At 72.3% G+C, this 110,670-nt stretch carries 107 protein-coding genes and 4 pseudogenes (2 of these 111 running past the window's edge); 52 read left to right on the top strand and 59 right to left on the bottom strand.

The window, feature by feature from the left end; all coding sequences use genetic code 11:
* Positions 1-922 carry the 5' portion of an FUSC family protein gene (locus ACZ6B8_RS22515; protein WP_471608316.1) on the bottom strand. 893 nt of this gene lie to the left of the window's left edge, so only the first 922 of its 1,815 coding nucleotides appear in the window; its start codon is at positions 920-922; the stop codon falls past the left edge of the window.
* Positions 923-1,124: 202 nt separating this feature from the next.
* Here ACZ6B8_RS22515 and ACZ6B8_RS22510 point away from each other — a divergent pair, with 202 nt between their 5' ends.
* Positions 1,125-1,688 (top strand): DUF5134 domain-containing protein, encoded by a 564-nt coding sequence (locus ACZ6B8_RS22510; protein WP_471608315.1) that lies wholly within the window; start codon positions 1,125-1,127, stop codon positions 1,686-1,688.
* 51 nt (positions 1,689-1,739) lie between these two features.
* On the opposite strand, the gene ACZ6B8_RS22505 is transcribed toward ACZ6B8_RS22510, so the two are convergent.
* Positions 1,740-2,378, bottom strand: a complete 639-nt coding sequence (locus ACZ6B8_RS22505) for an HAD family hydrolase (RefSeq protein WP_471082666.1) — start codon at positions 2,376-2,378, stop codon at positions 1,740-1,742.
* Between the two features lie 142 nt (positions 2,379-2,520).
* Between ACZ6B8_RS22505 and ACZ6B8_RS22500 the strand changes: the two genes are divergently transcribed.
* The 4 genes from ACZ6B8_RS22500 (at position 2,521) to ACZ6B8_RS22485 (ending at position 5,801) form a co-directional block, all read left to right on the top strand.
* Positions 2,521-3,456, top strand: coding sequence for a M56 family metallopeptidase (locus tag ACZ6B8_RS22500; RefSeq protein WP_471082083.1), 936 nt, complete (start codon positions 2,521-2,523; stop codon positions 3,454-3,456).
* Between the two features lie 70 nt (positions 3,457-3,526).
* Positions 3,527-4,213 carry a phosphatase PAP2 family protein gene (locus tag ACZ6B8_RS22495; RefSeq protein ID WP_471608314.1) on the top strand — a complete coding sequence of 229 codons (687 nt, stop codon included), beginning with the start codon at positions 3,527-3,529 and terminating at the stop codon, positions 4,211-4,213.
* A 37-nt stretch (positions 4,214-4,250) separates the two neighbouring features.
* On the top strand, positions 4,251-4,946 hold the full coding sequence (locus ACZ6B8_RS22490) for an HAD family hydrolase (protein ID WP_471608313.1): 696 nt from the start codon (positions 4,251-4,253) through the stop codon (positions 4,944-4,946).
* A gap of 183 nt (positions 4,947-5,129) precedes the next feature.
* Positions 5,130-5,801, top strand: a complete 672-nt coding sequence (locus tag ACZ6B8_RS22485; protein ID WP_471082092.1) for a TetR/AcrR family transcriptional regulator — start codon at positions 5,130-5,132, stop codon at positions 5,799-5,801.
* Here the strand turns inward: ACZ6B8_RS22485 and ACZ6B8_RS22480 are convergent.
* The gene (locus ACZ6B8_RS22480) at positions 5,798-7,300 is read right to left on the bottom strand and encodes an LVIVD repeat-containing protein (protein WP_471082095.1); all 1,503 of its coding nucleotides are present in this window, start codon (positions 7,298-7,300) and stop codon (positions 5,798-5,800) included. The two genes, ACZ6B8_RS22485 and ACZ6B8_RS22480, sit on opposite strands and share 4 nt — an antisense overlap.
* A gap of 176 nt (positions 7,301-7,476) precedes the next feature.
* Between ACZ6B8_RS22480 and ACZ6B8_RS22475 the strand changes: the two genes are divergently transcribed.
* On the top strand, positions 7,477-8,136 hold the full coding sequence (locus ACZ6B8_RS22475) for a DUF305 domain-containing protein (RefSeq protein WP_471082098.1): 660 nt from the start codon (positions 7,477-7,479) through the stop codon (positions 8,134-8,136).
* Between the two features lie 42 nt (positions 8,137-8,178).
* Here the strand turns inward: ACZ6B8_RS22475 and ACZ6B8_RS22470 are convergent, their stop codons facing one another.
* Positions 8,179-8,682, bottom strand: a complete 504-nt coding sequence (locus ACZ6B8_RS22470; protein ID WP_471608312.1) for a DUF6214 family protein — start codon at positions 8,680-8,682, stop codon at positions 8,179-8,181.
* Between the two features lie 194 nt (positions 8,683-8,876).
* Between ACZ6B8_RS22470 and ACZ6B8_RS22465 the strand changes: the two genes are divergently transcribed.
* Positions 8,877-10,241, top strand: coding sequence for an FAD-dependent oxidoreductase (locus tag ACZ6B8_RS22465; RefSeq protein WP_471608311.1), 1,365 nt, complete (start codon positions 8,877-8,879; stop codon positions 10,239-10,241).
* Between the two features lie 45 nt (positions 10,242-10,286).
* Here the strand turns inward: ACZ6B8_RS22465 and ACZ6B8_RS22460 are convergent, their stop codons facing one another.
* A complete protein-coding gene (locus ACZ6B8_RS22460) occupies positions 10,287-10,661 on the bottom strand; it encodes an ArsR/SmtB family transcription factor (RefSeq protein WP_471082104.1) in 375 nt (124 codons plus the stop codon).
* 147 nt (positions 10,662-10,808) lie between these two features.
* Here ACZ6B8_RS22460 and ACZ6B8_RS22455 point away from each other — a divergent pair, with 147 nt between their 5' ends.
* Together ACZ6B8_RS22455 and ACZ6B8_RS22450 are read left to right on the top strand one after the other, a co-directional pair.
* Complete coding sequence (locus ACZ6B8_RS22455) at positions 10,809-11,888, top strand: NADH:flavin oxidoreductase/NADH oxidase (protein WP_471608310.1); 1,080 nt, start codon at positions 10,809-10,811, stop codon at positions 11,886-11,888.
* 117 nt (positions 11,889-12,005) lie between these two features.
* Positions 12,006-12,335, top strand: coding sequence for a DUF3040 domain-containing protein (locus ACZ6B8_RS22450; RefSeq protein ID WP_471608309.1), 330 nt, complete (start codon positions 12,006-12,008; stop codon positions 12,333-12,335).
* Between the two features lie 48 nt (positions 12,336-12,383).
* On the opposite strand, the gene ACZ6B8_RS22445 is transcribed toward ACZ6B8_RS22450, so the two are convergent.
* From ACZ6B8_RS22445 to ACZ6B8_RS22430, 4 genes are all read right to left on the bottom strand, one after another.
* The gene (locus ACZ6B8_RS22445; protein WP_471082113.1) at positions 12,384-12,767 is read right to left on the bottom strand and encodes a VOC family protein; all 384 of its coding nucleotides are present in this window, start codon (positions 12,765-12,767) and stop codon (positions 12,384-12,386) included.
* Positions 12,768-12,840: 73 nt separating this feature from the next.
* Positions 12,841-13,668: a transporter substrate-binding domain-containing protein gene (locus ACZ6B8_RS22440; protein WP_471608308.1), complete on the bottom strand. Its 828-nt coding sequence runs from the start codon at positions 13,666-13,668 to the stop codon at positions 12,841-12,843.
* A 102-nt stretch (positions 13,669-13,770) separates the two neighbouring features.
* Positions 13,771-15,345 (bottom strand): M81 family metallopeptidase, encoded by a 1,575-nt coding sequence (locus ACZ6B8_RS22435; RefSeq protein ID WP_471608307.1) that lies wholly within the window; start codon positions 15,343-15,345, stop codon positions 13,771-13,773.
* Positions 15,342-16,538 (bottom strand): ROK family protein, encoded by a 1,197-nt coding sequence (locus tag ACZ6B8_RS22430; protein WP_471608306.1) that lies wholly within the window; start codon positions 16,536-16,538, stop codon positions 15,342-15,344. Before ACZ6B8_RS22430 ends, ACZ6B8_RS22435 begins: the two co-directional genes overlap by 4 nt.
* Before the next feature lie 205 nt (positions 16,539-16,743).
* Here ACZ6B8_RS22430 and ACZ6B8_RS22425 point away from each other — a divergent pair, with 205 nt between their 5' ends.
* From ACZ6B8_RS22425 to ACZ6B8_RS22400, 6 genes are all read left to right on the top strand, one after another.
* A complete protein-coding gene (locus ACZ6B8_RS22425) occupies positions 16,744-18,585 on the top strand; it encodes a peptide ABC transporter substrate-binding protein (protein ID WP_471608305.1) in 1,842 nt (613 codons plus the stop codon).
* The gene (locus ACZ6B8_RS22420; protein ID WP_471608304.1) at positions 18,582-19,541 is read left to right on the top strand and encodes an ABC transporter permease; all 960 of its coding nucleotides are present in this window, start codon (positions 18,582-18,584) and stop codon (positions 19,539-19,541) included. The genes ACZ6B8_RS22425 and ACZ6B8_RS22420 overlap by 4 nt, the downstream gene beginning before the upstream one ends.
* Entirely contained in the window at positions 19,538-20,443 is a 906-nt protein-coding gene (locus tag ACZ6B8_RS22415) for an ABC transporter permease (RefSeq protein WP_471608303.1), read from the top strand. Before ACZ6B8_RS22420 ends, ACZ6B8_RS22415 begins: the two co-directional genes overlap by 4 nt.
* Positions 20,444-20,459: 16 nt before the next feature.
* Positions 20,460-22,562, top strand: coding sequence for an ABC transporter ATP-binding protein (locus tag ACZ6B8_RS22410; RefSeq protein ID WP_471608302.1), 2,103 nt, complete (start codon positions 20,460-20,462; stop codon positions 22,560-22,562).
* 156 nt (positions 22,563-22,718) lie between these two features.
* Positions 22,719-23,777, top strand: a complete 1,059-nt coding sequence (locus ACZ6B8_RS22405; protein ID WP_471608301.1) for a methyltransferase — start codon at positions 22,719-22,721, stop codon at positions 23,775-23,777.
* A gap of 47 nt (positions 23,778-23,824) precedes the next feature.
* Positions 23,825-23,992, top strand: coding sequence for a hypothetical protein (locus ACZ6B8_RS22400; protein WP_471608300.1), 168 nt, complete (start codon positions 23,825-23,827; stop codon positions 23,990-23,992).
* A 37-nt stretch (positions 23,993-24,029) separates the two neighbouring features.
* Here ACZ6B8_RS22400 and ACZ6B8_RS22395 read toward each other — a convergent pair whose 3' ends face one another.
* The 8 genes from ACZ6B8_RS22395 to ACZ6B8_RS22360 form a co-directional block, all read right to left on the bottom strand.
* Complete coding sequence (locus ACZ6B8_RS22395) at positions 24,030-24,737, bottom strand: TetR/AcrR family transcriptional regulator (protein WP_471082142.1); 708 nt, start codon at positions 24,735-24,737, stop codon at positions 24,030-24,032.
* A gap of 117 nt (positions 24,738-24,854) precedes the next feature.
* Complete coding sequence (locus tag ACZ6B8_RS22390) at positions 24,855-25,925, bottom strand: LLM class flavin-dependent oxidoreductase (RefSeq protein ID WP_471608299.1); 1,071 nt, start codon at positions 25,923-25,925, stop codon at positions 24,855-24,857.
* Positions 25,922-26,788, bottom strand: coding sequence for a CPBP family glutamic-type intramembrane protease (locus ACZ6B8_RS22385; protein ID WP_471608298.1), 867 nt, complete (start codon positions 26,786-26,788; stop codon positions 25,922-25,924). Before ACZ6B8_RS22385 ends, ACZ6B8_RS22390 begins: the two co-directional genes overlap by 4 nt.
* Positions 26,789-26,793: 5 nt before the next feature.
* Entirely contained in the window at positions 26,794-27,594 is an 801-nt protein-coding gene (locus tag ACZ6B8_RS22380; RefSeq protein WP_471608297.1) for a CPBP family intramembrane glutamic endopeptidase, read from the bottom strand.
* Positions 27,569-28,897 carry a YcaO-like family protein gene (locus ACZ6B8_RS22375; protein WP_471082154.1) on the bottom strand — a complete coding sequence of 443 codons (1,329 nt, stop codon included), beginning with the start codon at positions 28,895-28,897 and terminating at the stop codon, positions 27,569-27,571. The genes ACZ6B8_RS22380 and ACZ6B8_RS22375 overlap by 26 nt, the downstream gene beginning before the upstream one ends.
* Positions 28,897-29,931, bottom strand: coding sequence for a TOMM precursor leader peptide-binding protein (locus ACZ6B8_RS22370; protein ID WP_471608296.1), 1,035 nt, complete (start codon positions 29,929-29,931; stop codon positions 28,897-28,899). Before ACZ6B8_RS22370 ends, ACZ6B8_RS22375 begins: the two co-directional genes overlap by 1 nt.
* 53 nt (positions 29,932-29,984) lie before the next feature.
* A complete protein-coding gene (locus ACZ6B8_RS22365) occupies positions 29,985-30,743 on the bottom strand; it encodes a SagB/ThcOx family dehydrogenase (RefSeq protein WP_471608295.1) in 759 nt (252 codons plus the stop codon).
* A 283-nt stretch (positions 30,744-31,026) separates the two neighbouring features.
* On the bottom strand, positions 31,027-31,170 hold the full coding sequence (locus ACZ6B8_RS22360) for a hypothetical protein (protein ID WP_208033602.1): 144 nt from the start codon (positions 31,168-31,170) through the stop codon (positions 31,027-31,029).
* 270 nt (positions 31,171-31,440) lie between these two features.
* On the opposite strand from ACZ6B8_RS22360, the gene ACZ6B8_RS22355 reads away from it, so the two are divergent.
* Positions 31,441-32,676: a cytochrome P450 family protein gene (locus ACZ6B8_RS22355; protein WP_471608294.1), complete on the top strand. Its 1,236-nt coding sequence runs from the start codon at positions 31,441-31,443 to the stop codon at positions 32,674-32,676.
* A 102-nt stretch (positions 32,677-32,778) separates the two neighbouring features.
* Here ACZ6B8_RS22355 and ACZ6B8_RS22350 read toward each other — a convergent pair whose 3' ends face one another.
* Positions 32,779-34,473, bottom strand: coding sequence for an MFS transporter (locus ACZ6B8_RS22350; RefSeq protein ID WP_471608293.1), 1,695 nt, complete (start codon positions 34,471-34,473; stop codon positions 32,779-32,781).
* A gap of 140 nt (positions 34,474-34,613) precedes the next feature.
* Between ACZ6B8_RS22350 and mmuM the strand changes: the two genes are divergently transcribed.
* The 5 genes from mmuM to ACZ6B8_RS22325 all read left to right on the top strand — a co-directional run bounded on the left by mmuM (position 34,614) and on the right by ACZ6B8_RS22325 (position 39,530).
* Positions 34,614-35,519 carry a homocysteine S-methyltransferase gene (mmuM, locus tag ACZ6B8_RS22345; RefSeq protein ID WP_471608292.1) on the top strand — a complete coding sequence of 302 codons (906 nt, stop codon included), beginning with the start codon at positions 34,614-34,616 and terminating at the stop codon, positions 35,517-35,519.
* A 128-nt stretch (positions 35,520-35,647) separates the two neighbouring features.
* A complete protein-coding gene (locus ACZ6B8_RS22340) occupies positions 35,648-36,733 on the top strand; it encodes a WD40/YVTN/BNR-like repeat-containing protein (protein WP_471608291.1) in 1,086 nt (361 codons plus the stop codon).
* A 33-nt stretch (positions 36,734-36,766) separates the two neighbouring features.
* The gene (locus ACZ6B8_RS22335) at positions 36,767-37,444 is read left to right on the top strand and encodes a uracil-DNA glycosylase (protein ID WP_471082176.1); all 678 of its coding nucleotides are present in this window, start codon (positions 36,767-36,769) and stop codon (positions 37,442-37,444) included.
* Entirely contained in the window at positions 37,441-38,490 is a 1,050-nt protein-coding gene (locus ACZ6B8_RS22330; RefSeq protein ID WP_471608290.1) for an N-acetylglucosamine kinase, read from the top strand. The genes ACZ6B8_RS22335 and ACZ6B8_RS22330 overlap by 4 nt, the downstream gene beginning before the upstream one ends.
* 95 nt (positions 38,491-38,585) lie before the next feature.
* Positions 38,586-39,530, top strand: a complete 945-nt coding sequence (locus ACZ6B8_RS22325; RefSeq protein ID WP_471082182.1) for a sirohydrochlorin chelatase — start codon at positions 38,586-38,588, stop codon at positions 39,528-39,530.
* A gap of 64 nt (positions 39,531-39,594) precedes the next feature.
* Here the strand turns inward: ACZ6B8_RS22325 and ACZ6B8_RS22320 are convergent, their stop codons facing one another.
* Together ACZ6B8_RS22320 and ACZ6B8_RS22315 are read right to left on the bottom strand one after the other, a co-directional pair.
* Positions 39,595-40,644 carry a lactonase family protein gene (locus tag ACZ6B8_RS22320; RefSeq protein ID WP_471608599.1) on the bottom strand — a complete coding sequence of 350 codons (1,050 nt, stop codon included), beginning with the start codon at positions 40,642-40,644 and terminating at the stop codon, positions 39,595-39,597.
* A gap of 420 nt (positions 40,645-41,064) precedes the next feature.
* Entirely contained in the window at positions 41,065-42,570 is a 1,506-nt protein-coding gene (locus tag ACZ6B8_RS22315) for an FUSC family protein (protein ID WP_471608289.1), read from the bottom strand.
* Between the two features lie 416 nt (positions 42,571-42,986).
* Here ACZ6B8_RS22315 and ACZ6B8_RS22310 point away from each other — a divergent pair, with 416 nt between their 5' ends.
* A complete protein-coding gene (locus tag ACZ6B8_RS22310; protein WP_471608288.1) occupies positions 42,987-43,751 on the top strand; it encodes a hypothetical protein in 765 nt (254 codons plus the stop codon).
* A gap of 95 nt (positions 43,752-43,846) precedes the next feature.
* Here ACZ6B8_RS22310 and ACZ6B8_RS22305 read toward each other — a convergent pair whose 3' ends face one another.
* The 6 genes from ACZ6B8_RS22305 to ACZ6B8_RS22280 all read right to left on the bottom strand — a co-directional run bounded on the left by ACZ6B8_RS22305 (position 43,847) and on the right by ACZ6B8_RS22280 (position 49,074).
* Positions 43,847-44,755 (bottom strand): hypothetical protein, encoded by a 909-nt coding sequence (locus ACZ6B8_RS22305; RefSeq protein ID WP_471608287.1) that lies wholly within the window; start codon positions 44,753-44,755, stop codon positions 43,847-43,849.
* Between the two features lie 166 nt (positions 44,756-44,921).
* Positions 44,922-45,242, bottom strand: coding sequence for a hypothetical protein (locus ACZ6B8_RS22300; protein ID WP_471608286.1), 321 nt, complete (start codon positions 45,240-45,242; stop codon positions 44,922-44,924).
* A 45-nt stretch (positions 45,243-45,287) separates the two neighbouring features.
* A complete protein-coding gene (locus tag ACZ6B8_RS22295; protein WP_471608285.1) occupies positions 45,288-45,551 on the bottom strand; it encodes a hypothetical protein in 264 nt (87 codons plus the stop codon).
* 29 nt (positions 45,552-45,580) lie between these two features.
* A complete protein-coding gene (locus ACZ6B8_RS22290) occupies positions 45,581-46,510 on the bottom strand; it encodes an alpha/beta fold hydrolase (protein WP_471608598.1) in 930 nt (309 codons plus the stop codon).
* Between the two features lie 76 nt (positions 46,511-46,586).
* Complete coding sequence (locus tag ACZ6B8_RS22285) at positions 46,587-47,255, bottom strand: fasciclin domain-containing protein (protein WP_471082198.1); 669 nt, start codon at positions 47,253-47,255, stop codon at positions 46,587-46,589.
* A 136-nt stretch (positions 47,256-47,391) separates the two neighbouring features.
* On the bottom strand, positions 47,392-49,074 hold the full coding sequence (locus tag ACZ6B8_RS22280; protein ID WP_471608284.1) for a molybdopterin-dependent oxidoreductase: 1,683 nt from the start codon (positions 49,072-49,074) through the stop codon (positions 47,392-47,394).
* 140 nt (positions 49,075-49,214) lie between these two features.
* Between ACZ6B8_RS22280 and ACZ6B8_RS22275 the strand changes: the two genes are divergently transcribed.
* On the top strand, positions 49,215-49,568 hold the full coding sequence (locus ACZ6B8_RS22275) for a glyoxalase superfamily protein (RefSeq protein ID WP_471608283.1): 354 nt from the start codon (positions 49,215-49,217) through the stop codon (positions 49,566-49,568).
* Between the two features lie 54 nt (positions 49,569-49,622).
* On the opposite strand, the gene ACZ6B8_RS22270 is transcribed toward ACZ6B8_RS22275, so the two are convergent.
* The 3 genes from ACZ6B8_RS22270 to ACZ6B8_RS22260 form a co-directional block, all read right to left on the bottom strand.
* Positions 49,623-50,204, bottom strand: coding sequence for a fasciclin domain-containing protein (locus ACZ6B8_RS22270; RefSeq protein ID WP_471082207.1), 582 nt, complete (start codon positions 50,202-50,204; stop codon positions 49,623-49,625).
* Positions 50,205-50,434: 230 nt separating this feature from the next.
* Entirely contained in the window at positions 50,435-51,187 is a 753-nt protein-coding gene (locus tag ACZ6B8_RS22265; RefSeq protein ID WP_471608282.1) for an anti-sigma factor, read from the bottom strand.
* Positions 51,184-51,768 (bottom strand): sigma-70 family RNA polymerase sigma factor, encoded by a 585-nt coding sequence (locus tag ACZ6B8_RS22260; protein ID WP_471608281.1) that lies wholly within the window; start codon positions 51,766-51,768, stop codon positions 51,184-51,186. Before ACZ6B8_RS22260 ends, ACZ6B8_RS22265 begins: the two co-directional genes overlap by 4 nt.
* 337 nt (positions 51,769-52,105) lie before the next feature.
* Here ACZ6B8_RS22260 and ACZ6B8_RS22255 point away from each other — a divergent pair, with 337 nt between their 5' ends.
* Positions 52,106-52,789: an HNH endonuclease family protein gene (locus ACZ6B8_RS22255; protein WP_471608280.1), complete on the top strand. Its 684-nt coding sequence runs from the start codon at positions 52,106-52,108 to the stop codon at positions 52,787-52,789.
* A 96-nt stretch (positions 52,790-52,885) separates the two neighbouring features.
* The gene (locus ACZ6B8_RS22250) at positions 52,886-53,947 is read left to right on the top strand and encodes a YihY/virulence factor BrkB family protein (protein WP_471608279.1); all 1,062 of its coding nucleotides are present in this window, start codon (positions 52,886-52,888) and stop codon (positions 53,945-53,947) included.
* A gap of 20 nt (positions 53,948-53,967) precedes the next feature.
* Here the strand turns inward: ACZ6B8_RS22250 and ACZ6B8_RS22245 are convergent, their stop codons facing one another.
* Complete coding sequence (locus tag ACZ6B8_RS22245; RefSeq protein WP_471082222.1) at positions 53,968-54,735, bottom strand: SAM-dependent methyltransferase; 768 nt, start codon at positions 54,733-54,735, stop codon at positions 53,968-53,970.
* 360 nt (positions 54,736-55,095) lie between these two features.
* Between ACZ6B8_RS22245 and ACZ6B8_RS22240 the strand changes: the two genes are divergently transcribed.
* Positions 55,096-56,010: an aminoglycoside phosphotransferase family protein gene (locus ACZ6B8_RS22240; protein WP_471608278.1), complete on the top strand. Its 915-nt coding sequence runs from the start codon at positions 55,096-55,098 to the stop codon at positions 56,008-56,010.
* Positions 56,011-56,199: 189 nt separating this feature from the next.
* A complete protein-coding gene (locus tag ACZ6B8_RS22235; protein ID WP_471082225.1) occupies positions 56,200-56,388 on the top strand; it encodes an antitoxin in 189 nt (62 codons plus the stop codon).
* A gap of 76 nt (positions 56,389-56,464) precedes the next feature.
* Here ACZ6B8_RS22235 and ACZ6B8_RS22230 read toward each other — a convergent pair whose 3' ends face one another.
* The 4 genes from ACZ6B8_RS22230 to ACZ6B8_RS22215 form a co-directional block, all read right to left on the bottom strand.
* Entirely contained in the window at positions 56,465-57,622 is a 1,158-nt protein-coding gene (locus ACZ6B8_RS22230; protein ID WP_471608277.1) for a hypothetical protein, read from the bottom strand.
* 205 nt (positions 57,623-57,827) lie between these two features.
* On the bottom strand, positions 57,828-58,805 hold the full coding sequence (locus ACZ6B8_RS22225) for an SDR family NAD(P)-dependent oxidoreductase (protein ID WP_471608276.1): 978 nt from the start codon (positions 58,803-58,805) through the stop codon (positions 57,828-57,830).
* A gap of 23 nt (positions 58,806-58,828) precedes the next feature.
* Positions 58,829-60,013: a zinc-dependent alcohol dehydrogenase gene (locus ACZ6B8_RS22220; protein WP_471082234.1), complete on the bottom strand. Its 1,185-nt coding sequence runs from the start codon at positions 60,011-60,013 to the stop codon at positions 58,829-58,831.
* Positions 60,014-60,137: 124 nt separating this feature from the next.
* Complete coding sequence (locus ACZ6B8_RS22215) at positions 60,138-60,509, bottom strand: DUF6479 family protein (protein WP_471082237.1); 372 nt, start codon at positions 60,507-60,509, stop codon at positions 60,138-60,140.
* A 183-nt stretch (positions 60,510-60,692) separates the two neighbouring features.
* Here ACZ6B8_RS22215 and ACZ6B8_RS22210 point away from each other — a divergent pair, with 183 nt between their 5' ends.
* The 3 genes from ACZ6B8_RS22210 (at position 60,693) to ku (ending at position 62,980) form a co-directional block, all read left to right on the top strand.
* Positions 60,693-60,869: a hypothetical protein gene (locus ACZ6B8_RS22210; protein WP_471608275.1), complete on the top strand. Its 177-nt coding sequence runs from the start codon at positions 60,693-60,695 to the stop codon at positions 60,867-60,869.
* Between the two features lie 71 nt (positions 60,870-60,940).
* Positions 60,941-61,732 carry a VOC family protein gene (locus ACZ6B8_RS22205; RefSeq protein WP_471082240.1) on the top strand — a complete coding sequence of 264 codons (792 nt, stop codon included), beginning with the start codon at positions 60,941-60,943 and terminating at the stop codon, positions 61,730-61,732.
* 129 nt (positions 61,733-61,861) lie between these two features.
* Positions 61,862-62,980 (top strand): non-homologous end joining protein Ku, encoded by a 1,119-nt coding sequence (gene ku / locus ACZ6B8_RS22200; protein ID WP_471608274.1) that lies wholly within the window; start codon positions 61,862-61,864, stop codon positions 62,978-62,980.
* A 19-nt stretch (positions 62,981-62,999) separates the two neighbouring features.
* On the opposite strand, the gene ACZ6B8_RS22195 is transcribed toward ku, so the two are convergent.
* From ACZ6B8_RS22195 to ACZ6B8_RS22170, 6 genes are all read right to left on the bottom strand, one after another.
* On the bottom strand, positions 63,000-63,551 hold the full coding sequence (locus ACZ6B8_RS22195) for a cysteine hydrolase family protein (RefSeq protein ID WP_471608273.1): 552 nt from the start codon (positions 63,549-63,551) through the stop codon (positions 63,000-63,002).
* A 10-nt stretch (positions 63,552-63,561) separates the two neighbouring features.
* The gene (gene ligD / locus ACZ6B8_RS22190) at positions 63,562-64,479 is read right to left on the bottom strand and encodes a non-homologous end-joining DNA ligase (RefSeq protein WP_471608272.1); all 918 of its coding nucleotides are present in this window, start codon (positions 64,477-64,479) and stop codon (positions 63,562-63,564) included.
* A gap of 61 nt (positions 64,480-64,540) precedes the next feature.
* Complete coding sequence (locus tag ACZ6B8_RS22185; RefSeq protein ID WP_471082252.1) at positions 64,541-65,227, bottom strand: HAD family hydrolase; 687 nt, start codon at positions 65,225-65,227, stop codon at positions 64,541-64,543.
* On the bottom strand, positions 65,224-65,424 hold the full coding sequence (locus tag ACZ6B8_RS22180) for a hypothetical protein (RefSeq protein ID WP_471608271.1): 201 nt from the start codon (positions 65,422-65,424) through the stop codon (positions 65,224-65,226). The genes ACZ6B8_RS22185 and ACZ6B8_RS22180 overlap by 4 nt, the downstream gene beginning before the upstream one ends.
* Before the next feature lie 231 nt (positions 65,425-65,655).
* Complete coding sequence (locus ACZ6B8_RS22175; protein ID WP_471608270.1) at positions 65,656-65,841, bottom strand: hypothetical protein; 186 nt, start codon at positions 65,839-65,841, stop codon at positions 65,656-65,658.
* A gap of 246 nt (positions 65,842-66,087) precedes the next feature.
* Complete coding sequence (locus ACZ6B8_RS22170; protein ID WP_471608269.1) at positions 66,088-66,939, bottom strand: LysR family transcriptional regulator; 852 nt, start codon at positions 66,937-66,939, stop codon at positions 66,088-66,090.
* Between the two features lie 81 nt (positions 66,940-67,020).
* Here ACZ6B8_RS22170 and ACZ6B8_RS22165 point away from each other — a divergent pair, with 81 nt between their 5' ends.
* Entirely contained in the window at positions 67,021-67,554 is a 534-nt protein-coding gene (locus tag ACZ6B8_RS22165; RefSeq protein ID WP_471082264.1) for a cupin domain-containing protein, read from the top strand.
* A gap of 122 nt (positions 67,555-67,676) precedes the next feature.
* Here the strand turns inward: ACZ6B8_RS22165 and ACZ6B8_RS22160 are convergent, their stop codons facing one another.
* Positions 67,677-67,850, bottom strand: coding sequence for a CsbD family protein (locus ACZ6B8_RS22160; protein WP_471082267.1), 174 nt, complete (start codon positions 67,848-67,850; stop codon positions 67,677-67,679).
* A gap of 177 nt (positions 67,851-68,027) precedes the next feature.
* Here ACZ6B8_RS22160 and ACZ6B8_RS22155 point away from each other — a divergent pair, with 177 nt between their 5' ends.
* Both ACZ6B8_RS22155 and ACZ6B8_RS22150 read left to right on the top strand, forming a co-directional pair.
* Entirely contained in the window at positions 68,028-68,891 is an 864-nt protein-coding gene (locus ACZ6B8_RS22155; protein ID WP_471608268.1) for a SigB/SigF/SigG family RNA polymerase sigma factor, read from the top strand.
* Positions 68,892-69,159: 268 nt separating this feature from the next.
* Complete coding sequence (locus ACZ6B8_RS22150) at positions 69,160-70,251, top strand: FUSC family protein (RefSeq protein WP_471082272.1); 1,092 nt, start codon at positions 69,160-69,162, stop codon at positions 70,249-70,251.
* Between the two features lie 15 nt (positions 70,252-70,266).
* Here the strand turns inward: ACZ6B8_RS22150 and ACZ6B8_RS22145 are convergent, their stop codons facing one another.
* The 3 genes from ACZ6B8_RS22145 to ACZ6B8_RS22135 form a co-directional block, all read right to left on the bottom strand.
* A complete protein-coding gene (locus ACZ6B8_RS22145; protein WP_471608597.1) occupies positions 70,267-71,037 on the bottom strand; it encodes a thioesterase family protein in 771 nt (256 codons plus the stop codon).
* A 133-nt stretch (positions 71,038-71,170) separates the two neighbouring features.
* Positions 71,171-71,500, bottom strand: coding sequence for a branched-chain amino acid transporter permease (locus tag ACZ6B8_RS22140; protein ID WP_471608267.1), 330 nt, complete (start codon positions 71,498-71,500; stop codon positions 71,171-71,173).
* Positions 71,493-72,251, bottom strand: coding sequence for an AzlC family ABC transporter permease (locus ACZ6B8_RS22135; protein ID WP_471082278.1), 759 nt, complete (start codon positions 72,249-72,251; stop codon positions 71,493-71,495). The genes ACZ6B8_RS22140 and ACZ6B8_RS22135 overlap by 8 nt, the downstream gene beginning before the upstream one ends.
* Positions 72,252-72,313: 62 nt before the next feature.
* Between ACZ6B8_RS22135 and ACZ6B8_RS22130 the strand changes: the two genes are divergently transcribed.
* The 5 genes and pseudogenes from ACZ6B8_RS22130 (at position 72,314) to ACZ6B8_RS22110 (ending at position 77,433) form a co-directional block, all read left to right on the top strand.
* On the top strand, positions 72,314-72,772 hold the full coding sequence (locus ACZ6B8_RS22130; protein ID WP_471082281.1) for an Lrp/AsnC family transcriptional regulator: 459 nt from the start codon (positions 72,314-72,316) through the stop codon (positions 72,770-72,772).
* Between the two features lie 157 nt (positions 72,773-72,929).
* Positions 72,930-74,660 carry an amidohydrolase gene (locus tag ACZ6B8_RS22125; RefSeq protein ID WP_471608266.1) on the top strand — a complete coding sequence of 577 codons (1,731 nt, stop codon included), beginning with the start codon at positions 72,930-72,932 and terminating at the stop codon, positions 74,658-74,660.
* Between the two features lie 52 nt (positions 74,661-74,712).
* Positions 74,713-75,453 (top strand): helix-turn-helix transcriptional regulator, encoded by a 741-nt coding sequence (locus ACZ6B8_RS22120; protein ID WP_471608265.1) that lies wholly within the window; start codon positions 74,713-74,715, stop codon positions 75,451-75,453.
* A 69-nt stretch (positions 75,454-75,522) separates the two neighbouring features.
* Positions 75,523-76,631, top strand: a pseudogene (locus ACZ6B8_RS22115) ((2Fe-2S)-binding protein); the annotation flags it as partial.
* A 343-nt stretch (positions 76,632-76,974) separates the two neighbouring features.
* Positions 76,975-77,433, top strand: a complete 459-nt coding sequence (locus ACZ6B8_RS22110; RefSeq protein WP_471608264.1) for a molybdopterin-dependent oxidoreductase — start codon at positions 76,975-76,977, stop codon at positions 77,431-77,433.
* An 84-nt stretch (positions 77,434-77,517) separates the two neighbouring features.
* Here ACZ6B8_RS22110 and ACZ6B8_RS22105 read toward each other — a convergent pair whose 3' ends face one another.
* The 5 genes and pseudogenes from ACZ6B8_RS22105 to ACZ6B8_RS22085 form a co-directional block, all read right to left on the bottom strand.
* On the bottom strand, positions 77,518-78,561 hold the full coding sequence (locus ACZ6B8_RS22105) for an NAD(P)-dependent alcohol dehydrogenase (RefSeq protein WP_471608596.1): 1,044 nt from the start codon (positions 78,559-78,561) through the stop codon (positions 77,518-77,520).
* 152 nt (positions 78,562-78,713) lie between these two features.
* On the bottom strand, positions 78,714-79,520 hold the full coding sequence (locus ACZ6B8_RS22100; RefSeq protein WP_471608263.1) for an SDR family NAD(P)-dependent oxidoreductase: 807 nt from the start codon (positions 79,518-79,520) through the stop codon (positions 78,714-78,716).
* Between the two features lie 14 nt (positions 79,521-79,534).
* Positions 79,535-80,209, bottom strand: a complete 675-nt coding sequence (locus tag ACZ6B8_RS22095; protein ID WP_471608262.1) for an acyl-CoA-like ligand-binding transcription factor — start codon at positions 80,207-80,209, stop codon at positions 79,535-79,537.
* Between the two features lie 335 nt (positions 80,210-80,544).
* Positions 80,545-80,655: pseudogene (locus tag ACZ6B8_RS22090) on the bottom strand (RHS repeat-associated core domain-containing protein); the annotation flags it as partial.
* A 77-nt stretch (positions 80,656-80,732) separates the two neighbouring features.
* The gene (locus ACZ6B8_RS22085) at positions 80,733-81,626 is read right to left on the bottom strand and encodes a YwqG family protein (RefSeq protein ID WP_471082299.1); all 894 of its coding nucleotides are present in this window, start codon (positions 81,624-81,626) and stop codon (positions 80,733-80,735) included.
* Positions 81,627-81,929: 303 nt separating this feature from the next.
* Between ACZ6B8_RS22085 and ACZ6B8_RS22080 the strand changes: the two genes are divergently transcribed.
* Positions 81,930-82,916, top strand: coding sequence for a helix-turn-helix domain-containing protein (locus ACZ6B8_RS22080; RefSeq protein ID WP_471608261.1), 987 nt, complete (start codon positions 81,930-81,932; stop codon positions 82,914-82,916).
* Positions 82,917-82,967: 51 nt separating this feature from the next.
* A pseudogene (locus ACZ6B8_RS22075) lies at positions 82,968-83,666 on the top strand (dioxygenase family protein); the annotation flags it as partial.
* A gap of 43 nt (positions 83,667-83,709) precedes the next feature.
* Here the strand turns inward: ACZ6B8_RS22075 and ACZ6B8_RS22070 are convergent.
* A complete protein-coding gene (locus ACZ6B8_RS22070; RefSeq protein ID WP_471608260.1) occupies positions 83,710-84,663 on the bottom strand; it encodes a GNAT family N-acetyltransferase in 954 nt (317 codons plus the stop codon).
* Positions 84,664-84,784: 121 nt separating this feature from the next.
* On the opposite strand from ACZ6B8_RS22070, the gene ACZ6B8_RS22065 reads away from it, so the two are divergent.
* Both ACZ6B8_RS22065 and ACZ6B8_RS22060 read left to right on the top strand, forming a co-directional pair.
* On the top strand, positions 84,785-85,045 hold the full coding sequence (locus ACZ6B8_RS22065) for a DUF6199 family natural product biosynthesis protein (RefSeq protein WP_471082308.1): 261 nt from the start codon (positions 84,785-84,787) through the stop codon (positions 85,043-85,045).
* Between the two features lie 12 nt (positions 85,046-85,057).
* Positions 85,058-85,303 carry a hypothetical protein gene (locus tag ACZ6B8_RS22060; protein ID WP_471608259.1) on the top strand — a complete coding sequence of 82 codons (246 nt, stop codon included), beginning with the start codon at positions 85,058-85,060 and terminating at the stop codon, positions 85,301-85,303.
* Between the two features lie 130 nt (positions 85,304-85,433).
* On the opposite strand, the gene ACZ6B8_RS22055 is transcribed toward ACZ6B8_RS22060, so the two are convergent.
* Positions 85,434-85,850 carry an ATP-binding protein gene (locus ACZ6B8_RS22055; protein ID WP_471082314.1) on the bottom strand — a complete coding sequence of 139 codons (417 nt, stop codon included), beginning with the start codon at positions 85,848-85,850 and terminating at the stop codon, positions 85,434-85,436.
* A gap of 257 nt (positions 85,851-86,107) precedes the next feature.
* Here ACZ6B8_RS22055 and ACZ6B8_RS22050 point away from each other — a divergent pair, with 257 nt between their 5' ends.
* Both ACZ6B8_RS22050 and ACZ6B8_RS22045 read left to right on the top strand, forming a co-directional pair.
* A complete protein-coding gene (locus ACZ6B8_RS22050) occupies positions 86,108-87,283 on the top strand; it encodes an alpha-hydroxy-acid oxidizing protein (protein ID WP_471608258.1) in 1,176 nt (391 codons plus the stop codon).
* Between the two features lie 85 nt (positions 87,284-87,368).
* On the top strand, positions 87,369-88,889 hold the full coding sequence (locus tag ACZ6B8_RS22045; RefSeq protein WP_471082320.1) for an MFS transporter: 1,521 nt from the start codon (positions 87,369-87,371) through the stop codon (positions 88,887-88,889).
* Here the strand turns inward: ACZ6B8_RS22045 and ACZ6B8_RS22040 are convergent.
* The 5 genes and pseudogenes from ACZ6B8_RS22040 to ACZ6B8_RS22020 all read right to left on the bottom strand — a co-directional run.
* Positions 88,837-89,207 (bottom strand): annotated as a pseudogene (locus ACZ6B8_RS22040) (hypothetical protein); the annotation flags it as partial. The gene ACZ6B8_RS22045 and the pseudogene ACZ6B8_RS22040 overlap by 53 nt on opposite strands.
* Before the next feature lie 26 nt (positions 89,208-89,233).
* On the bottom strand, positions 89,234-90,796 hold the full coding sequence (locus ACZ6B8_RS22035; protein ID WP_471608257.1) for a glycoside hydrolase family 13 protein: 1,563 nt from the start codon (positions 90,794-90,796) through the stop codon (positions 89,234-89,236).
* Positions 90,797-90,834: 38 nt separating this feature from the next.
* Complete coding sequence (locus ACZ6B8_RS22030; protein WP_471082325.1) at positions 90,835-91,716, bottom strand: carbohydrate ABC transporter permease; 882 nt, start codon at positions 91,714-91,716, stop codon at positions 90,835-90,837.
* A gap of 4 nt (positions 91,717-91,720) precedes the next feature.
* On the bottom strand, positions 91,721-92,671 hold the full coding sequence (locus ACZ6B8_RS22025) for a carbohydrate ABC transporter permease (protein ID WP_471608256.1): 951 nt from the start codon (positions 92,669-92,671) through the stop codon (positions 91,721-91,723).
* Positions 92,671-94,038, bottom strand: a complete 1,368-nt coding sequence (locus ACZ6B8_RS22020) for an ABC transporter substrate-binding protein (protein ID WP_471608255.1) — start codon at positions 94,036-94,038, stop codon at positions 92,671-92,673. Before ACZ6B8_RS22020 ends, ACZ6B8_RS22025 begins: the two co-directional genes overlap by 1 nt.
* 370 nt (positions 94,039-94,408) lie before the next feature.
* Between ACZ6B8_RS22020 and ACZ6B8_RS22015 the strand changes: the two genes are divergently transcribed.
* The 5 genes from ACZ6B8_RS22015 to ACZ6B8_RS21995 all read left to right on the top strand — a co-directional run bounded on the left by ACZ6B8_RS22015 (position 94,409) and on the right by ACZ6B8_RS21995 (position 102,693).
* Positions 94,409-98,758: a discoidin domain-containing protein gene (locus ACZ6B8_RS22015; RefSeq protein WP_471608254.1), complete on the top strand. Its 4,350-nt coding sequence runs from the start codon at positions 94,409-94,411 to the stop codon at positions 98,756-98,758.
* Positions 98,759-98,883: 125 nt separating this feature from the next.
* Positions 98,884-99,894, top strand: coding sequence for a LacI family DNA-binding transcriptional regulator (locus ACZ6B8_RS22010; RefSeq protein ID WP_471608253.1), 1,011 nt, complete (start codon positions 98,884-98,886; stop codon positions 99,892-99,894).
* A gap of 128 nt (positions 99,895-100,022) precedes the next feature.
* Complete coding sequence (locus ACZ6B8_RS22005) at positions 100,023-101,360, top strand: ricin-type beta-trefoil lectin domain protein (RefSeq protein ID WP_471082339.1); 1,338 nt, start codon at positions 100,023-100,025, stop codon at positions 101,358-101,360.
* Positions 101,361-101,500: 140 nt separating this feature from the next.
* The gene (locus tag ACZ6B8_RS22000) at positions 101,501-101,983 is read left to right on the top strand and encodes an Lrp/AsnC family transcriptional regulator (protein ID WP_469254359.1); all 483 of its coding nucleotides are present in this window, start codon (positions 101,501-101,503) and stop codon (positions 101,981-101,983) included.
* 26 nt (positions 101,984-102,009) lie between these two features.
* Positions 102,010-102,693: an HAD family hydrolase gene (locus ACZ6B8_RS21995; RefSeq protein ID WP_471608252.1), complete on the top strand. Its 684-nt coding sequence runs from the start codon at positions 102,010-102,012 to the stop codon at positions 102,691-102,693.
* A gap of 28 nt (positions 102,694-102,721) precedes the next feature.
* Here ACZ6B8_RS21995 and aspA read toward each other — a convergent pair whose 3' ends face one another.
* Together aspA and ACZ6B8_RS21985 are read right to left on the bottom strand one after the other, a co-directional pair.
* Positions 102,722-104,131 carry an aspartate ammonia-lyase gene (gene aspA / locus ACZ6B8_RS21990; RefSeq protein WP_471082347.1) on the bottom strand — a complete coding sequence of 470 codons (1,410 nt, stop codon included), beginning with the start codon at positions 104,129-104,131 and terminating at the stop codon, positions 102,722-102,724.
* 106 nt (positions 104,132-104,237) lie between these two features.
* Entirely contained in the window at positions 104,238-105,275 is a 1,038-nt protein-coding gene (locus tag ACZ6B8_RS21985) for an asparaginase (protein WP_471608251.1), read from the bottom strand.
* 141 nt (positions 105,276-105,416) lie between these two features.
* Here ACZ6B8_RS21985 and ACZ6B8_RS21980 point away from each other — a divergent pair, with 141 nt between their 5' ends.
* A complete protein-coding gene (locus ACZ6B8_RS21980) occupies positions 105,417-105,872 on the top strand; it encodes an Lrp/AsnC family transcriptional regulator (RefSeq protein ID WP_471082353.1) in 456 nt (151 codons plus the stop codon).
* A 157-nt stretch (positions 105,873-106,029) separates the two neighbouring features.
* Positions 106,030-107,100 carry a chitinase gene (locus ACZ6B8_RS21975; protein WP_471608595.1) on the top strand — a complete coding sequence of 357 codons (1,071 nt, stop codon included), beginning with the start codon at positions 106,030-106,032 and terminating at the stop codon, positions 107,098-107,100.
* Between the two features lie 288 nt (positions 107,101-107,388).
* Here the strand turns inward: ACZ6B8_RS21975 and ACZ6B8_RS21970 are convergent, their stop codons facing one another.
* Positions 107,389-107,529, bottom strand: coding sequence for a hypothetical protein (locus tag ACZ6B8_RS21970; protein ID WP_471608250.1), 141 nt, complete (start codon positions 107,527-107,529; stop codon positions 107,389-107,391).
* 250 nt (positions 107,530-107,779) lie between these two features.
* Between ACZ6B8_RS21970 and ACZ6B8_RS21965 the strand changes: the two genes are divergently transcribed.
* Positions 107,780-110,670, top strand: the 5' portion of a protein-coding gene (locus tag ACZ6B8_RS21965) for a lantibiotic dehydratase (protein WP_471608249.1). 334 nt of this gene lie beyond the right edge of the window; 2,891 of the gene's 3,225 nt are visible here — the first part of the coding sequence; its start codon is at positions 107,780-107,782; its stop codon lies off the right edge, out of view.

The following is a 110,670-nucleotide window of genomic DNA, read 5'->3' as shown; positions in this document are numbered from 1 at the left end:
TACCGCGCAGTCCGGCCGCCCAGGCGCGCAGCGCCTCGGGATCGGCCGCTCCGGGCGTGGCGATGGCCTCTTCGGCACGGACGACGAGGCGGGCCAGGGCGCGCCGGGCCGCGGTGGTGAGGGCGCCGGTGGCGAGCAGCGACTGCCAGGCGGCGTGCACGGCACCGGCCGCGGCGGCGCGGGCGTGCTCGGCGCGGGCCGCGGCGGCGTCGGAGTGCGGCGCCGCTGTGGGTGCCGCGTCCGCCCCGGCTCCCGCGTGTGCCACGTCCGCCTCGGACTCGGTGCGCGCCGCGTCCGCGTACGCCGCGGCGGCCCGCAGCGCGCGCGCCGTGGCCCGGCGCTCGGGCCCGTGCGGGCGCACCAGGGCGGGCGCCATGCCGACCAGCCAGGCGACGGCGCCGCCCGCGAGGGTCAGGGCGAGGTGGCCCGGGATCTGACCGGGCGTCTGGGGAGCGAAGAGGGTCGCGGTACTGATGAAGGTGAAGATCAGATGGCCGGGCGGCCCGACGCGTGTGGCGTCGCAGAGCGTCTTCTGGGCGGCGGCGAGCAGCGCGCCGACCGCGACGAGGACCGTGGCGGAGCCCGTCAGCGACGCGGTGACCAGGGCCACGGCGACGCTTGCGGTCATGCCCGCGACGACCAGCGCCAGGGTCCGGGCGCGGGCGGCGTAGGGGAGGTTGTGGGCGTACAGGGCGCAGAACGAACCGGCCATCGTGTACATCACCAGGTCGAGCCGGCCGAGGGCGAGCAGCGTGAGGTTCGGTATCGCGGTGGCCACGACCACGCTGCTCGCGGGCTTGAACCAGATGTCGGACGGTTTGCCCGGGCGCAGCACGCCGGCGAGCGGCAGGCGCCGGAAGCGGCCGGGGCCGGGGGACGGGGGCCCACTGCTGTCACGGGTGGCACTGCTCGTACTGCTCATACCCAAAAGGTTAGCAAGTGTTTTACCCGAAAAAGATCGAGGTGCCGACCGAGGTGCCCACCGGGATGCCGGCCGAGGTGCAGGGAGCCGCCCCCCGGCGCCGCCGGCTCCCCCGTGCTCCCCTTGCACCCCCGTGCGCTCGCGTACGGCCGCACACGCCTGGGCATCGACCCGACGACACCGTCGACAGGGGGAGGGTGCGGTGCACGGACCGGCTCAGGCCGCCTGGCTGCTCGTCGCGCTGTGTGCGGCGACCGGGGCCTACTGCCTGCTGCGGATGCGCAGCAGGATCGAGGAACAGCGCCGCACGGCCGGCGGCGAGGCGCTCATGGGGTTCGGGATGGCGGTGATGGCCGTGCCCGCGGCCGTGCTCGCGCCGCCGCGCTGGGCGTGGCTGGTCTACGCCGCCGTGTTCGGCGCGGCCGTGCTGCACACCGGGTGGGCGGCCCGCGCCGACCGCCACCACCTGCACCATCTGGTCGGCGCGTTCGCCATGGCCTACATGTCGGTGGCGATGGCCGCCGCACCGGGGGCGCACGCGGGGCACGCGGCTCACGCGGACGCCGGCGTCCCGGTGCTCACCGGCGTACTCCTCCTCTACTTCGCCGGATACGTCCTGTGGTCGGGCGCGCGGCTCGCCCCCCGGGCGGTCGCCTCCGCGGCGGGCGGCACCGCCGCCCTCGGGTGGGCGGACCGCTCCGAGGTGGCGCTGGCGTGCCGGCTGTCGATGGGGATCGGGATGGTGGCGATGCTGCTGACGCTGTAGCGGGGGCCACGAGACAGAGGCGGCACCCGCGCGGCGGTCGGGCGGCGCGCCTCAGTGACCGATCAGCGCCGCCAGCGAGGTGAGGCCGTCGATCCGCCAGTCGGCCGTGTCGACGACGGCGGGGTCGCTCGCCCAGTAGTGCCCCCACGGACCGCGCCGGATGTGCGCCGTCCGCAGCCCCGCCCGGGTGGCGGGGAAGAGGTCGTGGGCGGGGTGGTCGCCGACGTACAGCGTCTCCCTCGGTCCGGCCTGGGCCACTTCGAGCACCCGGGCGAAGAAGGCCGGGTCCGGTTTGGCCACGCCCCAGTCGCCGGACGTCACGACGAGGTCGGCGGGCAGGTCGAGGTCGCGCAGCAGTTCCGCGGCGCGCGCCGACGCGTTGCCGGCGACGACGACGCGGACGCCGAGCTTCTGGAGACCGCCGAGTGCGGGGCGCACGTCCTGGTAGAGGTCGGCCTCGGCCAGGTGCTCGCCCCGGCCCGCCGTCTCGCGCGCGTGGTACGCCGAGGCGATGTCCATGTCCGGGCTGACGAGCCGCAGCGCGTCGTCGCCGTCCCCGCCCTGCGCGACGACGGCTCCGACGAGCGCCGAGAGGGTGTGGCGCGGCACCTGCAGCCAGTCCGCCCACGCTGCCCAGGAGCGGTCGTCTTTGGTGAGGGTCTCCCCCACGTCGAACACGATGGTCTCGATCACTGTCAGCACACTACGGTGTCGCACCCCTCGCCAGGCGTCGCCACTCGTACGCGAGGTACACCCGTGTCGACCGTGGCGTGCGTCACTTGGAGCGGGAGGCCATACCCTCCGGTAGCCCAACCCTCATAGGCTGGGCCACATGATGGTCCCCGTCGCGCTGTTGCTGCTGGGCGCCCTGACCGCTGTCGTGGCCCCCCGGATGCTCGCGCGGGCCGACTGGCCGGAGCGCGAACCCGTGGTCGCGCTGTGGGCCTGGCAGTGCGTGGTGGCGGGTGTCCTGCTCTGCTGCGCGCTCTCCATGACGCTGAGCGCCGCCGCCGCGTGGCAGGCCGTGCGCGGCCACGTCTTCGCGCCCGCGCCGCACGCCGTGGTCGAGGCGTACGCCCTCCAGGCGCCCGGCCCTTGGGCCGCGACGACCGCCCTGACCCTGGCCTGCGGCGGCGTGTGGACGGCGGTCATGCTGACCCGGGAGATCATGCGGGCGCGCTCTCGGCGGGCCGACCGGCGGGCCGAACTCCTCGTGCGCTCCCCGCTGTTGCCGGGCGAGGAGCCCGGCAGCAACCGTCTCGTCCTGCTCGAGGGCGAGCGCCCGGACGCCTGGTGGCTGCCGGGGCAGGCGCCTCAACTGGTCATCACCACCGCCGCGTTGCGTCGCCTGAAAGGCCGTCAGCTCGATGCCGTGCTCGCGCACGAGCAGGGCCACGCACAGGCCAGACACGACTGGTTGCTGCACTGCTCGGGCGCGCTGGCCATCGGCTTTCCGCAGGTCCGGGTGTTCGCGGCGTTCCGCGACGAGATGCACCGGCTCGTGGAGCTCGCCGCCGACGACGTGGCCTCGCGCCGCTTCGGGCGGCTGACGATCGCCCTGGCCCTGGTGGAACTCAACGAGGACCGCGGCGTGTTCGGTCCCTGCCCGGCCCCGCTGGCGCACGTTCCACAGCGGGTGCACCGGCTGCTCTCGGCCCGTCCGCGGCTGACCGCGGGGCACCGGCTGCGGCTGACGGCGACGGCGGCGCTCGTGCCGGTGATCCCCGTCCTGGTGACCTTCGTGCCCGGTCTGCGGGCGCTGGGTTAGCCTCGGGTACGCGCCACGCCCCGGCCCCCGGGATGGCCGCCGCCCCGATTCCGTCGGCGAGGATCACTCCATGCACCCCCCGTCCACCGCCACCCCGACCCGACCGACCGGCTCCCGGGCCGCCCTCACCGCGGCGGCCCTCTGTGTCCCCGCGCTCCTGCTGCTCCTCCTGGTCGCGCTGGAGTGGCATCCGCTGCTCTCGCTCGACGGCGACATCGCGCGCACCACGCACCGCTGGGCGGTGGACGACCCCACCATCACCCGGGTCAGCCGCATCCTCAGCGACTGGGTGTGGGACCCGTGGGCGATGCGCGCGCTCGTCGCGGTGGCGGTGATCTGGCTCGCGCTGCGCGGCGCGTGGTGGCTCGCGCTCTGGATCACCGCTGCCTGCGTCGCGGGCTCGGCGCTCCAGCAGGGACTCAAGGCGGCGGTCGGCCGGCCGCGGCCGTCCTGGCCGGACCCGGTGGACTCGGCGCACTTCGCCGCGTTCCCCTCGGGGCACGCGATGACGGCGATGGTGGTCTGCGGTCTCCTGCTGTGGCTGCTGCGCACGCACGGCGCGGGCCGCGTCCTGTGGCGCACCGCGCTGACCCTCGCCGCGGTCTCGGTCGCCGGGGTCGGCCTGACCCGGATCTGGCTCGGCGTGCACTGGCCGTCGGACGTGCTCGGCGGGTGGCTGCTGGGCGCGCTGACCGTGGCGCTGGCCGTCGCGACGTACACGTACGGCCCCGGCAGGCGCGCCACGGACGGCACGTGAGCGCCCGCCCGCCGGCCCACCCCTCGCGGAGGTCTCGATGACGGTCAAGGGCGTGCTCTTCGACTTCTCCGGGACCCTGTTCCGGATCGAGCCGGCCGATGCCTGGCTGCGGGCCGTGCTCGCCGAACTCGAAGTGCCGCTGCCCGAAGCCGAGTCGGCGCGGGCCGCCGCCGCGCTGGAGCGGGCGGGCGCGCTGCCCGGCGGGGCCCACCCCGCCGCCGTGCCCGCGCACCTCGCCGAGGTGTGGGCCACCCGCGACCGCAGCGCCGCCCTGCACCGGGCGGCGTTCACCGCGCTGGCCCGGGAGGTGCCGCTGCCCGACCCCCGGCTCTACGACGCCCTGTACGCGCGTCACATGACCCCGTCCGCGTGGCTGCCCTACGCCGACGCCGCCGAGGTGCTCGGCGCGCTGCGCGCACGCGGCATCGGGGTCGCGGTGGTCAGCAACATCGGGTGGGATCTGCGTCCCGTCTTCCGCGCCCATGGGCTCGACCGGTATGTCGACGCCTATGTCCTCTCGTACGAACACGGCATCCAGAAGCCCGACCCGGGCCTCTTCGCCGCGGCCTGCGACGCGCTCGGGGTCGATCCGCGGGAGGCGCTGATGGTCGGTGACGACCGGCGGGCCGACGCCGGCGCGGCCGGCCTCGGCTGCGCGGTGCACTTCGTCGACCCTCTGCCGGTGGCGCGGCGCCCGGCCGCCCTGCGTCGGGTGCTCGACCTCGTCGGATGACCCGGAAGCGGGCGCTCCGGACACGCACGCTCCGGCGCACACACCGGCCTGCGGGCAGGCAACACTCCCCCGCGGTGCTGCCTGCCCCAGGCCGGCGCGACCCGCGCGGAATCCCACTGGAGACTCCGCCCCGGTCGTCACTGAGTATATTGGCTCAGAGCCAGTCAACGCAGGAGTTACAGAATGTCCCCGCGTAGCCCATCGGTCAATGAAGAATTGCGCAGACGTTCCAGGGAGCGTCTGCTGCAGGCGACGGTGGAGCTGGTCGGCGAGCACGGCTACGAGGCCACCACGCTCGGCCACATCGCGGACCGGGCGGGCGCCGCCCGCGGTCTGGTGTCCTACTACTTCCCCGGCAAGCGGCAGTTGCTGCAGTCCGCCGTGCACCGGCTCATGCACCGCACGCTGGAGGCGGCGCTCGAACGGGAGCCCCGCACCGACGACGGGCGGGAGCGACTGGCCCGGGCCGTCGACGCGATCCTGGGGCTGGCCGGCGACGAGCCGCTGCTCATGCGGACCCACATGGCGGGCATCCTCCAGGCGGAGGGCTTCGTGCAGTGCCCGGAGCAGCAGCGTCTGGCGGAGCTGCTGCGCGACACCGTCGTGCGGTTCGGCTCGCCGGACGCCGACGAGGACTATCCGCTGTTGCGCGCCCTGCTGATGGGCGCGGTCTTCGCGCTGCTCATTCCGGGGGCGCCGATGCCCCTGGTGCGGCTGCGCGCCGAGCTGTTCCAGCGGTACGGACTCGACTGGGAGCTCGGTGTCCCGCCGGGCGGCGCACCGCCCGACGGGCCATCTCCGAACGGGCCGATGAGGCCCCTTCCGTCAGGACCACCCCACCGGGGCCCGTCCTAGTCGAAGTAGTCCGGCTGCGTCTGCACGTTGAGCTCGCGCATCCGGACCCGCTGGGCGGGGTCGGTCCGCTTGTCGTTGATCTTCAGGACGTCGAGGCCCTTCTGGATGTCGTTGGAGTAGACGCGGCCGTTGTAGTAGTACGCCGACCACGAGCCGCCGGTGGTGATCTTGTCGGTGGTGAGCGGGCCCCGCTCGAAGTAGCCGATCTCCTTGGGCCTGGTGGAGTCGGTGAAGTCCCAGACGGAGACGCCGCCCTGGTACCAGGCCTGGACCATGAGGTCCTTGCCCCTGACCGGGATCAGCGAGCCGTTGTGGGCCACGCAGTTCTCGGTGTCCGCCTGGTGGCGCGGGATCTTGAAGTAGCTCCGGAAGACCAGCTTGCGCTTGTCGCCCTTGCCCTTGATGTCGTAGATGCCGTTGGCGCCGCGATCGGGGCCGGTGGCCGCGTTGCAGGTGGCGGCGGAGCCCCCGCCGAGTTCGTCGGTGAAGACGACCTTGTCGGCCTTCTGGTTGAAGGTCGCCGAGTGCCAGAACGCGAAGTTGGCGTTGTCCTGCACCTGGTCGATGACCCGCGGGTTCTCGGGGTCCTTGATGGAGAAGAGGATGCCGTCGCCCATGCACGCGCCCGCCGCGAGATCCTCGGACGGCAGCACGGTGAGGTCGTGGCAGCCGGTGGTCTTGGAGACGCCCGGGTTGGTGGGACCGCCGGGGTTGCCGCCGCCGTCGGGACCCTCACCGGGGAAGAGCACGGGGAAGTTCACCACCGCGGCCTTCTGCGGGGCCTTGCGCGGCACCTTGATGACGGAGATCCCGTCGTGCGGCGGTCGACAGTCGGGGAACGTCGCGCTCGGGGCGTACGAGGAGACGTAGATGTAGACGTTCCGCTTCTCCGGCACCAGCGTGTGCGTGTGCGAGCCGCAGGCGGTCTCGACGGCCGAGACGTACCGGGGGTTCGCCTTGTCGCTGATGTCGAAGATCTTCATGCCCTCCCAGGAGGACTTCTCCGTGGCGGGCTGCGTGGTGCTGTCGCAGGAGTTGTCGCTGCGCGAGGAGTCGGTGGAGAGGAAGAGCAGGTTCCCGGCGACGGAGACGTCGTTCTGCGAGCCCGGGCACAGGACCTGGGAGACCGTCCTCGGCGCCTTGGGGTCGCTGATGTCGTAGATGCGGAAGCCGTCGTAGTTCCCGGCGAAGGCGTACTTCCCCTGGAACGCGATGTCGGTGTTCAGACCGGGCAGCGCGTCCTTGGGGATGTTCGCCAGGTGCTCGATGTTGCCCGAGTGGACGACCTCGTCGGGCGCCGGTATGTCGCCGCGCCGAATGGCCTCCTTCGTCCCGTCGGCATCGCTCTGGGAGACGCTCTTCGGGGCGGCGGGCGAGTCACCGGGGTCGGGGGTGGCTCCCGCGGGCGCGGCGGTGAGCAGCGCGGCCAGCAGGCCGGCCGCTGCGGCGCCGACTCCCAGGCGTCTGCGCCGCGTTCGGGGGTTGTTCAACAGGGTCACTGCGTCCTCCCTTGTCGCCGTTCGCAGTCGAACGGTTCACGGACACCCGCAGTATCGTGCTCATCATGCACAGATCAACAGAAGGAAATGGACTCGTGACGAGAGTTTCCGGTCGATCACGCGCATCGACGTGCTAAGACGGTCCCCAAGTCGCCTGTGTGTCACCGGAGGTCGCTGTGCTCCATCGTCGTACGTCCGCCATCGGCACGCTCCTCGCGGGAGCCGTTCTCGTCCTCGCGGGATGTGACGCGGAGACGGGCGGCAAAGGGGGCCCGGAGGCCGAACGGCAGGCGTCGCCCGGCCCTTCGGTGATCGTCCCGGGCAAGCCGGGCGAGACGGCGGCGACGATGTCCGCCGAGGACGCCGCGGAGAAGAGGTCCGAGGACGACTCCCCCAACGCGGCCGACTTCACCTACGCGCAGATGATGATCGTGCACCACGGCCAGGCGCTGGAGATGACCGGACTCGCCCCGGAGCGGGCCGGGTCGAGCCGCGTCAAACGCCTTGCGTCACGCATCAGTTCGGCGCAGCGCCCGGAGATCGGCGCGATGAAGGGGTGGCTCAAGAGCCACGGGGGTCCGCGCGAACACGCCGGGCACGATCACGGGACGATGCCGGGCATGGCGAGCGAGACGCAGCTGAAGCAGTTGCGCGCCGCCCGGGGCAAGGCGTTCGACGAGCTCTTCCTGAAGCTGATGATCACGCACCACACCGGGGCGATCACCATGGCCACGGATGTGCTCTCCGACGGCAACAACATCCAGGTCGAGGAGATGGCGAACGACGTGGTGGCCCAGCAGTCGAGCGAGATCAGCCGGATGCGGGACATGGAGTGACGGCGCGAGCCCCGGCGGGACAGGCTTCAGCCGCCGGTCGGGTCAGCGGCTCCGCCGGTTGTGGCGCGGTGACAGGAAGCCCACGTCACGCGCTCCCGCGATCAGCCTGAGCGACTTGCGGCGGCTGCGGCCGGTCACGCACATCACGGCGAGCACCGGGTCCCGCCCCTCGCTCTGCGCGGCCCGGTAGGCGTCGGCGACGATCCGGCGCCCGGAGCTGCCGCGCGGCCACGAGGGGCGCGCGTGCCGGGTGGCGGGGACTTCGTCCCGGCGGTCGCCCGGCCGCGGGGACTCGATGCGGCGGTCGTCGGCCAGCGGGCGTTCGATCCAGTCGACGAGGGCGGCGAAGTCGTCCCGGGAGAGGGGTGGCTGGGCGTGCAGGTCCTTGATCGCGATCCGGCCGTGCGACACGACGGCGAGCACGTCGACGTCGGCCCCGTCCCCGAAGGTCAGCCGCACGCGGAACGAGGGCGCGACAGGATCCGCCGGGGGATCCGCCCGGGAGACCGCCCCGAAGCCGGGGCCCGGCTGTTCGAGCGACCCCACACCCGGTCGAAAATGATCAGAACCGTCAATAAATGATCTGTCCCGCACAGGCGCACGCTATCCGCGCCGCCGCGTCCCGCAGGGAACGGCACGCACACGGATGCCGGGACCCGGCCCCGCGGCACCCTGACAGCGCAGGGCTGCGGTGCGATCCTGAAACCGTCCCGGGGTCGCCTCGCGGAAGGAGCACCACCGTGCTGCAGGTCGCCGTCGTGGGTTCGGGCCCCAGCGGGGTGTACGCCGCGCAGTCCCTCGTCCAGCAGGACCGGGTGCCGGGGGTGCGGGTCGACGTGCTCGACCGCCTGCCCTGTCCGTACGGCCTGGTCCGCTACGGGGTGGCGCCGGACCACGAGAAGATCAAGTCCCTGCAGAGCAACCTGCGCACGGTCCTCGAACACGAGCGCGTCCGCTTCCTCGGCTCCGTCGAGATCGGCCCCGGCGCGCTGCCCCCGGCCCGGCTGCTCGACCTCTACCACGCGGTGGTCTACTGCGTCGGCGCGGCGGCGGACCGCAGGCTCGGGGTGCCCGGCGAGGATCTGCCGGGCAGCTACTCGGCGACCGAGTTCGTCTCCTGGTACAGCGCGCATCCGGACGCGATGACGGACCGGGGCGCGCGGGCCGGCTTCGTCCGGGACGTGGAGTCCGCCGTGGTCATCGGCGTCGGGAACGTGGCGGTGGACGTCGCCAGGATGCTGGTGCGCGGGGCCGCCGAGCTGCTCCCCACCGACATGCCGGACGCGGCGCTCGGCGTGCTCGCGCAGAGCCGGGTGCGCGAGGTGTCCGTGGTGGGGCGGCGCGGGCCCTCGCAGGCCCGGTTCACCACCAAGGAGCTGCGCGAGCTCGGCGCCCTCCCGGACACCGAAGTCGTGGTGGATCCGGCGGAGTTGGCGCTCGACCCGGCGTACGGCGACCCCTCCGGGCTGCCCGCCGCGAGCCGCCGCAACGTCGAGGTGCTGCGCGGCTGGGCCGACCGCCCGCCGCGGGGTCTCGCCCGGCGGCTCAGGCTGCGTTTCTTCCTGCGGCCCGTCTCGCTGGCGGCGGGCGCGGGCGGACATGTCGGCGCGGTCCGGTTCGAGCGCACGCTGCCCGACGGCCGGGGCGGGGTGACGGGGTCGGGGCAGTACGAGGACGTCCCGGCCCAGCTCGTGCTGCGCTCGGTCGGCTATCGCGGGGTGCCGATCGAGGGGCTGCCGTTCGACGTGGAGCGCGGCACGGTGCCGCACGCGGCGGGCCGGGTGCTGCGCGACGGTGTGCCGTCGCCCGGTGAGTACGTGGCCGGCTGGATCAAGCGCGGCCCGACCGGCGTCATCGGCACCAACCGCCCGTGCTCCAAGGAGACCGTGACGTCCCTGCTGGACGACGCCCCCGCGCTGGCGGCGCGGCAGGTCCCGGCGGATCCCCTGGCGGGGCTGCGCGCGGCGGGGCTCAGGCCGGTCGAGTGGCCGGGCTGGCTGGCGATCGAGCGTGCGGAGGCGGAGCTCGGGCACACGCTCGGGCGCGGCGTGGTCAAGATCCCGGACTGGGAGGGGCTGCGGGCGGCGGCGACGCGTACCCCGTAGCGCCGGAGGACCCCTCGCCCGGAACGCTCGGCCCCTCGCCCCGGCTCAGCCCCGGTCCGCCAGCCGCTCGTCCTGGCGGGCGGCCGCGGCGAGGACACTGTCGAGGAGGCCGGGGAAGAGCGCGTCCAGGTCGTCGCGGCGCAGTACGTTCAGCTTCGCCGTGCCGCGGTAGATCTGCCGGATCACTCCGCTCTCCCGCAGCACCCGGAAGTGGTGCGTACAGGTGGACTTGGTGACGGGCAGGTCGAAGTACGAACAGGAGAGCCCGTCCGCCCCCTCCTCGCGGGCCAGTTCCCGCACCACCCGCATCCGCATCGGGTCGGCGAAGGCGTGCAGCACCCCTTCCAGGCGGACCTCGTCCGGCCCGGGGTGGGCGAGCGTCCTGCTGCTCGCGCTGCCTGTCGCGGCGGCGGTCGTCATGGCGGCTCCACTTCGTCCTGTGCGCCCGGGGCCCCGCCCGGACGATCCCTGGGCCCATTGTACGAGAGTCACCGTAGTTTGACAGGCGCCGTACTACGAGGTTTATCGTACGACGAGTACATCCGTCGTGAACGAATGGAGCCCGCCGTGAGCGCGCTGTTCGAGCCGTACACCCTGCGATCCCTGACGATTCCGAACCGGATCTGGATGCCCCCGATGTGCCAGTACTCGGCGGCGCCCGACGGGCCCGAGGCTGGGGTCCCGCAGGACTGGCACTTCGCGCACTACGCGGCCCGTGCCGCCGGTGGCACCGGCCTGATCATCGTCGAGGCCACCGCCGTGAGCCCCGAGGGCCGGATCAGCCCGTACGACCTGGGGATCTGGAACGACACCCAGGCCCGCGCGTTCCGTCGCACCACGGACTTCCTGAAGAGCCAGGGCACCGTGCCGGCCATCCAGCTCGCCCACGCCGGCCGCAAGGCGTCCACCGAGCGCCCGTGGAAGAGCGGCGCCCCGCTGGGCACGGACGAGGGCGGCTGGCGCCCCGTCGCCCCGAGCGAGGTCCCCTTCGCCGAGGGGCACCCCGTACCGTCGGAGCTCACCGTCGAGGAGATCCGCGAGGTCGTCGGCCAGTTCGCCGAGGCCGCGCGGCGCGCGCTGGACGCCGGCTTCGAGATCGCCGAGCTGCACGGCGCCCACGGCTACCTGATCGGCGAGTTCCTCTCGCCGCACAGCAACAGGCGCACCGACGTGTACGGCGGCTCGTACGAGAACCGCACCCGCTTCGCGCTCGAAGTGGTCGACGCGGTGCGGGAGGTGTGGCCGCAGGACAAGCCCCTGTTCTTCCGGATCTCCGCCACCGACTGGCTGGACGAGGCGGGCTGGACCGCGGACGAGACCGTCCGCTTCGCCGGCACGCTCAAGGAGCACGGCGTCGATCTGCTCGACGTCTCCACCGGCGGCAACGCCTCCGGCGTCAGGATCCCCGTCGAGCCCGGCTACCAGGTGCCGTTCGCGGCGCGGGTGAAGGCCGAGACGGCGCTGCCGGTCGCCGCGGTGGGGCTGATCACCGAGGTGGCCCAGGCCGAGAAGATCCTCGCCAACGGCGAGGCGGACGCCGTCCTGCTGGGCCGGGAGCTCCTGCGGGACCCGTCGTGGGCACGGCGCGCGGGACGCGAGCTCGGCGCCGAGGTGCACGTGCCGGACCAGTACCACCGCTCCGTCTGACGGCTGCCGCCCGTCGCATGCCGCGTAGCCGCCCGATTGGGACGGGCGGCGCGGGGCACCCGTTCGCCGAACCTCATCCGATACGGTCGGATCCCATGCGGCGCGGGAGGGGCGGCCATGACCGCGGAGCGACTTCCGGAGCACGAGCAGCGCGTTCTGGACGAGCTGGAGGACTCACTCCGGCTCGACCGGGCCTTTCGGATCCGCTGGCAGCTGCGCTGCGGGCTCACGCGGCTGAGGCATCACGCGCGAACCGTACTGACGCACACGCCGCACCCGTTCACCGTGGCCTGCCTCGCGGTGCTGAGCGGCACGCTGCTCGTCATCGGGCTCCGCACCTCCACACCGGCCGTGGTCTGGGCCTTCGCCGGCCTGTGGGCGCTCACGCTGATCGGCGCGCTGCGCCTTTTGTGCCCGTTGACGGACCGCGTCCCGAACGACCCGTGAGCCGCCCCTCCTTGGGATCCGTCACCGGAAACCCCCGCTCGCGCACCCTCACTCGGGAATGACCGCCAGGGTGAAGGAGTGGCCCATGGGGTCGGAGTAGGTCCGGGTGTCCCGCGGCCCGCTGTTGTCCTTGGTGTCGACGGGGCGCGCGCCCAGACCGACCGCCTCGCGCTCCGCCTCGTCGATGTCCCCGCGGGCCACCATGATCCGCAGGTGAGCCTGCTGCGAGTCCTCGGGCCGGGGCCAGCTCGGCGGGATGTAGTCGCGCTCCCGGTGCACCGCGAGGCAGACCCCGTCCTCGTGGGTGACCTCGACGTAGTCCGGGTCCTTGCTCAACTGCGTCTCTCCCCCCAGCAGTCCGGCATAGAACTCGGCGAGCCGCTCCGGCTCCGAGCAGTCCAGTACGAGCACGGTCTTCTTGTGAACGGTCATACGGACCGGATCCCCCGCGCCGCCCCCTCCAAACGGCGTGCGGCGTCCCGGCACTTACGGGCCTCGGCGCGCCTCACTTCATCCACTCCCCCTCGTACCGCGCGTATGTGCCGTCGTGGGTGGCGAGGTGGACGAACTGGTCGACGTACGCGGTGAACTCGCCGTCGCCGCGCGGTGTCGCGTACGCCTTCTCCGAGAAGGTGAAGGGCTTGTCGGGGTGGAGGGAGCAGAGTTCGGGGTGGATCTTCGACTGGTAGCGGGTCTCGCTCGCGTCCGTCATCATCACGTCCGCCCGGCCGTCGACGATCTCCTGGAAGATCGTGGTGTTCTCCGGGTGCAGCGCGATGGTCGCCCGCTTGATGTGGGCGCGGGCGAACTCCTCGTTCGTGCCACCGGGGTTGACGACGACCCGCGTGCCGGGCCGGTCGATGTCCTTGAGGGTGCCCGCGCCGAACTTCTCCTTGTCCGCGCAGCGCACGATGGGCGTCTTGCCGTCCTCGCGCGTCGGCTCGCCGAAGGAGACCTGCCGGGCGCGCGGCAGCGTGATGGACAGGCCGCCGACGCCGATGTCGCACCGCCGCGTCGCCACGTCGCGGGTCAGCTCCGCCCACGTCGTGGCGAGGAACCTGGGCTTCGCGTCGAGGCTCTTCGCCAGGTCGCGCGCCATCGAGATGTCGATCCCGCGGTACGTGCCGTCGGCGGGATCCCGCTGCGTGAACGGGGCGTAGTCGCCGGTCGTGCAGACCTTCAGGACCCCCTTCTTCGGGACGGAGTCCAGAAGACTGCCGTGCCGGCGCGCCGCCGGGTCCGGCCGCGCGCCCGCGGCGGAGGGAGCGGCGGGCGCGGCTGCGGTGACGACCAGCAGGCAGACCAGGGCGGACAAGGTGGCGGCACGCTTCACAGGAGGCTCCTCTGCGATGGGCGGGAACGGCTGGTCTGCGGTGGGGGGGACGGCTGGGCGAGATCACCCTCGCAGACCCTCATCCGCGGATGAACCCCCTTCTCACGGAGCGAGCGGCGTGAGGAAGGCCGGGGTCAGGTCCGGTTCCTCGCCGGCGTACGCGTCCTCGTCGAACGGGTACAGGGGCCGCTCCACCCGGTGGTGGCCGAGGCGCAGCAGGTCCTGGTCGACGCCGCCCGGTGTCAGGGCGAGCAGCCAGTCGGCCGCCATGTCGTACAGCTCGGGCTCCAGATAGCCGATCTTCACGGCCACGATGTCGTACGTACGCGGGTCGATGCCGAGGCCGCCCTCGGCGGGGCCCAGGAAGTCGGCCAGGGTGTGGAACGGCTTGCGGCGCTCGACGAGGACGACCGTGAGGCCACCGCTGCGTACCGCCGCCATGTCGACGCCGCGGTCGTACGCGCCGCCCTCCGCGCGGTCCTTCTGGTCGGCGGCGCGCTGCAACGCGACGACGGTGCCGGTGAGTTCGTACGGACCGCCGTGGTGCGGGTCGACCTTGCCGCCGACGCTCAGCGTCACCTCCGCGCCCACGCCCGCGTCGAAACAGCGGGCGACGGCGACCGGGTCGGTGATGCCGGGGTGGACGGCGGTGACCTCGCCGGAGCGGATCGCGTCGTTCTCCAGGAGCTTGCCGAGCATGTACGCGAGGTCGCCCGCGCCGCCCGCCGTCGGGTTGTCGCCCGAGTCGCTGATCAGGAAGGGGCGCTGGGGCGAGGCCACCGCACGCTCGACGCACTCCTCGGCGGTGCCGGTCGGGCCGACGAAGACGAAGTCGCGGCGGGCCCGCCAGTACCGGCGGGCGAGCTTCTCGGCCTCGGCCGCGGCGAGTTCGGCGTCGTCGCCGGTGACGACGATGGCGGCCTTGCAGCGCGGCTCGTCGGCCCAGGCGTAGCCGACCCACATCGCGGCGTCGAGGATGCCGGGCCGCCGCTCGATCTCGGCGAGCGAGGCGTAGAGGGACTTGGCGGGCTCCAGGCGGGTGCTGGTCTTCTCGCCGGGGAGCAGGACCGGCACCTGGACCCAGGCGCGGTGCGGGCGGACTCCGTCGAGCAGGCAGCGCACCAGGTTGCGGGCCGCGCGCTCGCGGGTCTCCCAGGCGTCCTCGTGCGGGGCGAGCCGGTGCGCGGTGAGCAGGTCGACGGGGTCGGCGAAGCGGCGCGAGACGTTGCCGTGCAGGTCCATGGCGGTGGAGATCATGGGGCGGCCGACGCCGTCGGGGGTGCCGACGGCGTCGAGGGCGGCGCGGACCGCCTCGGTCAGGTCGGCCTCGGCGTCGGTGAGGCCGACGACGCTCATCGCGCCGTGGATGTCGTACACGAGGCCGTCGAGCGGGCCCGCCTCCCTGATGCGGGTGACGAGTTCGTCCTTGAGGATCAGGTACGACTCCGCCTCCACCGGGCCGCCGGGCAGGGAGGTCGCGTGCAGCAGGGGCACCCACTCGACGGCCGCGGCGAGGTCGGAGTCCGCCCGCGTCCAGGTGTAGCGGGCGAGGAGTTCCTGGCCGCGCGTCCGGCGGAAGTCGTCCGTGGTGGAGCGGTGCGGGCAGAACGTGGACGACTCGATGCCGATGCCGCCGATGCCGATGCGCAGGCGGCGGGGGTGGGCGGAGGGGGTCATGCGGGTGCGCTCTCTTCCTGGTGGGCGGGGGCCTGGCCGGCCGGGGCGGTCGGGAGGTGGTGGCGCAGGGCGGTGAGGCCGGCGCCGAGGAGGCCCGCGTCGGCGCCGGTGACGGTGGTGGTGATCTCCAGGTCAGCGGTGGCGAGCGGCAGGCAGCGTTCGTAGAGGACCCCGCGTACGGCGGCGACCAGGGGTTCGGCGGTGGCGAGTACGCCGCCGAGCGCCACGGCCTGCGGGTTGAAGAAATTGACGACGACGGACAGGACGGTGCCGATGTGCCGTCCCGCCGTGCGGACCAGGGTGGTGGCCTGCGGGTCGCCGTCCGCCACGAGACGCAGCAGATCGGCGGTGTCGTTCACCTCGACGCCCCGCAGGGCGAGTTCGCGGATGAGGGCGGCGCCGCTGGCGACGGTCTCCAGACAGCCGATGTTGCCGCAGCTGCACGGGCGGTCGCCGGCCGCGTCGACGCGGACGTGGCTGATGTCGCCCGCGCTGCCGTTCGCGCCGTCGTGCGGGCGGCCCGCGGAGATGACCCCGCTGCCGATGCCCCGCCCGGCCTTGACGACGACGAGATGATCCAGTTCGGGGCGCGCGACGCGATGTTCGCCCACGGCCATCATCGTGGCGTCGTTGTCGACGGTGACGGGGATGCCGAGCCGCTCGGCGAGGACGTCGCGCAGCGGGTAGCGGTGCCAGCCGGGCATCCGGGACGGGCTGAGGACGCGTCCGGTGGCAGGCTGTACGGGGCCGGGGAAGGCGACGCCGAACGCACGCACCGTACGGCCCTCCGCACGCCGGCGGGCGACGAACTCCTCGGCCTGGCCGCAGAGCCAGTCGACGGCGGACTCGGGCCCGGCGGTGATGTCGTGCGGCAGGTCGACGGCGTCGCTGACCTCGCCGCCGAGGTCGACCACGCCGAGCCGCGCGTGGTGGCTGCCGAGGTCCGCGGCGAGGGCGACGCCGCCCTGCGGGGCCACGCGCAGCAGCCGCGGCCTGCGCCCGCCGCGCGAGGCGCCCTCGCCGGATTCGGAGAGCAGCCCGGCGTCGACGAGTTCCTGTACCCGCAGGGAGACCGTCGAGGGGGCGAGGCCCAGTTCGCGTACGAGGTCCGCCCGGGACGTGGCGGCGCCCGAGGAGACCAGATGCACGATGTGCAGCGCCGATCCCGGCTCGCCGAGTGGTGTTCCGGTCATGGCGCCCCCAGTTGCTTCGAGATGTTCATTCGACAACGGGACGAACACTAAGTCCGACCGAACCAAGTTGACCACCCCTCCCTGATTTTCCACTTCTTGCCGAATGAAGCTATTGACTTGTTTTTCACCGTCGGCCTAGCGTTCGGGCGCCGCCCCGTCGTTCTCCGGCACGGGCCGGCCCCGTCCCCCTTGGAGGCCCATCGCCATGCGCTCACTCAGGTCCGCGGCGGCCGCGCTGCTCGTCCTCGCGGCGGCCCTCACCGGCTGCACCCGCGAGGGCGGCAGCATCGACATGGGCCCCACCGGCGGCACGCCCGTGGAGGGCGGCACGGCGACGATGGCGCTGCCACCGGCCGCGACACCCAACTGGATCTTCCCGATCGGCGCGCCCGGGTACGGCGCCTCGTACAACTACGGCATCTACGCCCTGATGTTCCTGCCGGTGTACGACCCCGTGCAGGACACGGAACGGCACGAGCTGACCACGCACGGGCCGGGCACGCTCGGTCTGGAGCCGAAGTACAGCGACGGCAACAAGACGGTGACCGTGCCGCTGCGCGAGGGCGTCAAGTGGTCCGACGGCACGCCGGTCACCGCCCGCGACCTGGAGTTCTGGTTCCACCTCGTCAAGGCCAACAAGGCGGAGTGGGGAAGCTATTCGGTCGGCACGATGCCGGACAACGTCAAGCGGTTCGAGACCCTCGACGACCACACCGTTCGGCTGCACCTCACTCGCGCGTACAACCCGGACTGGTTCACCGCCAACCAGCTCACCCTGCTGCGGGCGCTCCCCCAGCACGCCTGGGACGCGAAGACCGACGGCGGGCGGATCGGCGACTGGGACCGCACCCCCGCGGGCGCCAAGGCCGTCTTCGCGCGGCTGACGAAGCACGCCAAGAGCCTCGGCTCGTACGCCTCCGATCCGCTCTGGAAGACGGTCAACGGGCCCTGGAAGCTGGCCGGCTGGCGCGACAGCGGACAGGTCACCATCGTCCCGAACGAGAAGTTCACCGGCCCGGAGTCGGAGCGCCCGCACCTGGACAAGGTGGTCTTCAAACCGTTCACGACCGCCGACTCCGAGTACAACGTGCTGCGGTCCGGCGGCGTCGACTACGGCTACATCCCGCCGTCGGTGATGGCGCAGAAGAAGAAGTTCGAGGACAAGGGGTACCGCGTCGATCCGTGGGAGGGCTGGGCGGCGACGTACATCGTCTACAACTTCAACTCCGCCCACGGCGGCCCGATGATGGACCAGCTGTACATCCGCCGGGCCATGCAGCACCTGGTCGACCAGAAGGCGATGAGCGACGTCATCTGGCAGGGCAGCGCGACACCGACGCTCGGCCCGGTGCCGGTGACGCCCAAGAGCCAGTACCTGTCGCCCGAGATGGAGAAGAACCGGTACCCGTTCTCCGTCGACAAGGCCAAGGCGCTGCTGACGCGGCACGGTTGGCGGATCGAGGACGGCACGGCGCGGTGCGTGCGCCCCGGCACGGGATCGGACCGGTGCGGCAAGGGCATCGAGCGGAACGCCCCGCTCGAACTCACCCTGCTCTCCCAGTCCGGTTCCACCGAGACGACGAACATGATGCAGGAGCTCAAGTCGTCGCTCTCCAAGGCCGGCATCGGGCTGACCGTGCGCCAGCAGCCGCTGAACTCGGTCCTCGGCAACTCCGTGCCGTGCCGGGCGAAGGACCCCGGCTGCGACTGGGACATGTCCTTCTTCGGGACGGCCGGCAGCTGGTACTACCCGCTCAACCCCAGCGGCGAACAGCTCTTCTCCACGGGCGCCTCCGCCAACTTCGGCAACTACAGCGACAAGCGGGCGGACCGCATCATCCGGGGCGTGCAGTACTCCCCCGACATGAAGGCCGTCCACGAGTACGGCGCCTACCTCGCGGAGCAGCTGCCCGTGATGTGGATGCCCAACCCGGCGTACCAGGTGTCGGTGATCCGCAACGACCTGCGCGGCGTCTCGCAGAACCCGACCGTCACGTTCGCGCCCCAGCACTGGTACTACGTCAAGAAGAAGGGAGCCGAGAAGTGACCGGCTTCACCGGCTTTCTGGTCAAGCGCCTCCTTCAGGCGATCGTCGTCCTCTTCCTGGTGTCGGTCATCGTCTTCGTGCTGCTGCACCTGCTGCCGGGCGGCCCGGCCCGCGCGATCCTCGGCCCGAAGGGCACACCGCAGCAGATCGAGCACTTCAACCACCAGCAGGGCTACGACCGTTCACTCCCGACGCAGTACGCGATGTATGTGAAGCGGCTGCTCACCGGGGACCTCGGCGAGTCCTTCAAGCTCAACTCGCCCGTCTTCGACCTGCTGAAGCAGCGGCTGCCGAAGACGTTGCTCCTGACGGTCCTCTCCACCGCGCTGGCGGCCGTCATCGCGGTGCCGCTGGGCCTGCTGCAGGCCGTGCGGCGCGGCAAGGCGTCCGACTACGCGCTCACGGGCCTGGCCTTCCTGATGTACGCCACGCCGGTGTTCTTCCTCGGCCTCATCATGATCATCCTGTTCGCGCAGGTCCTGCCCGTCCTCCCGGCGGAGGCGCCGCAGGGCGAGACGGTCGGCCAACTCCTCGGCGACTTCACCGGGTTGGTCCTTCCCGTGGTCACGATGGCGTTCGGCATCATCGCGATGTTCAGCCGGTACATGCGCTCGGCGGTGCTCGACAACCTCAGCGAGGAGTACGTCCGCACCGCGATGGCCAAGGGCCAGTCGAGCCGGAGGATCATGGTCCGGCACGTCCTGCGCAACGCGCTGATCCCCCTCGCGACGCTTCTCGGCCTCTACCTGCCGACCCTCTTCAGCGGCGCCCTCGTCGTCGAGTCGATGTTCAACTACCCGGGCATGGGGCTGCTGTTCTGGAACGCGGCGCAGGGATCCGACTTCCCCGTCCTGCTCGGTGTGACGCTCGTCGTCGGTGTCGCCACCGTCGTCGGCTCACTGCTCACCGACGTCCTGTACGCCGTCCTCGACCCCCGGATACGGAGCGTGGCATGAGTACCATGGTCACCCCGGCCACCGCGCCGGGCCACGAGGACGCCGCGCAGGCCACTCCCTCGCTGGCCCGCCGTACGCTCCGGGTCTTCACCGGCAACAAACTCGCCCTGACGGGCGTGGTGGTGCTGCTCCTGCTGCTCGCGTTCAGCTATCTCGGGCCGCTGGTGTACGACACCGAGCAGATCCACACCGACCTCACGCAGGCGAACCTGTCGCCGGGCACCTCCGGCCACCTCCTCGGCACCACCGACCTCGGCTACGACATGGTCGGCCGGCTGATGGTCGCCGGGCGGACCTCCCTGGAGATCGGCCTGGCGGCGGGCCTTCTCGCCACCCTCTTCGGCACCGTGTACGGCGCGATATCGGGCTACTTCGGCGGCTGGGTCGACGCCGCGATGATGCGGATCACGGACGCCGCGCTCGCCATCCCGGCGATGTTCCTGCTCGTCGTGGTGGCCGCGATCATCACCCCCAGCAAGGGCGTCCTCGTCGTGATCATCGCGGCGGTGGCGTGGCTGTCCCCCGCCCGGCTGGTGCGCGGCGAGGCGCTCTCGCTGCGCAACCGCGAGTACGTACAGGCCATGCGGATGATGGGCGGCGGCGGGACGCGCGCCGTGTTCAAGCACATCGTGCCGAACGCGATCGGCACGGTCATCGTCAACTGCACGTTCCAGATCGCCGACGCGATCCTCTACGTCAGCTATCTCGCGTTCCTCGGCCTGAGCATCCCGCCGCCCTCGGCCGACTGGGGATCGATGCTGTCGGCCGGCATCACCTATACGCAGAACGGCTACTGGTGGCTGATCTTCCCGCCGGGCATCGCGATCGTGCTGGTCGTCGCCGCGTTCAACTTCATCGGCGACGGGCTGCGGGACGCGTTCGACGTGCGGCTGCGGAAGTAACAGGAGAGACGAGAAGATGACCGAGCCCCAGCCCACGCAGTCGCAGCGCACGAACGAGGCGTCCGCGCCCGAAGCCCTGCTCTCCATCGAGGACCTGCGCGTCGACATCGCCTCGCGCGAGCGCACCGTCCACGCCCTCGACGGCGTCTCCCTCTCCCTCGCCCCCGGCGAGGCCCTGGGCGTCGTCGGGGAGTCCGGCTGCGGCAAGACGATGACCGCGCTGAGCGTCCTCGGACTGCTGCCGCCGGGCGGGAGGATCACCGGTGGGCGCGTCCTGTTCGACGGGCAGGACCTCGCCACGGCGCCCGCCCCGGTCCTCCAGGACGTCCGCGGCAACACCATCGGCATGGTCTTCCAGGACCCGCTGACCTCCCTCAATCCGACGATGACCATCGGCGCGCAGGTGGCGGAGCCGCTGCTCCTGCACCGCCCCGGCATCGGCGGCAAGGAGGCCTGGGCCCGCGCCCAGGAGATGCTGCGCCTGGTCGGCATGGGCCGGCCCGCCGAGCGCATGAAGGCCTACCCGCACCAGCTGTCCGGCGGCATGCGCCAGCGCGTGGCCATCGCCATGGCCCTGGTCTGCGAGCCGAAGCTGCTGATCGCGGACGAGCCGACGACCGCACTCGACGTGACGACACAGCACCAGATCCTGGAGCTGATCGACGACCTGCGCACCCGCCTCGGCATGGCGATGATCCTGGTCACCCACGACCTGGGCGTCATCGCCAACCGGGTGGACCGGGTCGCGGTGATGTACGCGGGCAAGGTCGCCGAGGAGTCCGGTGTACGCGGCCTGTTCGCGCGGCCCCGCCACCGCTACACCGAGGCGCTCTTCGCCGCGCTGCCCGAACGCGCCGCCGGGCGCGGCACCGAACTGCACACCATCGCGGGCCTGCCGCCGAACCTCGCGGCGCCCCCGGCCGGCTGCCGGTTCGCGCCGCGCTGCACCTTCGCCACCGACACCTGCCGCGCCGAGGAGCCGCGGCTCGTGGACGACCCGGCGCAGGGCGCGGAGCACCGGTTCGCGTGCTTCCACCCGGTGCCGGACGTCGTCGCGTCCGAGGACGACGTGGTCCTGCCCCCGCCCGTGCCGGCCACCGGCGCCCCCGGTGCCGTACTCCTCGAACTCGACGCGCTGGTCAAGGAGTTCCCGCTCAAGGGCGGTGCGTTCGCGCGCAGCCGGGGCACGGTCAGCGCGGTCGGCGGGGTGTCGCTCACCGTCCGCAAGGGCGAGACGTTCGGCATGGTCGGCGAGTCCGGCTGCGGCAAGACGACGCTCGGGCGGATCGTCGCGGGCCTGGAGGAGCCGACCGGCGGCGCGGTGCGGTTCGACGGTGCCGATCCGGCGCGGATGTCGCGGGCGCAGCGGCGCGCGCACCGCCGCCGCGTCCGGCTGATGTTCCAGGACTCCACCGCGGCGATGGACCCGCGCATGCGGGTCGGCGAGATCCTGCGCGAGCCGCTCGTCATCCAGGGTGTCGGCGACCGTGCCGAGCGCGAGAAGCGCGTCGCCGACCTCCTCGACGCCGTGGGGCTCCCGCGCGGCGCCGTGCACCGCTACCCGCACGAGTTCTCCGGCGGCCAGCGCCAACGCCTGGGGCTCGCGCGGGCGTTGACGCTCTCCCCGGATCTGGTCGTGGCGGACGAACCGGTCTCCGCGCTCGACGTATCCGTGCAGGCGCAGATCCTCAACCTGATGCGCGAGCTGCAACGGGAGCGCGGACTGACGTATCTGTTCATCTCCCACGACCTGGCCGTCGTGCGGCATCTGGCGGACACCGTCGGCGTGATGTACCTGGGCAAGCTCGTCGAGTCCGGTCCGGCCGAGCGCGTGTACGCCCATCCGCTGCACCCCTACACGCGCGGGCTCCTGGACACGGTCAACCTGCCCGACCCGGAGGCGGCCACCGGGTCCGCACCCACCACCCCCCTGAGGGGCGAGACCCCGTCCGCGGCGACGCCTCCGTCGGGCTGCCGCTTCCGCACCCGCTGTCCACGCGCCCAGGACGTGTGCGCCACGACCGAACCACAGGCCCGCACACCCGACGGCGAGGGACACCAGGTGGCCTGCCACTTCCCCCTGGAGCACGTGCCGGAGGCGGGCCCCACCCGGGGATGAACCGGCAGACCGATGGCCCTGCGCGCGGACGGCATCCCGCCCGAGGCCTCGCCCCGATCCGGTCACGGTGCTAGCCTGAGCACCACCTAACAGTGTTAGACAGCGTGCCTCGCCGGTCCGCGGGGCGCGGTCAGGGCGCCGTCCCCAGGGGGTTACGTGACTGCCGAGGCATCCGCTCCGATCGGCCTCCCCGGAGGCCCGTACGACCCGCCGCACGCCAGGGTGCTCTCCCTCGCCGCGGCGAAGTGGGTGTCCCAGCCCCTCTCCGTGCTCACCTCGCTGGGCGTCGCCGACGTGCTCGCCGAAGGGCCGCTCCCCGTCGCGGAGATCGCCTCCGCCGTCGGCGCGCACGCCCCGGCGCTGCACCGCTGTCTGCGCGCCACGGCTTCGGTGGGCGTCTTCGAGGAGCTCTCCGACGGGCGGTTCGGGCTGACCCCGATGGCCGACTGCCTGCGCGAGGACACCCCGACTCCCATACGCAACTGGGTGCTCATGCTCACCGAGGGCCCGATGTGGGACTCCTTCGGCCGGCTCATGGACACCGTGCGCACCGGGCGCCCCGCCTTCGAGGCCGCCCACGGCATGCCGCTCTTCGAGCACCTCGACAAGAACGTCGCCTTCCGGTCCGTCTACGAGAGCGCGATGGGCGAGCTCACCTCGGAGCTCGCCGCCGAGCTCGCACCCGCACTCGATTTCGGCGCGTACGGCACACTCGTCGATCTCGGCGGCGGGGACGGCGAGTTGCTCGGCACGCTGCTCGCCCACGCTCCCGCGAGCACCGGCGTCCTGGTCGAGCGGCCGCACGTCATCGACCTGGCCCGCGAGCGGCTCGGCCGGCTCGGCGTCGCGGACCGGGTGCGCCTGGTGGCGGGCGACGCGACCGAGGACGTCCCGGCGGGCGGTGACGCGTACCTGATCAAGAACATGCTGCACTGCTTCGACGACGCCACCGCGCTCACCGTGCTCCGCAAGGTCCGCGAGGCGGGCGGCGACGGCGCCCGCCTCATCGTCATCGAGGCCGTCGTGCCACCGGGCAACGGCTTCCACTGGGCCAAGCTCATCGACATCGAGATGCTCGCCGACAACGACGGACGCGAGCGCCGCGAGGACGAGTGGCGCGAGCTGCTGCGCCGCGCGGGCTTCACGCTGGAGCGCGTCCTCCCCGCGACGCCGCCCCAGTCGGTGCTGATCGCCCGGCCCGCGCAGCCGGCCTGAGCCGTCCCCCGAACCGGATCCATCCCCACACCAAGGAGGCAACCCCCATGCGAGCACCGTGGAAGGGCGACCCCGTGGAACGGGCCCGCAACCGCGCCCGGCAGCACGTCCTGCAGAAGAAACAGGACGAGGAGCAGGCCCGCAACCGCGAGCGCCAGGAGCGCGAGCAGGCCGAGCGGGACGCCCGGCAGACGCGGCAGGACCGCGACGGCTAGAGCACGACACCGCGCGGCGGGACCGGCCGGACGCGCTCTAGGAGCCGCTCCCCGCGAGCCGGTCCCGCAGCCCGTCGAGCAGCCGGTCGAGCCCGTAGTTGAAGCGCGCCTCGATGTCGGGGCGCGCGAGCCGGGCGCCGACCGCGACGACGTTGGGGTACTCCTGCGCCGACAGGCCGGCGAGCCGCTCCCGCGCCGCTTCCAGGAACTCCATGGGGTCGGCGCCGCGCGCCACGTCCGCCGAGAGCGGCGACGTCTCGTGCAGCACGAAGCCCTGCACGTACTGGGTCAGGGAGTAGAGCGAGTCCGCGGTGTCCTGGTCGTCGAATCCGGCGCCGCGCACCACGCCGAGGATGACCTCCGCGTGCCGCAGGAAGTGCGGACCCAACTGCAGCCGGCCCGCGAGGACCCGGCCCGAATCCCGCTTGGACAGCAGGTACTTGCGGTACTCCTGCATCATCTCGCGCAGCCCGGTCTGCCAGTCGCCGTCGTCGGGCACGTGGACGTCGAGGCGCAGATCGGCGAGGAGGGAGTCGGCGAGGAGGTCGAGCAGCTCGTCCTTGTTGCGGACGTACCAGTACAACGAGGGCGCCTGGATGGACAGTTCGTCCGCGAGACGGCGCATCGACAGGGCGTCGAGGCCGTCCCGTTGGAGCGTGCGCTGCGCCGCCGCGGTGACGGCCTCCAGCGTGATGGACGGTCTCGGCTGGCGCCGGGCCGTGTTGGCGGCTCGCTGGCCTGGCATGCGCCGACCCCCTCTGGTTCCCGGTGTCCTGGTCCACGGATGTTCTCTAACCATGTTAGAGGAACGGGGCGGCCGGAAGCACTTCCCGCCACCCCGCCCGGCACCTTCACCCGGTCCTCACCTCAAGCGCGGCAGCACCTCGTCCCGGAAGAGCCGGAAGCTGCGCTCCATCGTCGCGCCGTCCTGGCCGCCGAAGTCCACCTGCCACAGGAACGTGTCGACCGACAGGAAGTCCCGCAGCTCGGCGGCGCGGGCGAGCACGGTGGCGGGTGAGCCGACGACGGCGGTGCCGAGGCTGCGGAAGTCCGCGATGTCGAGGTTGCGCAGCGTCAGGGCCATCTGGGAGTACGTCGGGTAGTCCTTCGACGAGGTGTGCATCCAGGCCTCGGCGGCCTCGGCCCACACCGTCAGGTACTCGCGCAGCAGCGGGTCGGCCGTGGCGTACGCCTCGTCGTCGGTCTCGGCGACGTACAGCGGGATGGAGACGGCGACGCGGGGCCGCGGGGCCCCGGGGCCGGAGCCGTGCACGTCCTCGAAGGTGTCCAGGTAGACCTCCACCAGGTCCCGTACGCCCGCGAGGTCCTGCTGCCGCGGCGGGGGCGTCACCAGGAGCCCGAAGCCCTGTTCGGCGAGCCAGGCGAAGCTCTGCCGGGAGCGGACCGCCGCGCCCCACACGGGCGGGTGCGGGCGCTGGACCGGGCGCGGCAGCGAGGTCGCGTCCCGGAAGGAGAAGAACGGGCTGTCCTCGCTGACCTTCTCCTCGGTCCACAGCCGAAGGACGGCCGCGATGGTGTCGTTGTACCGGTCGCGGCTCTCGTCCATGGACACCCCGAACGCCGCGAACTCGTACGGCATCCAGGCCCGCGCGAACCCGACCTCCAGGCGGCCGCCGCTGATGGCGTCGACCATCGCGGTGTGCGCGGCGAGCTGGATGGGGTGGTGGAAGGCGGGCAGGACGCAGCCGGTCATCAGGCCGATCCGCTCGGTCTGGGCGGCGACGGCGGCGAGGAAGGTCAGCGGGCTGGGACAGTAGCCGCCGTAGTCCTTGAGGTAGTGCTCGGTCATCTTCACGTAGTCGAGGCCGGCCTCGTCCGCGAGCCGGGAGATGCGCAGCACGTCCTGGTAGTACTCCTGGGCGCCGCGCGTCGCCGGCCTGCAGTCGGGGAGCAGCGAGATGCCGTGTTTCATGGTCGTTTCCTCTCGGTCGGGATGAGCAGCGCGAGAAAGGCGGCGTCGGCGGCGAGCAGCGGCACGAGCGTCCCGGTGCGCCAGTACAGGACGGCGTGGGCGGTCGGTACGAGGAGGGCGGGCACCCAGCTCTCCGGGGTGAGGCGGCGTCCGGCGGGGGCGCCGCGCAGGCGGAGGGCGGCGTGCGCCAGGACGGCGACGGCGGTGGCGGCCACCGCGCCCGCTCCGCGCAGCGCTTCGAGGAGTACGGGCCGGAAGGCGGCCTCCTCCCCCGCGACGGCAAGGGCGAGCGCGGCGATGGCCCAGTGGGCACCGGGTCCGCTCACGCGGGCCCGCGCCTCCTCGGCGGCGTGCCCGCGCGCGAGGCCGAGCCAGTGGGTCTGCCCCGCCGCGGAGGCGGGGCGCGGGGCGCGGCTCTCCCGGGCAGCCGTCCTGGCCGGGGCCGTCTTCGGCCGGGAGCGGGGGTCGCGCAGGGCTCCGCCGACGCGCCGGGCGACGCGCCCCGCGCTGGTGTGGCGCAGGCCGGCGCCGATGTCCGCGGCGAGTCCCGCGAGGAAGGCGCAGGCGGCGAACTCGCCACATCCCAGGGCGAGTCCGAGCGCTCCCAGCGCCGCGTCGACGCCGTGGGGTGAGCCCAGCCCCAGGTCGGCCGGCAGCACTCCGAGCGCGAGAGCCACGGCGAGGACCAGGGCCCCGGCGACCGCTCCTCCCACCGAACGGGCGCGCCCCGGCCCGAGCCCGGCACCCCTTCCCGAAAAACGCCCCGAGAACCGCCCCGCGAGCCACGGCGCCAGCACCCCGTAGGCCGACGCGACCACCGCGAGCAGCACACCACCCGTGACCGCCCAAGGCAGTTGGGCCACGGCGCTCATGAGCGGGCCGGCCGGGGACGGGCGGAGCCGGACGGTCGCACCGTGTTCTGGTAGCGCCAGATGCGGGCGTTGAACAGGGCGTGGGCGACCACCGCGCCCAGGACGTCGCCGGTCAGGAGGGTGAGGGCGAGGGCGGTCAGCGAGAGCGGGAGCTTCGCCGCCACCTGGGCCCAGCCGAAGAAGATGTGCGAGAGGGCGAACGCCACCGTGGCGATAGCCAGCAGCAACACCCGTACTGCCAGGGCGTCTTGAGTCAGCGCCACCCCGGTCAGCGTGCCCCGGAAGACGCACTCCTCCAGGACGCCGACGGCCACCAGCCACGCCAGCGGCAGCGCCACGTCGCTGTCGCGGCGGTTCGCGGTCCAGCGCCGCTCGGTCGCCGTCGGCGGCGCGGCCCCGGCGAGCCGGGCGGCGGGGCCGACCGCGCGGGTGCCGCGGGTGCGGGGCGCGGGCGCCGCGGCGGGCGGCGCGGGCCGCGCGGCGGCGCGGCGCCCGAGACGCCGGGTGACCGCCGTGTCGGCGGCGGCCACCACGGGTGCGGCCGCCGCTCCGAGGGCCGCCCCGGCCGGCAGTCCCCAGGCGGGGCCGTGCCCGAGCGCGCCGGGGCCGAGCACGAGCAGACCGAGGCCGGTCACGGCGGCGAGCACGGCCGCGTACACCTGGAGCGTGTGCACACCGTGGTGGTCGAAGAAGCGGACGTGCAGGTGGGAGGCGAGCGCCAGGGCGCTGAGCGCGCACAGGACGAGCGCGGTCAGTGCCGTGTCGCGCAGCTCAGGGATATGGATGAGGGACGTCATCGGTGAAGCCCCCGTAGTCGGCGAAGCGCGGATGGGCGGCGGGTACGGCGCTGGGCAAGGGGAGGCTCACGGTGTCCGGGGACCACACGCGCATCGCGTGGAACCCGAGGGCCCGCAGGTCGCAGGTGGTCAGGTCGCCGAAGTAGAGCTGCTTCCCGGAGACCCGGAAGGCGTCGACGAGGGTGCGCACCGCCTCCTTGACCGGGCGGTCGTCGTCCGGTGGCAGGTCGGAGGCGGGCCGCTCGGTGTGGGCGGCGAAGCGGCGTTCCACGGTCCGGGCACCGTTGGACGTCGCGTACAGGCCGACGTTGCCTTCGAGGTCGTAGATGTCGGCGTCCGCCGGCGTGCCCTCGACGGCCTGCTCGACGGCCACCCACGCCGCGAGCCACTGCACGCCCGCCGCCTCCAGCAGGGCCCGGTACATGGCGCGGGCGAGCGAGGCGCCGCTGCCGAGGCCGATGGCCACCTCCGGGACCAGGCCCGAGGGCTGGCGCAGCAGGCAGGCGATGGTGAAGCCGGGCAGGTCGGGGCTGGGCAGGGCGTGGAACTCGGGGCGCGGAGCCCCCGCCGGGAAGTACGTGTCGACGACCGCGTCGACGTGCCGGGTGCGTGCGTCGGGGCGGATCAGGACGGACTCGGTGCGCCCGTACCAGTGCCCCATCGCCGCGTCGACCTGCACCACCTCCTCAAGTGCCGCGCGCAGGGCGGCCTGTGGGGTGGTGTGCGTGGCGGTGCCCGTGGTGACGGCGGGCAGCGTCCAGGGCTCGTCGCGCTCGCGCACGTACCCGAGGAGGAAGCGCTGGGCGGGCACCCAGCGGGGCTCGCCGTCGACGAGCGAACCGACCCGGACCCAGCCCGACGCGGCGTCCGGGTCGAAGGGCGAGAAGGGGAAGCCGTCGCGCGCGTACTGCTCGGCGGTGAAGAGCTCGAAGGCGGCGAGCGGCAGCACCGGCTCGCCCTCGGCGGCGAGTTGGGAATACGGGGCGTGCCGTGCCGTGAACCTGCCGTCGAGGGCGGCCGCGTAACCGGAGTAGCGCTCCAGGGTCTCGGCCAGGGAGCGGATGTGGCTCTCGAACGGGAAGATGCCGTAGCCGCCGATGTGGTAGCTGCCCGCCTTGGGGGGCGGCTGGTCCTGGCGGACGTGCACGCCGGTCATGTCCGCGGTGCCCACCAGGAGCCGCGGCCCGCCCGGGTAGCGGGTGAGGAATCCCATGGACGTGGTGAGCCCGCACAGCGGCCCGTGCATGCGGCGGCGCAGCCGGTGGACGCGGGTGTTCTCGTCCTGGTGGACCGTGAGCCGCATCAGTCCTCCAGCCAGGTGCGCGGGTCGAAGTGGAGCGTCTCGTCGTCCCGTTCGGGCACCGGGCCGCAGCCGGGGCAGCCGGGCAGCGGCAACACGCTCTGGTAGGAGATCTCCATGCTCGGCAGGTAGCACCCGAGGACCTTCTCGATGGTGAACGTCGCGCCGCAGCTGAGGTAGTTGGTCGCCTCCAAAGCGAGGTGCGAGCAGAGCAGCGCCTGCACCGGGCCGTAGACGGGCGGCGCGCCGGCGTGCACCGCGGAGCGCACGAGGGCCTCCTTGTAGCGCTGATAGCCCGCGCTCTCCCTCAGGTTCATGGTCACGCGCGTCTCGAAGCACTCGAAGCACGCGGACCGCCCGGCCACCATGGTGGGTCCGACGAAGAGGAACGGTCCGTCGACGGCGGCGTACGTCCAGCTGATCCCGGCGGCGCGGGTGAGCCGGTTGAGGAGCTGGGCGCGCACCGGGTCGACGGTCTTCTCGGCGAGCAGCAGATAACGGCCGCGCCACGGGGCGAGGATCTCGACGGCCTCGTCGAAGGCGAGGCCGTCGTGGAGCACGGCAGGCGCGAGGGCGTCGAGGCGGGCGCGCACCGGGTGGTCGGGGCCGGGTATCAGGACGTCGCCGGCCACGTCGGGAGGTAGTAACGCGGCGGTGCGCTCGGCGAGTTCCGGGTCGCCGAGCAGGACGACACCCTCGGCGACCGGTGCCTGGCCGCGGCCGCCGAGGGTGGCCATGGTGTCGAGGTAGGCGTCGAGGGCGCTGCTCGGGCCCTCCTCGATGGCGTCCAGGCCGTAGAGGTGGTCGACGAGCGCCTCGACCTCGACGCGGGAGACACCTTCGCGCTTGGCGAGGTCGCGCCGCGAGAGCGTCCCGTCGAGTCCGCTGACGAGGTTGAAGAGCTTGCCGGAGCGGGAGTCGTCGGTGAGGGTGTACGACTTGGCGTTCCACACGCCGGTGCGCAGCTCGACCATGTCGGGGCTGTGGCCGACGACGGAGAACGAACGGCGCACGCGTGGCTGCCGGTTGTCTGACATGCGGGGGCCTCTCTTCACGGGAGCCCGGGGGCCCGGGGCGGTTGTGCGGGTGGTCAGCCCGCGCCGAGCAGCACGGTGTGCAGCAGCGTCCGGTGCACTCCGTCGAGGTGCAGCGCCGCGTGCGCCTCGTCGTCGTAGAAGCCGGAGAAGTCCACGCTGCGCAGGCCGAGTCCGGTGGCGGCCAGGTGCGCGTTCTGGGCGATGCCGCCCGCTTCGTGGAACATCGACCGCATGCCGCGGGGGCCGTACTTGCGCATGGAGCGCCAGGGGTTGCCGATGAGCAGGAGGACGGCCGCCGCCCGTTCGAAGTCGATCGAGCCGTCCTGCGGGTCGAAGGAAGCCAGCAGCGGGGCGAGGGTGTCCGGTCCCGCCACGGTGGCGAGGGCGTCCTCGACGGGCAGGTGGCAATGCAGTCCCCGTTCGAGACCGTCGACGTTCAGGGCGGCGAGCCAGAGTTCGACGGGGTAGAGGCCGCCCGCGCTGGGAACGGTACGGAAGCCCATGGTCAGGGGCGAGCCGTCGGCGAGCTCGATGTCGGCCTCGGCCGTGACGCACCCGGCGAAGCGGAGCACGGTGGCGAGGTCGTCGAAGGGTACGGGGGCCCCGGAGAAGTCACGGCCGCTGCGCCGGCCGAAGACGGCGTGGTCGAGTGGCACCGTGGTGTCCGTGCCCTCGGGCAACGGTGTGCGGGGGGCGCCCTGGCGCGGCAGGCGGTCCTGGCGGGACTGGACGACCGCCATGACATCGGAGAAGTAATAGCCGATGGAGAGGAGGGACGAACGGTCCCAGCGTCGCATTCTGGTGGCAATCAAGAACTCTTCCGCAAGCCGTTCGGCGGCATCCGACGAGAGATTCTCGAAGCGCATGGAATTCGTTTGCAGGCCGACACCTTGCGCATGCGGGCTCATCGTCCGATAGGCACTCGCGGCCACCGAAGCCTGAACGAGACGCGAATCCGCAGGGGTATCCGCATCGCTCATGTAATTCGCTCCTTGCATTCATTCGCCGTGGTGTGAGACGTGCCGTCGTCACCGAAGTGGGGAGCGGGACCGGCGTGCGGCGGACCCTCGGCCCGCCGCACGCCGGCGTCATCGGTTACTTGCGGACGACCGCTCCACAGCAGCAGGAACAGGCGCCGGGCACCAGCACGGCCTCGTCGCGACCTGCGCCGAAGGGCTCCAGGGCGGCCTGCGGCGTGCTGTTGCGGTGTTCGGTCACCTTCTCGGACTGCAGCTTCATGGCTGTCTCCTCTCGTTCGGATACGAAGAGTGATTCGGTCCACGTTGCACACGAGGCCTTCGGGACACTTTCCCCGGAAAGCCCCGGCGAGCCCTATCTTCCAGCCTCGCAGCCACGCAACCTAACAGTGTTTGTCCAGTCAAGCAAGAGACGTTCGAGGAATGCCCGAACCCACAAACGGCGACAGGTATTCCATTTGGCGAAATCTTTAATGAGGCAATTGTCGGAGATTATTGCGGGCCCGCCCCGACTGCTGTTACCAACAAGCTCATGAGCAGCGATGAGGCACCTCCGGTAGATCTCCTCGATCCCGCATTCATGGCCGACCCTGGCCCCGGCTACGCCCGCCTCCACGCGACGGTGCCCCTCACCCGCGTACACCTGCGCCCCGGCCTGACCCCCTGGCTGATCAGCGGGTACGAGGAGGCGAAGGCGGTGCTGTCCGATCCGCTGTTCAGCGTGGATCCCGCGAGCACCGACTCCCGCGTGCGCGAGGCCATCGCGGCCGGCCGCGCCGAGGAGAAGACCGCGCTGCTCGGCCGCCATCTGCTGAGCGTGGACCCGCCCGATCACACACGGATGCGGCGTCTGATGTCGCGCGCGCTCACCGCGCGGCGCATGCTCGAACTACGCGCCCCTGTGGGCGTGTTCGCGGGCGGACTGCTCGACGGGCTGGCGGACCGCCCCGGGTTCGACGTGCTCACCGACTACGCGCTGCCGCTCGCCGTCGACGTGATCTGTGAGCTCATCGGCATCCCGCCCGCGGACCGGCCCCGGTTCAAGGAATGGGGTCAACTCCTCGTCCGGGCCGAGCTGCAGGACGACGCGTCCTTCGACGAGGCGGCCGACGCGATGGCCGGGTACTTCGTCCCGCTGCTCGCCGCCCGGCGCAAGGAACCGGCCGACGACCTGGTCAGCGCACTGGTCGACGCGCACGGCGCGGACCAGCTCGACGACTACGAACTGATCTCCCTAATCTACCAGTTGTTCTTCGCGGGCCACGAGTCCAGCGCATACCTCATCACCAACGCGACGCTGCGGCTGCTGAGCCACCCCGGCGAACGCGCCGCGCTCGCGCAGGACCCGGAGCTGATCGACCCGCTGATCGAGGAGGTGCTCCGCGTCGACGGCCCGGTCAAGGTCCCCACCTGGCGTTTCCCGGTGCGCGACACCGAACTGGGCGGCAGGCGCCTGCGGGCCGGCGAGCCGGTGCTCGTCCTGCTCGGCGCGACCGGCCGCGACCCGAGCAGATTCCCGGACCCCGACCGCTTCGACAGCGGCCGCTTCGACGGCGGCCGCGCGACGGCGCAGCAGCACCTGGCGTTCAGCCACGGGATCCACCACTGCATGGGCGCGGCCGTCGGCCGGATGGAGGGGCGGGTCGGGGTGTCGCGCCTGTTCGCCCGCTTCCCCGGCATCCGGCTGGCGGTCGGGCCGGACGAACTGCGCTGGCGGGACAACCTCATGATGCGAGGCGTCCGCGAACTGCCCGTGCGGGTGGGGTGATTGCCCGTTTCGGGCTGACTCGACCGACGCGGCTGAGTGGACCGAACAGCGCCGGGCGGGTGCGACCAGCGGGGGATTGATGGCCGGACCCGCCCGGCTGTCTCAGGTGGTGCGGTCGGCGGAGACGCCCGGGGCCGGGGCCGCGCCGGGACCGTCACCATGGGAGCCGGACCCGAAAGCGTCCGCGGTACCACCGACGGTCGAAGCGGCATCAGCTGAGTCAGCGGAGTCAGCGGTGCCAGTCGCTCCCGGGTCCGCGGCCGCCCCCGCGGCTGAGTCGATGTCCTCCCGGTCCCGCCCCCGCACCAGGAAGTACGCCGCGATCGCCGTCACCAACAGGAGCGCCCCGCCGACCCGTTCGGCCAGGTGCAACCCGTCCACGAACCCGGCATCGACGATCCGGGTGATCCGCGCGCTGCCGCCCGACCCCGTGCTGTGGGCGCCGCCGGCCTCGACGGCCCGCAGCACCTCGGCGCGGGCCGGCCCCGGCACGTGCGCGTCGACCAGCCGGTCCCGGACGCTGTCCGTCATACGGGTGGTGAGGAGCGTGCCGAGCACGGCCACGCCGAAGACGCTGCCGAGCTGGCGCGTGGCGTTGCTCGCACCGGAGGCCATGCCGGAGCGGGCCGCGGGCACCCGCATCATGACGAGCGTCGAGATCGGGGTGAGCGTGAGGCCGATGCCGAGGCCCACCAGCAGGACCACCCACCAGTACTCCGCGTAGCGCGCCCCGGTCCCGTACAGCGAGGCCCCGAACATGGTCGCCGAGGCGAACAGGATGCCGAGCCCGAGCGGCACCGCGCCGCCCACCCGCGACGTCATCCAGCCCGCGAGCGGCGCGGAGACCATCGCGAGGAGCATGCCCGGCAGGATCGCGAGCCCGGCGCCGACGGCGGACCAGCCGAGGACCGTCTGCAGCCAGAGCATCAGGAAGTACGTGATCGCGAACAGCCCGAAGTACAGGACGAATCCGGCCAGTACGGAGCCGGTGAAGACCCGGTCGCGGAAGAACGACAGGTCGAGCATCGGCTCGCGCACCAGGCGCTCCGTGACGAGGAACGCCACGAGCAGCGCGCCGCCGGCCGCATAGGCCCCGACCACGAGGCCGTCGCCCCAGCCGCGCGAGCCGCCCTCGATCGTGGCGTACACGATCGCCGACATGGCGGCGATGGAGAGGATCAACCCGGCCAGGTCCAGGCGCCGTTCGGGGTTGGCGGACTCGGGGACCGCGGGCACCGCGAGGACGAAGCCGATGACCGCGATGGGCACGTACATCCAGAAGATGCCGGACCAGCCGAAGTTCTCCACCAGGGGCCCGCCGACGACCGGACCGAAGGCCACGGCGGCGCCCGCGACCGCGGCCCAGATGCCGATGGCCGTGCCGCGCTCGCCGCTGTCGGTGAAGACGTGCCGGATGATCGACAGCGTGTTGGGCATGAGCAGCGCGGCCCCGACGCCGAGCACCGCCTGCGCCGAGACCAGGACCCACACCGAGCCGGCGAGCGCGGAGAAGACCGAGCCCGCCAGGAAGATGCCGAGCCCGGTCAGGAAGGTCCGCTTGCGCCCGAAGCGGTCGCCGACGGCGCCACCGGTGAGCATCAGCGCGGCGAACGCCAGCGAATAGCCGCTGATGACCCACTGGATGTCCTGAATGCCGCCGTCGAGGTCGTCCTGGATGTCCGGCAGGGCGGTGCTGAGCACCGTGCTCTGCAGCATCGTCAGGGCCAGCGGCACACACAGCGCCGGGAGCGTCCGGTAGGGGCTCGGGCCAGTCCGGGCGGGGGAATCCGCCGCCATCGCGCACCGTCCTGTTCGCGTCGTCTCGCATGAGGTCTCTAACACTGTTAGGTGCGAGACTAACAGTGTGAGGGAGCGCGGGGAAGCGTCGTTCCGAGGGTGGCCGGAAAACTCCCCGCACCTCGGCTAGCGTCGAAGCCGTGAGATTCGCCGAAGCCCTTGCCCAGCGCCCTCTCGTGCTCGACGGCGGCCTCTCCAACCAGCTGGAGGCCGCCGGGCACGACCTGGGCGACGCCCTGTGGTCCGCGCGGCTGCTCGCCGACGAGCCCGCGGCCGTGGAGGCCGCCCACCGCGCGTACTACGAGGCGGGCGCCGACGTCGCCATCACGGCGAGCTATCAGGCGACGTACGAGGGCTTCGCGCGGTACGGCATCGACGCGGGGCGCACCCGTGAACTGCTGCGCCTGAGCGTGGACTCGGCCCGCCGGGCCGGGGTGGGGCTCGGGCGTGAGGTGTGGGTGGCGGCGTCGGCGGGGCCCTATGGAGCGATGCTCGCCGACGGCTCCGAGTACCGGGGCCGGTACGGACTGTCCGTGGACGCGCTGGAGCGCTTCCACCGGCCGCGGCTGGAGACGCTCGCCGGGGCCGGGCCCGACGTCCTCGCCCTGGAGACGGTCCCCGACACCGACGAGGCGCGGGCGCTGCTCCGGGCGGTCCGCGGCCTCGGGGTGCCGGCCTGGCTGTCGTACAGCGTGGCGGGCGACCGCACCCGCGCGGGGCAGCCGCTGCGCGAGGCGTTCGCGCTCGCCGCCGACGCGGACGAGGTGGTGGCGGTCGGCGTCAACTGCTGCTCCCCGAAGGACGTGGGACCGGCGGTGGCGCTCGCGGCGCGCATCACCGGCAAGCCCGTCGTGGTCTATCCGAACAGCGGCGAGACCTGGGACGCCGCGAGCCGCTCCTGGCGCGGGCCCACGCGCTTCTCGGCCGGCCAGGCGCAGGCGTGGCGGGCGGCGGGCGCGCGGCTGATCGGCGGCTGCTGCCGAGTGGGGCCCGCGGCGATCGCGGAGGTGGCGCGGGAGCTGGGCGCGGGTCGTCCCGGCTCCTGATCGGCCGCCGGAACCGAACCGGGGACATGGGTGCTGACCTGCGCGGACGTCCTCTCCGGGGGTGGCTGTCAGTGGTGGGGTGCAGACTGGCCGGTACCTGAGACAACGACGTCCCGGAGGTGGTCGGCATGTCCGACGTCATCCTGACCGTAGGCACCCGTAAGGGCCTTTTCATCGGACGCAGGCGGGGCGGCGCCTGGGAGTTCGACGACAGCCCGTACTTCAACGCGCAGGCGGTGTACTCCGTCGCCATCGACACCCGGGGCCCCACCCCACGCCTCCTGGCCGGCGGTGACAGCGCGCACTGGGGCCCCTCCGTCTTCCACTCCGACGACCTGGGGCGGACCTGGACGGAGCCGTCCAAGCCCGCGGTGAAGTTCCCCAAGGACACCGGGGCCTCGCTGGAGCGGGTGTGGCAGCTGCACCCGGCGGCCGCCGAACCGGACGTGGTGTATGCGGGCACGGAGCCCGCCGCGCTGTACCGCTCGGAGGACCGCGGGGAGTCCTTCTCGCTCGTCCGCCCGCTGTGGGAGCACCCGACCCGCTCCCAGTGGGTGCCGGGCGGCGGTGGGGAGGGCCTGCACACCGTGCTGACCGACGTCCGCGACCCGCGCGCGGTGACCGTCGCGGTGTCCACCGCCGGGGTGTTCCGCACGGCGGACGGCGGCGCGAGCTGGGACCCGGCGAACAACGGCGTCGCCGCGGTGTTCCTGCCCGATCCGAACCCCGAGTTCGGCCAGTGCGTGCACAAGGTCGCGCGGGACGCCGCCGACCCGGACCGGCTCTATCTGCAGAACCACTGGGGCGTCTACCGCAGCGACGACGCGGGCGGGCACTGGACGGACATCGGCGAGGGCCTCCCCTCCACCTTCGGCTTCGCGGCCGTCGCGCACCCGCACCGGGGTGACACGGCGTACGTCTTCCCCATCACCGCGGACATCGACCGCGTCCCGGCCGACCACCGCTGCCGCGTCTACCGCACGTCCGACGCCGGCCACAGTTGGGAGCCGCTCAGCGCGGGCCTGCCCGAGGAGGACCACTACGGCACGGTGCTGCGCGACGCGATGTGGAGCGACGACTGCGACCCGGCGGGCCTCTACTTCGGCAATCGCAACGGCGAGGTGTACGCGTCGGCGGACGACGGCGACAGCTGGCAGTTGCTCGCCTCGCACCTGCCGGACGTGCTCTGTGTACGGGCCGCGGCCATCGGTTGATCGACGCCGCCGTTACGGCAGTAGGGTGACGCCGTGGCACCACGACCCTTGCATGAAATCGTCGAGTCCGGCTGGGCCAAGGCCCTGGAGCCGGTGGCCGAACGGATCGCCTCGATGGGCGACTTCCTGCGCGCGGAGATCTCCGCGGGACGCACCTATCTCCCGTCGGGGCAGCATGTGCTGCGCGCCTTCCAACAGCCCTTCGACGACGTCCGCGTCCTGATCGTCGGTCAGGACCCCTACCCCACGCCCGGTCACGCGGTGGGCCTGTCGTTCTCGGTCGCGCCCGAGGTGCGGCCGCTGCCCGGCAGCCTCATCAACATCTACCGCGAGATGGGCGACGACCTCGGCCTGCCCCCGCCGTCCGACGGCGACCTCACGCCCTGGACCCGGCAGGGCGTCCTGCTCCTCAACAGGGCGCTCACCACCGCCCCGCGCAAACCGGCCGCGCACCGCGGCAAGGGCTGGGAAGAGGTCACCGAACAGGCCATCAAGGCGCTGGTGGCACGCGGCACCCCGATGGTGTCGATCCTGTGGGGGCGGGACGCGCGCAATCTCCGGCCCCTGCTCGGGCAGTCGCCGTCGGTGGAGTCCGCGCACCCGTCGCCGATGTCGGCGGACCGCGGCTTCTTCGGTTCGCGCCCGTTCAGCCGGGCCAACGACCTGCTGGTCCGGCAGGGCGCGCAGCCGGTGGACTGGCGGCTGCCGTGACGGTCCGGGAGTTCGTCCTCGGAGTCGATTCGGGCGGCTCCGGACTGCGGGCCGCCCTGGCCGAACCGACCGGGCCCGGAGCTGTCCGCTCCACGGAGCCCCTGCGCTCGGCGGAGCCCGTACACACCGGCCCACGCGGCATCGACGCCGGTCACTTTCTGAAGCAGCTCCTGCCCATGGCACGGGCCCTGTTGGCGGAGGCGGGCGGCGGGCGGATCACGGCGGTCTGCGTCGGAGCGGCGGGCCTCGCGAGCCTCGGCGACGACCTGCGCGCCCACCTGCCGGCCGCGCTCAGGGAGCACCTGGATGTCCATCGCACGGCGCTCGCCGCGGACGCCGTCACCGCGTACGCGGGCGCGCTCGGTGACCGCCCGGGCGCCGTCGTCGCCGCGGGCACGGGCATGATCGCGATCGGCATGGACCCGACGGCCTGGCACCGCGCCGACGGCTGGGGCCACCTCCTCGGCGACTGCGGCGGCGGCGCCTGGATCGGCCGGGCCGGACTTGAGGCGGCGCTGCGGGCGTACGACGGCAGGCGGGGCGGCTCCTCGGCGCTGCTCACCCGCGCCGAGGAGCGGTTCGGCCCGCTGCCGGAGCTGCCCGGACAGCTCTACCCCCGCCCGGATCGGCCCGCGGTCCTCGCCTCCTTCGCGCCGGACGTGGCCGCCTGCGCGGCGGACGACCCGGTCGCGCGGGGCATCCTGCGGGAGGCGGCCCGGCACATCGCCGGGGCGGCGGCCGCCGTCTGCCCCCGCGCCGAGGAGTGCGAAGTCGCCCTCACGGGCGGCCTGTTCCACGTCGGCGACCCCCTGCTCCTCCCCCTGTCCGAGGAGCTGGCGGACCAACTGCCGCACGCGCGGCGGGTCCCCGCGGCCGGCGACCCGCTGGACGGAGCGCTGCGGACAGCGGCCGACGTCGCCGCGGACCGGCTGCGCCTTCCGCGCGACGGCCGCATGCTCTCCGTCCACGGCGAAGTTCACGGAGGAGTCCGGCGAGGAATCCATGGGGGGCCACCCGATGGGGACCATGGAGAAAGCGAGAGTTGACCTCTGCGTAATTCATCAGACAAAAACGGACTTATACCGCCCACCTGCACCCTCCCCGAACAGCGGGCGCCCGCAAGCCAGTAGCATGCGGGCGCATGAGCTCCCCCACTGGGCCCGCATCCGGCCTGCCTGTACGAATGCCGCGCCCCCGTCAGCCGGGCCGGCACCGCCGTCCGGAGCCCGTCGCGGCTCCTGAAGGCGCGCCCGCACTTGTCCTCGCCGTGCCGGGCGCCCCCAGCAGCACCACCCGCAGTCTCGCCGAGGAAGTCGTGAGCATCGCGCGCTCCGAGCTGCCCGGCCTCGACGCCAGAATCGGCTACCTCGACGGCGAGGAAGACGCCACCGTCACGTCCTTCCCCGAGTTCCCCTCGCTCCGGTCCGTGCTGGCGCACGCGGCCGCGGAGCGCACCGCCCGCGTCGAGCGCGCGCGTGCCGCCGGCGCCGAGGTGGCCGAGCCCGACGGCCCCGTGGCCGTCGTCGTGCCGCTGCTCGCCGGCCCCGACGCCGCGCTGACGCGCCGCATCCGGCAGGCCGTCATGGACAGCCGTGCCGCCGCCGAGCTGAGCGATGTGCTCGGCCCGCACCCGCTGCTCGCCGAGGCGCTGCACGTGCGTCTGTCGGAGGCCGGTCTCGCCCGCGCCGACCGCGCCCGCCTGTTCACCGTGGCGACGGCCGCGGACGGCATCGTGCTGGCCACGGTCGGCGGCGAGGAGGCCGTGCAGGCCGCCGGGATCACCGGCATGCTGCTCGCCGCTCGCCTCGCGGTGCCGGTGATGGCCGCCGCGCTGGACGAGGAGGGCGCCATCGCGGCGACCGCCGAGCAGCTGCGCGGCTCCGGCTCGGCCCAGCTGGCGCTCGCGCCGTATCTGATCGGTCCCGAGCTCGACTCCGGGCTGCTCGACGCGGCCGCGAAGGAGGCGGGCTGCTCCGTCGCCGAGCCGCTCGGCCCCTACCCGGCGATCGGCAAGCTGGCGCTCGCCAAGTACACGTCGGCGCTCGGCATCACGCCGCAGCAGCCGTCGGGCACGCCGGTGCACTGAACCTTCCGTACGTACGGCGAAGGGCCCGTCCCGATGTGGGGGCGGGCCCTTCGGCGCGTCCGGGTCAGCCGAAGACCACGCAGGAGGCGGCGGGCACCGGGACGGAGCCCGAGCGGCTCGGCAGGCCGGTCTCCTGGTCGACGGTGAACCAGGTGACGTCGCCGGAACGCTCGTTGGCCGCGTACAGATGGCGTCCCGCCGGGTCGACGGCGAGGTCGCGCGGCCAGTGGCCGCCGCACGGCACGGTGGCGGTCAGCCTGGGCGCGTGGCCGGCCTCGTCGAGGGCGATGACCGAGATGACGTCCGTACCGCGCGTGGCGGTCCACAGGAAACGTCCGTCGGGCGCGACGACGACCTCCGAGGGGTATGCGTCGCCGTCCGGGGCGTCCCCGAGGACGGGCAGCTCGGCGAGGGGGTCGAGGGTGCCGTCGACGGCGTCCCAGGCGCAGACCGTGAGGGTGGGGCTGAGCTCGTTCAGCACGTACGCGCGCTCGCCGCGGGGGTGGAAGACGAGGTGCCGAGGGCCGGATCCCGGACGCAGCGCGACCTCACGGTGCAGGGTCAGCTCGCCGCCGTCGAGCGCGCAGACGCGCACGGAGTCGGTGCCGAGGTCCACGCTCACGGCCCACCGACCGCTGGGGTCGGCGAGGACCTGGTGGGCGTGCGGGGCCTGCTGGCGCTGCGGATGCGGGCCGGAGCCGGTGTGCTTGAGCTCGCTCGACGGCCCCGGAGCGAGCGTCCCGTCGGGGCGCAGCGGTACGGCGGTGACGCTGCCCGAGCCGTAGTTCGCGGTCAGGACGTGGCCGTCGTGCAGGGCGAGGTGGGTCGGCGCGGACCCGACCGGGACGGGCCGACCCAGGGGCTCGACGCCGCCCGGCACGGTCCGGAACGCGGCGACGGCGCCGTCAGAGGTCTCACTGACGGCGTAGAGCGTCTCCCCGCCGGGCGAGAGCGCGAGGTAGGAGGGGTCGGGAACGGCGTCGGTGGCGCCGGTGACCGTCAACGTGCCCGTGCCGGGGTCCACGTCGGCGGCGACCACGCCGGGGCCTCCGGCCGCGGTGAAGGACCCGATATAGGCCCGCCTCGCACGCCCCGACTGCCCCGTCCGACCCACCTGCTCGCCGACGCCCACTGCCAGTCCCCTCTCACCCCGGCGCCGCCTCGGCGGCGCCACATCACGGCCAGTCGCGACCGACGCTAGCAGCCCGGTCTAGACCAAAGGGTCTCGGTAGCGCTGCGGGGCGGCGGGACGGGGCGCGGCGGAGGGGGTGGGGGGGGTGGGCGTGGAGGTGCAGGTGGCTGGGCGGTGCCGCTCGGGCCGGTGCTTGGGCCGAGGGCCGGTCCGGGCCTGCGCGGGGGTTCAAGGGCTGACCTGCGTGAGCATCCAGCCGGCCGGCTGTGGGAAACCGGCAGGGAGCGGGGGCCGGGCGACCACTCCGGGCCGGCCCACCCGCCCCCGTACCATCTGCCCCGCGAGGTGGCCCCTCCCGACGCACCCGCCGCTCCCCCGCCGGGCGGCGCCCCTCCTCTCGCCTCACACCCCCTGCGGAGTCCTCGTCGGGACGCTCAAGGGGTGGGCCAGCTCGGCGAGGGCCTTCTCCAGGCCGTGCAGGTGGGCCAGCGCCGGTTCGGCGCCCGCGGCCTGCGGCGCGGTGAGGGCGTCGGCGGCCGGGCGGCGCGCCGCCTCCGGGGCGGTGAGCGCCTCGACGGCCGCCTCCACCCGCCAGCACGCCGCGGCGAGCCGGTCGTCGTGCGAGGCCTCGGGGTCCGCCGCGATCGAGGCGAGCCCACGCACCTCACGGGCGCAGGCGTCGAGCAGCGCGAGCACCTGACGGGCGCGTTCCTTGCGGGCCCGCAGCGGGCTCGCCGGGTGCACCAGCGGTGCGAGCGAGAGCCGCACCTTGCCGAGCAGCTGCTCCAGCTCGGCGACGCGCGGCGCGGGATCGGCGGTCTCGGACCCGGCGAGCCGCGCGGCGGCCTCCGCCGTGCAGGCGTGCACGCACCGCAGGGCGCGCTCGATCCACGCGTTGGTCGTGGCGTGCGTGGTGACGGGCAGCACCAGCAGGACCGCGAGGACGGCCCCGAGCGCCCCCGCTCCGGTCTCCGCGACACGCAGCGCGAGCAGACCCGGGTTGAGCACGCCGAGCAGGCCGTAGAGGACCCCGGCCATGACGGTGACGGCGAGCATCATCCACGTGTACGACACGGCGGCGGTGTAGAAGATCCCGAAGACGCTGACGGCGACGACGATCGCCGAGGGGACGGGCGCCCCGTGCAGCGGCACCGCGACGACGAAGCCGACGCCGATGCCGATGACGGTGCCGAGTACCCGCCGGAAGCTCCGTACCAGCGTCTCCCCGCTGGACGCCGTGTTCACGAACACCCACCAGGTGGCGCCGACGGCCCAGTACCACCGCTCGCCGGACAGCAGCTGCCCCACGCCCAGCGCAAAGGCGCCGCCCGCGACGGCCTGCACGGCCTGCCGGGTGGTCGTACGGGCGAGCCCGCGGGCGCTCGGCGGTGTGGGCACGGTGACGCCCGCCACCCGACGCTCGTAGCACCACGCGCCGAAGCGCACCGCGGACGAGGCGCAGAGCGAGAGCAGCACGGCGGCGAACAGCTCGGGCAGCTGGCCGGGGGTCGTGTGCAGGAACTGCGTGGCGAAGAACATCATGAACGCGAAGACGCCGAGCGAGTGGCCGCGCGGCCCCCAGCGCCGCGCGTACACCCCGGCGCCCATCACGCCGAGGAACGCGACGTCCCGCGCCACGGGTACGTCGTGCAGCACCGCAGCGAGCGCCAGCACGGGGAATCCGACGACGGGCAGCAGGGCGGTGGTGGTGGCCTGCCCCCGTACGGTCGCGTCGCCCACGGTGAAGAGCGCGAGCAACGCGGCGAGCCCACCCGTGATCGCGGCCACGAGCGAATGCCCGGCCACCCCGCACACGGCCACGGCCAGCGCGATGCCGAGCACGGCCCGCGAGGCGAAGCGCAACCGCATCCGCCCCGGATCCGGCGCCACGAACACCCTCTTCAGCACGGCTTCCCCGCCCCTTTCCGCTCGGCTCGGCCTGCACGGCCCGCTCGCATGAAAAAGGCGCCGCGGAGATCCGCAGCGCCATCGACAGGGACATCACACCATCCTCCGACCCGATGGCTCAACTCGTCCCCGCAAGGCTGATCCATTGGCCCACTCTGACCCTCACACGTCGGCCCACAGACAAACCATTGGACCAAGCCGGCAGCTCTGCGGGGACGAGTCACGCGATCCGCAGGGGTGGCGACGCACAGCTATGCAGGCGTGTTCCGGCCCGGTTGCGCCCAGCAGCGAAGATCGTCTGATGTCCGATCGTGATCCACGAGCGCACAACCCCGTACGGATCCTGGCTGTCTGAAAGGCGCCGGAGGAGGACTCTCCGGCGCCTTTCAAACAGAGACACAGAGATCGGGGATCAGGTGGGCGAGAAGGTCTGGAGAGCTGCCGTGGCCGGGGGCGCGGCGGCGGTGTTCATGGGCGTGGCCGCGGTGCCCGCCGGGGCGGCCGAGGGAGGCGTCTCCTTCACCCGCGTGCAGGTGAACGGCGGCAAGCCGATCGTGATCGGGGTGTCCGCGGAGGTCGCGGCCCCCACCTCCTTCCGGATGGCGACCACCCACAAGTGGAAGTGGCCGGCGGTGTTCCTGTACCGCGGCAACACGAATGACCGCCTGTGGCACGCCGTCGAGACGAGTGACTGCCACGAAGTGAGCTCAGGCGTCTGCGACTTCGCCGAGACGATGTACTTCGACCCCAGTGAATGGGACATGCTCAACAGCGAGGCCGGAGCCTGGAAGGTCGCGGCCGAGGTGTCCTTCAACGGCGGCGGCGGAGACACGGACGACAAGGGCCTGACCGTCTACGTCAAGCGCAACTCCCGCCTGAGTGTGAACGCCGCACCCGAGCCGGTGGCCCAGGGCAAGACCATCACCGTGACCGGCAGGGTGACGCGGGCCAACTGGGAGACGAGGAAGTACGCCTCCTACGGAAGCCGCCTGGTGAGCCTGCAGTTCAAGCCCAGCGGGGCCACCTCCTACACCACGGTGAAGAAGGTTCACGCCAACGGCTCGGGCAATCTCAGGACGACCGTGAAGGCGTCCAAGACGGGCGCGTGGCGCTGGGCCTACTACGGCAACACCACCACCGGGCCGTCGACTTCGGCCGCGGACGACGTCGTGGTGCGTTAAGCGTCCTGGGGCCGCCACACGACCCGTCAGGTCATCCCCCAGGCACCGAATCAGCCCGTAGCCACAGCCCGTGTGCGCCCGTTCTCGGTGTCGGTTCAGTCCCACTCCGTGATCAGGGTCCGTTCACGCACCAGGTCGGCGTGGACCTCCGGCTGGCACGGGTCCAGGCCTTCCACCGCCTCGTCGATCGCGGCCAGGGCTTCTCGGTGGCGTCCGAGCTTGCGCAAGGCCGTGGCGGTGCGGAACAGCATGATCGGGTCGTCCGGCGCGAAGACGGGCCGGGCGGCCAGGTCCAGCATGTGCCGGGCCTGGTCCGGCAGCTCGTGGCCGAGCCACATGCCGTGCAACAGCGCGTGGCAGACCTGCAGGTTGTCACCCGCCTCGGCCAGGCTGCGCTCCGCGGCGGTCAGACCGCTCAACTCGGACCGCGCGAGGAGCGCGAAGGCCTTCAGGGCACGGGTGTACGGGTCCGAGTGCTCGTCATCGTCCGGCACCTGGTGGAGCGAGTCCAGCATGGTCCGGCACCGGAAGTCGTACCGCAGACCCACCAGATGCAGATGGCGTAAGACCGTGTCGTGGCTGCGGCCCGGCCCGCCGCGCCGCGGTGATCGCGGCGGACCCGCGAGATGGCGGACGGCGCTGTTGCGGCGGGCACGCGCGTACCAGGCCAGCGGGGTGCAGAACGCGGCGCTGGTGGCCCAGTCGGCTTCGGCGAGGCCCAGCCAGCGCGCCGCTTCCCGCGGCCAGGCGGCGCCCGCGTCGACGGAGCGCTGGACCTTGTGCCTGACCACCGTCAGGGCAGCCGCCCGCAGCGGGGGCGCGGCCAGCGCCCGGGCCAGTACGTCATCGATGTCGGGCCGCTCCAGCAGTGAGGACACGGCCTCTCGGGCGCGCCCGGTGTCGTCCTGCCCGTCGGCGAGCGCGACGAAGTCCGCGTTCGCGTCCGCCTTCGCGTTCGCGTTCGGGTCCGTCCCCGGACTCGGATTCCCCTGCGCCTCGGTCATCTCTTGATACTCGCCGAGTAGCGCCCCACCGACGCAGAGGCTCCCTGCACGGTCACCCGACGGCAGGAGTTGACGGCTTCTCAGCGTCGATTCCCGGATTCCCAGCCCCCCGGAAGGCCGGCTGTCTCGACGGGCGGGTCGACGCTCGGGTGGACCACCTGGCCGGTCAGCCGTCTGTGTCAAGGCTCGCGAGCCCCTGCTCCCAGCGACGGCGGCGTTCGTCCTCGGACTGCTCCCACCAGGGCGTGCCCCTCTCGCCGAGCGCGACCTTCGCCCGGTTCACGCGATCCCGTGCTGCCCGCTCGGCCCGCGCGTCATCCGCGGTCGTCGCTGAGCGCACCGCGCGACGGGCCGCCATGAGGTGATGTCGAAGGCGAGCGGCGACGTCCTCCGGGAGCAGCGGATCCGTCGCGCGCCATTTCCTCCCCTTGATGACGACGAAGTGCCCGTCGGAGGTTTTCTGCGGCGATGAGCGGTGTCCTTCCACCGGCACGATTCTGCCCGTCGCGGGGCGGGTGGCGCGCGGCGGCCGTCAGGCGAACGGGTCATCCAGGACCCCGGCGAGGCGGATGAGGCCGCGCCGGCCGTCGTCGCTCGTCACGGCGTAGACGGTGTAGAGCCCTCCGCGGTCCGGCGCGTGCTTCCCGGCCCAGGCCAGGACCTCGTCGACGTCGACCTCGCCGACGGTCTCGTACGTGTCGGAGCTGTTGGTCGAGCGGTCCCAGAAGTAGACCCGGTAGGTGGCGTGGTCCTGCTCCCAGGTGGTGTCCCGGGGGTCGATGCCGCGTATGTCCATGGAGTGAGCCTACGGCCAGTGATCGTCGGTCAGTCGGGCTCCGGCTCCTGTCCGGGTCGCCCCGGCGCGGTGGGCTCCGTCGTCACTGTCGCCGGGGTCGGCCTCGCGAAGAACTCCGCCAGCGAGGAGGCAAGCTCCTCCGGGGCCTGTTCGGCCATGTGGTGGCCGGAGTCGATGCCGTGGCCCCGCACGTCCGGTGCCCAGTCGCGCCAGATCTTCAACGGGTCGCCGTACAGGTCCTCCAGGTCGTCCCGGAGCGACCACAGCACCAGTGCCGGGCACTTAATCCGTGTACCGGCGGCGCGGTCGGCCTCCTCGTGCCGGCGGTCCACGGTGAGGCCCGCCCGGTAGTCCTCCAGCATCGCCCGCACCACGTCGGGGTTGCGCATGGCCGCGCGCCACTCGTCGTGGTTCTCCTGGCCCATGAGCCGCGGGTCGCCGCGGTACCAGCGGTCGGGGTCGGCGTTGATGACGCGTTCGGGGATGTCCGGCTGGGCGAAGAAGAACCAGTGCCACCACTGGGTGGCGAAGGTGGCCGTGATGCGGGACAGGTGCTCGGAGATGGGCATGCAGTCGAGCAGCGCCACCCGCGAGACCACGTCCGGGTGGTCGAGCGCCAGGCGCAGGGCGACAGCGCCACCGCGGTCGTGGCCCGCGAGCGCGAACCGGGTGTGGCCGAGGGCCCGCATCACGGCGACCACGTCACCGGCGACGGCCCGCTTGGAGTGCGCGGTGTGGTCGGCGGTGGGCGCCGGGCCGGTGGAACGCCCGTACCCCCGGAGGTCGGGGCAGACCACCGTGAAGCCGCGCCGGACGAGGAGCGGGGCGACACGATGCCAGGTCGCGGACGTCCGGGGGTGCCCGTGCAGCAGCACCAGCGGCGGTCCTTCCCCGCCGTGGCGCACGAGGACCGACGCGTCGTCGACCTCGACCCGGTCCACCTCGAACTCCTCGAACACGGTGCGCGCTCCCGCCCTCGTCGTCACGGCCGCTCTCCTTCTGCCCCCCGCCGCGGCCGTGGACACCGGCCGTCCGTCAGCTCTTGGGCATCAGCACCGTGTCGACGATGTGCACGGTGGCGTTGGCGGTCCGCACGTCACCACAGACCACGTTGCTGACCCCGTTGACCTTGAAGCTCTCGCCGGAGCCCGCGGTGGTGAGCCTGGACTTCTCCAGCGTCTCGAAGGAGCCCTTCGCCATGTCCTTGGGGGCGAGCTTCTGGCCGACCACGTGGTACGTGAGCACCTTGGTGAGCTGCGCCTTGTCGGCGAGGACCTTGTCCAGGTCCTTCTTCGGGATCTTGTCGAAGGCGTCGTTGGTGGGCGCGAACACCGTGATGTCCTTCGCGTTGTTCAGCGTGTCCACCAGGCCGGCCTTCTTCACCGCGGTCACCAGGGTGGACAGGGCGGGGTTGTGCGAAGCCGCGGTGGCGACGGGGTCCTCGGCCATGCCGTCGAAGCTGCCCTTGCCGTCCTTGGGCACCGAGGAACAGGCGGGGCCGAACGGTTCACCCGCTCCGGCCATGTCCTCGGACGGCTCGGTGGTGCCCGACTGCTCGGAGGTGGCGGACGAGGCGCTGTCGGACGCCTTGTCCTTGGAGTCGCTGTCGGAGCAGGCGGTCAGGGCCAGGGGCAGCACCGCGGCCGTGGCGAAGGCGACGGCGACGCGGCGGACTTGGCGCACCCGGCGGACGTTGGTCTGCATGTGAATTCCTCGATGATCGGTTCCGCGAAGGCCAATCCGCCTTCGTCGCATGGGATTCGGAGCCGCGCGACGAGCGGATTGGTCAAAGCCACGACGGATCGGACTCAATCGGTGTCGGACTCAATCGACATCGGGCTCAGTCGACGGTGACGACCACCGAGTGCCGGCCCGACGCCCCGTCGGGAATCGTGCGGGTGCGCTTCGCGGTCTGCGTCTTGCCGTCGCCGTCGGTGGCCCGGACGGCCAGCGTGTGGTTCCCCTTGGTGGCCTGCCAGGCGTACGACCACTGGCGCCAGGTGTCGCGGGTGTCCTCGGCGGCGAGACGCGCCTCCTCCCACGGGCCGTCGTCGACGCGGACTTCGACCTTGTCGATGCCGCGGTGCTGGGCCCAGGCGACTCCGGCGACCATGACCGTGCCGCTCTTGGGGCGCCCGAAGGGTTTCGGGGTGTCGATGCGTGACTGGGTCTTGATGGGCGCTCGTCGGGCCCAGTCCCGCTTCACCCAGTACGTGTCGTAGGAGTCGAACGTCGTGAGCTCGATGTCCCGGATCCACTTGCAGGCGGAGACGTACCCGTACAGCCCGGGGACCAGCATGCGCACCGGGAAGCCGTGCTCGAACGGGAGGGGCCGGCCGTTCATGCCGAGGGCCAGCATCGCGTCACGGCCGTCCATGACGTCCTCGACGGGGCTGCCGATGGTCATGCCGTCCACGGAACGGGCGACCAGCTGGTCGGCGGGTCCGCCGCCCGAAGGGGGTTCGACCCCGCACTGCTTGAGCAACTCGGCTAGCCGGACGCCGATCCAGCGGGCGTTGCCGACGTAGGGGCCGCCGACCTCGTTGGAGACACAGGCCAGGGTGATGCGCCTCTCGACGAGCGGCATCCTCAGCAACTCGGCGAAGGAGAACGTCCGTTCGCGCGTCACGCCCATGCCGTGGATGCGCAGTCTCCAGGAGGTGGCGTCGACCTTGGGGACGACCAAGGCGGTGTCCACACGGTAGAAATCGTCGTTCGGCGTCACGAACGAGCTGATGCCGTCGATGCCGGGCGCCGCACCGCGTCGGACCGGACCTGCCGTCGACGCGGCCGCGGGAAGCACGACGGCGTTGCGGGACGCGACGGCCTGCTGCCCCCGGGAGCCGTTCAGCGCCCGGCCTGCGAGCCCCGCGCCGGTGGAGGCGGCCGCCGCCACGGTGGCGGCGAGGATGAAGCCGCGCCGGTCCCAGCCGGTTTCCGCGGAGGCCGGTGCAGGTGCGGGTGCAGGTGTGGGTGCAGGTGTGGGTGCCGACAGCGACGGTGATGGCGTGCCCTTCTGAGGCTGGTGCTGGGGCTGGGGCTGGTGTTGGGGCCGGATACGTGGCCCGCCGAGACGTCCCGCGAGCCAGTAGAGGAGGCCGCAGCCTGCCGCGGCGCCGACAACCGAGGGCAGGGCGTCGAGGAGGCTCGTCGAGTCCGGGCGGCCGACCGCCGCGAGGGCCCCGACGATCCCGAAGGCGAGGATGCCGAGCGAGCCGGCCAGGCGCCGGCGGGCGGCCAACGCTCCCAATGCGAGGGCCAGTACGGCCAGCACCGCGAGGATCCCCAGCTGGAGGACGAGTTTGTCGTCCGTGCCGAACTGCCGGATCGCCCAGTCCTTCACCCCGGGCGGCGTACGGTCGATGGCCGCGCCGCCCACGGCGATCACCGGACCGGATTCGGGGCGCACCGCCACCGATACCAGTTCGGCGACCGCGATCGCCGCGTATCCGGCCAGCAGGCCGCTCAGCGCACCCAGGGAAAGCCGTGTGAGGCCGCGAGGCGACCGCGTTGCGTTGTCCATGCTCAGGAATACGTCCCCGCCGTGCCGCCGGATTGGTCCTTCACACCTTCGGCCCTGCCGACGACGCCGCAGCGATCCCACGGCCGTTCCACCATGGACCGAGACCCCAAGGCCCCGACGGCGGGGCAGAGGAGAACCGCATGCGCGCCAACCGCATCATCGCCAACCTTCACGTGGACGACATCGACACCGCGAAGGGCTTCTACACCGACTACCTCGGCCTGAGTCTGGAGGAGTTCAATCTGGGGTGGGTGGCCCGCTGCACGTCTCCGGAGACCGGGGCCCACGTCCAGTTGGTCACGCGGGACGCCACCGCGGCGGAGGACTCCGTCGTCTCCGTGCTCACGGACGACGTCGACGCCGCGTACGCGGAGGCCCGCCTGCGGGGCTTCGAGTTCGTCCGTCCGCTGACGACGGAGACCTGGGGCGTGCGGCGGTTCCTGGTGCGGGCGCCGGACGGCAACGTCATCAACGTCGTACAGCACCGGGACTGAGACGCGCGGGCCCGGCGCCGCGAAACCGGCGCCGGAACCGCGACGTCCGTCGGGTCACATCTTCGGCATGAGCACCGTGTCGATGATGTGGACGGTCGCGTTGGACGTCTCGACGCCACCGCACACGATCTTCGCGGTGTCGTTGACCTTGAACGACTCGCCCGAACCCATGGTGGTGAGGGTGCCGCCCTCGAGCGTCTTGAACGAGCCCTTGGCCAGCTGATCGGCTCCGGTCTTCTCGCCCACCACGTGGTAGGTGAGGATCTTGGTGAGCTGGTCCTTGTTGGCGAGCACCTTGTCGAGGTCCGCCTTGGGGATCTTGGCGAACGCGTCGTTCGTGGGCGCGAAGACCGTCACGTCCTTTGCGTTGTTGAGGGTGTCGACCAGCCCGGCCTTCTTGACGGCCGTCACCAGCGTGGACAGCGCCGGGTTGTGGGACGCCGCGGTCGCGACCGGGTCCTTGGCCATGCCCTCGAAGCTGCCCGCGCCGTCCTTGGGCACGCTGTCACACGCGGGCCCGAAGGGCTTCGTCATGCTGTCGGCGTGCGCCATCGGGGCCAGCAGCCCCAAGGACACCGGCAGGGCGAGGGTGGCGGCGGCCGCCACGGCGGCCCGGCGGATGTGTGTGCTGCGCATGATCTTCTCCTCCTGGGGGGGGGAGGTCCCGGGCGGCCGGCCCGGGGACGGCCCTGCTGCCGGACGGCGGCAGGGCGGCGGGAGTGCGGCCGGCGCAGCTGGATGACTGCGCCTTGCGTGGTGCCCGTCGTATGGGTGGTCCGTAGCCGCCGGGGAGATGGATTGCCCCTTTTGCGCACTCTGCGCGCCCGGGCTTCTTCGCCCGGGCCCCTTCGCGCCTTCGTCGCCGCTCAGGCCGGGAGGTTCAGGAGGGCGACCGGGGTCGTCGTGGGCTTCGAGGAGCCGCCCGCCGGCTCCACGGTGATGCCCACGCCCGCCGCCCCCTTCGGTGAGCCGTCCAACAGGACGGTCTGGGTGCTCCGCGCGGGGTCCATGAGGCCCGCGGAACGCATGACTCCGTCGTCGGAGAACCAGAGTTGGTAGACCTTCCCGGCCGGCGGTTTCGCCATGCCGGCGGCCACGAAGGCGGCCCGGTCGCGGCTGTCGGCCACGACGACCGTTCCCCTCGCGCCACCGGCCAGCTTGCCCGTACGGGTCTTGGCGTCCGGGGCCGCCAGCAGGGCCGCCAGCTCCTGGGACTGCCGCTGGGCCTGCTGCGCCTCGTCGCGGGCGGCCTGCACTTCGCCGTACTGCCAGACGGCCGAGCCGCCCAGCGCCGTCGCGGCGGCGACACAGGCGGCCAGGGCCCACTGAACGCGCCGGCGCGGCCGGTGTTTCACGGCCCGGGTTTCGGGGGCCCGGTCGGACGGCGCCACCTGCCGGACCGCGGTGATCCGCTGGAGCACCTCCTCCTTCAGCGCGCGGCGGGGTGCCACGGACGCGGCGAGTCCCAGGCGCGCGGTGGTGGCCTGGAACTCCCGCACTTCCTGGGAGCACGCCGCGCAGTCCGACAGGTGCCGCTCGAACGCCACGCGCTCGTCGTCGTCCAGGGCGTGCGCGGCATAGGCGCCGGTCAGGGTGTGCAGATCCGCTCCGCTGTTCATGCGTTCACCCCCAGGCAGTCGCGCAGTCGGATGAGCCCGTCGCGCAAGCGGGTCTTGACGGTGCCGAGGGGCACGGAGAGCAGCTCGGCGACCTGACGGTAGGTCAGTCCGCGGTAGTAGGCGAGGGTCACGGACTGGCGTTGCAGCTCGGTCAGGGCGCGCAGACAGCGCCGTACCTGCTCGCGCTCCAAGCTGGACTCGACCTGTTCGCTCACGTCGTCGAAGTCCGGCATCCGGGCGAGCAGGGCGGCCTTCTGTTCACGGGCCGTGGAGGCCTCCACCGAGCGGACGCGGTCCACGGCGCGCCGATGGGCCAGCGTGAGCACCCAGTTCATGGCCGACCCTCTCTCCGGCCGATAGCGGGGAGCCGTGCGCCACACCTCGACCATCACCTCCTGCGCCACCTCCTCGGACTGCGCGTGGTCGCGCAGCACGGCGCGCACCACGCCGAGAACCGGTCTGATCACGGCGTCGTAGACACCCGAGAAGGACTCCTCGTCCCCGCGGGCGACGCGGGCGATCAGTTCTTGGAGGTCGGGGCGAGGTGCGGTACGGGATCCGATGCGCACGGCATCGCTCATGTCGGTCATCTTTCGGCAAGGGGGCAACGTGTACTCATGATCCGGAGCCCACGCCCCCGTGGATTGGTCCGACCTATAGAGAAGACGCGCTTCACCCTATTGCCCGATCCGGACATCGGCGCCGGTCTCGGCCCCCTCGGCTTCGATGGCTTCGGTCGCTTCGGTCGCTTCGGTTCAGGGGAGCTGGGTCCTGCCCCGCCATGGCCGCGACGTCCCCCGGGTCCGCCTCACGCACACTCCTGGCCCGGTGCGACGGCGGAACGTTTCTGCGGTGAACCTCGTCCTCCACTCGGGCCAAGCCCCGGTTCGCCCTCGCGCAGGCGGTGAACCTGCCGAGGTGATCAAGAACCTCATCCGCGGCCTCGCCGCGCTCAGCCTCACCCTGACCCCCCTCCTCGCCCCGCCTGCCGCACAGGCCGCCCCCGGCGCCCCCGCCACTCCCACCGAGACCACCACCCTCGCCGACGCGGTGCACCGCGTCCCCGCCGCCGACGAGCACCGCGACGGTTACGCCCGCGCCCGCTTCCGGCACTGGAACGCCGGAGCGAAGGCCGACGGCTGCGACACCGGCGCCGAAGTGCTGATCGCCGAGGCCAGCGAGGCGCCCTCCGTCCGCGGCCGCTGCAGGATCAGCGGCGGTGAGTGGCTCTCCTACTTCGACGCCCAGGAGGTCGAGGGCACGCGGGGGCTGGACGTGGCCCACCTCGTGCCGCTCGCCGAGGCCTGGGACTCCGGCGCGTCCGAGTGGGGCGCGGCACGCCGTGAGGCCTACGCCAACGACCTGGGCGCCCCGGCCTCCCTGGTGGCCGTCACCTCCCGAACCCACCGCGCCCGGGCCGCCAAGGACCCCGCCCAGTGGCTCCCCCCGCAGCCCTCCGCGCACTGCCGCTACGTGGCGGAGTGGGTGGCCACCAAGCTCCGCTGGGACCTCGCGGCCGACCCGGCCGAGCTCGACGCCCTCGCCGTCTTCGGCTCCGGACAGTGCAAGCGCACCGTCGTGCGGTACAAGGCCGTCCACTAGGGCCTCGCCGACGCTCGTATGTCTCCGGTGTACGTCTGCCGGGTGGAGGTGCGGATCCCCGGGGATGGATCGCGTTCTTCCGGATACTCGTAGGAGATGGTCTGGACACCGAAACGGCAGGAAGAGCACGGCGACGACGCACCGGAAGGCCGCGCCGACGCACAAGCATCGGGGGCGACCGTCGGACCCGACGAGCAAGTGGAGCGGCAAGCTCCTGACAGTCCTTCGGAGCTGCCCAAGCGCTCCTGGTGGGCGGTGCTGAAAGGCACCGTCAAAGAGTTCCAGAGCGATGAACTGTCCGATCGCGCCGGAGCGTTGACGTACTACGGGATCCTCTCGCTGTTCCCGGCGCTGCTGGCCCTGGTCTCGCTGCTCGGCGTGGTCGGCGAGTCGGCGACGCGGAAGGTCATGGACAGCATCGAGGACCTCGCCCCGGGTGCCGTGCGAGACATCCTCAGCAGCGCCGTACAGCAGTTGCAGGGCAATGCCGGGACCGGTTCGGTCATGGCGATCGTGGGTCTGCTGCTCGCGGTGTGGTCGGCGTCCGGCTACGTCGGGGCCTTCATCCGCAGCGCGAACGCCGTCTACGACATGCCGGAGGGCCGGCCGGTGTGGAAGGTCCTGCCGATAAGGCTCGGGGTGACCGTGATCCTCATGGTGCTCGCGGTCGCCAGCGCGCTGATCGTGGTCTTCACGGGCGGTCTCGCCAAGAAGGCCGGCGACCTGCTGGGGCTCGGCGACACGGCGCTCACGGTGTGGTCGATCGCGAAGTGGCCGGTGCTGCTGATCCTCGTCACGGTCATGATCGCGCTGCTGTACTGGGCCACGCCGAACGCGAAGGTCCGCGGCTTCCGCTGGATCACGCCGGGGAGCCTCCTGGCGCTGCTGATCTGGATGGTCTCCTCGGCCGGTTTCGCGTTGTACGTGGCGAACTTCGCCTCGTACAACAAGACGTACGGCACCTTCGCCGGCGTGATCGTCTTCCTGGTGTGGCTGTGGATCACCAATCTGGCGATCCTGCTGGGCCTCGAGTTCGACGCCGAGATGGCGCGCCAGCGCGCGGTCGCGGGCGGCCTCCCGCCCGACCAGGAACCGTACGTGGAGCCGCGCGACACCCGGGCGTGGGACGACGAGGACCGGGCCCGCCTCGATCCCTGAGCAGGTCCGGCCGGGGCTCGTCAGCCGGACGTGCGGGCCACGCCTCCGTAGAAGCCGATCTCGCCGGACCGCTCCGGCGGCGTGCCGTCGGGGCGCCAGAACGGGACCTGGACCAGGCCGGGCTCGACCAGTGCGAAGCCGTCGAAGAACCGCTCGACCTCGGCGCGGGAGCGCAGGTTCAGGGTGGCGGTGGCCTTGTCGTAGACGGCCTGGGCGTCGCTGCGGTCGGCGAAGTCGCCGGTGGCGTGCGAGAGGACGAGGAAGCTGCCGGCCGGGAGCGCGTCCCGCAGGGCGGCGACGATCCGGCCGGGCCGCTCCGCGTCGGTGAGGAAGTGCAGGACGGCGACGAGGAGCACGGCGACGGGCTCGTCGAAGTCGATGACCCGGCGCACGTCCGGGTGGCGCACGACGGCGTCCGGGTCGCGCAGGTCGCCGAGGACGATGCTGGTCGTGCCGGAGCCGCCGAGCAGCGCGTCGCCGTGCGTCTTCACGATCGGGTCGTTGTCGACGTACGCGACGCGCACGTCCGGGGCGATCTCCCGCGCCGTCTCGTGGACGTTCGGCGAGGTGGGCAGCCCGGTGCCGATGTCGAGGATCTGGCGCACGCCGCCGCGGACGACGTGCCGGACGGCGCGCTGCAGGAAGGCACGGTTGGCGCGCACGCCGATCCGCACCTCGGGAGCCACGGCGGCGAGCTCCTCGGCCGCCCGCTGGTCGACCTCGTAGTGGTCCTTGCCGCCGAGCAGGCAGTCGTAGATCCGCGCGGGGTGCGGCCTGCTGGTGTCCATCTCCCCGGCGTAAAGGCCGCGGCCCGCGGGATCGCCGGAATCGCCGGAATCACCGGAATCACCGGAATCGCAGGTGAGATCGGAAAAGCCGTCCTGTCGCACGCTTCGCTCCTCTCGACCGCCCCTGCGCCTCCTTGGCCGTGAGCGGCGGCCGCCAGCTTTTCACATCAACTGCGCTGCTCTCGCCGACGCTTGGCACACCCAGGAGGAGTCCGCTCCGGCACGCACTCGCCACCCAGGAGACGATACGTATCGTGTTGACAGTGATCACGTACTCGGGCAGGCTCCTGGGCGCGCAGGGAAACGGCCCGCCGCCGTCACCCGTACGCGCTGGGCATTCAGCCGCTCCGGAGGAGAAGCGTGACCACAGAGACCGTCCCGGACCACCGCCCCCACATCGACACCCCTCTCACCCGCAAGCTGGTCGACTCGCAGTTCCCGCAGTGGGCCGGTCTGCCGCTGGAGCGGGTCGAGCCGGGCGGGTCGGACCACGTCATCCACCGGCTCGGTCAGGACCTCGCGGTACGACTCCCCCGGCACCCCGGCCCCCTCGGCTCCCTCGCCACGGAGTTCACCTGGCTCCCCCGGCTCGCCCCGCACCTCCCGCTGGAGGTGCCGGTGCCGGTGGCGCAGGGCCGCCCGGACTTCGGCTACCCCTGGCCCTGGTCGGTGTTCCGCTGGCTGGACGGCGAGACGGCCACCGTCCGGGAGCTGGGCTCATCGGCCTCCGCCGCCGGTGAACTCGCCCGCTTCCTCCAGGCCTTGTGGGGGTGCGCGCCGATGGCGTGGCCGGGGCCGGAGGCCGCCGAGCGCCCCGGACCGCCGGCCCCGCTGTCGACCCGGGACCACTTCACGCGCGCCGCGATCGAGCGCACCGCCGATGTCTTCGACGCCGACGCGATGACCGCGGTGTGGCGGGCGGCACTGACGGCCGAGCCGTGGGACCGGCCGCCGGTGTTCGTCCACGGCGACTTCCACACCGGCAACCTGCTGACCGCGGGCGGCCGGCTCAAGGCCGTCATCGACTTCGGCGGCCTGGGATACGGGGACCCCGCCGCTGATCTGATGATGGCCTACACCCTCATGGACGCCCCCTGCCGCACGGTCTTCCGCACCGCCCTCGGCGTGGACGGAGCCACCTGGGCGCGGGGCCGCGGCTGGGGCCTGAGCAGTGGCCTGAGCGCCTATACCGCCTACGCCCACGCGTCACCCCGAATCGCGGCGGCGACCACCCGCCAGATCCTGGCGGTGCTCGACGACTGGGCGCGACGCTGATTCGCCGACGCCGGGGTCACCGCGTCCCGACGCCCCCTCCCTTGGCCACGCTCGCACATGGGATTCGAACCCACGAGCGATACGGGGGCTCCTGAGGCCCGATTTCCGGGGGCCGGACCGGCCCCCGGATGCGAACCGGGCCGGGCGCTGCAAGCCTGGTGTGGGGGCGACGCAGAGAGGCAGGCACCCATGTCAGTCATGGACAAGCTCAAGCAGATGCTCTCGGGCCACGAGGACAAGGCCGGCCAGGGCATCGACAAGGCGGGCGACTTCGTCGACTCCAAGACCCAGGACAAGTACAGCGGGCAGGTCGACACCGCCCAGGACAAGCTCAAGGACCAGCTCGGCAGGGACCAGAACCAGCCCCCGCAGTCCTAGCGGGCCCCGCCGCCCTCGCCGCCTCGCACCGGAGTGCTCCGGTGCGGGGCGGCGACGGGCCGGTGACCGTCAGGTCCTACTTGTTCGGGTCCCGGAAACGGCCGAACGTCTTCGAGAGGCTGTTCAGGAGCGAGCCGTCCGTCTTGGGCGCCGCCGGCTTGAGCGGCCCCGGGATGCGCGCCCCGCCCCCGCCGGCCGACTCGGCGAGCGCCGCCTGCGCGGCCTCGGCCGCCTCCCGATACAGGTCGCAGGAGTTCGTCATCGCCTCGAGCGCCTCGGCGTACCGGGTGACCATGCCCTGGGCGTGGGCCAGCTCCTCCTCCGGGGTGAGCAGGTGCCAGCCCTGGCGCAGTCGCGCCACGGCCCGCTCGGCCTCCTCGTCCATCGGCCGCGGCAACGCGGCGAACTCCCTGATCCTGTCGAGGAGTTCGGTCGGCTCCGAGCCGTCGAGGAAGACGCTGCGCACCGTGAAGCGGTCCGCGTCGTACTCCGGGAGCTTCGGCGCGGTGGGCAGCACGACGCCGCCGCCGCGCGGCATCCGCGCGCCGAGCTCCCGCTTCATCGCGAAGTCGACGATCTGCGCCTGCTCCGGCGTGCCCCGGTGCTCCACGACCTGGTGCCGCAGGCTGGGCGGCAGGTACACCGAGACCGGCTGCTGCCCCTTGGGGTCCGGCGTCATCGCCTCGTGCACCACGACGTGGATGTACCAGCTCTGCCGGGTGCAGTCCCGCAACCGGTGGCGCAGCTCGTCGTCGTCCTTCGGCAGGTGGTTCGCCGAGCGCAGCCGCACGTCCGGGACCGCGTCGTGGTCCCAGGGGATGCGTTCGCTGTCGGGCCAGAACATGGTGGCCGGCGAGGGCCAGCGCATGTCCCACGCGCCCTCCGCCTCGGCGGCGAGGATCCAGGTGACGCCCTCACCCTCCTTGCGGCGGGTCCCGGGGTCGTACGTGATCAGCTGGGCGCGCACCGTGACATCGTCGGCCACGTGCCAGCGAGCCTCGAAGAGGCGGCGCGCGGACGGGCCCGGGTCGGCCGCCTCGCCCCGGGGGTACAGGACAGTGGAGCGGGCCGCCTCGACGGGGTCGAGGTCCAGGAAGTCGTCGAGCACCCCGGCCGCCTTGAGGGCGATCAGGTTGCGCCGGACGTCCTGCTCGGGTTCGGTTCCGAGATGGCTGCCGCGCGCGAGCCACACGGTGTCGGGGACAGTGGCGGTGGGGGTGCTGTTCTTGGTCATGGAGTCGTTCTGTGAGTGATCAGGGCCCGACCAGTATGGCTCGTATGCCTGTCAAAGGAAGCGGTACCGTCCCATTGGCCTGCCCCTGATCGGGCCGTTCACTCACGACGCGCTTCTGACCAGCGGTGACGCGTGTCAGGTGCGGCAAACACCCGTCCCCGGGCGAGGCGCCGGCACCGGAAGCCCCGGCACCGGCACCCCCGCCTCACTTACGGCGAGCATTGTACGCGTCGGCCGCCGTCTCGTTCATCGCGCTTCCCCAGGCCTGGAACCTGCCGCTCACGGCGCCGCGCGGGGGTTCGACGTCCGCCCCGCGCCGCATGCCCCGCCTGCCGCCGGGCGCCCCGGGCAGCAGGCGCGCCATGACGCCGTTGAGCCGGGTCGTGGCGGTGGGCGCCACTCCGTGGGCCAGGTCCGCGGCCCGGGCCATCGGCGTCAGGACCAGCCGGGTGCGGCGGCGGACCACCGCCTTGACGATGCGCTCGGCCGCCCGCTGCGCGTTCATCGAGACGACGGGCGCGCCCGCGAGGGCGGAGAACCAGCCGTACTCGCCGCTGCGGTCCCCGCCGAACTGCGCGTGCAGATGCGAGCCGGTGCGCATCAGCCCGGGATAGACCGCGGTGACGCTCACCCCGGTGGGGCCCGCCTCGGCGTTCAGCCCCTCGGCCAGGATGCCGGTCGCCGCCTTGGCGCTCGCGTAGGGCAGCAGATGCGGGACGCCCAGCAGGCCGCCCACCGACGAGATCAGCCCGAGGCGGCCGCCCCACTCGCTCTCCCGGAGGTACGGCAGCGCCTCCAGGGAGGTGTGCACGGCCCCCATGAACATCGTCTCCATGGCGTCCCGGAACTCGCCGGCGCCGACCGCCTCCACCGGAGCCACCTGGATGATCCCGGCGTTGGCGATGACGATGTCCGGGCCGCCGCAGCGGTCGTGGGCGGCCTTGAACAGGTGGTGGACGGACTCCTGGTCCCGTACGTCGCACACCGAGGTATGGATGTCGACGTCGGGGTTGCGGTGCCGCAACTTCTGTTGCGCGGTGGCGAGTTCGTCGGCGTCGCGGGCTGCGATGACCACGGTGGCGCCGCGGGCCGCGAGCCGGTCGGCCATGAGGAGGCCGAGGCCCCGGGAGCCTCCGGTGACGAGTGCGGTCGCGCCGGTGAGCGACTCGGTGGAATGCGACATGATCGTCCTGACGTCCCTTCCGCTCACGGCCTGAGGAGCGTCTTGATCATCCCGTCTTCCTTGTCCTTGAACATCCGGTACGCCTCGGGCCCGTCCTCCAGGGACATGTGGTGGGTGGCGAAGTCGTCGACCCCGAGCGGGTCCTCGTCGGTGAGGAGCGGCAGGATGTCGTCGACCCAGTGCTTCACGTTGGCCTGGCCCATGCGCAGCTGGATCTGCTTGTCGAACATGGTCAGCATCGGCATCGGGTCGATCGCACCGCCGTAGACGCCGGAGATGGAGACCGTGCCACCGCGCCGGACGATGTCGATCGCCGAGTACAGGGCGTTGAGTCGGTCGATGGCGGCCCGGTCCATGAGCTTCTCGGCCACCGCGTCGGGGAGCAGGCCCACACCCCACTGGGCGGCCTTGGCCAGAGGTGCGCCGTGTGCCTCCATGCCGACCGCGTCGATGACGGCGTCCGTGCCGCGCCCGTCGGTCATGTCGCGGATCACGTCACCGAGATCCTTGCCGTGACGGCGCAGGTCGAGGGCCTTCACGCCGTCGGCCTGGGCGCGGCTCAGCCGTGCGGGCACCAGGTCGACGCCCACGACGAGGCTCGCGCCGCGGTGGAGCGCGATACGGGCGGCCATGGCGCCGATCGGGCCGAGGCCCAGGACGGTCACGGTGCCGCCCTCGGGGATGTCGGCGTACTCCACGGCCTGCCAGGCGGTGGGCAGCACGTCGGAGAGGAAGACGAAGCGGTCGTCCGGCGGGCCGTCGGGCACCTTGATGGGCAGGGTGTTGCCGAACGGCACCCGCAGGAGCTCCGCCTGCCCGCCGGGCACCTGGCCGTAGAGCTTGGTGAAGCCGAAGAGCGCCGCACCCGAGCCGCGCTCCCTGACCTGGGTGGTCTCGCACTGCGAGTGCAGGCCGCGGTCACACATGTAGCAGTGGCCGCAGGAGACGTTGAACGGCACCACGACGCGGTCCCCCGCCGACAGCTCGGTGACGTCCCGGCCGACCTCCTCGACGATGCCCATGGGCTCGTGCCCCAGGATGTCGCCGGGGTCGAGATAGGGCCCGAGCACCTCGTACAGATGGAGGTCCGATCCGCAGATTCCGCTGGACGTCACCCGCACGATGACGTCGGTCGGGTCCTTCACCTCGGGGTCGGGGACGGTGTCCACGCGGACGTCTCGCTTGCCGTGCCAGGTGAGTGCACGCATCTGGGGGTCTTCCTTCCGTCACAGTGACAGCTCGGCTCGTCACGGGTGTCCTCGAGTCGTCACGGGTGTCCCCCTGGCGCGCCGTCCATGCATGGTCACGGCACACCGCGTCGGCCCGGGCGTGTCACGCCCCGGGGCCACCGCTCCCGAAGGAGCCGCTGGAGCCCGGCTTCCAGCGGGGCGTGTCCTGGTCGTCGCTGCGCTTGTCGCCCGGGTGCATGTTCTCCGGGCGCAGCCGCTCGCTCTCGTCCTTGGCGTGCGGCACCTCGTCCGGCTCGCGCATCTCCCGGATCTCGTGGACCGGCCCGGACTCGGGCAGCTTCGGCTGCTCGTCCGCGCGCGGCGGGGCCGACTCGCGCTGGCGGACCCTCTTCCCGAGCCAGAAGGCCCACAGCAGCGCGCCGACGACGAACAGGCCACCCACGAAGGCGCCGATCGTCCCGAGAGCCGCGCCGTCGGCAGCCAGGTCATACAGTTCGCCGCTTCCCGTGATCATGAGTGTGGACTACCCGGAACAAAGGCGACAAAAACCCCGAATAGGGTTGGAATAAAGTGGTGCATACCGTTTCATGGCGCGCGCTCGCGCAGGGGAGCGATCACGGAGACCATGAGAAGAACCCCGGCGCGCGGCCCGCGCCCGCGTGCTGCCCTGGGTGACGTCACTGAGAGGAAGAGCGTCATGAGTGTGCCTGTCCCGCCCGACCCCGACACCGGCCCCGCGCCGACGCCCGCCCCCGGCGGACCGCCCCCGAGCCCGCACCCCGGCCCCGGCCCCGTCCCGACCCCCGGCCCCGACCCCACGCCGGACCCGGGCCCCGAGCCCTCCCCGTTCCCCACCTCCCCCACTTCCCCCTGACCCGCGGCGATGACGCGACCGCGGGCGTCCTCGGCGGCAGGACGGCACGGATACCCCAGGACGGTACGAAGATGAACAGCCACGGAGCAGTCGCACGCGAGGTCAAGGCCACCGACTCGGTCCATGGCGCGCCCTGCTGGGTGAGCCTGACCGCACGCGATCTGCCGACCGCGGAGCGGTTCTACGAGGCGGTGCTCGGCTGGACGTGGCGCGAGGGCAGGCTGGGCGACCAGTACAGGTTCGCGAGCGTGGACGGGGTGCCGGTCGCGGGCGTCTCCGCCATGGACAGCCTCGGGCAGATGACCGTCGCCTGGACCCCGTACTTCGCCGTGGCGAGCGCGAACGAGACGGTGGCCCGCAGCCACGAGCGCGGCGGCACGACCGCCGTGGGCCCGATCTCCTTCCCACCGGGCCGGGCGGCACTGCTGGCCGACCGGGACGGCGCGGTCTTCGGCATCTGGGAGGGCGAACTGGTGGTGGGCTGGGAGAGGTGGCGCGGCGCGGCGCCGACCTTCGCCGAGCTGCACACCCGCAACGCCTTCGACGCGGCCATCTTCTACGGCGAGGTCCTGCGCTGGGCGACGTCGGAGCCGGGGGCGTGCGAGGTCGACTACGAGGACGAGGAGGTCGTCCTGCGGAGCATGGGAGACGTGGTGGCCCGCATCCACTCCGGCGCGGTGGACTCCGCGCCCGACCCCACGATCCGGCCGCGCTGGCAGATCCACTTCACGGTCGCCGACGTGGACGCCTGCGCCCGCGCGGCGCAGGCCCACGGCGGCAGCGTCCTGCTCCGGGACGAGGGCTCGGCCGAGGCGGTCCTGAGGGACCCGGACGGGGCGCTCTTCGTGGTCAACGCGCGGTAGGCGGGCCGCGCGGGCCGATGAGCGGAACGGACCGGCCCGGGATGCGCCGGGCCGCTCCGCGGGGTGCCATGGGGAGAGGCCAGGACTCCCCGCGGCGGCAGGGGGAGAGACGGGAAGGGTGGCACCGGCATGGCGCGTCCAGTGTGGAGCGGAACCGTGACCTTCGGGCTCGTGTCACTGCCCGTCCAGATGTTCACCGCCACGGACAGCCACACCATCCGATTCCACCAGCTGCAGCGCGGTACGTCCGATCGGGTCCGCAACAAACGGGTGAACGAGCGGACCGGCGAGGAAGTCCCCTACGACGAGATCGTCAAGGCGTACGACACCGGTGACGAGTACGTCCTGGTGGAGCCCGACGAACTGGACGACATCGCGCCCGGCCGCTCCAAGTCGCTGGAGATCACCGGCTTCGTCGACCTGGCGGACGTCGAGCCGATCTTCTTCGACAAGACGTACTACCTCGGTCCGAAGAGCAAGGAGTACACCAAGATCTACGCCTTGCTGGAGAAGGCCCTCTCCGACGCGGACCGGGCCGGGATCGCCACGTTCGTGATGCGCAACCACCAGTACCTGGTCGCGTTGCGGGCCGAGGACGGGCTGCTGACGCTGCACACCCTGCACTGGGCGGACGAGATCCGTGACCCGCGCAAGGAGATCGACGATCTGCCGGAGCAGACCAAGGTCACCGACCGCGAGCTGACGATGGCGCGGCAGCTCGTGGACACCCTGCACATCGAGTGGAACCCCGAGGAGTTCCACGACACCTATCAGGAGCGGGTGGCCGCGCTCATCGAGGCCAAACGGACCGGAGAGTCGGTCGAGAAGGCGGCGCCGCCGGCCGAGTCCACGAACGTCGTCGACCTCATGGACGCGTTGCAGGCGAGCGTCGACCGGGCGCAGAAGCCCTCGGGCGGCGGTAAGAAGGGCGGCAAGGGCGGCGCCGAGAAGGCGTCCTCCGACGCGGTCACGCCGCCGACGCACATCGGTGAGGCCGCCGCCAGGCGACGGGCCAGGGGCGGCGGCTCCACGGGGTCGAAGACCGGTGGGTCCAGGACTGGTGGGTCCAAGGCCGGTGGGTCCAAGGAGCGCAAGAAGAGCGCGCAAGGGCGGTCGTTCGACACCCTCACCAAGGCCGAGCTCTACGAACGGGCCACCGAGGCCCGGATCCCCGGCCGCTCCGGCATGACCCGGGACGAACTCGTCGACGCCCTGCGCGGCGGGCGGCGGCACAAGGCGACGTCCTGAGCCCCTGCGCGGCCCGCGCTCACCACTCGATGTGCTCCACGGTCGTGACCTCCGCGTCCATGTTGCGCCGCATCATGCGCAGCGCCGCGTCCGCCAGTTCGGCGTCGATGGAGGCGACGGCGTCCTCGGCGACGACCACGTCCAGATGTCTGATGTGGGCGTCGAGCGCCGAGTAGAGCACGCACTGCTCGGTGACCTGGCCGCAGAGGACCACCTGCCGCACGCCCAGTTGGGACAGGAGGTACGTCAGCGGCGTCTCGTAGAAGATCGAGTGCCGGGCCTTGACCACGAACAGTGAGTCGCCGTCGGGCCGGATCGGCTCGATCACGTCGGAGTGCGGGCCCGAGAGCGCGGTCTCGACGAGTTCTCCGTGGTGCGAGCGCCATTCGCCGAAGTTGTCGTTGGCGTAGATCACCGGAACCCCCGCGGACCTGGCCCGCTTCAGGAGCCGGACCATGGGCGGCACGATCTCGCGGACCGCGGGCAGGAGCACGTCCGCGTCGCGGTGGTCGTACGTGTTGATCATGTCGATGACGATGACCGCGCTCCGGCTCGAACCTTTCTCGCTCATGCCTCTATGGTCACTCCGTTCCCGCCGCCAGGCGCTCCAGCCGCCGGGACGCCGGACCCACCCCGCGCGCCCGGCGGGCCAGCCCCGACCAGGGGTCCGTGTCGAGCCGGTCGCCGAGGTCGGTCACCGTCCAGCGGCGGGCCGTCAGCTCCGGCGCGTCCAGTTCGTCCCAGGCCAGCGGCACCGCGACGGGGGCGCCGGGCCTGGTCCGCACGGCGAAGGGGGCGACCGCGGTCTGGGCGTAGCCGTTGCGCGCGACGTCCAGGTACAGCCGTCCCTTGCGGGCGTCCTTGCGCGGCTCGGTCGTCAGCTCCCCGGGGTACCGGGCCGCGAGTGCGTCCGCGGTGGCGCGGGCGAAGGACAGGACGTCGTCGACGTCGTCGCGCCGGTTCAGCGGTACGACGACGTGCAGCCCGCGTGAGCCGGTGGTCATCAGGCCCGAGGCGAGCTCCAGCTCGTCCAGCAGCGTGCGCAGGCGGTGCGCCGCGCTCCGTACCGTCTCGAAGTCGTCGGCGGACGGGTCGAGATCGAAGACCAGGCGGTCGGGCCTGCGCGGGCGGTCCGCGCGGCTCAGCCAGCGGTGCGGGGTGATGCAGGCCTGGCTCGCGAGATACACCAGCGTCGCCGTGTCGTCGCACAGCACATGGGTGACCTCGCCGTCCTCCTTGGCCACCGACGCGCGGTGGATCCAGTCGGGGAAGTAGTCGGAGACCTCCTTCTGGTAGAAGCGGCTCCCGTGGATCCCGTCCGGCATCCGCTCCAGCATCAGCGGCCTGCCGCGCAGCTCGGGCAGCATGCGCGGCGCCACGCGCCGGTAGTACTCGGCGAGATCCTCCTTGGTGATGCCGTCCCCGGGGAACAGCTCCTTGTCGGCCCGCTTCATCTCGACCGTGCGTCGGCCGACCCGCAGCTCATGGGTGGGGCTCATGCGGCCGCCTCCTTCTCACCGATGGTGTGCGTGGCCTCGCGGACACGGTCCGCCCCCTCGGTCAGCGGTCCTCCAGCCGGCCGAAGACGCTGTCGTCGAGCCGCGCGAGCAGGTCGGCCGGGTCCCGGTAGACCGCCTCCGCGCCCGCCTCCTCCAGGTCCGCCCGCGGGATGCCGCCGGACAGCAGGGCGACGGGGCGGACCCCGGCGCGCACCGCGGCCTGCATGTCCCAGACCGTGTCCCCGACGAACACCGCGTCGTCGGCGGCCACCTCGGCCAGCTCCAGCGCCCGGTGGACCGGGTCGGGCGCCGGCTTGCCGTCGGCCACGTCGTCCGCGCTCGCCGTCCCCACGATCACCTCGTCCGCGTCGATCGCGCGGCGCAGCGCCTGGAGCTCCCGGCCGCCCGCGGAGGTGGCGAGGACGTTGCGCCAGCCCCGGTCCGCAAGGGCGTGCAGCAGGTCGTGCGCGCCGTCGAGCGGCGCGAGCCGGTCGGAGTAGGCGCCGTACAGCGCCTTGTGGGCGGAGCTGATCCGCTCGTCCTGGTCCGTGTCCCGGTCCTCGCCGAGCAGGTGCTCGATGAGGTCGGTGGAGCCGAGGCCGATGGACCGGTGGATGGCGTGCGTGGGGACCCGGTGGCCGGCCTGGCGGAACGCCTCCCACCAGGTCGTCACGTGCAGGTGGTTGGTGTCGACGAGCGTCCCGTCGACGTCGAACAGCGCCGCGCGTCCGGCGCGCCGCCCGCTCACGAGCCGCTCCGCGGCCGGGGCAGAATGCTGCTCCGGTGGGAGTCGAAGAAGCCTCGCCGGTCGGGTCCGATCCGGTGGACGTACACCTCGTCGAAGCCGGCCTCCGCGTAGGCGCGTACCGCTTTCACATGCTCCTCCTCGTCGTCGCCGCAGGTCACGGCAGAGCTGGTCATGTCCCGCTTGACCAGCTCGCTCACCTGCCCGAAATGTGCCGGTGTCGGCAGGCGCCGGCCCGGCTCTCCCGGGTCGCGACCGGCCGCGGGGGCTCCCTCGGCCTGCGAGGATCCCCCTTCACAGGTTCACGCAGTCCACGGCACGCCACACACTGGACGGATCCGACGGGTGAACCGGCGACCGGGCACTCGTGCGCAGCGGGTACCCCCGCGTCCCGCGCGTCACACGGGGTCCGCGTCACCCGGGACGGCACGTCACCCGGTCAGGGGGTACCAGGGCTGCGCGTACCCCTCCCGCAGCGGCCCCCCGTACAGGTCGAGCACCTGCCCGGCGGTGGCAGCCAGCGGGGCGGGGTCGGCGTGTACGGCGACGGCCCGGTGGCCGTCCAGCAGGGCCGCCCGCGCACCGGGTCCGCGCTCAGCAGCCGGCGGGGCAGCCACTTGCCGATGCCGGTCCAGGCGTGGTGGTACGCGGTGAGCAGGTGCGTGGCCTCCACAGGGGGCAGTCCCTGGTCGTGAGAACTCCGGTATGTCCGCCGGGGTGTTGAGGAACAGTTCCGGCAACCGGCCTTCGTGGCGGATCACTTCGCGTCGGCTGGTGTCCGTGTCGGGCAGGAGGACGGCCACGTCGAGGTCGCTCGTCGGCGCGGCGCGCCCCTGGACCGTCCCGGACCGCGTGCGGAATCGTCAGGTCCGGTACGTCGTGAGCGCCGTGCGGACGAACGAGCGGACCAGTGGGTTGCTGTCGCCCGCGGGCCACGCCACCACCGCGCGGCTCGGCTCCATGTCGGTCAGCGGCACCACCGTGAGGCCCTCGGCCGGTTCGTCGTCCAGCAGCGTGATGCCGACGGTGCCGTTCCACCGGACGGCCTGCCGGCACTCCTGGACCGCGCGCACCACCGGCCCCGTGCGCAGCTGTCCACCGCTCCAGTACGACTGCCAGCGCGGATCCGTACCCTCCGGGAAGACGAACCACCGGCGGTCGGACAGGTCGGCCAGCGTCAGGCTGGCGCGGTGGGCGAGCGGGTCGTCGGCGCGCAGCAGCGCCCCCACCGGGTCGGCGCGCAGCGGGCGCACGGTCAGCCCGGTCTCGTCGAACGGGCCGCGGGTCAGGCAGACGTCGACCGACCCGGCGTGCAGCCCGCATGTGGGATCGGCCAGGTCGGTCTCGCGGATCCGTACCTCGACGTCCGGGTGCCGCCGGCGGTAGGCGTCGGCCAGCCGGGCCGCCTGCCGGTCGGCTCCCCCGGCGAGGAGACCGACGGTGAGGGTCGCGGTGCCGGCGGCAGCGCTCACCCGTACCCGGGCCCGGTCCGCGCGGTCGAGAAGGTCGCGCGCCTCGCCCAGCAGGACGGCGCCCGCGGCGGTGAGCGCGACCCCGGCGGACGAGCGGTCGAACAGCGTGGCTCCGAGCTCGGTCTCCAGCCGTTTGATCGCCCGGCTCAGCGGCGGCTGGCTCATGTGCAGCCGGGTGGCGGCCCGGCCGAAGTGCAGTTCCTCGGCGACTGCCACGAAGTAGTGCAGCGCACGGAGCTCCATGCCGCCACGATACCGAGGCGGTATCGAGGTGCCGGAACCGGTCTTGGACGGGCGCGGGACCCGCGCGGTGGAATCGTGGACATGACGCACACACCCGGTTCCGACGCCCCCGCCACGCCCCCGCACACCGCGGCCGACGGTGACGCGACCCACCCCGCCGTCTCCGTCGTCGGTCCGGACGACGGAGAGCGGATCGTCCTGGGCACCACGCTCATGCGCGTCCTCGAGGACGGCGGCAACACCGGGCACCGGCTCGGGATCGCCGAGTCCGTGATCGCGCCGCACACGCCGGGGCCGCCCCAGCACCGGCACGCCCAGCACGACGAGGGCTTCTACGTCATCGCCGGTTCCGTGCGGTTCACGGTCGGCACGACGGAGCACGACGCCTCGCAGGGCACGCTCGTGATGGTTCCGGCCGGCGCCCCGCACACGTTCGCCAACGTGACCGACCGACCGGCCGTGATGCTCAGCACCTTCACGCCGGACCTGTACGTGCAGTACTTCCGGGAGCTGCGGGACTCGCTGTCCGACGGGCGGCCCCAGACCCCGGAGGCCACGCTCGAAACGATGAGCCGCTTCGCCACCGAGCCCGCCACGGGTGGCCTGCCTTCGTGATGTCTCCGTGCGGCCTTCCCGTGGCCTTCGTGAGGCCTGCGGACCGCCTTCCTCCTACCCGGCAAAGCCGTTGGGGCGGCCCCTTCAAGGGGCCGCCCCAACGGCGTCGCACGCTCTCGCGGTCAGTGCTTGCCGATGTCCTTGGTCTTCTCCTTCGCCTGGCGCGCGTCGCCCTTCATCTGCTGCGCACGGCCCTTGGCGGTGAGGCTCTCGTTGCCCACGGCCCGACCGGCCGCCGCCGCGGCGGCACCGGTGGCCTGCTCGAACTTGGCCTTCGCCTTCTCGTTGGCGGTCATGGTCCGCTCACGCTCCTCGGCATCGACATCATGTGCTGTCCGATCGTGTGGCCGCTCAGCCGCGCGGCAAACATTCTCGATCGCGTTCGAAATTGATGGGTGTGCCCGACTGTTTCGCGGGTAACCGCCGCCCAACGGGGAACATCAGCCAAGCTCGAATCGAAAGGGCGGGACTCAATGATCACCGTGACGGCGCGGGAACAGGCCCAGACCACCAGGGCCGGGGAAGATCTCGTCGAGCGCGCGTACACGGACCCTTCCTCCATCGCGCCCAAGGACGCGCGAGAGGTCGGCAAGCGGTTGTTCGACCGCCTGACCCACCTCGAGGAAGGCACGCACGAGTATCAGTACGTTCGCAACTGCCTGATCGAGATGAACCTCTCACTCGTGCAGTACGCGGCCTCCCGGTTCAAGCACCGGGGCCCGCAGGAGATGGAAGACATAGTCCAGGTCGGCACCATCGGCCTGATCAAGGCGATCGACCGGTTCGAACTGACCCGTGAGGTCGAGTTCACGTCGTTCGCCGTCCCGTACATCACCGGCGAGATCAAGCGGTTCTTCCGCGACACCTCCTGGGCCGTGCATGTGCCGCGGCGCCTGCAGGAAGCCCGTATCGAGCTCTCCAAGGCCACCGAGGAGCTGCGCACCCGCCTCGGGCGCATGCCGTCCACGGCCGAGCTCGCGGAGCTCATGCAGCTGCAGCCCGCCGAGGTCACGGAGGCGATGAAGGCGTCCAACGGCTACAACGCCGTCTCGCTGGACGCCGCGGTCAACAGCGCGGACGACGATTCCGACACGATGCTGGCCGACTTCATCGGCGTCGACGAGGAGTCCTTCGAACTCGTCGAGAACTTCCACTCCCTCGCCCCGCTCATCGCGGAACTCGACGACCGGGACCGGACCCTGATCCACCTCCGCTTCGTCGAGGAGCAGACCCAGCAGCAGATCGCCGATGTCCTCGGCTGCTCGCAGATGCACGTCTCGCGGCTCATCTCCCGCGTCGTGGGCAAGCTCCGCGCCGGCCTGCTGACCACCGACTAGTCGCCCCACCCCGCGAAGGCTGATCGCTGCCCCCGTGCCCAGTGGCACGGGGGCAGCGCCGTGCCGACACCCGGCCCCGCGACTCCGACCCCGGTCACCTCCGCCTTCTCACTGTTTCAACCGGTTTGTTGTGGTTACCTGTTTGGTTCCGGTCGTCGACTCACGGGGCCGGGCACGGAGAGGGCAGTCGAAGCACGTGGTGAATCGGGTACGGAGCGGTTGGGCATGGGTGGGCCGGGCGTGGAGCTCGTCCGGGCATGAGCGCCACATGGTCCTTCTGGTGGTCAAGAGTGTGCTGGCGGCGACGCTGTCCTGGTGGGTCGCGCACGATGTGCTGAACGCGAAGTCGCCCGCGTTCGCGCCGTTCTCCGCGGTGCTGACGATGAACGTGACCATCCACCGCTCCGTGTGGCAGACCCTGCGGTACATCGCCGCGGTCGTCCTCGGGGTGGCGGTGCAGTCGGCGATCGGTTTCACGGCCGGCCCCGACCTGTTCGCGTTCGTCGTGGTGGCCGTCATCGCGCTGGCGCTCGGCCAGTGGTCGGCGCTCGGGGAACAGCGTTCCCAGATCGCCACGGCCGCCTTCTTCGCGTTCTCCACCTACGCGTCCGCCACCACCAACGCCGACCGGGCCCTGCAGCTCGGGCAGATCATCCTGCTCGTCGCCATCGGCTGCGGCATCGGCCTGATCGTGAACCTGTGCATCGCGCCCCCGCTGCGCTACCGCAGCGCCGAACAGGGCCTGCAGGTCCTGGCCTCCGAGATGGAGTCCCTGCTCGACGACATGGCCGACGGCCTGTGCAGCGGTGACGTCGACGCCGAGCGCGCCGAGCAGTGGCGGGTGGCGGGTGAACGTGCCCAGAGCGCGGTCGGGCAGGCCCGCGCCGGTCTGAGCACGGCGGAGAACAGCCTGCCCTTCAACCCCCGCAGGCTGCTGCCCAAGCACCGCGGCTATCTCACCTTCAACCGCTACCGCCAGTCCGTGGAGGCCATGGAGCGCGCGGTCTACCAGCTGGCCTCGCTCACCCGCAGCCTCGGCCGCTGGCGGGAGACGGAGGACACCTACTCCTACGCCCCCGTCCTGGAGGCGTACGCGGACTTCGCCGGCAAGCTGCGCGACATCGCCCACGTCATCGCGGAGCTCGACAGCGACACCCTGAGCGAGCAGGCCAAGGAGATGTGCCAACTGGCCACCACCGCGCAGGACGCCCTGCAGAAGGTGCTGAGCGCGGCCCGCGACCAGGAGCTGCCGCTGGCCAACGCCTCCCGCCCGTACGGCGTCCTCGTCGTCGAGGCCACCCGGCTGATGGAGGAGTTCCAGAACACCTGCGACGTCCTTCAGGACACCGCCGACGAATGACCGCGGGCCCCCTGCCTAGGACCGGTCCGGGGTCACCGGCCGGACGGTGAGGATCTGCTGGGCGTACCCCACCGGGCCCGCCACGTCGTGCAGGACGGTGCTGGTGATGCCCTGGCCGGTGGGGCCGAAGGTGACGGTGGTGTCGAGTCCCGTCCACCGGCCCGTGGGCCGGCGGTGCAGGTGGATCGTGAGGTCGACGTTGGGGAAGATCCAGGCGTCCGGGCGCTCGCGAGCGGCGATGCCGTTCGCGGTGTCGACGAGCGCGACATAGGAGGCGAGCGGACCCGCGCTCTGCCCGGCGACCAGGTCCAGCGGCGTGGAGATCCACGCCGTCGTACGGCCCGGCCGCGGCGGCCCCACCGGGCGGACGTCCACGGACGCGATGTACCCGCCGGGCCAGAGCGCGTCCATCGCCCACGGCGTGAGCGTCCCGGGCGCCGGCAGCCGTTCCGCGGCGCCGCCGGCCACGGCGGTGGTGTCGCCGGCGGCGAGCAGCCAGGCGCGGGCGCGTACGACGGGACGGCCGGCGATGAGGGCGACGGCCTCGACGAGTTCGATGGTGCGGCCGGGCCGGAGCGTCTCCACCCGGATCTCGCACTCGTCGAGGGCGAGCCGGCCGAGGATGTCGAAGCTGATCCGGGACATCACCAGGCCGGTGTCCGGCCGCGCGGCGCGGTCCCGCTCGATGGCGTGCACGAGGAGCCCGCCGAGCGGGCTGAAGTGCTGCTCGTCGGTGCTCCAGGCGCCGCTCGCGTGCGCGGTGGGCTTGTAGCGGTTCTCGTCCATGGGCTCGAAGTAACTGCCCGCGTGCGGACTGCCGGTGTGCGAACTACTGCCGGGGTGCGGACTGCTGGCGTTCAAGGGGTGCGTACCTCCGGGGAAACGGCGCGACTCGGGTGTCAGTGAATCAAGCCGGACGTCAGTGCGTGAAGACGGTGCTGGCCAGGACGACGTGCACGGTCGTGCCGCCGACGATGCTCAACAGCGCGTTCCCGCGCCACAGATGCAGTCCCGCGGTGACCGCGAGCGCGGCCAGCGGAGCCGCTGCGCGCGGCTGGGTGAGGGGGGTGTCCCGCAGGCAGTAGACGACCAGGATCACCATGACGCCCGCGGGCATACGGGTGCTGAGGTACCGCACGGTGGGGCTGGAGCGCAGCGGGGCGAGGGCGGCGAACGGCAGGGCGCGCAGGGCCCAGGTGACGGCGGCGGAGACGAGGACGGCGGCGACGGCGTAGCCGGTGTCAGACATGGGCGGGCCTCTTGGCGGTGGCGAGGTGGCGGGCCAGGAGTCCCGCGGCGAACAGGGCGAAGGCCGCGAGGAGCATCTCGCCGGGGAAGAGGAGCCGCGCGGCCAGGGCGCTGCCGAGCGCGAGCAGCGGCGTGGGGACCTCTCCGCGCAGGTCGCGCACGGCGTCCAGGGCGAGGACGGTGAACAGCGCGGTCAGGGCGAAGTCGAGGCCGGTGACGCCGTCCGGGATCAGGGAGCCGAGCAATGCTCCGGCGGTGGCGCTGCCCGCCCAGTACAGGTGCATGAAGAACTGCATCCAGAGGATGCGCCGGCCGGAGCGGGTCCTGGCCTGCTCGGAGGCGGTCAGGGCGTACGCCTCGTCGGTGAGCGCGAAGGTGCTGTACGTCTTGGCGAACCGGCCCCGCACGCGGTGGAGGGGGAAGGACAGGGCGTAGAAGACGTGCCGGGCGTTCACCAGGAACGCGGCCACGGCGACGGAGGTCAGCGGCGCGAAGGCGGCGACCATGCCGATCAGCAGGAACTCGAACGAGCCGCCGTAGATGAGCGCGGACGACAGTCCCGCCCACCACCAGTCGAGCCCGGACTGGATGACGAGCGCGCCGAAGGCGAGGCCGAGCGGGAGCATGCCGAGGCCCACCGACGCGCAGTCGCCGAGGGCCGCGCGGGCCTCACTTCGCGGGCGGGCCTCGATGACGGCAGCCGGGTCGGACGCGGCAGCCTCGTCGGCGGCAGCGGTGGTGCTTATTCGCATGCCGACATTTTATTGGGAAAGCCGCCTCATTTGGTTGCCGATAGTGACCTTATGATCTCTATATGAGCAATGAAATCAGCCTCGATGCCACGGACCATGAAATTTTGTTTCACCTCCGTCGTGACGGCCGGTTGTCGAACGTGGAGTTGGCCAAGCGGGTGGGGCTGACCCCTCCTCCCTGTCTGCGCAGGATCAAGCGGCTCGAGGAGGCGGGGGTGATCGCCGGGTACCGGGCCGTCGTCGACCCGGTGGCGCTGGGCCGTGAGTTGGAGGTCCTCATCGACGTGGAGATCTACGCGCAGGACCGCAAGACGGTCACGGCGTTCGAGAAGACGGTGTCCTCGTACGAGGAGGTCATCGAGTTCCGGCGCATGTACGGCAGGCCCGACTACTTCCTGCGCGTGGCCGTCTCCGACCACGCCTCCTACGAGGCCTTCCTCACCGACAAGCTCAGCGGGCTGCCCGCCGTGCTGCGCCTGGAGTCGCACCTCACCATGAAGAAGATCAAGGACGACAGCTGACGTGCCCCTCCCCCGACCCGTCCGGCCCGGGAGCGCGGCCGTATCGGTGAGATGACCGATGTGCGCGGGCCGGACTCGGCGACATAGTCCTCGAAAGATCGTTCCGCGGGCGGCCGGGCCGTGCCCGGTCCCGCCCGGCTCTCGAAAGGACCCCCCTGTGGACTCGTATGCGGATCTGGTGTTCGTCGGCGGTCAGGTGGTCACGGTCGACGCGGAGTTCTCCGTCGTCTCGGCCCTCGCGGTGACCGGCGGGGTCATCACCGCCGTGGGCGGACGGGAGGAGGTCGCGCCGCTCATCGGGCCCGGCACCCGCGTCGTCGACCTGCGGGGCGCGACGCTCCTGCCCGGCATCAACGATTCCCATCTGCACGGCTGCGCCTACGGGATGGCGTCGCCGCCGCTCTCCCTCGACCTCGGTCACCCCGCCGTCCCGTCGATCGCGGACGTGGCCGGGGCGGTGCGGGAGGCGGTGGGCCGCGTCCCGCGCGGGCAGTGGGTCACGGGGCACGGCTGGGACACCGGATACCTCGCGGAGTGCGCCGCCGATCCGTCGCGGCAGCCCTCGCGGCACGACCTCGACGCCGTGAGCCCGGACCACCCCGTCGTCCTCTACTCCTTCTCCGGGCACGCGACCTGGGTCAACTCCGCGGCGCAGCGGCTCATCGGGATCGACCGGGAGACCGTCGCGCCGCCCGGCGGATCCGTCGTCGTGGACGCGGCCGGTGAGCCGACCGGGCTGCTCCACGAGGGGGCGCAGGCCCTGGTCCAGAACGCGCTGCCGCCGCTGAGCCGGCAGGAGCGGACCGCCGCGATCCGGTCGACGCTCGCCTCCCTCGCCCGGCTCGGCATCACCAGCTACACCGAGCCCGGCCTCGGCCCCGGCGGGGACGGCATCATGCGCGGCGCGCTGGGCGCCGAGACCCTCGACGTCTACCGGCAGCTGCTGGCCGACGGCGAACTCACCGCCCGCCTCGGCGTGTTGCTCCTGCCCACGGGGATGGCGGGCACGGCCGAGGAGTTCGCCCGTACGCTCACCGCCCTCGACGATCTCGGCGGCCTCGCCGGTGGCGGCGCGGCGGGCCCGGCCGACCCGCGCCGCCTCGCGGTCCACGGGGTCAAGATCTTCGCCGACGGCATCGTCCCCAACAAGACGGCCTGGATGAACGAGCCGTACGTCGGCGGCGGCTGCGGAGCCCTGTGCGTCGGCGGCGAGACCGACGCCGACCGGACCGCCGAGATCGGCGCGATGATCCGGCACGCGCATGCGGCCGGGCACCAGGTGGGCGTGCACGTCACCGGCGACCGGGCCTGCGACACCGTCGCGGACGCCTTCGCCGCGGCCCTGGCCGAGCACCCACGGCCGGGCGCCCGGCACTACGTCATCCACGGCGACTTCCTCACCGCGCACAGCATGAAGGTACTGGCGGCGCACGGGCTCGGCGCCAACATGAACCCCACCATCAAGTGGACCGTCGCCGACATGGAGGAGGAGTTCGTCGGCGCCGAACGGGCGGCGTACGCCTGGCCCTACCGCGACGCCCTCGACGCGGGCGTACGGGTCGCGAGCGGGTCCGACGCCCCGGTCACGGACCCGGACTGGCGCCAGGGGCTCGCCACCATGGTGCTGCGCGAGTCGAAGGCCGGGGGCCGGGTGAGCGGTCCTGAGCAGCGCATCACGCGGGCCGAGGCGATCCGTACGTACACGATCGACGCCGCGTGGCAGGACTTCGCCGAGGACTGGAAGGGTTCGCTGGAGCCGGGCAAGGTCGCCGACCTGTGTGTGCTCGACGGGGACCTGCTCGGCGCGGATCCGCACGACATCCCGACGATGCCGGTCGTCCTCACCGTCATGGACGGGCAGGTCGTGCACGACGCCCTCGCCGGCTGAAGCCGGATCCCCCGGGTTTGACGCGTTCCCGGTCAGTGATCATTCTGGGGCGATGGCAGCGGAGCGGAGCACGGCGGACATCCTGGACGCGGCCGTCCAGGTCCGCGAGGCGGCCGGCAGCGCCACGACCGGCAAGGCCGGTGTCGACACGGTCCTGGCGGCGCTGGCGGAGGTGGTGGCGTACGACCACGCGTCGCTGGCCCGCTGGGATCCGGTGCGCCGGTGCCACACCACGCTGGCCGGGACCTACCCGGACGAGGCCACGCTCTACATCGAGACCCGTCTCCACGACGACCCGGTGTTCGCCGTGCTCCGGGGCCCGGCGCGGGGCGGCCTCTGGCTCGGGGACGTCCCGGGACAACTGCTCGCCTCCTCCCCCGGGTTCCGCGACGTGCTCGCTCCCCTCGGCATCGAGGACGGGGTGGCCCAGTGCCTGTTCGCCGCCGACGGCCGCTACGTCGGCATGCTGAACGTCAGCACGCGCCGGCCACGGCGCGCGCCCGACCCGGCGCGCGCCGTGGTCACCCTGCTCACCGAGTCCCTCGCCGCGACCCTCGACACCCGGACCGCCGCGCCGTGCGGCGCGCCCGACGGCAGGCTCTCGCCGCGGGAGCTCCAGGTCCTCGCCGAGCTGACCGCCGGCCGCACCAACCGGGAGATCGCGCAGCGGCTGTACATCACGCCGCGCACCGTGGGGACGCACATCGAGCACATCCTCGCCAAGCTCGACCTCCCCAACCGGGCGGCGGCCGCCGCCCGGGCCGCGGCGTGGGGGATCGAGCCGTCCTCCTGACGGGAGGGAAGGGGACACGGCCTCCGGAGTAAAGGAACCTGACCGGTTCGCCCTCCAGACGCAAGAGCGGGCGAACTCCACCCGGTGCAGCGGAAGTTCCTCGACGCCCAGGGCTTCCAGTGCGGGTTCTGCACGGCCGGCTTCCTGATGACCACGGCGGCCCTGGAGGCCGAGCGCGGCACGGAGCACGACGACGGCAAGCTGGACGACCTGCCGCGCGCCTTCAAGGGGAACCTGTGCCGCTGCACCGGCTACCGCGCCATCGAGGACGCCGTCCGCGGCACCCGGCACACCGAACTCCCTTGCGCCGGAAGGGCCGTGGGCGCGAGCCTCGGCGCGCCGGCCGGACCGCAGGTGGTGACCGGCACCGCCCGCTACATCTTCGACGTCGAGGTGCCCGGGCTGCTGCACATGAAGCTGCTCCGCTCACCGCATCCGCACGCCCGGATCGCCGCGATCGACACCACGAGCGAGGCGCTCCGGGTGCCGGGCGTGCAGGCGGTGTTCACGCACGCGGACGCCCCCCGACGTGCTCTACTCGTCCGCCCGCCACGAGCACCCCACCGAGGACCCCGACGACACCCGGGTCCTCGACAGCGTCGTGCGCCACGTCGGGCAGCGCGTGGCCGCCGTGGTGGCCGACAGCGAGCAGGCCGCCGAGGAGGGTTGCCGGCGCGTCGCGGTGACGTACGAACGACTCCCCCACGTGATCGACCGGGAGGCGGCGATGGCGCCGGGCGCGCCGGCCCTGCACGGCGACACACCAATGCGTGCTCGGCGCCGCGGAGTTCGACTGCGCGGGACGCGTCGTGCCGCTGAAGGAGCTCCACGAGGCCGCCCACGCGGCGGGCGCCCTCGGCGAGATCACGGCCGAGGGGCACTGGGGCGGCAGTCCCCGGTCGGTCGCCTTCAACGCCCAGTGGTTCAAGGTGGCCGTCGACCCCGACACCGGCGAGATGCGCATCCTGCGCAGCGTGCACGCCGCCGACGCGGGCAAGGCCATGAACCCGATGCAGTGCCGCGGCCAGGTCGAGGGCGGCGTGGCGCAGGCGCTCGGGGCCACGCTCTTCGAGGACGTGCGCGTCGACGACCGCGGTGAGGTCACGACGGCGGCCTTCCGCCGCTACCGGCTGCCGCAGTACGCCGATGTGCCGCGCACGGAGGTCCACTTCATGGAGACGCGGGACGCCATCGGCCCGCTCGGCGCCAAGTCGATGAGCGAGAGCCCCTTCAACCCGGTGGCCCCGGCCTTCGCCAACGCCCTGCGCGACGCGACGGCCCACCGCTTCACGCGCCTCCCGCTGACCAGGGACCGGGTGTGGCTGGCGCTGAACGGCGGGGAGGGAGCGGGAGTCGCGAGGCCGGAGGACGCCGCCGACGCCTCCAGCGCACCCAAAAACGCACTTGCGAGGCGAACACTCGACCTCGGCTGACATTTGCCATGTTCGACGGTCGGCGCAGTGGGCATCCTCGAGGGGCGGGAGTCGCGTCGCGGGGGCGTCGGACGAGGGGGGGCCGAGGATGAGCACGGTGTCACGTACGAGCGACCTCATGGTGGTGGGCGCGGTCGACCGTCCGGTCCGGCTCAGTGTCGCCGATCTGCGCCTCGGCTGGCCCGCGCGGCAGACGGAGGTGACCTTCGAGTGCGCGACCAGCGGACCGCGCCGCCACACGTTCCGCGGTCCGCTGCTGCGGGATGTGATCACGGCGGCGGGCCCCGGTTTCGACGCCTCCCGCCGCAAGGACCGCTCCCGCTTCCTCCTGGAGGTGGCGGGCGAGGACGGGCACGCCACGGTCCTCTCCTGGGCGGAGATCGACGAGGACTTCGGCAACGCGCCGGTGCTGCTCGCCACCGCGCTCGACGGCCACGAACTGGACGCGCTGGGCGCCCAGTTGGTCGTCCCGACCGACTACTGCGGGGCCCGCTACATCAGCGGGATCACCCGGATCAGGGTGCTGACCCCGGCCCCGGCCGCCTGACCTGGCGGTCTTCCGTTCCAGGGGCGGGCTGGGCCGCGGGTCACTTCTCGCGTACGGGTCACTTCTCGCGTACGGGCGGGCGCGTCACCGGCCGTTCGGCAGGATGACCGCACGGCCGTGGACACGGCCCGCGTGCAGGTCCTCGTACGCCCGGGGCGCGTCGTCGAGCGCGTACGTCTCCACGTGGACGTCGAGCACCCCGGACCTGGCCAGGTCCAGGACCTCGATCAGCTCGGCCCTGCTGCCCCAGTACGGGGAGCGGACCGCGGCGTCGTACGGGGTGGTGCCGAAGCCGACGGCGACGGCTCCGCCGCCGATGCCGACGATGCTGACGTCCGACTCCACCGCGGCGCACGCGATCGCCGTCGCCGCGGTGGGCGGCGCCCCGACGAAGTCGAACACCGCCTGGGCACCGAGCCCGCCGGTCAGCTCGCGGACCCGGTCCGCCGCGGCCGGGTCGGACAGGACGGCCTCGTGGGCGCCGACCTCACGGGCGAGGCGCAGCTTCTCCTCGGTCACGTCGAGGGCGATCACCCGCGCCGGCGTCAGCGCACGGAGCAGCTGGATGGCGACGTGTCCGAGGCCGCCGGTGCCGATGACCACGGCGGTGCTGCCGGGGGTCAGCTTGGGCAGCGAGGTGCGGATCGCGTGGTACGGGGTGAGGCCCGCGTCGGTCAGCGGCACGGCGGTCACCGGGTCGAGGCCGCCGAGCGGGACGAGGTGGCGCGGATCGTCGACGAGGAGGTACTCGGCGATGGCGCCGGGAGCCCCGAGACCGGGCGGGCGGATGCCCAGCTCGGCGGCGCGGGTGCAGTAGTTCTCCTTGCCCTGCGCGCACATCAGGCAGGCGCCGCAGCCCCACGGCCCGTACACGGCCATGGAGTCGCCGAGCGCGAGTCCGGTGACGCCCTCGCCCAGGGCGGCGACGGTACCGGCCCCCTCGTGGCCGAGGGTGAGCGGCAGCGGGAAGCCGAGAGCCTCCACCGGCTGGCTCATCACCGCGATGTCGGAGTGGCAGACACCGGCGGCGGTGACCTTCAGGAGCACCTGGCCGGGGCCCGGCGCGGGGCGCGGGACGGTGACCACCTCGGGGGCGGCGCCGGCCCTGCGGTACTGGACGGCCTTCATCTGGGCGGGCAGGCCCGGAAGTGCGCGTGCCGGGTCGGCGGGCTGTCGTTGTCCTGACATCTGGGTGCCTCTTCTGTTCCTGTGTTCCTGTGTTCCTTGTTGCCTTTGCCTCGTTCGTCGACGGGAAGCTCGCCGACGGTCCTGGGACCGGGTCAGCGCGCCGCGTAGCCGCCGTCGACGAGGTGGTAGCTGCCGTTGATGAACGAGGCGCGGTCCGACAGCAGGAACAGCGTGAGCTCGGCGACCTCGTCGGCGGTGCCCAGGCGCCCCTGCGGGTGGAGAGCGATCAGCGCGTCGCGCTGCGCCTCGTCGCCCTTGAGCAGCGGGGTGTCGATGAAACCGGGGGCGACGGCGTTGACGCGCACGCCGCGGGCCGCGTACTCCACGGCGGCGGTCTTGGTCAGGCCGACGACCGCGTGCTTGGCGGCGGAGTACGCGGGGGAACCCGCGAAGCCGTTGGTGCCGAGGATCGATGACATGTTGACGACCGCGCCGCCGCCCGCGGCGAGGAGCTGCGGCAGCTCGTACCGGAGGGAGTAGAAGACGCCGTTGAGGTTGGTGTCGATCACGCGCTGCCAGTCGTCGACCGCGTACTCGCCGGTCGGGGCGGACGCCCCGGCGATGCCGGCGTTGTTGACGGCCAGGTGGAGGCCGCCGAAGGCCGTGACGGTGAACTCGACGGCCTCGCGCACCGATTCGGGGTCGGTGACGTCGACGCGGACGGCGGCGGCCCGGCCGCCGGCCTCGGTGAGTGTCCGGGCGACGTCCTGCGCGCCCTGCTCGTTGAAGTCCGCGACGACGACGGCCGCGCCCGCCTCGGCGAGCCGCCGCGCGACCTCCAGGCCGATGCCGGACGCGGCACCGGTGACGAGGGCGGTCTTTCCGGCGAACTCCGCAATGGCGGGCGAGGCCGTGCCGACGGCGGTGCTGACGGCGTCATTGGGGGTGTTGTTGCTCATGGTGGTGCCTGGTTTCACGTGGTGGTGGGTGTATTCGTGGTGGTGGTCTTGGAGGTCTTGGAGTCCGCGCCCGTGGTCGTGGCATGGGGTGCGGGCTCGGCGGCCAGCGCCGCGAACGCCTCGTCGATGAGCTGGGGCAGCCTGCGCTTCCCGCCGGGCGCGATCCAGAACCGCACGGCGGTGCCGAACGCCCCGACCGCCAGCGAGACGGCGAGCGCGGGGCGCAGGTCGTTCTCGGCGTCCAGACCGAGCCGGCGCGCGACGATCGCCACGGACTCGGTCTCGGCCTCGTCCTGCACCCGCAGATAGGCGGGCAGCAGCGACGGCTCCTCGTGGAGCAGTCGCAGCAGGTCACCCGAGCGGGGCAGGCGGTGCCAGGCGGTCGGCTCCTCGTCGAGCCAGGTCCGCAGGGCCCGGTAATAGGCCGTGAGCGGACTCTCCTCGGCGGGGCGTCCGGCGAGCGCCGCGTTGATCCGCGCGAAGTCGGCGCGCAGCGCGTCGACCACGGCGTCCTCCTTGCCGGAGAAGTAGCGCGAGAAGGTGCGGCGCGAGACGTCGGCGCGTTCACTGATCGTCTCGACGGTGACCTGGTCGAGGCCGTGGGCGAGGACCAGATCCACGGCGGCGTTCGCCATGGCGTCCCGGCTCTCCCGGACCTTGCGGGTGCGGCGGCCCTGGTTGCTGCTCATGTCTTCGACGGTACTCCTGAAGTGTCCCAATGGGACAGTTGGCCCGGTGAGACAGGACACACTCTCAAGACCGCACCACCGTCACGGCATGCAATGGCGTCGCCGCCTCACGCCACGGCCGGGCGTTGTGGTCTGGGCCTCGTCCTCCGCCGGGGCATGCCAGGCGAGGCCGCTGCCCAGACGGCGATCGCCACGATGTGCGGAGCCACACTGCCCCGATTCGCCCTCGGGTACGGGCCACTCCATACCTTCGTCACCCGCTCCTGGACGCGCCGGCCCCGGCCCGGCCCGGCGAGACACTCCCGTGGTCGCCCCGGCAGCGACACAGCCGGCCGGTAGGGATTCTTCTCCTGACCTGAGGGGTCGGGTTGAGTGAAGCGGCCGATGTCGGGGCCGTAGTAGCGGGCCGCGAAGTGATGCAGGCCGGTCGAGTCCTGGTGGCCGCCTGGCCAGGTCGTAGCGATATTGCCTGGAGGAGCTGAGAGTGGAGTCCTTTGCGGCGCAGCAGTGAACTCGCGCGCGGTCAAGAACAGTCTGAGCGGTAGGCGAAATGCCCGTCGGGGCAACTGGTGCAGTGGAACAGGTAGATGCCGCCCATGTCGCCGAGCATCAGCCCGTGGGGGCGTTGGATCTCGGTGCGTTGTTCGTATGGAAGGTCCCAGATGGTCCCTGTGGCCGGGGTGTCCTCGATGGGCAGCCAAGTGCGCCAACTCTCGCCGTCGAACTCGGCGCTGTTGATCGTCAGGAGATGCTCCATGCGCACGCGGCATGCCGGGCATGCCGGCCAGTTGGGCTCCTGCGTCCACGTCGGATACCCGCCGACCTTGATGCCGTCCGACACGGAGAGGTGGGACCAGTAGGACCAGCCGGTGTCCTCCTCCAGCTCTTCGAACCTGGCTTCGAGCGCGTCGGCGACCTCGTCCGGGAGGTCCCAGTTGGGGTAATCGGTGACCTGCTCGGGGTGCAGGACGCACGGGTCAGGAAGGTAGTCGTCGCCAGCGCCGGTCGGGCGGGGCCGGCCGGCCGGCCGCAGATCGCTCAGGGACCCGTCTCGCCAATGGACCTCGGGGCGGGGGACGTAACCGTCCTCGTGATCGAAGGGGCACCACAGCACCTGCAGCAGATCTTTGGCGCTGGGGAAAGCCAGGTCAGGCACGTCGGCCGCGAAGAGCTGGAGGACCGGGACGAGCGGGATCGGTCCCTGGGCGGGAGGGGAGAACGCCGTGCGCGGGTGGTCGTCCTCGCAGTGGGGCCAGGGCTCCGAGCGCGGCCAGAGCACGGGTCCCCCGAGCGAGCTCTCCCGCGCGCTCGGCTCGCCGAGGCGCGGGTGCAGGCGAACGGCCGCCTTCCGATGGCCGGCCACCTCAGGGAACAGCGTCTCGACATCGAGCGGACGTGGCGGGGTGGTGCGCGCCATCGGGGTACTCCTCACAGACCGAAGCGTCGGCTTGGCCACGGCCGGGACCGCGGTGGGCTGAGAGTAGTCGCACGCCCCTCCGGATCCAGCAGCAGGCCCCGTTCCCGGTCAGGTCGCGGGGCAGCCGCTCTCGGGGCGAGTGGCTGCCAAGTGCAGACTGCGGACCCGGTGAGTCCTCAGGAGGACAGGGGCGTGCCATGGTGGGAGCCCCGGCTGGTCCGGACCAGCACCCCGGTCCTCCTTCGAGGGCCCCCGGCGCCCCGCCGACCGGACCGGCCTCCGTCCTCCATGAGAGGTGTGCGCATGCGCGGCTCGACGGTCCTTCCGGGTCAGGGGAACAACGGCGAGCCGGGGGAGGACGGCATGCCCACCCACCGGCTGCAGGTGCCGATGCCCAATGCCCTGCCGTTCGCCATCGGCACGTTCGACACCATCGGGCCCATGTCGCGGGCGCCGTTCCCGCACCGGCACACCTTCCACGAGATCGTCCACGTCACCGGCGGCACCGGCGGGCACGTGGTCGATCTGAGCCGTTTCGCGTTGCGGCCGCCGCATCTCTGCTTCATCGCGCCCGGCCAGGTCCACCACTGGGAGAACGTCACGGGGCTGGAGGGGCAGGTCATCCTCTTCACCGACGACTTCCTCGTCGACCACCCGGCCGACCGGTACGTCTTACGGGCGCTCGCCCGGCGCTCCCGGCTGGACCTGACCGATGACGCGGCGCGGGACACCGCACGCCTCATCGCCGACCTGGACGCCGAGTACCGGGAGGGGGCCGCCGGATTCCAGAGCGTGCTGCGGGCCCTGCTGCACATCCTGGTGGTGCGCTCGGCCCGGCTTCCCGCGCCCCGTCCGGCGGCGGCGCCCCCGCCGCCCCCTGCCCACGCCGGCATACCCCCTGCGCCGCGTTCCCGGCCCGGCTCCGTGGCCTCGGAGTTCGAGACGTTGCTGGGCGCTCCGGCGGGCGCCGTGCGGTCGGTGCGGGGGTGCGCGGAACGACTGGGCGTCTCGGTGAGCTATCTCAGCGAGGCGGTGAAGGCCGCGACCGGCCGTACGCCCGGTGAACTCATCCGGCAGGCACGGGTGCACGAGGCCAAACGGCTTCTGCTGCGCACGGAGTTGTCGGTGCGTCAGGTCGCGCAGCGGGTCGGGTTCGACGATTCGGCCTACTTCTGCCGCTTCTTCCGCCGCGAGACCGGCGCGAGCCCCGGGGACTTCCGCCGGGGCGTCGGCGATATTCACCACGACCACCGGCTTGAGTCCATCGCCGGGCCCGACTCCCCCGCATAGCTTCATAGCCGATCCGGAACCCACCCCACCCCTTGGACTCCAGGAGGAGCGATGGACCACGAGACCGGCACTCCCGCGGGAGACGACGCCACCCCCACCGGGGACGGCACCCCCGGACCGGCCGTCAACGGCGGCCGGGGCCCGAGCCGCAAGACCGTCCTGCGGGCCGCCGCGGCGATGGGCATGGCCGTGCCCGTCTCCCTCATGGGCGTGCCCGCGCTGGCCCGGACCGCCGGTGAGCGCGGCGAGGCGCCGGCGGCCACCCCGACCTGTGACGACGGGGACGACCCGACGATCCCGCAGATGGAAGGCCCCTACTTCAAGCCCAACTCCCCGCAGCGCACCTCGCTCGTCCAGCCCGGCACACCGGGCGTGCGGCTCACGGTCACCGGGTACGTCTTCGGACTCGCCTGCAAGCCGATATCCCGGGTCCTGCTGGACTTCTGGCAGGCGGACACCTACGGGACGTACGACAACACCGGCTTCCGCTTCCGTGGGCACCAGTTCACCGACGCGGGCGGCGCGTTCAGGCTCACCACGATCGTGCCCGGCCTCTACCCGGGCCGCACCCGCCATCTGCACGTCAAGGTGCAGGCGCCGGGCCGCCCGATCCTCACCACGCAGCTGTACTTCCCGGGCGAGCCGCGCAACAACACGGATGCGATCTTCGACGCCCGGCTGCTCATGAACGTGCGGAGCGTCGGCAACGCCAAGGAGGCGGACTTCGACTTCGTCCTGAACGTGCCGCAGTAGCAGCCGGGGGCACCGGCGCGCGCCGGGCACCCGGGTGCTGTCAGACCGGGCGGACCAACTCCCAGGTGTCGACGGCGTAGTCGAGGGTCATGCCGTGCCGTTCGTACAGGACGAGCGCGTTGCTGCTGTTGTCGGTGTCCACGCCGAGGCCGATCCGGTCCCGGCCCAGCGCGGCGTAGTGCCCGAAGGCGTGGCGCAGCAGGTAGCTGCCGAGCCCTCGGCCGCGGGCCTCGGCCAGGACGCCGATGTTGCCTATCCAGCCCCCCGCCGCCCGGTCGTTGTGGGTGCGCAGCACGGCGGCGTCGCCCACGCCGTCGACGTGCGCGACCCAGACCAGGGACCAGTCGACGCGCTCGGCGTCGATGTCGTCCAGCCACTGCGCGTACGTACGCGGCTGGTGGTCGAAGTGCTCCGCGAAGGCCTGTTGCAGCAGGGCGTGGGCGCGCTTACGGTCCTCCTCCGTGCGGCAGGACCGCAGCGTCACGCCGGGCGGCGGGGCGGGCACGGGGTCGCCTTCCGGGGCGAGTTGCCGCTCCAGCACGTGGTAGCGGCGCACGGTGCGCCAGCCGCGCGCCCGCAGCTCCGCCGGGTCCGTGGTCGGTGCGGTGGTGAGGTGCAGATGCACCAACGCGCGCTCGGCTCCGTTGGCCGCCGCCCGCCGCAGGGCGCGGGTCTCCAGCAGCCGCAGCAGGTGCAGGGAGCCGTGCGGGTGGCCCGGCAGGACGTAGTGGTCGACGTCGATGCGCTCGCCGCCGGACTCGTCGTACACCATCCCGTACCCGACGAGGCGTTCGCCGTCGAAGAGCAGCTTGGAGTCCTGCTCCAGATCCGTCTCCGGATGCTTCAGGTCCGCCTCGACGCCGGACAGCTCGGTGTCCGCGCGGCCGATCTCCAGCCGGTCGATCTCATTGAGCAGCGCGCACACCGCGGGGGCGTCGTCGCGCACCGCCGGCCGCACGGTCAGGCCGCGGGGCGGGGTCAGGGACGTGGTCATGCCCCCACTGTCCGGGGGCGCGGGCACGGCTCGCAACGGAGTTTTCGCCGACGCCCGCCGGAAGCTCTCGGTCCGCATCCCGCGCCGTTTCCTGGGCCCGCGTCAGGGCAATGGGTGACACATGAATCACGACGGGGCACCACTGGCCGCTTCGGGCGGCAACAGCGCGGTTGTCATTCCGATTCTGGTCCTCATACTCGCCATGGGGCTGGTCCAGGTCGTCCGCCCGCAGCTGCTCTGGAGGGTGAACAAGAACCTCCAGCGGGGCTGGGTGAGGGATCCCGACGGGACCGAGCCCACCGGTAAGGGGTACGCCCTGCAGCGTGTCGTGGGCGTGCTCGTCCTGGCGCTCGCCGGCTGGATGCTGGTGCAGCAGATCTGACGAGGGCCGCTCATGAGGGAACGCGCCGGGACCCGCGAAGCGCCCGCATGGGCACAGCCCGGTTCCCGCTGGGGGCCATGGGTGTACTGGCCGATGCTCTGCGGGAACCTCGCCCTGCTGGCGTGGCGGATCGTCGACGGTGACGGGGTCGGACGCATCGCGACGTCCGCCGTGCTGGCCCTCGTCTTCATCGCTCTGCTGGTGGCCAATCGACGCGCGCGGCGCCGTCGTTCGGCGGTCGGCGAGCGGTCCGGTTAGGTCTCGGCCCGGCACCCTCGACCGGGCGGCCGCCGAGCGTCGGGCGTCGGGCGTCGGGCGTCGGGCGTCGGGCCGGGGCACGATCCGACGTCCGGGGCACAATCCGACTTCAGGACGGCATGATCCGGCTTCAGGCCAGGACGACCCGCACCGTCTTGCCGCCCCGGTGCGCCCCCACGACCTCCAGCCGGTGGGCGAGTTCCCGCACCATCGTCAGGCCGCGGCCGCCCTCCCTGTCCACGCTCGGTTTCTGGAAGCGGGGGCGCTCGGGGCTGGCATCGGTGACCGCGACGGTCACCCGGGCCCCGGAGACCTCCACGCTCAGCCGGCAGCCGCCGCCGGCATGCCGCACGGCGTTGGACACGAGCTCGGAGACGACGAGCGTGGCGTCGTCCACCCGGTCGGCGTCCACCTCGGTCTTGCGGCGCCTGGATCCGACGAGGAACCCGGAGGCCAGCCTCCGTGCCCGGCTCGCCGACGCGAGCTCCTGCGGCAGCGCGTACTCCACCCGTTCCGTCGGCCGATGGGCGCGCTGGTGCGCACGCATGGCTCACTCCCCTCCCTGAGGCAGGCCGGCGTCCACCCGCGATCCATGTCGCCGCCGGGGTCGCCGCGTGTGGTGCGGGACCGGCCCTGCCCCACGGTGATGCCCCCGCGGACTGATCGGCAATCCCGTTCACCCCGGCTTCCCTTGCCACGCATTGACCTTGACGTCGACGTCGAACGAGACTGAGCGGTCATCCGCCGGCACCGGTGCCGAAGGCGCCGGGCCCGTCTCGTCCACGCCGGGAAGGCCACTCCCCCATGAATCCGACGTCCCGCCCCTTCAAGGACTACCAGGACGAGATCTACCTCGACGGGCTGCGTGGCGTCGTCCCTCAGTACCCCATGGGGTACGCGGAGTTGGCGGCCCGCGCCGAGGCCGCGATGCCGCCGTCCGTGGTCTCCTACGTCGCCGGCGGAGCGGGCGACGAGCACACGCAGCGCGCCAACGTCGCCGCGTTCGAGCGCTGGGGCCTCGTCCCGCGCATGTTCGTCGGCGCCGCGCGACGCGACCTGTCGGTCGATCTGTTCGGCATGACATTGCCCTCGCCGCTGTTCATGGCGCCGATAGGTGTCCTCGGCATCTGCGCGCAGGACGGACACGGTGACCTGGCGACCGCGCGGGCCGCCGCGCGGACCGGCGTCCCGATGATCGCCTCCACCCTCTCCGCCGACCCGATGGAGGCCGTCGCCGCCGAGCTCGGCGAGACGCCCGGCTTCTTCCAGCTGTACACGCCGACCGACCGCGAGCTCGCCGAGAGCCTGGTGCACCGGGCCGAGAAGTCCGGGTTCAAGGCGATCGTCGTCACCCTGGACACCTGGATCACCGGGTGGCGACCGCGCGACCTGAGCACGTCGAACTTCCCCCAGCTGCGCGGGCACTGTTTGGCCAACTACACGAGCGACCCGGTCTTCCGCGCCCAGCTCGCCGCGGACCCTGCGCGGGACCCGCAGTCCGCCGTGCTCAAGTGGGTCCAGGTGTTCGGCAACCCGCTCACCTGGGACGACCTGCCGTGGCTGCGGTCGCTCACCACCCTGCCGCTGATCGTGAAGGGCCTGTGCCACCCCGAGGACGTCCGCCGGGCCAGGGACGGCGGCGTGGACGGCGTCTACTGCTCCAACCACGGCGGCCGTCAGGCCAACGGCGGGCTGCCCGCGCTCGACGTGCTTCCCGCGGTCGTCGAGGCCGCCGACGGACTGCCGGTCCTCTTCGACTCGGGGGTGCGCAGCGGCGCGGACGTGGTCAAGGCGGTCGCGCTCGGCGCCACCGCGGTCGGGGTCGGCCGCCCGTACGCGTACGGGCTCGGCATCGGCGGGGCCGACGGCGTCACGCACGTGCTGCGTTCGCTCCTCGCCGAGGCCGATCTGCTGATGGCGGTCGACGGGTATCCGACCCTCGCCGACCTCACTCCGGAGGCGCTGCGGCGCGTCGGGTGAACCCGGCCGGCGCCCTCCCCAGATAGACACCTCCACGTTTCGTGTGAGACATTGTTGTCTCATTCGAAATTGAGGTGTTACACCCATGACCCCGCCACGTGATCCACGGCGCTGGGCCGTCCTCGCGATCCTGTCCGGCAGCCTGCTGCTGATCGCCATGGACACCACGATCCTGAACGTCGCCTTCCCGTCCCTGGTCGCCGATCTGCGGCCCAGTTCCGTGCAGCAGCTGTGGATCATCGACGTCTACGCGCTGGTGCTCTCCGGGCTCCTCGTGACCGCCGGCGCGCTGGGCGACCGGTGGGGCCGCAAGCGGCTGCTCCTGATCGGCTTCGCCGTCTTCGCCCTCGCCTCGCTGCTCGCCGTCTTCGCGACCGCCCCCTGGCAGGTCATCGCCGCCCGCGCGCTGCTCGGCGCGGGCGGCGCGGCGATCATGCCCGCCACCCTGTCGATCCTGCGGCACGTCTTCACCGACGCCCGCGAGCGCGCCCTCGCCTACGCCGTCTGGTCGGCCGTCTTCGGCGGCGGCATGGCCCTCGGGCCGGTCGTCGGCGGACTGCTGGTGCAGCACGACGGCTGGCACTCCGCGTTCCTGATCAACATCCCGATCGCGCTGGTCGTCATCGCGCTCGGTCTGTGGCTGCTTCCCGAGTCGCACCAGCCCCGCGAGGGCCGCTGGGACTGGTGGGGCGTCGGCCAGTCCGTCGTCGGCATGCTCGCCCTCGCGGGCGGCATCAAACAGCTCGGCAAGGGCGGCCCCGCCGACCCGACGGCCTGGGCACTGCTCGCCGTCGCGGCGGTGACGCTCACCGTCTTCGTCCGCCGCCAGCTGCGCCTGGAACACCCGCTGCTACGGGTGCGCCTCTTCGCGTCCCGTCCGTTCGCCATCGCCACGGCCTCGATCTTCCTCGGCATGATCGCGCTGGGCTCTGCGCTGTTCCTGATCACCCAGTGGTTCCAGTACGGGCAGGGCTACACCCCGCTGGAGGCGGGCGTACGGCTGCTGCCCGCGCCGCTGGGGCTGGTCGTCACGTCGCTGGTCACCCCGGTGCTGATGCACCGGCTGCCGATCCGGCACGTGATGGGCGGCGGCCTGGTGCTGATGACCGTGGGGCTCGCCCTGCCGTGGCTGCTGCAACGGTCGGGGCCGCTCGGCTACGCCGAGATCGCCGTGGCGCTCGGGGTGCTCGGCTGCGGGGTCGGTGTCGCGACGACCGCGGCGTCCGTGACCCTGATGGCGGCCACCCCGGCGCGGGACGTCAGCGGCGCCGCGGCGGTCGAGGAGACCGCATACGAACTCGGCGCCGCGATGGGCGTCGCGATCCTCGGCAGCGTCGCCACCGCGCTGTACCGCGCGAACCTGCCGGACCTGGGCCTGCCCGCGGACGCCACGGCCGCCGCGGGGGACTCGATCGGCGAGGCGGCGCGGATCGCCTCCGACCTCACCGGCCCGGCCGGCACCGCCCTGCTGACCCGGGCGTCCGACGCGTTCACCGCCGGGATGACGCCGACGTTCCTGATGGCGGCGGCGCTGCCGCTGGCCGCCGCGGCGCTCACCTGGGCGAAGATCCCCAAGGGGCTCCGCCCGACGGAGGACGCGCACTAGTTCCCCGCCGCGTCGCCGTGCCGCCGTGCCGCCCGTCCCGAGGCCGGTTGATCACGAACTGCGAGCCGGGCTCGACCAGGATGTCGCCGTCGGCCGAGCCGCTGATCGTCACGTCCGACAGGGTCGCGCTGCCGCGGGCCCCGCGCTGATCGGCACGTCAGGGGTCGCGCCACCGCCCGACCTGAACGGGATGCCGTCGTACGTCGCGTCATGGATCTCGGTGTCCCGGATGGTCACACCGGGGATGCTCTGCCCCAGAGCGAACAGGGTGATGGCGCCGAACTCCTGCGCCTCTCCCCAGAACGCGCCGCCCGTGCGGGGCGAGGCGGTCCGGCCGCGGGCGCTCAGGCCCGCAGCCAGACCGCCGTGTCCTGCGGGAGCAGCCCCAGCGGGGACAAAGGGCCACTGGCCAGCAGGAGTTCGGAGCCGGACGGCAGCGCCACGTCCGTCGGGCCGAAGTTGACGAGCGTGACCCACGTGGCGCCGCCCCGTTCGAAGGTGCGGGCGAAGGCGAGGACGCCGGGCTCGTCCTCGTGGAGTCTGCGCAGCGGCCCGGCGCCCCCGAGGGAGTTCCGCAGGCGCAGGGCCGTGCGGTAGAGGCAGAGCATCGAGTCCGGGTCGTGCGTCTGCCGTTCGGCAGCGTACGCGGACCAGTCGGGCGGCACGGGCAGCCAGCTCGGTTCGGGGGCGCCGTCCCAGGGCAGCGGCACCCGGCAGCCGTCCCTGCCCGGGTCGACTCCGCCGGAGCGGGCGTGCATCGGGTCCTGGATGTGCTCCGGCGGGATCTCCGCCTCCGGAAGCCCCAGCTCCTCCCCCTGGTAGAGGTAGACGGAGCCGGGCAGCGCCAGGGTGAGCAGGGCGGCGGCCCGGGCCCTGCGGGTGCCGAGCGCCAGATCGGTGGGGACGCCGAAGCGCTTGCGGTCGAAGGCGAAGCCGGTGTCCTCGCCGCGGCCGTAGCGGGTGACCGTGCGGGTCACGTCGTGGTTGGCGAGGACCCAGGTGGCGGGCGCGCCGACCGGGGCGTGGGTGGACAGGGTGAGGTCGATGGAGCGCCACAGCTCCGCCGGGTCCCAGGGCCGGGAGAGAAAGTCGAAGTTGAACGCGGTGTGCAGCTCGTCGGGGCGCAGGTAGCGGGCGAACCGTTCGGCGTCCGGCAGCCAGATCTCGCCGATCAGGGCGGCGCCGTACTCGTCGGCGATCCGTCGCCAGGAGCGGTAGATGTCGTGCAGTTCGGGCCGGTCGTGGAAGGGGTGCGGACCCGCGGGGTCCATCGGGGGCAGCCCGTCGGCCTTGGCGAGCAGCGCCGCGGAGTCGATCCGGACGCCGGCGGCGCCGCGCTCGAACCAGAACCGCAGTACGTCCTCGTGCTCCCTGCGGACCGCGGGGTGGTTCCAGTTGAGGTCGGGCTGTTCGGGGGCGAAGAGGTGGAGGTACCACTCGCCGTCCGGGGTACGGGACCACGGCACGCCGCCGAACTCGCCGACCCAGTCGTTGGGCGGCTCCTCGGAGTACGGCCGGAAGTGGAACAGGTCCCGCTCCGGGGAGCCGGGGCCCGCCGCGAGGGCCGCCCGGAACCAGGCGTGCTGGTCGGAGACGTGGTTCGGGACGACGTCCACGATGCAGCGCAGGCCCAGTTCCTGTGCCTCGGTCATCAGCTTCTCGGCCTCGCCGAGGGTGCCGAAGGCCGGGTCGATCGCGCGGTAGTCGGCCACGTCGTAGCCGCCGTCCGCGAGCGGCGACCGGTACCAGGGGGTGAACCACAGCGCGTCCACGCCCAGTTCGGCCAGGTAGGGAAGGCGGGCCCGGACGCCGGCCAGATCGCCGGTGCCGTCGCCGTTCCCGTCGGCGAAGGAGCGGACGTACACCTGATAGATGGCAGCGCTGCGCCACCACTCCGTGCTGGACAAGAGGGAGTCCTTTCGTACGGGACGCGCAGGGGCGCCGCTCAGCCCTTGAGGCTCCCGGCGCTCAGCCCGGCGACGATCTGGCGCTGGAAGACGAGGAAGAGCGCGATCAGTGGCAGGGAGGCCATCACGAGCCCCGCGACCAGGGAGTTGAGCGGAGTGTCCGGTGCCACTCGTTGGAGGAAGACGCTCAGCGGCTGCCGGGCCGGGTCCGGCAGGACGAGCAGCGGCCAGAGGAAGTCCTTCCAGGCCGTGACGATGGAGAGGATGGAGACCACGGCGAGGATCGGCCGGGAGAGCGGCAGCACGACGCGCCACAGCGTTGTGGGCGTTCCGGCGCCGTCGATCTTCGCCGCGTCGAGGAGTTCGTCGGGGATCCGGTCGAAGAAGTTCTTCAGGATGTAGATGTTGAAGGCGTTGGCGGCGGCCGGCAGCCACACGGCGCTGGGGCTGTTGATCAGGTTGCGGTGGAAGACCGGCACGTCGACGACGGTGAGGTAGACCGGCACGAGGAGCGCGGTGGCGGGCATCATCAGGGTCAGCAGCATCAGTCCGAGCACCAGGTTCCCGAACCGCGGGCGCAGCTTCGACAGCGCGTACGCGGCCGGCACCTGCACGGCGAGCTGGACCAGCCAGGCCCCGCCGGCCAGGACGACGGTGTTCAGGAAGTAGCCGGTCAGATCCATCTCGCGCCACGCCTTGGCGTAGTTCTCGGGGTGCCAGGACTCCGGGACGTACGTGGGCGGGGACTGCGCGAGTTCCGTGGATGACTTCATGGCGCCGGTCGCCGCCCAGTACAGCGGGACGACGAAGGCGACCGTGAAGAGCAGCAGCGCGACGGCGAGCGCCGACCAGTAGATCAGCCGGCCCTTGCGGGTCCTCAGGACGGCGGGGCGTACGAGCGTGCGCGTCGAGGCGGACATCCCCTCACTCCTTCGCGGCGCGGGTGACCCGCAGGTAGAGGGCGGAGAAGACGCCCAGGACGAGCAGGAGCAGCAGGGTGAGCGCGCTGGCGGTGCCGAAGTCGTTGTAGACGAAGGCGTACCGGTAGACCAGGAACATCACGGTCACCGTGGAGTCCTCGGGGCCGCCGCCGGTCATCACATAGGGCTCGGTGAACACCTGCATCGTCGCGACGATCTGCAGCAGCAGGAGGACGAGCAGGACGAAGCGGGTCTGCGGGATCGTGACGTGGCGCAGCCGCTGCCAGAGGCCCGCGCCGTCCAGCTCCGCGGCCTCGTACAGCTCGCCGGGGATGGTCTGCAGGGCGGCCAGGTAGATCAGGGTGGTGGTGCCCATGTTCGCCCAGGTGGAGACGATCACCAGGGAGATGAGTGAGGTCGACGACGAGTCCAGCCACGCCGATGTGGGCAGGTGCAGGGTGCGGAGGATCTCGTTGAACAGGCCGGGTCCGGGGTCGTAGAACCACTTCCACATCAGCGCCACCACCACGGGCGGCAGCATCACCGGCAGGTAGACGAGGATCCGGAAGTACGCCCGCGCGTGCCGGAACTCGTTCAGGAGCACCGCCGTCAGGAACGGCACGGCGAAGCCGAGCGCCAGTGCGTACAGGGTGAACAGGCCGGTGTTCTTCCAGGCGGTGAGGAACAGCGGGTCGTCGAAGAGCTTCTCGAAGTTGGCGAGGCCGGCCCAGGTGTTGCCGGTGGCGAAGTTGACGTGCTGGAAGCCGAGGACGATGTTGCGGACGATCGGCCACCACGAGAACAGGGTGAAGATCACCACGGCGGCGCTGAGGAATCCGTACGCGGTGAGGTGCTCGCGCAGGGCGCGGCGCCGGGCCGCCCGCCGTCCGCCGGGTGCGGGCGGCGCCGGGAGCGGGGCCGTCGGCCGGGCGGGGGCCTTCAGCGAGGTGCTCATCAGGAAGCGTCGTAGAGCGCGTCGACCTTGTCCTCGGCGCTGTCGAGCAGGGCGTCGATGTCGGCGTCCTTCTTGGTGAGGACGGCCTGCATCACGTTGTCGAGCACCGCGTAGACCTCCTGGGCCTTGGGCGGTTCGATCACGCCGGGCACGTGCGGCGCGGAGTCCATGAAGGCCCGGTAGTTGCCGGTCGGCATGTTGGCCTTGTCCTGCTTGGCCTTCTCGACGCGGTCGCGGACGGCGCCCTCGAAGACGTCGGGGACGGTGGGCATCGGGATGCCGACGGGCAGTTCGGCCTTGGCGTAGTCCGCGACGTTCTTCTCGATGAGGTCGGGGTTGAGATAGCGCCACTGCACCCACTTGACGCCCGCCTTGATCTTCGCCGGGGACGCCTTGGGGTTGAACATGTAGCCCTCGCCGCCCAGCAGCGTGGCCTTGGCGTCGGGCACCGGGGCGAGGGCGTAGTCCGCGTACTTGCCGCCGAACTGCTTCGCGATGACGGTGATGTTGTCCGCGGCGGCGATGTACATGCCGAGCTTGCCCGAGCCCATCATCCGCTGGACGTCCTCGACCTGGAGCAGCTGCTTGCTGCCCATCGAGTCGTCCTTCCAGCGCATGTCGTGCAGGTCCTGGAGGGTGGCCTTGCCCTCCGCGGTGTTGAACGCCGCCTTCCACTTGCCGCCGCGCTCCTCGGCGACGCGGCCGCCGCGGGAGTACAGCTCGGCGGTGAAGTGCCAGCCTCCCTGGTTGTTCTTGGAGAAGTCGGCGTAGCCGACGTTGTTGTCGCCGAGCCCGGCGATCCTCCTGGCCGCGCCGCGGACGTCCGCCCAGGTCTTCGGCGCCTTGTCGGGGTCGAGTCCGGCCTTCTCGAACAGGGCGCGGTTGTAGACGAGGCCCATCGAGTAGTTCGACGTCGGCAGGCCGTACTGGCGGCCTTGGTCGTCCTGGAAGATCTTCATCAGCGGGTCCTGGATGTCACCGCGGCGCGGCATGTCCTTGACCGCATCGGTGATGTCCGCGGCCTGCTTCTTCTCGATCAGGGGCCGGGTGTCGGTGAAGTAGACGTAGAAGACGTCCTCCAGCTTGCCGCCGGCCAGCTTGGCGTTGAAGGTCTTCGGGTCCATGAAGCCCTCGTGCGGCACGATGTCGATGTCCGGGTTGGCCTTCTCGAACTGCGCGACGTGCCGGTCGAAGAGTTCGCGTTCGAAGGCCTGGGTCTTGGGCGGCTGCCCGTTGACGTCGAGTTTCACCGTGCCGCCCGAGTCCGAGTCGGACGCGTCGCTGCTGGTTCCGCAGGCGGACGCGGAGACCAGGGCGAGAACGGTGACGGTGGCTAGCGCGAGCGTGCGGCTGCTCGTCGATGACATCAGGAGACCCCCTCCGGGTCGTGCTGCGCGGCGCGAGGGCGCGCCGCGTCGGCGGCGCACGGCCGGCCCTCCCGGGCCCGGCCGGTCCGCCGCGGTGCTGTGGCTGTCGGGTGCGGCGCACACTCAACCACCGGCGACAACGCGGCACAATATCTCGCGCATACATTGCAAAAAACTGATTTCCCTTGTTGGCGCGACGACTTGACCCCTCAAGAGGCGGTCGCCCTTGCCCCGCACCGCCCCCTGGGCGCACCGGCAGGCGGTCACAACTTCCGTTGCGGCTGTGGCCAGTTCGACAGTTCTCTGCAACTCTCCAACTTCTCCGCGCTAAATCCTGCGCACCGACGCCCATGAGGGAGCTATGAGAGCCATGAGCCGCATCAGGGCCGCTCAGGCCGTGACGACGACGCGAAGACCCCGCCGGGAGAGCCCGATCGGCCGGAGGTGGCGAGCCCTCGCCGCCGCCGTCGCCGCCACCCTGCTCCTGCTCGGCTTCCCCGCCCTTTCCGCCACCGCCACCGCGGCCGGCGGCCCCGACCTGGCCGCGGGCAAGCCCGCCAAGGCCAGCAGCGCCAAGGGCGAGTACGCCGCCAAGAACATCGCCGACGGCAACGCCGCCACGTACTGGGAGAGTTCGGGCAGCGAGCTGCCCCAGTGGGTGCAGGTCGACCTCGGCCGGACCGCGCGCGTCGACGAGGTGGTCCTCGCGCTGCCGCCGTCCTGGCAGGCCCGCAAAGAGACGCTCGCGGTCCAGGGCAGTCCGGACGGCACCGGCTTCAGCACGCTCGCCGCCTCGGCCGCGCACTCCTTCGAGCCCGGCGGCGCCAACACCGTGACGGTCCACTTCCCCGCCGCGCAGACCCGCTTCGTCCGGCTGCACATCACGGCCAACTCCGGATGGCCCGCGGCCCAGTTGGGCGAACTTCAGGTGCACGCGGCCGACGACACCTCCGCGAACCTGGCGCGCGGCAAGACCCTCAAGGCCTCCAGCCACACCGAGAGCTATGTCGCCGAGCACGCAGCCGACGGTGACCGCGGCAGCTACTGGGAGAGCGAGAACGGCAAGCTGCCCCAGTGGATCCAGGCCGACCTCGGCGCCTCGGTGCGTGTCGACGAGGTGGTCCTGCGCGTGCCCGACGGCTGGGAGGACCGCAGCCAGCACCTGAAGCTCCAGGGGAGCGCGAACGGCACCGACTTCACCGATCTGACGGCCGCCGAGGACCACTCCTTCGGCGACGCGACGGACCACGCCGCCACGCTCTCCTTCGACACCGCCACCACGCGCTACGTACGGGTGCTCATCAGCGCCAACACCGGCCGCCCTGCAGCGCAGTTGTCCGAGCTGGAGATCTACGGCCCGGCGGGCGGCGACACCCAGGCCCCCACCGCGCCGAAGAACCTCGCCTGCACCGAATCCGTCCCCGGCCGACCCAAGCTCACCTGGGACGCGGCCACCGACGACAAGGGTGTGACGGCCTACGACGTGTACGCCGACGGGGAGCTGCGCACCAGTGTCGACGGCGATGTGCGCACCTACACGGACACCCAGCCCGCCGACGCCACCGTCACCTACCACGTCCGGGCGCGCGACGCGGCCGGCAACGCCTCGCCGAACAGCAACTCCGTGAGACGCAAGGGAGCTTCGGGTGACACGCAGGCCCCGACGGCGCCCGCCGACCTCGCCTTCACCCAGCCCTCGTCCGGTGAGGTCAAGCTGGCCTGGGGTGCCTCCACGGACAACGTGAAGGTCACGGCGTACGACGTGTACGCCGACGGCAAGCTCCTGAAGAGCGTCGCCGGGGAGGAGACGACGTACACCGACCGGCGGCCGGCCGGTGACACGGTCGCCTACGCGGTGCGCGCCCGCGACGCCGCGGGCAATGTCTCCGCCTTCAGCAACACCGTGACCCGGCCCGGTGCCGGCGACGGGAGGAACCTGGCCGAGGGCAAGCCCATCACGGCCTCCTCGGTGATCCACACCTACGTCGCCGAGAACGCCAACGACGGTCAGGCGTCCACCTATTGGGAGGGAGCGGCGGGCAGCTACCCGAACTCCCTGACCGTGCGACTGCGGGCCAACGCCGATGTCCGGGCGGTCGTCATCAAGCTGAACCCGGACCCGTCCTGGGGCGCCCGCACCCAGACCGTGGAGGTCCTCGGCCGGGAGCAGAAGGCCGCCGACTTCACCACGCTCAAGGCGGCCGACAGCTACTCCTTCAGCCCCTCGGGCAATCAGAACACGGTCACCGTCCCGGTGTCGGCGAGGGTGGCCGACGTCCGCCTGAAGTTCACCGCGAACAGCGGGGCGACGGCCGGGCAGGTCGCCGAGTTCCAGGTCATCGGTACCCCCGCCCCCAACCCCGACCTGGAGGTCACCCGGCTCACCCACTCCCCCGACGCGCCCGACGAGAGCCAGGAGCTGACCCTCGGCGCGACCGTGCACAACGCCGGCAAGGAGGCGTCCGCCGCGTCCGACGTCACGTTCCGCCTCGGCGGCGAGAAGGCCGGCACCGCGCCGGTGGGCGCCCTCGCGGCGGGCGAGTCGGCGACCGTGAGCGTCAAGGTCCCGGCGCGCGGGGCGGGTTCGTATCCGTTCGCCGCGACCGTCGACGCGGCGGACGAGGTCATCGAGCAGGACGAGGGCAACAACACCTACTCCAGCCCCGATCCGCTGACCGTCAAGGCCGTGCAGAGCTCCGACCTGATCGCGTCGGCGGTGAGCTGGACGCCGAGCGCGCCCACGGCCGGCAAGGAGGTCACCTTCGGCGTCGCCCTCAAGAACCAGGGCATCCAGGCCTCCGCGTCCGGCGGCCACGGCGTCACGTTGACCGTGCAGAACGCCAAGGGCGACACGGTGAAGACCCTGACCGGCGCCTCCAACGGGACCATCGGCGCGGGTGACACCACCGCACCGGTCAAGCTCGGCCCCTGGACCGCGGCCAACGGCCGGTACACGGTCAAGGTCGTCCTCGCCGACGACGCCAACGAGATCCCGGCCAAGCGCGCCAACAACACCAGTACGCGGCCGCTGTTCGTGGGCCGCGGCGCCGCCATGCCGTACGACACCCTGGAGGCGGAGGACGGCGTACTCGCGGGCGGCGCGAAGGTCGTCGGGCCCAACCGCACCATCGGTGACCCGGCGGGCGAGGCCTCGGGGCGCAAGGCGGTCACCCTCGACACCACCGGCGCCTCGGTGGAGTTCACCGCGCGGCAGCCCACCAACACCCTGGTCACCCGCTTCTCCATCCCGGACGCGCCGGGCGGCGGCGGCACCGACGCCACCCTGAACGTGTACGTCGACGGGGTCTTCCGCAAGGCGATCGACCTCACCTCCAAGTACGCCTGGCTGTACGGCGCGGAGGCCTCTCCCGGCAACTCGCCCGGTGACGGCCCGGCCCGGCACATCTACGACGAGGCGAACCTCCTGCTCGGCGAGACGGTCCCGGCCGGCAGCAAGATCAAGCTGCAGAAGGACGGCGCCAACACGTCCACGTACGCGATCGATTTCGTGGACCTGGAGAAGGCCACGCCGAAGGCGAACCCGGACCCCGGCGCGTACACCGTCCCGGCCGGATTCACCCACCAGGACGTGCAGAACGCCCTGGACAAGGTCCGCATGGACACCACCGGCAAGCTCACCGGTGTCTATCTGCCGCCGGGTGACTACGAGACGAGCAGCAAGTTCCAGGTCTACGGAAAGTCCGTGCAGGTCACGGGCGCCGGGCCCTGGTACACCCGCTTCCACGCCCCGCGCTCGCAGGCCAACACCGACGTGGGATTCCGGGCCGACGCCGACGCGAAGGGCTCGTCCTTCTCGGGCTTCGCCTACTTCGGGAACTACACGTCGCGGATCGACGGCCCCGGGAAGGTGTTCGACTTCCAGAACGTCTCCGACATCACCATCGACGACGTGTGGAACGAGCACATGGTGTGCCTGTACTGGGGCGCCAACACCGACCGCATGACCATCAAGAACTCGCGGATCCGCAACCTCTTCGCCGACGGCGTCAACATGACCAACGGCAGCACGGACAACCTGGTCGCGAACAACGAGGCCCGGGCGACGGGCGACGACAGTTTCGCCCTCTTCTCCGCCATCGACGCGGGCGGCGCCGATATGAAGAACAACGTCTACGAGAACCTGACCTCACTGCTCACCTGGCGCGCCGCGGGGGTCGCCGTCTACGGCGGCTACAACAACACCTTCCGCAACATCCGCATCGCCGACACTCTGGTCTACTCGGGGATCACGGTCAGCTCGCTGGACTTCGGCTATCCGATGAACGGCTTCGGCACCGATCCCACGACCTTCGAGAACATCTCGATCGAGCGGGCGGGCGGCCACTTCTGGAACGGCCAGACCTTCCCCGGCATCTGGCTGTTCTCCGCGTCGAAGGTCTTCCAGGGGATCCGCATCAACGACGTGGACATCACCGACCCGACGTACCACGGGATCATGTTCCAGACGAACTACGTGGGCGGGCAGCCGCAGTTCCCCGTCAAGGACACCGTGCTGCGGGACATCACCATCACCGGTGCCCACAAGAGCGGTGACGCCTACGACCACAAGTCGGGCTTCGGCGTCTGGGCCAACGAGATGCCCGAGCCGGGGCAGGGGCCCGCCGTCGGCGAAGCCACCTTCCACAACCTGAAGTTGAGCGACAACGCACAGGACATCAAGAACACCACGTCCACCTTCAAGCTGAACATCGAACCCTGACCGACCCCGGTGCGGCCGTGGGGCCCCGGCAGCCCGATGAGGGGTGCCGGGGCCCTGTCGTCCCACGGCAGGAAGGCCGCACAGGACCGTAACTGGCTTGCACTGCTTGCGATACTCTTGCGCATATGACGCGACGACTTGCTCAAGTTGCGAAGAAGGTGGGGGTGAGCGAGGCCACGGTGAGCCGTGTTCTCAACGGCAAGCCCGGTGTCTCCGCAGCGACCCGACAGTCCGTGCTGACGGCGCTCGACGTACTGGGATACGAGCGGCCCACCCAACTGCGCGGTGAGCGGGCCCGGCTCGTCGGACTCGTGCTCCCCGAACTGCAGAACCCCATCTTCCCCGCGTTCGCCGAGGTCATCGGCGGCGCGCTCGCCCAGCAGGGGCTCACCCCCGTGCTGTGCACGCAGACGCGGGGCGGCGTATCGGAGGCCGACTACGTGGATCTGCTGCTGCAACAGCAGGTCTCCGGCGTGGTGTTCGCGGGCGGCTTCTTCGCGGAGACCGACGCCCCGCACGAGCACTACCACCGGCTCGCCGAGCGCAACATCCCCGTCGTCCTCATCAACGCGTCGATCGAGGGCCTGGACTTCCCCTGCGTCGCGTGCGACGACGCCGTCGCCGTCGAGCAGGCCTGGCGTCACCTCGCCTCGCTCGGGCACGAGAAGATCGGCCTGCTGCTGGGTCCCAGCGACCATGTGCCCTCGCGGCGCAAGCTGGCGGCCGCGCGGGAGGTAGCCGAGGCGGCGGGCACGCGTCTCGCCGACGAGTTCGTCGAACGGTCGATCTTCTCCCTGGAGGGCGGGCAGGCCGCCGCCACCCGGCTGCTGGGGCGCGGTGTCACCGGCATCGTGTGCGGCAGCGACCCGCTCGCGCTGGGCGCGATCAGGGCGGCGCGGCGCCGCGGGCTCTCCGTCCCCTCGGACGTGTCGGTCGTCGGGTACGACGACTCGGCCTTCATGACCTGCACGGAGCCGCCGCTGTCGACGGTACGGCAGCCCATCGAGGCGATGGGGCGCGCGGCCGTCGACCTGCTGTGCGCGCAGATCCAGGGCAACCAGAGCCACCCCGGGGAGCTGCTCTTCGAGCCCGAACTGGTGGTGCGGGGTTCGACGGCGCAGCGTTCGAGCGGCTGACCCGCCACGGCCCCTTCCACCTCAACTGGCACCACGGTCCCGGTACTTCACGCCTATCATCTGTTCGGCCCCGGCGCGCATGCGCGCCGGGGCCGACGCAGGCTTTTCAGTGAGAGGACAACGGGGACTTGAGTTCCATACGGAAGCGCGGCGCGCGCAAGCGCCGCATCACGATGGCAGCGGTGGGTGCCGCCGCGGCCGTCGTGGCGGGGGTACAGCTGTCGCCTGCCGCGTTCGGCACCGACGACAAGGAGCCGCGGACCGCCGCGCGCGCGGCGTCGGGGCCCGCGGTGCCGGTCGCGGCGAGGCACGCCGACGCGGAGGACAACGGCTCCTCCCGCGTGGACGGCACGCCGTTCGAGAACGGGGTGATGTCGCTGAAGCCGGCTCCTTCGGCGCCCTCCGCGGCGTCGTCGAGGAGCGCAGCCGCCGAGGCGCCGCACGGTGAGGGCTGGAAGTCGGGCGGCATGTCGAAGTCGCTCGCCACCGGCTACACGATCAAGTTCTACGACAAGAAGGCCGCGGACTGGCTGGGCCCGTACGTGAAGCGGTCGGCCGCGGACCTGCACCGCGTGACGAACCTGCCGATCTCCGTCGACACGCGTCCGGTCGGCTGGGACTACGTGCGGCCCAAGGGCGAGATCGTCGTCGGCCTGCTCAAGCGCCCGTGCATCCCGCCGGCGGACGGCGGCAGCCACGGCTGGAAAGTCGTCCGGGACGGCTCGGGCAGCAAGAACCTCAGCTGCGGCTTCTACTCCGCGTCCGTTCCGGACACGGTGACCAGCGGGCACGCGTACATCGACGACGAGTTCTTCACCGCGGACGGCAAGCCGGTGGCCTCCATGGGCGAGACCTACATGCGCAGCCACATCAGCCACGAGCTCGGCCACACGATGGGCCTCACGCACGCCAACCGCAGCGCGACCCGCGGCGACTGCGTCAAGGGCACCGACTCCGGCGAGACCCCGGTGATGTGCACGCCCATCAGCGCCTACCAGGACAAGCGGGCGGGCAACTACGTCCAGCAGTTCGACATGCAGGGGCTGCGCTACCTGGCGCGCGGCGGCGGCGCGAAGCTCGCCCCGCAGGGCAAGATCACCGGCATCGGCCGCAAATGCCTGGACGTCAAGGGCGGCAAGGCGGCCAACGGCACGCAGATCCAGCTGTACACCTGCAACGGCGGCGTGGCGCAGTCCTGGATCCTGCAGCAGGACGGCCAGTTCCGTGCGCTCGGCAAGTGCCTGGACAACTACCGCAACGCGAACACCAACGGCAACAAGATCAGCCTCTACGACTGCAACGGCGGGGCGTCGCAGCGCTGGTCGGTGAACGCGAAGGGCCAGATCGTGCATGTGGCGACCGGCAAGGTCCTCGACGTGACGGGTGGCTCCACGGCCAACAGCACGAAGGTCCAGCTGCACTCGGCGAACACGTACAAGCGCCAGGTGTGGGTGACGCCGAAGTAGCACCCGGATTCCCGGACCACCTGGGTCGCCGTGCTCGTCCGGCACGAGCACGGTGATCCGGGCGGGGGTGCCCGCACCGGCCGGTCCGGCGGCTACAGTCGCCTGCGATCACCCCCGCTCATCTGGGAGAGCCTGCGACCATGGCCGTCGACGAACTCGACACCCGTATTCTTCGGCTGCTGCTCGAGCAGCCGCGTACCAGTCTGCGTGAGTACGCGCGCATCCTCGGGATCGCCCGCGGGACCCTGCAGGCCCGGCTCGACCGGATGGAGCGGGACGGGGTGATCACCGGCACGGGGCCGTTCCTCTCGCCCGCCGCGCTCGGCCATCCGGTGCTCGCCTTCGTGCACATCGAGGTCACCCAGGGGCACCTGGACGAGGTGGGGGACGCGCTCGCCGCCGTGCCGGAGATCATCGAGGCGCACTCGATCACGGGCGGCGGGGATCTGCTGACCCGGGTCGCCGCCCGGGACAACGGCCATCTGGAGGACGTCATCCAGCGGCTCATCAACCTGCCGGGCGTGGTCCGCACCCGTACCGAGATGGCGCTGCGCGAGCGGGTGCCGCACCGGCTGCTCCCGCTGGTCGAATCGGTGGGCAGGTCGGCCGCCGGACCGGGATGACCTGGCGGTTTGGCATGCTGGAGGTCATGAGCACCTTCGGCAGCACCTCGGTCGTCTTCGACCTCGACGGCACCCTCGTGGACAGTGAGCCCCACTACTTCGAGGCCTCGCGGGCGCTCCTCGCGGACCGCACCGGCCGGGAGTACACGTGGGCCGACAACGAGCGGTTCGTGGGCATCAGCTCCCACGAGACGCTCGCGCTGTGGAGGACCGAGTACGGGATCGAGGCCCCGGTGACCGAGCTCATCGCCGACCTCGACCGCCGCTATCTGGCGCTCGCCCGCGCCGGCACCCACGTCTACCCGGAGATGCGCGAGCTCGTCGAGCGACTGTACGAGGCGGGGGTGCCGATGGCCGTGGCGTCCGGGTCGTCCCGGCCGGCCATCGCGGCGATCCTGGCCGGCACGGGCCTGGACGCCCGGCTGACCACGTTCGTCTCCGCCGAGGAGGTCCCGCGCGGCAAGCCCGCCCCCGACGTGTTCCTCGCCGCGGCCGCGCTGCTCGGCGCGGAGCCCGCGGACTGCGTGGTCTTCGAGGACGCGGCGCCGGGCGCGAGGGCGGCCCGGGCGGCGGGGATGCGGTGCGTGGCGATCCCCTACGTGGCCGCCCACGCCGACGACCCGGCGTTCGCGGACGCCGAGCTCCTGTTCCCCGGCGGGCACGCCGAGTTCACCGCCCGGGCGGTGCTGGACGTCCTGGCGCCCGAGTAGGGGGCGCTTCGGAGCGCCCCCGGTCCGCTCAGGCCGCGCCGGCCACCCGCTCGGGAGTGAGCAGCTCCGCCAGCCGCTCCGGCGGCAACAGCCCCTTCTCCAGGACGAGTTCGGCGACACCCCGCCCGGTGGCCAGCGCCTCCCGCGCGATCTCCGTGGCGGCGGTGTAGCCGATGTACGGGTTGAGCGCGGTGACCAGGCCGATGGACGTCTCCACCGAGGCGCGCAGCACCTCCGTGTTGGCGGTGATGCCCGCCACGCAGCGCTCGGCGAGCGTCACACAGGCCGCGCGCAGCGAGGTGATGCTCTTCGCGAGGGAGTGCAGGATGATCGGCTCGAAGGCGTTGAGCTGGAGCTGGCCCGCCTCCGCGGCCATGGTGATGGTGACGTCGTTGCCGATCACCTCGAAGGCGACCTGGTTGACCACCTCGGGGATGACCGGGTTGACCTTGCCCGGCATGATGCTCGAACCGGCCTGCACCGGCGGCAGGTTGATCTCGTTCAGGCCCGCGCGCGGCCCGGACGACAGCAGCCGCAGGTCGTTGCAGCTCTTGGAGAGCTTGACCGCGATCCGCTTGAGGACGCCGGACAGATGCACGAACGCCCCGCAGTCCTGCGTCGCCTCGACCAGGTTCGCCGCGGTCACCAGCGGCATCCCGGTGATCCCGGCGAGGTGCCGGCGGGCCGTCTCGGCGTACCCGGCGGGGGCGTTGAGGCCGGTGCCGATGGCGGTGGCGCCGAGGTTGATCTCGTGGACCAGCTCGACGGCCTCGGCGAGCCGCATCCGGTCCTCGTCGAGCATCACGGCGTACGCGGAGAACTCCTGCCCCAGCGTCATCGGCACGGCGTCCTGGAGCTGGGTGCGCCCCATCTTCAGGACGTCGCGGAACTCCAGCGCCTTCGCCGCGAACGCGTCCTGCACGACCGACATCGCGCGCAGCAGCCCGTGCACCGCGCTGACCGTCGCGATCTTCACGGCGGTCGGGTAGACGTCGTTGGTGGACTGGCTGAGGTTGACGTCCTCGTTCGGGTGCAGGTGTTCGTACGCGCCCTTGGGGTGCCCGAGGAGTTCCAGCGCCCGGTTGGCGACGACCTCGTTGGCGTTCATGTTGGTGGAGGTGCCCGCGCCGCCCTGGACGACGTCGACCACGAACTGGTCGTGCAGGTGTCCGGCGCGGATCTCCCGGCAGGCGGCGGCGATCGCGTCGGCCTTGGCCTTCGGCAGGAGCCCCAGCTCCTCGTTGGCGCGGGCGGCGGCCTCCTTGACGGCGGCGAGCGCGTCGATCAGCTGCGGGTACACGGAGATCGGGATGCCCGTGATGGGGAAGTTCTCCGTGGCGCGCAAGGAGTGGATGCCCCAGTAGGCGTCGGCGGGGACGTCCCGGTCGCCGAGCAGGTCGTGCTCGCGGCGGACGGCGGGGGCGGGGGCGGTGCTCATAGTGCTGTTCTCTTCCGGCGCGGAGCGCCCCGTCAGGGGCGCGGGGAACTGCGCGACCAGCCACAACCGGCCCGCAGCAATCTGATCGGTCTTTCGCGGTGGGAGCTCAGGCGGCCTGGCCGGTGGCGTCGTCCGTGACCGCAGGTGCCGTCTCACCGACGATGCGGCGCAGCTGAGCCGTGCGCTCGGCCGGTCCGGTGGCGGAGAGCAGCGCCGCGAGGACCGCGCTGCGCGCCTGCCCGGCGCGCAGCGTGCCGGTGAGGACCGCTCCGGCGGCCGAGAGGTCGACGGCGCCGCCGTGCGTGTAGATCTCGGTGACGGGGCCGGCCGGGACGCGCGTGGTGAGGGCGACGACCACGCCGCGCTCGATGGCGGCGGTGACGGCGGCGACGAACTCGGGGGTCGCGTTGCCGGCACCGGTGGCGACCAGCACGATGCCCTCGGCGCCGGCCTCGACCGCCGTCTCCAGGAAGAGCGGGTCGGCGTCGACGTGGTGCATGACCATGTCGATGCGCGGCAGCGATCCGGTGGGGACGGCGGCGGGCAGCGGCAGCGGCTCGGGGCGCACCGGGCGGTTCAGGACCGACACCTTGCCGAAGCCCACCTTGCCGACGGGCGGCCGGGACGGGTCGGCGAACGCGTCGGTGGCGAGGGTCTGGGTCTTCACGGTGCCGCGCGCGGCGTGCACCTTGCCGTCGAAGACGACCAGGACCCCGAGGTCGCGCACGGTGGCGGCGGTGAGCAGCGCGTCGTAGAGGTTGCCGGGCCCGTCGCCGCCCTCGGCGCCGAGGGGCTTCTGGGCGCCGGTGAAGACGACCGGGCGGGGGTCGGCGTGGTGCAGGTCGAGCAGGTAGGCGGACTCCTCGAGGGTGTCCGTGCCGTGGGTGACGACGATGCCGTCGACGGCGGGGTCGGCGAAGACCTCGCGCACGGTGCGCAGCAGGGTGAGCTGCTGGGCGGAGGTCAGCCGGGGGCTGTTCACGTTGAACAGGTCGATGACCTCGGAGGCTATGCCGTGCGGTATCGAGGCGGTGGCGAGCACCTCGCGGCCGGGGGCGTCGGCGGCGAAGCCGGTCCCCTGCCAGCGGCTGGCGATCGTCCCGCCGGTGCTGATGACGACGATCCGTCGCGCCTGTGCTTCCACGTCTGCGTACCTCCCGGGGATCCTGAGGACCATCAGCCCCCGAGCGATGGGGCAGCCTCGGCGCAAGGATAGGTCGAACAGAGCGCAATGTGTTTGCCAAATTCAGGCGGTTCCGCAATATACGTGGTGGATAATTGCGCCATGGATGAGATCGACCGCAGTATCTTGCGCGAGCTGCAGAACGACGGGCGGCTGACCAATCAGGAGCTGGCCGCGCGGGTGGGCCTGAGCCCGTCGCCGTGCATGCGGCGGGTGCGGCAGCTGGAGCTGGACGGCGTGATCCAGGGATATCGCGCGGTCGTCGCCCCGGAGGCGGTCGGCCGGGGCTTCGAGGTGCTCGTCTCCATCGAGGTGCGCCGCGACCGCGGGACGGTCGAGGCGTTCGAGGCGGCGCTCCAGGAGATCCCGGACGTCATCGAGGCGCACCGCCTGTTCGGGAGCCCCGGCTGCCTGCTGCGCATCGCGGTCGCGGACCTCGCCGCGTACGAGCGGCTCTGGATCGAGCGGCTCACGGCGCTCGCGGGCGTCACGGAGGTCAACTCGCAGATCATCATGAAGCGGATCAAGGAGCCGCAGGGCCTGCCGGTGGACGGCTGACGCCGGCCGTTCCCGCCGGCCCGCCGCGCCGTATCCACTCGTCCGGCCAACTCCCCTTTGGTACAGACCTATTGACGACTGGTCTGGTCCAGCCTAGGTTGACGCACCGCACCAGACACGTCTCCAGGTCCCCACCGCACCCAGGGAGCACAGCGTGATCGGTCGGACGTTACGCCTGCTGGGGTCCGCCCTGGCACTGGCCTGTGCCGCACAACTGCCGGCCGTCGCCTCGGCGGCCCCCGCCCCGCCCACGGAACGCCGGGCCGCGCCCCAGGCGGACACCTGCGCGCCGAAGCCGAAACCGGCCGGCAAGGTGCTCCAGGGGTACTGGGAGAACTGGGACGGCGCGTCCAACGGCGTGCATCCGCCGTTCGGCTGGACCCCGATCACCGACCCGCGGATGCGCCAGCACGGCTACAACGTGATCAACGCGGCGTTCCCCGTCATCCGCTCCGACGGCACCGTCCTGTGGGAGGACGGCATGGACGCCACCGTGAAGGTCGCGACGCCGGCCGAGATGTGCCAGGCCAAGGCGGACGGCGCGACCATCCTCATGTCCATCGGCGGCGCCGCGGCCGGGATCGACCTGAGCTCGAGCAAGGTCGCCGACCGCTTCGTCGAGACGATCGTGCCGATCCTGAAGAAGTACAACTTCGACGGCATCGACATCGACATCGAGACCGGCCTGGTGGGCAGCGGCAACATCAACCAGCTCTCCCCCTCGCAGACCAACCTGATCCGCATCATCGACGGCGTGCTCGCCAAGATGCCCGCGGGCTTCGGCCTCACGATGGCGCCCGAGACGGCGTTCGTGACCGGCGGCAGCGTGGTCTACGGATCGATCTGGGGCGCGTACCTCCCCATCGTCAAGAAGTACGCGGACAACGGCCGCCTGTGGTGGCTGAACATGCAGTACTACAACGGCAGCATGTACGGCTGCTCCGGCGACTCCTACTCCGCCGGCACCGTCCAGGGCTTCACCGCCCAGACCGACTGCCTCAACAAGGGCCTGGTCATCCAGGGCACCACGATCAAGGTCCCCTACGACAAGCAGGTCCCCGGCCTCCCCGCCCAGCCGGGCGCCGGCGGCGGCTACATGTCCCCGAGCCTGGTCGCCCAGGCCTGGAACCACTACGGCGGCGCCCTCAAGGGCCTGATGACCTGGTCCATCAACTGGGACGGTTCGAAGGGGTGGACTTTCGGGGACAACTTCGGCCGGCTCACATAGCCGGTCAGCCCTTCGAAAGCCGACGCCCGGAATCCTCTTCCACGGGCGTCGGCTTTTCGCTTTTCGGGCCCGCATGAATTCGACCCGACAGAACTCCTCAGGAAAGCGTGACCCGAAAGGCGCGCCGCGTCAATGGTGTCGCCATCTATCGCCGCGATCCTGCCCGACCGCACAAACGGCGTTGCCCGAAAGGGCAGTGCGCGCCGCCGTCGGGGGCACCCCCGAAACGGCGGGAGCCGGTCCCGGCGGTACGGGAAGCCGCCGGGACCGGCCCTCACCCGGCCGCTGTCAGCAGAGGGCGCAGGTCGTGCACGTACGGAAGCGGGACTCGTCGGAGAAGCCGCCCGCGGCGCTCTCGGCGTCGACGTCCTGGATCGCCATTTCGGTGAGGTCGATGTCGAAGAGGTCCTGCGTCGTGTTTTCGGACATGGGAATTCCTTCCTCGGAAACCAGTCGAACCTGTGAAACCTGTGGAACCTGCCCAATCACCGCACTGTGGCGGCACAATCGGAATCTAGGTACGGATAGCGGACGGAGTCAAGGGGTACCGGTAAGGGCGTACCGGGGTTACTGTGGCGACATTCCCGGGGCAGGAGGAATCGGGTATTTCTCGGCCCGTTTCATGGTGCACGGAGTGGGGGACGCGGCGGAAATGCGGCCTGAGCAGAGCGCGGAACCGATGTTTCGCTGTGCGGAGGGGGTGCTGCTGCGGGCGCCGCTGCTGCCCCGGTCGAGCGTCCGGGCGACGTGGCGGGACGCCGAGGACCCGGGGGCGGAGCCGGCCGGGCCGGGCGGCACTTCCGTAGCGCCCGGTGAAATCCGCCGGCAGCTCCTGGAGTTGCTGGACGACCCACGGTTCCGGGAGGCCCTCGACGTCTCCAGCCCCTCGCTCGCCCGCACCCTCGACGCCGTCCGCGCCGACTCCCCCGTGGCCGCCGCCGAGCTGCGCAAGGCGCACCGGGCCGTGACCCGCTATCTGCTCAGGGCCGCCTCCCGGCCCACGCCCTTCGGCCTGCTCGCGGGCGTCCTGTGGGGCTCCTTCGGCGAGGCCACCAAGGGCGAGCTGACCGGCGCCGGGCACCGGGCGGTGCGTCCCGACGCCGGGTGGCTTGCGGGCCTGGTCGCCGCGTGGGAACGCGACCCGGCCGTGCACACAGGGCTCAGCGTGGTGGTGAACGGGCTGTGCTTCGTGCGCGGCGGGCGCCTGGTCCTGCCGTTCGCCCCGGCCGGGGCGCCAGGGGCCGCGGGTGGGGCGGGTACATCGGCTTCGGCGGGTACGGCGGGGAATCGTCCCGCCTCCCGGACCCTCCGCCACACCCCGGTCGTCCGTGCCGTGGTCGAGGCCGCCGCGCGCCCCGTCCGCTGCGCAGACCTGGTGCGGGAGGTCGAGTCGCGCTTCCCCGGCGCGCCCGAGGGGGCCGTGGCGCGCCTCGTCGCCCAGTTGATCGGCGCGGAGGTCCTCCTGACCGAATTTCGCCCGCCGCTGGACGCCCCCGACCCGCTCGCCCACGTCGAGGCACTGCTGCCGGCGGCCACGCCCGCCGCCCGGTGGGTCGGGGAGCTGCACGCGTCACTGGACGCGTACCGCCGTACGCCGCTCGGGGAGGGCCGGGCCGCTTGGCGCGCGGCACTCGAACGCGCCGCCGAGGGCCCCGGAACCGGTGCCGCGAGCCGTGCCGCGACCACCGCCCCGACCGCCCCGTCCCACACCGTCCAGGTGGACCTCCGCCTCGACGGCACGGCCGTCCTCTCGCACGCCGTGGCCAGGGAGTTGGAGCGTGCCGCCACGGCCCTGTGGCGCCTCTCGCCACCCGGCCCCGGCCGGCTCACCGCATACCACCAGGACTTCGTGGAGCGCTACGGCCTCGGACGCCACGTCCCCGTCAAGGAGGTCCTGGACCCCGACATCGGCCTCGGCGCCCCGGCCGGGTACCGGCTGCCCCCGAGCCACCGCCCCGACCCGGGCCCCGTGCCTCCCGGGCCCGAGCGCCGGCGCCTGCTGCTGGGCCTCGCCGCCGAGGCGCAGGCGCGCGGGGCGCGCGAGGTCGTCCTCGACGAGGATGTGCTGCGCAGATTCGAGGAGGCCGACCGCGACGAGGCGGCCGACGCCACCGTGCGGCCGTCCGCCCTCGAACTCGTCGTGCAGATCGCGGCGGAGTCCGCCGACGCCGTGGACCGGGGCGACTTCACCCTGGTCCTCGGCGGCGCGGCCGGTGCCTCCGGTGGCCTGATGGGCCGCTTCGCACACCTCTTCCCGCCCGACCGGCGCGAGGCGATCCGGGACGTCGTGCGCTCCGCGCGCGAGACCCCCGGGCGACTGTCCGTGCAGGTCCACCACCAGGCGTCGCAGCACCGGCACGCCAACGTCGCCCAGGTGCCGACCTGGCTGGACGGGCGGCTGGTCGTCGGCGCCCACCCCGGTCCTGCCGCGCCCGGCGTCACCGACCTCACGCTCGACTCGATCGCCGTGAGCGCCGACTCCGAGGGGTTCCGGATCGTCTCCACGGAGCTCGGCCGCGAGCTGACCCCGTCGGCGCTGCACGTCCTCAACCGCGAACTGGCCGCGCCCAACGCGGTGCGCTTCCTCGTGGAGGCCGCCGCGTTCGGGCGCCGGCAGTGGCGGCTGTGGGAGTGGGGCGCCGCGGAGGACCTGCCGTTCCTCCCCGCCGTGCGCACCGGCCGCACTCTCCTCACCCCGGCCCGCTGGCGTCTCGACGCGGCCGGTCCGCCCCTCGACGAGTGGCGTGCCCTGTGGCGCGTGCCCGACCACGTCCTGCTCACCCTCGGCGACCATCGCATCCCCCTCAACCTCGCCGTCCCCTCCCACCGGGAGATCCTGGGCCGCGAGTGCGCGCGCGAGGGCGTGGCCGTCGTCCACGAACCGCCCCTCAGCCAGGACAGCGACGGCGGCTGGCTGCACGGGCCCGGTGGCGCCCACGAGGCGGAGGCCGTGGTGACGCTGACGCCGCGCGCGCCCGCGCCCCAGCAGGCCGGGGCCAGGGGGCACGCCCCCGGGACGGATGCCGCCCGGCCCGCCGCACCGCCCGCCCCCTCCCCCCGCGTCACGCGTCCGGTGACCCGCCGCGGCACCGGCGAGATCGCCCCCGGCGGCCCCTGGCTGTACGCGGCGCTCTACGCCTCCGCCGAGCGTCAGGACGAACTCCTGACCGGGCCGCTGCGCGCGTTCCTCACCGGCCCCGACGGCGGGCCGGAGGGTGTCGACCGGTGGTTCTTCATCCGATACGCCGATCCGGACCCGCATCTGCGGCTGCGGCTGCACGGCGACCCCGCGCTGCTCAACGGCGTGCTCCTGCCCCGCCTGCACGAACTGGCCGGGCGGCTCGCCGCCGACGGGCTCGCCCGGGGACTGCGCCTGGACAGCTACTCCCCCGAGACCGAGCGCTACGGCGGCCCGACGCTGCTGCACGCGGCCGAGGAGGTGTTCCACGCCGACAGCCACCTGGTCCTCGACCGGCTCACGGCGCCCGCCGACGACCGGATCCTGTCCACCGCGTACGACGTGACCGAGCTGGTACGGGCCTTCCACCGGGGCTACGGCGGCGACTGGCG

The sequence above is a fragment of the Streptomyces sp. NPDC041122 genome, assembly GCF_055592445.1.
The sequence above is the reverse complement of the archived record's forward strand: the minus strand, read 5'-3'. Positions and strand labels throughout refer to the sequence as shown.

What these genes read in the sequence shown, in the direction of transcription:
- ACZ6B8_RS22380 (WP_471608297.1), bottom strand. Translation starts at nt 27,594, where the DNA reads ATGACGTCCCTCATCCATATCCCTGAGCTGCGCGACACGGCACTGACC.
- ACZ6B8_RS22265 (WP_471608282.1), bottom strand. Translation starts at nt 51,187, where the DNA reads ATGAACAGCGGAGCGGATCTGCACACCCTGACCGGCGCCTATGCCGCG.
- ACZ6B8_RS22395 (WP_471082142.1), bottom strand. Translation starts at nt 24,737, where the DNA reads ATGCCAGGCCAGCGAGCCGCCAACACGGCCCGGCGCCAGCCGAGACCG.
- ACZ6B8_RS22010 (WP_471608253.1), top strand. Translation starts at nt 98,884, where the DNA reads ATGACGCGACGACTTGCTCAAGTTGCGAAGAAGGTGGGGGTGAGCGAG.
- ACZ6B8_RS22235 (WP_471082225.1), top strand. Translation starts at nt 56,200, where the DNA reads ATGTCAGTCATGGACAAGCTCAAGCAGATGCTCTCGGGCCACGAGGAC.
- ACZ6B8_RS22210 (WP_471608275.1), top strand. Translation starts at nt 60,693, where the DNA reads ATGAGTGTGCCTGTCCCGCCCGACCCCGACACCGGCCCCGCGCCGACG.
- ACZ6B8_RS22050 (WP_471608258.1), top strand. Translation starts at nt 86,108, where the DNA reads ATGAATCCGACGTCCCGCCCCTTCAAGGACTACCAGGACGAGATCTAC.
- ACZ6B8_RS22390 (WP_471608299.1), bottom strand. Translation starts at nt 25,925, where the DNA reads ATGAAACACGGCATCTCGCTGCTCCCCGACTGCAGGCCGGCGACGCGC.
- ACZ6B8_RS22225 (WP_471608276.1), bottom strand. Translation starts at nt 58,805, where the DNA reads ATGTCGCATTCCACCGAGTCGCTCACCGGCGCGACCGCACTCGTCACC.
- ACZ6B8_RS22015 (WP_471608254.1), top strand. Translation starts at nt 94,409, where the DNA reads ATGAGCCGCATCAGGGCCGCTCAGGCCGTGACGACGACGCGAAGACCC.
- ACZ6B8_RS22030 (WP_471082325.1), bottom strand. Translation starts at nt 91,716, where the DNA reads ATGTCCGCCTCGACGCGCACGCTCGTACGCCCCGCCGTCCTGAGGACC.
- ACZ6B8_RS22070 (WP_471608260.1), bottom strand. Translation starts at nt 84,663, where the DNA reads ATGACCACGTCCCTGACCCCGCCCCGCGGCCTGACCGTGCGGCCGGCG.
- ACZ6B8_RS22080 (WP_471608261.1), top strand. Translation starts at nt 81,930, where the DNA reads ATGCGCGGCTCGACGGTCCTTCCGGGTCAGGGGAACAACGGCGAGCCG.
- ACZ6B8_RS22445 (WP_471082113.1), bottom strand. Translation starts at nt 12,767, where the DNA reads ATGACCGTTCACAAGAAGACCGTGCTCGTACTGGACTGCTCGGAGCCG.
- ACZ6B8_RS22120 (WP_471608265.1), top strand. Translation starts at nt 74,713, where the DNA reads ATGGCAGCGGAGCGGAGCACGGCGGACATCCTGGACGCGGCCGTCCAG.
- ACZ6B8_RS22280 (WP_471608284.1), bottom strand. Translation starts at nt 49,074, where the DNA reads ATGGACAACGCAACGCGGTCGCCTCGCGGCCTCACACGGCTTTCCCTG.
- ACZ6B8_RS22140 (WP_471608267.1), bottom strand. Translation starts at nt 71,500, where the DNA reads ATGTCTGACACCGGCTACGCCGTCGCCGCCGTCCTCGTCTCCGCCGCC.
- ACZ6B8_RS22250 (WP_471608279.1), top strand. Translation starts at nt 52,886, where the DNA reads ATGGTCTGGACACCGAAACGGCAGGAAGAGCACGGCGACGACGCACCG.
- ACZ6B8_RS22425 (WP_471608305.1), top strand. Translation starts at nt 16,744, where the DNA reads ATGCGCTCACTCAGGTCCGCGGCGGCCGCGCTGCTCGTCCTCGCGGCG.
- ACZ6B8_RS22460 (WP_471082104.1), bottom strand. Translation starts at nt 10,661, where the DNA reads ATGACGACCGCCGCCGCGACAGGCAGCGCGAGCAGCAGGACGCTCGCC.
- ACZ6B8_RS22020 (WP_471608255.1), bottom strand. Translation starts at nt 94,038, where the DNA reads ATGTCATCGACGAGCAGCCGCACGCTCGCGCTAGCCACCGTCACCGTT.
- ACZ6B8_RS22170 (WP_471608269.1), bottom strand. Translation starts at nt 66,939, where the DNA reads ATGGAGCTCCGTGCGCTGCACTACTTCGTGGCAGTCGCCGAGGAACTG.
- ACZ6B8_RS22295 (WP_471608285.1), bottom strand. Translation starts at nt 45,551, where the DNA reads ATGGACATACGCGGCATCGACCCCCGGGACACCACCTGGGAGCAGGAC.
- ACZ6B8_RS22500 (WP_471082083.1), top strand. Translation starts at nt 2,521, where the DNA reads ATGATGGTCCCCGTCGCGCTGTTGCTGCTGGGCGCCCTGACCGCTGTC.
- ACZ6B8_RS22260 (WP_471608281.1), bottom strand. Translation starts at nt 51,768, where the DNA reads ATGAGCGATGCCGTGCGCATCGGATCCCGTACCGCACCTCGCCCCGAC.
- ACZ6B8_RS22270 (WP_471082207.1), bottom strand. Translation starts at nt 50,204, where the DNA reads ATGCGCAGCACACACATCCGCCGGGCCGCCGTGGCGGCCGCCGCCACC.
- ACZ6B8_RS22285 (WP_471082198.1), bottom strand. Translation starts at nt 47,255, where the DNA reads ATGCAGACCAACGTCCGCCGGGTGCGCCAAGTCCGCCGCGTCGCCGTC.
- ACZ6B8_RS22195 (WP_471608273.1), bottom strand. Translation starts at nt 63,551, where the DNA reads ATGAGCGAGAAAGGTTCGAGCCGGAGCGCGGTCATCGTCATCGACATG.
- ACZ6B8_RS22165 (WP_471082264.1), top strand. Translation starts at nt 67,021, where the DNA reads ATGACGCACACACCCGGTTCCGACGCCCCCGCCACGCCCCCGCACACC.
- ACZ6B8_RS22350 (WP_471608293.1), bottom strand. Translation starts at nt 34,473, where the DNA reads ATGGCGGCGGATTCCCCCGCCCGGACTGGCCCGAGCCCCTACCGGACG.
- ACZ6B8_RS22065 (WP_471082308.1), top strand. Translation starts at nt 84,785, where the DNA reads ATGAATCACGACGGGGCACCACTGGCCGCTTCGGGCGGCAACAGCGCG.
- ACZ6B8_RS22430 (WP_471608306.1), bottom strand. Translation starts at nt 16,538, where the DNA reads ATGACCGGAACACCACTCGGCGAGCCGGGATCGGCGCTGCACATCGTG.
- ACZ6B8_RS22325 (WP_471082182.1), top strand. Translation starts at nt 38,586, where the DNA reads ATGAGCTCCCCCACTGGGCCCGCATCCGGCCTGCCTGTACGAATGCCG.
- ACZ6B8_RS22230 (WP_471608277.1), bottom strand. Translation starts at nt 57,622, where the DNA reads ATGACCAAGAACAGCACCCCCACCGCCACTGTCCCCGACACCGTGTGG.
- ACZ6B8_RS22340 (WP_471608291.1), top strand. Translation starts at nt 35,648, where the DNA reads ATGTCCGACGTCATCCTGACCGTAGGCACCCGTAAGGGCCTTTTCATC.
- ACZ6B8_RS22275 (WP_471608283.1), top strand. Translation starts at nt 49,215, where the DNA reads ATGCGCGCCAACCGCATCATCGCCAACCTTCACGTGGACGACATCGAC.
- ACZ6B8_RS22435 (WP_471608307.1), bottom strand. Translation starts at nt 15,345, where the DNA reads ATGACCCCCTCCGCCCACCCCCGCCGCCTGCGCATCGGCATCGGCGGC.
- ACZ6B8_RS21995 (WP_471608252.1), top strand. Translation starts at nt 102,010, where the DNA reads ATGAGCACCTTCGGCAGCACCTCGGTCGTCTTCGACCTCGACGGCACC.
- ACZ6B8_RS22355 (WP_471608294.1), top strand. Translation starts at nt 31,441, where the DNA reads ATGAGCAGCGATGAGGCACCTCCGGTAGATCTCCTCGATCCCGCATTC.
- ACZ6B8_RS22450 (WP_471608309.1), top strand. Translation starts at nt 12,006, where the DNA reads ATGACCGCGGAGCGACTTCCGGAGCACGAGCAGCGCGTTCTGGACGAG.
- ACZ6B8_RS22045 (WP_471082320.1), top strand. Translation starts at nt 87,369, where the DNA reads ATGACCCCGCCACGTGATCCACGGCGCTGGGCCGTCCTCGCGATCCTG.
- ligD (WP_471608272.1), bottom strand. Translation starts at nt 64,479, where the DNA reads ATGAGCCCCACCCATGAGCTGCGGGTCGGCCGACGCACGGTCGAGATG.
- ACZ6B8_RS22215 (WP_471082237.1), bottom strand. Translation starts at nt 60,509, where the DNA reads ATGATCACGGGAAGCGGCGAACTGTATGACCTGGCTGCCGACGGCGCG.
- ACZ6B8_RS22025 (WP_471608256.1), bottom strand. Translation starts at nt 92,671, where the DNA reads ATGAGCACCTCGCTGAAGGCCCCCGCCCGGCCGACGGCCCCGCTCCCG.
- ACZ6B8_RS22410 (WP_471608302.1), top strand. Translation starts at nt 20,460, where the DNA reads ATGACCGAGCCCCAGCCCACGCAGTCGCAGCGCACGAACGAGGCGTCC.
- ACZ6B8_RS22105 (WP_471608596.1), bottom strand. Translation starts at nt 78,561, where the DNA reads ATGAAGGCCGTCCAGTACCGCAGGGCCGGCGCCGCCCCCGAGGTGGTC.
- ACZ6B8_RS22220 (WP_471082234.1), bottom strand. Translation starts at nt 60,013, where the DNA reads ATGCGTGCACTCACCTGGCACGGCAAGCGAGACGTCCGCGTGGACACC.
- ACZ6B8_RS22145 (WP_471608597.1), bottom strand. Translation starts at nt 71,037, where the DNA reads ATGGACGAGAACCGCTACAAGCCCACCGCGCACGCGAGCGGCGCCTGG.
- ACZ6B8_RS22370 (WP_471608296.1), bottom strand. Translation starts at nt 29,931, where the DNA reads ATGTCAGACAACCGGCAGCCACGCGTGCGCCGTTCGTTCTCCGTCGTC.
- ACZ6B8_RS22205 (WP_471082240.1), top strand. Translation starts at nt 60,941, where the DNA reads ATGAACAGCCACGGAGCAGTCGCACGCGAGGTCAAGGCCACCGACTCG.
- ACZ6B8_RS22135 (WP_471082278.1), bottom strand. Translation starts at nt 72,251, where the DNA reads ATGCGAATAAGCACCACCGCTGCCGCCGACGAGGCTGCCGCGTCCGAC.
- ACZ6B8_RS22055 (WP_471082314.1), bottom strand. Translation starts at nt 85,850, where the DNA reads ATGCGTGCGCACCAGCGCGCCCATCGGCCGACGGAACGGGTGGAGTAC.
- ACZ6B8_RS22085 (WP_471082299.1), bottom strand. Translation starts at nt 81,626, where the DNA reads ATGGCGCGCACCACCCCGCCACGTCCGCTCGATGTCGAGACGCTGTTC.
- ACZ6B8_RS22245 (WP_471082222.1), bottom strand. Translation starts at nt 54,735, where the DNA reads ATGGACACCAGCAGGCCGCACCCCGCGCGGATCTACGACTGCCTGCTC.
- ACZ6B8_RS22130 (WP_471082281.1), top strand. Translation starts at nt 72,314, where the DNA reads ATGAGCAATGAAATCAGCCTCGATGCCACGGACCATGAAATTTTGTTT.
- ACZ6B8_RS22060 (WP_471608259.1), top strand. Translation starts at nt 85,058, where the DNA reads ATGAGGGAACGCGCCGGGACCCGCGAAGCGCCCGCATGGGCACAGCCC.
- ACZ6B8_RS22150 (WP_471082272.1), top strand. Translation starts at nt 69,160, where the DNA reads ATGGTCCTTCTGGTGGTCAAGAGTGTGCTGGCGGCGACGCTGTCCTGG.
- ku (WP_471608274.1), top strand. Translation starts at nt 61,862, where the DNA reads ATGGCGCGTCCAGTGTGGAGCGGAACCGTGACCTTCGGGCTCGTGTCA.
- ACZ6B8_RS22110 (WP_471608264.1), top strand. Translation starts at nt 76,975, where the DNA reads ATGAGCACGGTGTCACGTACGAGCGACCTCATGGTGGTGGGCGCGGTC.
- ACZ6B8_RS22305 (WP_471608287.1), bottom strand. Translation starts at nt 44,755, where the DNA reads ATGACCGAGGCGCAGGGGAATCCGAGTCCGGGGACGGACCCGAACGCG.
- ACZ6B8_RS21970 (WP_471608250.1), bottom strand. Translation starts at nt 107,529, where the DNA reads ATGTCCGAAAACACGACGCAGGACCTCTTCGACATCGACCTCACCGAA.
- ACZ6B8_RS22360 (WP_208033602.1), bottom strand. Translation starts at nt 31,170, where the DNA reads ATGAAGCTGCAGTCCGAGAAGGTGACCGAACACCGCAACAGCACGCCG.
- ACZ6B8_RS22100 (WP_471608263.1), bottom strand. Translation starts at nt 79,520, where the DNA reads ATGAGCAACAACACCCCCAATGACGCCGTCAGCACCGCCGTCGGCACG.
- ACZ6B8_RS22160 (WP_471082267.1), bottom strand. Translation starts at nt 67,850, where the DNA reads ATGACCGCCAACGAGAAGGCGAAGGCCAAGTTCGAGCAGGCCACCGGT.
- ACZ6B8_RS22095 (WP_471608262.1), bottom strand. Translation starts at nt 80,209, where the DNA reads ATGAGCAGCAACCAGGGCCGCCGCACCCGCAAGGTCCGGGAGAGCCGG.
- ACZ6B8_RS22375 (WP_471082154.1), bottom strand. Translation starts at nt 28,897, where the DNA reads ATGCGGCTCACGGTCCACCAGGACGAGAACACCCGCGTCCACCGGCTG.
- ACZ6B8_RS22155 (WP_471608268.1), top strand. Translation starts at nt 68,028, where the DNA reads ATGATCACCGTGACGGCGCGGGAACAGGCCCAGACCACCAGGGCCGGG.
- ACZ6B8_RS22000 (WP_469254359.1), top strand. Translation starts at nt 101,501, where the DNA reads ATGGCCGTCGACGAACTCGACACCCGTATTCTTCGGCTGCTGCTCGAG.
- ACZ6B8_RS21980 (WP_471082353.1), top strand. Translation starts at nt 105,417, where the DNA reads ATGGATGAGATCGACCGCAGTATCTTGCGCGAGCTGCAGAACGACGGG.
- ACZ6B8_RS22490 (WP_471608313.1), top strand. Translation starts at nt 4,251, where the DNA reads ATGACGGTCAAGGGCGTGCTCTTCGACTTCTCCGGGACCCTGTTCCGG.
- ACZ6B8_RS22415 (WP_471608303.1), top strand. Translation starts at nt 19,538, where the DNA reads ATGAGTACCATGGTCACCCCGGCCACCGCGCCGGGCCACGAGGACGCC.
- ACZ6B8_RS22400 (WP_471608300.1), top strand. Translation starts at nt 23,825, where the DNA reads ATGCGAGCACCGTGGAAGGGCGACCCCGTGGAACGGGCCCGCAACCGC.
- ACZ6B8_RS22485 (WP_471082092.1), top strand. Translation starts at nt 5,130, where the DNA reads ATGTCCCCGCGTAGCCCATCGGTCAATGAAGAATTGCGCAGACGTTCC.
- ACZ6B8_RS22495 (WP_471608314.1), top strand. Translation starts at nt 3,527, where the DNA reads ATGCACCCCCCGTCCACCGCCACCCCGACCCGACCGACCGGCTCCCGG.
- aspA (WP_471082347.1), bottom strand. Translation starts at nt 104,131, where the DNA reads ATGAGCACCGCCCCCGCCCCCGCCGTCCGCCGCGAGCACGACCTGCTC.